This window comes from Ferranicluibacter rubi, assembly GCF_011603255.1.
GTDB lineage: Bacteria > Pseudomonadota > Alphaproteobacteria > Rhizobiales > Rhizobiaceae > Ferranicluibacter > Ferranicluibacter rubi.
The window spans coordinates 341,744-454,901 of the sequence record NZ_JAANCM010000001.1 but is presented as its reverse complement, the minus strand read 5'-3'; the positions used below and the strand labels follow the sequence as shown (position 1 = coordinate 454,901).

At 63.9% G+C, this 113,158-nt stretch carries 107 protein-coding genes, 2 tRNA genes and 1 pseudogene (2 of these 110 cut by a window edge); 69 read left to right on the top strand and 41 right to left on the bottom strand.

Translation table 11 applies throughout. From position 1 onward, the window contains the following. Positions 1-698, bottom strand: the 5' portion of a protein-coding gene (rph, locus tag G8E10_RS02120; RefSeq protein WP_110727299.1) for a ribonuclease PH. The gene continues 19 nt to the left of window position 1, outside the view; only the first 698 of its 717 coding nucleotides appear in the window; the start codon lies at positions 696-698; its stop codon lies beyond the left edge, outside the window. Between the two features lie 204 nt (positions 699-902). On the opposite strand from rph, the gene hrcA reads away from it, so the two are divergent. Further along, positions 903-1,964 carry a heat-inducible transcriptional repressor HrcA gene (gene hrcA, locus G8E10_RS02115; RefSeq protein WP_110727298.1) on the top strand — a complete coding sequence of 354 codons (1,062 nt, stop codon included), beginning with the start codon at positions 903-905 and terminating at the stop codon, positions 1,962-1,964. A 12-nt stretch (positions 1,965-1,976) separates the two neighbouring features. Next, positions 1,977-2,717, top strand: a complete 741-nt coding sequence (gene grpE / locus G8E10_RS02110) for a nucleotide exchange factor GrpE (RefSeq protein ID WP_425530809.1) — start codon at positions 1,977-1,979, stop codon at positions 2,715-2,717. A gap of 91 nt (positions 2,718-2,808) precedes the next feature. On the opposite strand, the gene G8E10_RS02105 is transcribed toward grpE, so the two are convergent. The 8 genes from G8E10_RS02105 to lptC form a co-directional block, all read right to left on the bottom strand. Then, on the bottom strand, positions 2,809-4,059 hold the full coding sequence (locus G8E10_RS02105; protein ID WP_167126398.1) for a D-arabinono-1,4-lactone oxidase: 1,251 nt from the start codon (positions 4,057-4,059) through the stop codon (positions 2,809-2,811). Positions 4,060-4,070: 11 nt separating this feature from the next. Further along, positions 4,071-4,850: an SDR family NAD(P)-dependent oxidoreductase gene (locus G8E10_RS02100; RefSeq protein ID WP_167126395.1), complete on the bottom strand. Its 780-nt coding sequence runs from the start codon at positions 4,848-4,850 to the stop codon at positions 4,071-4,073. A 106-nt stretch (positions 4,851-4,956) separates the two neighbouring features. Then, positions 4,957-5,421, bottom strand: a complete 465-nt coding sequence (ptsN, locus tag G8E10_RS02095) for a PTS IIA-like nitrogen regulatory protein PtsN (protein ID WP_062595280.1) — start codon at positions 5,419-5,421, stop codon at positions 4,957-4,959. 263 nt (positions 5,422-5,684) lie between these two features. Further along, a complete protein-coding gene (gene hpf / locus G8E10_RS02090) occupies positions 5,685-6,257 on the bottom strand; it encodes a ribosome hibernation-promoting factor, HPF/YfiA family (protein WP_110800285.1) in 573 nt (190 codons plus the stop codon). Positions 6,258-6,498: 241 nt separating this feature from the next. Then, positions 6,499-8,040 carry an RNA polymerase factor sigma-54 gene (gene rpoN / locus G8E10_RS02085; protein ID WP_167126391.1) on the bottom strand — a complete coding sequence of 514 codons (1,542 nt, stop codon included), beginning with the start codon at positions 8,038-8,040 and terminating at the stop codon, positions 6,499-6,501. Between the two features lie 517 nt (positions 8,041-8,557). Further along, the gene (gene lptB, locus G8E10_RS02080; RefSeq protein ID WP_110800611.1) at positions 8,558-9,271 is read right to left on the bottom strand and encodes an LPS export ABC transporter ATP-binding protein; all 714 of its coding nucleotides are present in this window, start codon (positions 9,269-9,271) and stop codon (positions 8,558-8,560) included. 137 nt (positions 9,272-9,408) lie between these two features. Next, a complete protein-coding gene (locus G8E10_RS02075) occupies positions 9,409-9,978 on the bottom strand; it encodes an LptA/OstA family protein (protein ID WP_110800283.1) in 570 nt (189 codons plus the stop codon). Between the two features lie 15 nt (positions 9,979-9,993). Next, the gene (gene lptC, locus G8E10_RS02070) at positions 9,994-10,662 is read right to left on the bottom strand and encodes an LPS export ABC transporter periplasmic protein LptC (protein ID WP_110800282.1); all 669 of its coding nucleotides are present in this window, start codon (positions 10,660-10,662) and stop codon (positions 9,994-9,996) included. Positions 10,663-10,962: 300 nt separating this feature from the next. Between lptC and sppA the strand changes: the two genes are divergently transcribed. From sppA to G8E10_RS02055, 3 genes are all read left to right on the top strand, one after another. Then, positions 10,963-11,913, top strand: coding sequence for a signal peptide peptidase SppA (gene sppA / locus G8E10_RS02065; RefSeq protein WP_167126387.1), 951 nt, complete (start codon positions 10,963-10,965; stop codon positions 11,911-11,913). Positions 11,914-12,029: 116 nt separating this feature from the next. Then, on the top strand, positions 12,030-12,344 hold the full coding sequence (locus G8E10_RS02060) for an integration host factor subunit beta (protein ID WP_092931772.1): 315 nt from the start codon (positions 12,030-12,032) through the stop codon (positions 12,342-12,344). A 101-nt stretch (positions 12,345-12,445) separates the two neighbouring features. Further along, positions 12,446-12,841 carry a DUF1049 domain-containing protein gene (locus G8E10_RS02055; protein ID WP_245420032.1) on the top strand — a complete coding sequence of 132 codons (396 nt, stop codon included), beginning with the start codon at positions 12,446-12,448 and terminating at the stop codon, positions 12,839-12,841. A 3-nt stretch (positions 12,842-12,844) separates the two neighbouring features. Here G8E10_RS02055 and G8E10_RS02050 read toward each other — a convergent pair whose 3' ends face one another. Next, complete coding sequence (locus tag G8E10_RS02050) at positions 12,845-13,297, bottom strand: SRPBCC family protein (RefSeq protein WP_167126384.1); 453 nt, start codon at positions 13,295-13,297, stop codon at positions 12,845-12,847. A gap of 255 nt (positions 13,298-13,552) precedes the next feature. Between G8E10_RS02050 and G8E10_RS02045 the strand changes: the two genes are divergently transcribed. The 5 genes from G8E10_RS02045 to olsB all read left to right on the top strand — a co-directional run bounded on the left by G8E10_RS02045 (position 13,553) and on the right by olsB (position 19,472). Further along, a complete protein-coding gene (locus G8E10_RS02045) occupies positions 13,553-14,629 on the top strand; it encodes a class I SAM-dependent methyltransferase (protein ID WP_425530811.1) in 1,077 nt (358 codons plus the stop codon). After that, positions 14,626-15,510: a TrmH family RNA methyltransferase gene (locus G8E10_RS02040; protein ID WP_167126378.1), complete on the top strand. Its 885-nt coding sequence runs from the start codon at positions 14,626-14,628 to the stop codon at positions 15,508-15,510. Before G8E10_RS02045 ends, G8E10_RS02040 begins: the two co-directional genes overlap by 4 nt. Further along, positions 15,507-16,034 carry a signal peptidase II gene (gene lspA, locus G8E10_RS02035; RefSeq protein WP_110800276.1) on the top strand — a complete coding sequence of 176 codons (528 nt, stop codon included), beginning with the start codon at positions 15,507-15,509 and terminating at the stop codon, positions 16,032-16,034. The genes G8E10_RS02040 and lspA overlap by 4 nt, the downstream gene beginning before the upstream one ends. A 54-nt stretch (positions 16,035-16,088) precedes the next feature. Next, positions 16,089-18,383: a hybrid sensor histidine kinase/response regulator gene (locus tag G8E10_RS02030; protein WP_167126375.1), complete on the top strand. Its 2,295-nt coding sequence runs from the start codon at positions 16,089-16,091 to the stop codon at positions 18,381-18,383. Positions 18,384-18,605: 222 nt separating this feature from the next. Next, a complete protein-coding gene (gene olsB / locus G8E10_RS02025) occupies positions 18,606-19,472 on the top strand; it encodes a l-ornithine N(alpha)-acyltransferase (RefSeq protein WP_281517393.1) in 867 nt (288 codons plus the stop codon). A gap of 172 nt (positions 19,473-19,644) precedes the next feature. On the opposite strand, the gene G8E10_RS02020 is transcribed toward olsB, so the two are convergent. Continuing rightward, positions 19,645-21,927 (bottom strand): NADP-dependent malic enzyme, encoded by a 2,283-nt coding sequence (locus tag G8E10_RS02020; protein ID WP_167126369.1) that lies wholly within the window; start codon positions 21,925-21,927, stop codon positions 19,645-19,647. A 195-nt stretch (positions 21,928-22,122) separates the two neighbouring features. Between G8E10_RS02020 and mutS the strand changes: the two genes are divergently transcribed. From mutS to trmB, 18 genes are all read left to right on the top strand, one after another. Next, the gene (gene mutS / locus G8E10_RS02015) at positions 22,123-24,801 is read left to right on the top strand and encodes a DNA mismatch repair protein MutS (RefSeq protein WP_343289688.1); all 2,679 of its coding nucleotides are present in this window, start codon (positions 22,123-22,125) and stop codon (positions 24,799-24,801) included. Positions 24,802-25,246: 445 nt separating this feature from the next. After that, positions 25,247-28,222: a [protein-PII] uridylyltransferase gene (locus tag G8E10_RS02010; protein WP_167126365.1), complete on the top strand. Its 2,976-nt coding sequence runs from the start codon at positions 25,247-25,249 to the stop codon at positions 28,220-28,222. After that, positions 28,219-29,838, top strand: a complete 1,620-nt coding sequence (gene murJ, locus G8E10_RS02005) for a murein biosynthesis integral membrane protein MurJ (protein WP_167126362.1) — start codon at positions 28,219-28,221, stop codon at positions 29,836-29,838. Before G8E10_RS02010 ends, murJ begins: the two co-directional genes overlap by 4 nt. 20 nt (positions 29,839-29,858) lie before the next feature. Then, positions 29,859-30,251, top strand: coding sequence for a VOC family protein (locus G8E10_RS02000; RefSeq protein WP_167126359.1), 393 nt, complete (start codon positions 29,859-29,861; stop codon positions 30,249-30,251). A gap of 118 nt (positions 30,252-30,369) precedes the next feature. After that, positions 30,370-31,434: a tryptophan--tRNA ligase gene (gene trpS / locus G8E10_RS01995; protein ID WP_167126356.1), complete on the top strand. Its 1,065-nt coding sequence runs from the start codon at positions 30,370-30,372 to the stop codon at positions 31,432-31,434. Between the two features lie 75 nt (positions 31,435-31,509). After that, positions 31,510-32,001, top strand: a complete 492-nt coding sequence (locus G8E10_RS01990; protein ID WP_110727263.1) for a universal stress protein — start codon at positions 31,510-31,512, stop codon at positions 31,999-32,001. A 174-nt stretch (positions 32,002-32,175) separates the two neighbouring features. Continuing rightward, positions 32,176-32,742 carry a NifU family protein gene (locus tag G8E10_RS01985; protein ID WP_110733054.1) on the top strand — a complete coding sequence of 189 codons (567 nt, stop codon included), beginning with the start codon at positions 32,176-32,178 and terminating at the stop codon, positions 32,740-32,742. 107 nt (positions 32,743-32,849) lie between these two features. Then, entirely contained in the window at positions 32,850-33,521 is a 672-nt protein-coding gene (gene tsaB / locus G8E10_RS01980) for a tRNA (adenosine(37)-N6)-threonylcarbamoyltransferase complex dimerization subunit type 1 TsaB (protein WP_167126353.1), read from the top strand. 1 nt (position 33,522) lies between these two features. After that, positions 33,523-34,023 carry a GNAT family N-acetyltransferase gene (locus tag G8E10_RS01975; RefSeq protein WP_132445962.1) on the top strand — a complete coding sequence of 167 codons (501 nt, stop codon included), beginning with the start codon at positions 33,523-33,525 and terminating at the stop codon, positions 34,021-34,023. A 7-nt stretch (positions 34,024-34,030) separates the two neighbouring features. Further along, positions 34,031-34,819: a lyso-ornithine lipid O-acyltransferase gene (gene olsA / locus G8E10_RS01970; protein WP_167126350.1), complete on the top strand. Its 789-nt coding sequence runs from the start codon at positions 34,031-34,033 to the stop codon at positions 34,817-34,819. Positions 34,820-34,987: 168 nt separating this feature from the next. After that, a complete protein-coding gene (gene miaB / locus G8E10_RS01965) occupies positions 34,988-36,379 on the top strand; it encodes a tRNA (N6-isopentenyl adenosine(37)-C2)-methylthiotransferase MiaB (protein WP_167126347.1) in 1,392 nt (463 codons plus the stop codon). 40 nt (positions 36,380-36,419) lie between these two features. Beyond that, positions 36,420-37,466, top strand: coding sequence for a PhoH family protein (locus G8E10_RS01960; protein WP_110800264.1), 1,047 nt, complete (start codon positions 36,420-36,422; stop codon positions 37,464-37,466). 3 nt (positions 37,467-37,469) lie between these two features. Further along, complete coding sequence (gene ybeY, locus G8E10_RS01955) at positions 37,470-37,985, top strand: rRNA maturation RNase YbeY (RefSeq protein ID WP_167126344.1); 516 nt, start codon at positions 37,470-37,472, stop codon at positions 37,983-37,985. A gap of 12 nt (positions 37,986-37,997) precedes the next feature. Then, positions 37,998-39,212 carry a hemolysin family protein gene (locus G8E10_RS01950; protein ID WP_167126341.1) on the top strand — a complete coding sequence of 405 codons (1,215 nt, stop codon included), beginning with the start codon at positions 37,998-38,000 and terminating at the stop codon, positions 39,210-39,212. A 188-nt stretch (positions 39,213-39,400) separates the two neighbouring features. Beyond that, a complete protein-coding gene (gene lnt, locus G8E10_RS01945; protein WP_167126337.1) occupies positions 39,401-40,996 on the top strand; it encodes an apolipoprotein N-acyltransferase in 1,596 nt (531 codons plus the stop codon). A 151-nt stretch (positions 40,997-41,147) separates the two neighbouring features. Next, positions 41,148-41,573 carry a helix-turn-helix domain-containing protein gene (locus G8E10_RS01940; protein WP_110800260.1) on the top strand — a complete coding sequence of 142 codons (426 nt, stop codon included), beginning with the start codon at positions 41,148-41,150 and terminating at the stop codon, positions 41,571-41,573. Between the two features lie 219 nt (positions 41,574-41,792). Continuing rightward, positions 41,793-43,034, top strand: coding sequence for a methionine adenosyltransferase (metK, locus tag G8E10_RS01935; protein WP_167126334.1), 1,242 nt, complete (start codon positions 41,793-41,795; stop codon positions 43,032-43,034). A gap of 82 nt (positions 43,035-43,116) precedes the next feature. Continuing rightward, positions 43,117-43,833, top strand: coding sequence for a tRNA (guanine(46)-N(7))-methyltransferase TrmB (gene trmB, locus G8E10_RS01930; RefSeq protein WP_167126331.1), 717 nt, complete (start codon positions 43,117-43,119; stop codon positions 43,831-43,833). A gap of 12 nt (positions 43,834-43,845) precedes the next feature. On the opposite strand, the gene G8E10_RS01925 is transcribed toward trmB, so the two are convergent. The 3 genes from G8E10_RS01925 to G8E10_RS01915 all read right to left on the bottom strand — a co-directional run bounded on the left by G8E10_RS01925 (position 43,846) and on the right by G8E10_RS01915 (position 45,680). Then, positions 43,846-44,739 (bottom strand): DMT family transporter, encoded by an 894-nt coding sequence (locus G8E10_RS01925; protein WP_167126328.1) that lies wholly within the window; start codon positions 44,737-44,739, stop codon positions 43,846-43,848. A 114-nt stretch (positions 44,740-44,853) separates the two neighbouring features. Further along, positions 44,854-45,111 (bottom strand): BQ00720 family protein, encoded by a 258-nt coding sequence (locus G8E10_RS01920; protein ID WP_062595250.1) that lies wholly within the window; start codon positions 45,109-45,111, stop codon positions 44,854-44,856. Positions 45,112-45,251: 140 nt separating this feature from the next. Then, positions 45,252-45,680 carry an Hsp20 family protein gene (locus G8E10_RS01915; protein WP_110800256.1) on the bottom strand — a complete coding sequence of 143 codons (429 nt, stop codon included), beginning with the start codon at positions 45,678-45,680 and terminating at the stop codon, positions 45,252-45,254. 204 nt (positions 45,681-45,884) lie between these two features. Between G8E10_RS01915 and G8E10_RS01910 the strand changes: the two genes are divergently transcribed. Continuing rightward, positions 45,885-46,829 (top strand): nucleoside hydrolase, encoded by a 945-nt coding sequence (locus G8E10_RS01910; protein WP_167126325.1) that lies wholly within the window; start codon positions 45,885-45,887, stop codon positions 46,827-46,829. Positions 46,830-46,904: 75 nt separating this feature from the next. Here the strand turns inward: G8E10_RS01910 and G8E10_RS01905 are convergent, their stop codons facing one another. The 3 genes from G8E10_RS01905 to G8E10_RS01895 all read right to left on the bottom strand — a co-directional run bounded on the left by G8E10_RS01905 (position 46,905) and on the right by G8E10_RS01895 (position 49,470). Then, complete coding sequence (locus tag G8E10_RS01905; RefSeq protein WP_167126322.1) at positions 46,905-47,225, bottom strand: hypothetical protein; 321 nt, start codon at positions 47,223-47,225, stop codon at positions 46,905-46,907. Between the two features lie 98 nt (positions 47,226-47,323). Further along, positions 47,324-48,223, bottom strand: coding sequence for a ribokinase (locus tag G8E10_RS01900; RefSeq protein ID WP_167126318.1), 900 nt, complete (start codon positions 48,221-48,223; stop codon positions 47,324-47,326). 62 nt (positions 48,224-48,285) lie between these two features. Beyond that, positions 48,286-49,470 (bottom strand): DNA recombination protein RmuC, encoded by a 1,185-nt coding sequence (locus G8E10_RS01895; protein WP_167127093.1) that lies wholly within the window; start codon positions 49,468-49,470, stop codon positions 48,286-48,288. A gap of 191 nt (positions 49,471-49,661) precedes the next feature. On the opposite strand from G8E10_RS01895, the gene def reads away from it, so the two are divergent. The 3 genes from def to truA all read left to right on the top strand — a co-directional run bounded on the left by def (position 49,662) and on the right by truA (position 51,938). After that, positions 49,662-50,186: a peptide deformylase gene (def, locus tag G8E10_RS01890; protein ID WP_132711598.1), complete on the top strand. Its 525-nt coding sequence runs from the start codon at positions 49,662-49,664 to the stop codon at positions 50,184-50,186. Between the two features lie 72 nt (positions 50,187-50,258). Next, on the top strand, positions 50,259-51,194 hold the full coding sequence (gene fmt / locus G8E10_RS01885; protein WP_167126315.1) for a methionyl-tRNA formyltransferase: 936 nt from the start codon (positions 50,259-50,261) through the stop codon (positions 51,192-51,194). Continuing rightward, a complete protein-coding gene (gene truA, locus G8E10_RS01880) occupies positions 51,195-51,938 on the top strand; it encodes a tRNA pseudouridine(38-40) synthase TruA (RefSeq protein WP_132445996.1) in 744 nt (247 codons plus the stop codon). 6 nt (positions 51,939-51,944) lie between these two features. Here the strand turns inward: truA and G8E10_RS01875 are convergent, their stop codons facing one another. Then, positions 51,945-52,544, bottom strand: coding sequence for a hypothetical protein (locus G8E10_RS01875; protein WP_132664057.1), 600 nt, complete (start codon positions 52,542-52,544; stop codon positions 51,945-51,947). Continuing rightward, positions 52,531-53,772, bottom strand: a complete 1,242-nt coding sequence (dapE, locus tag G8E10_RS01870; protein WP_167126312.1) for a succinyl-diaminopimelate desuccinylase — start codon at positions 53,770-53,772, stop codon at positions 52,531-52,533. Before dapE ends, G8E10_RS01875 begins: the two co-directional genes overlap by 14 nt. A 116-nt stretch (positions 53,773-53,888) precedes the next feature. Between dapE and G8E10_RS01865 the strand changes: the two genes are divergently transcribed. The 4 genes from G8E10_RS01865 (at position 53,889) to G8E10_RS01850 (ending at position 57,571) form a co-directional block, all read left to right on the top strand. Then, positions 53,889-54,167, top strand: coding sequence for a metal/formaldehyde-sensitive transcriptional repressor (locus G8E10_RS01865; protein ID WP_132446005.1), 279 nt, complete (start codon positions 53,889-53,891; stop codon positions 54,165-54,167). Then, a complete protein-coding gene (gene dmeF / locus G8E10_RS01860; RefSeq protein WP_167126308.1) occupies positions 54,164-55,162 on the top strand; it encodes a CDF family Co(II)/Ni(II) efflux transporter DmeF in 999 nt (332 codons plus the stop codon). Before G8E10_RS01865 ends, dmeF begins: the two co-directional genes overlap by 4 nt. Before the next feature lie 98 nt (positions 55,163-55,260). Then, entirely contained in the window at positions 55,261-56,301 is a 1,041-nt protein-coding gene (locus G8E10_RS01855) for an aldo/keto reductase (RefSeq protein ID WP_167126305.1), read from the top strand. A 118-nt stretch (positions 56,302-56,419) separates the two neighbouring features. Next, positions 56,420-57,571, top strand: a complete 1,152-nt coding sequence (locus tag G8E10_RS01850; protein ID WP_281517366.1) for a GAF domain-containing sensor histidine kinase — start codon at positions 56,420-56,422, stop codon at positions 57,569-57,571. Positions 57,572-57,592: 21 nt separating this feature from the next. Here G8E10_RS01850 and dapD read toward each other — a convergent pair whose 3' ends face one another. Then, positions 57,593-58,450 carry a 2,3,4,5-tetrahydropyridine-2,6-dicarboxylate N-succinyltransferase gene (dapD, locus tag G8E10_RS01845; RefSeq protein WP_132664047.1) on the bottom strand — a complete coding sequence of 286 codons (858 nt, stop codon included), beginning with the start codon at positions 58,448-58,450 and terminating at the stop codon, positions 57,593-57,595. Between the two features lie 169 nt (positions 58,451-58,619). Here dapD and G8E10_RS01840 point away from each other — a divergent pair, with 169 nt between their 5' ends. Further along, on the top strand, positions 58,620-59,519 hold the full coding sequence (locus G8E10_RS01840) for an LOG family protein (protein WP_110800243.1): 900 nt from the start codon (positions 58,620-58,622) through the stop codon (positions 59,517-59,519). Positions 59,520-59,601: 82 nt separating this feature from the next. After that, positions 59,602-60,024, top strand: a complete 423-nt coding sequence (locus tag G8E10_RS01835; RefSeq protein WP_132664045.1) for a pyridoxamine 5'-phosphate oxidase family protein — start codon at positions 59,602-59,604, stop codon at positions 60,022-60,024. Between the two features lie 78 nt (positions 60,025-60,102). Here the strand turns inward: G8E10_RS01835 and G8E10_RS01830 are convergent, their stop codons facing one another. Both G8E10_RS01830 and G8E10_RS01825 read right to left on the bottom strand, forming a co-directional pair. After that, a complete protein-coding gene (locus G8E10_RS01830) occupies positions 60,103-60,621 on the bottom strand; it encodes an EF-hand domain-containing protein (protein ID WP_167126299.1) in 519 nt (172 codons plus the stop codon). Between the two features lie 187 nt (positions 60,622-60,808). Further along, positions 60,809-61,522 carry a pyrimidine 5'-nucleotidase gene (locus G8E10_RS01825; RefSeq protein ID WP_167126296.1) on the bottom strand — a complete coding sequence of 238 codons (714 nt, stop codon included), beginning with the start codon at positions 61,520-61,522 and terminating at the stop codon, positions 60,809-60,811. Between the two features lie 105 nt (positions 61,523-61,627). Here G8E10_RS01825 and G8E10_RS01820 point away from each other — a divergent pair, with 105 nt between their 5' ends. Further along, positions 61,628-62,260: a histidine phosphatase family protein gene (locus G8E10_RS01820; protein ID WP_167126293.1), complete on the top strand. Its 633-nt coding sequence runs from the start codon at positions 61,628-61,630 to the stop codon at positions 62,258-62,260. Positions 62,261-62,264: 4 nt separating this feature from the next. Here the strand turns inward: G8E10_RS01820 and argB are convergent, their stop codons facing one another. After that, complete coding sequence (gene argB, locus G8E10_RS01815) at positions 62,265-63,152, bottom strand: acetylglutamate kinase (protein ID WP_110800238.1); 888 nt, start codon at positions 63,150-63,152, stop codon at positions 62,265-62,267. Between the two features lie 237 nt (positions 63,153-63,389). Between argB and G8E10_RS01810 the strand changes: the two genes are divergently transcribed. Continuing rightward, a complete protein-coding gene (locus G8E10_RS01810; protein WP_167126290.1) occupies positions 63,390-64,130 on the top strand; it encodes an anti-sigma factor in 741 nt (246 codons plus the stop codon). Between the two features lie 118 nt (positions 64,131-64,248). Next, positions 64,249-64,743: a peptide-methionine (R)-S-oxide reductase MsrB gene (gene msrB, locus G8E10_RS01805; protein WP_110800236.1), complete on the top strand. Its 495-nt coding sequence runs from the start codon at positions 64,249-64,251 to the stop codon at positions 64,741-64,743. A 59-nt stretch (positions 64,744-64,802) separates the two neighbouring features. On the opposite strand, the gene yihA is transcribed toward msrB, so the two are convergent. The 4 genes from yihA to rpmH form a co-directional block, all read right to left on the bottom strand. Next, complete coding sequence (gene yihA / locus G8E10_RS01800; RefSeq protein WP_092931864.1) at positions 64,803-65,456, bottom strand: ribosome biogenesis GTP-binding protein YihA/YsxC; 654 nt, start codon at positions 65,454-65,456, stop codon at positions 64,803-64,805. A gap of 67 nt (positions 65,457-65,523) precedes the next feature. Continuing rightward, complete coding sequence (gene yidC, locus G8E10_RS01795) at positions 65,524-67,314, bottom strand: membrane protein insertase YidC (protein WP_167126287.1); 1,791 nt, start codon at positions 67,312-67,314, stop codon at positions 65,524-65,526. Continuing rightward, on the bottom strand, positions 67,314-67,712 hold the full coding sequence (gene rnpA / locus G8E10_RS01790) for a ribonuclease P protein component (RefSeq protein WP_092931868.1): 399 nt from the start codon (positions 67,710-67,712) through the stop codon (positions 67,314-67,316). Before rnpA ends, yidC begins: the two co-directional genes overlap by 1 nt. Positions 67,713-67,793: 81 nt before the next feature. After that, on the bottom strand, positions 67,794-67,931 hold the full coding sequence (rpmH, locus tag G8E10_RS01785) for a 50S ribosomal protein L34 (protein ID WP_092931870.1): 138 nt from the start codon (positions 67,929-67,931) through the stop codon (positions 67,794-67,796). 371 nt (positions 67,932-68,302) lie between these two features. Here rpmH and G8E10_RS01780 point away from each other — a divergent pair, with 371 nt between their 5' ends. From G8E10_RS01780 to G8E10_RS01770, 3 genes are all read left to right on the top strand, one after another. Then, positions 68,303-70,411, top strand: coding sequence for a methyl-accepting chemotaxis protein (locus tag G8E10_RS01780; RefSeq protein ID WP_167126284.1), 2,109 nt, complete (start codon positions 68,303-68,305; stop codon positions 70,409-70,411). A gap of 129 nt (positions 70,412-70,540) precedes the next feature. Continuing rightward, entirely contained in the window at positions 70,541-72,022 is a 1,482-nt protein-coding gene (locus tag G8E10_RS01775; RefSeq protein WP_132711572.1) for a sensor histidine kinase, read from the top strand. Positions 72,023-72,183: 161 nt separating this feature from the next. After that, positions 72,184-72,260, top strand: a tRNA-Arg gene (locus G8E10_RS01770). Positions 72,261-72,353: 93 nt separating this feature from the next. Here the strand turns inward: G8E10_RS01770 and G8E10_RS01765 are convergent. The 4 genes from G8E10_RS01765 to G8E10_RS01750 all read right to left on the bottom strand — a co-directional run bounded on the left by G8E10_RS01765 (position 72,354) and on the right by G8E10_RS01750 (position 77,816). Further along, positions 72,354-72,839, bottom strand: a complete 486-nt coding sequence (locus G8E10_RS01765) for a DUF1810 domain-containing protein (protein ID WP_167126281.1) — start codon at positions 72,837-72,839, stop codon at positions 72,354-72,356. 84 nt (positions 72,840-72,923) lie between these two features. Then, a complete protein-coding gene (locus G8E10_RS01760) occupies positions 72,924-73,520 on the bottom strand; it encodes an IMPACT family protein (protein ID WP_167126278.1) in 597 nt (198 codons plus the stop codon). Positions 73,521-73,624: 104 nt separating this feature from the next. Further along, a complete protein-coding gene (gene putA / locus G8E10_RS01755) occupies positions 73,625-77,284 on the bottom strand; it encodes a trifunctional transcriptional regulator/proline dehydrogenase/L-glutamate gamma-semialdehyde dehydrogenase (protein ID WP_425530810.1) in 3,660 nt (1,219 codons plus the stop codon). A 217-nt stretch (positions 77,285-77,501) separates the two neighbouring features. Further along, positions 77,502-77,816, bottom strand: coding sequence for a YkgJ family cysteine cluster protein (locus G8E10_RS01750; RefSeq protein WP_167126272.1), 315 nt, complete (start codon positions 77,814-77,816; stop codon positions 77,502-77,504). 169 nt (positions 77,817-77,985) lie between these two features. Here G8E10_RS01750 and G8E10_RS01745 point away from each other — a divergent pair, with 169 nt between their 5' ends. Together G8E10_RS01745 and G8E10_RS01740 are read left to right on the top strand one after the other, a co-directional pair. Further along, complete coding sequence (locus G8E10_RS01745) at positions 77,986-79,020, top strand: proline racemase family protein (RefSeq protein WP_110800228.1); 1,035 nt, start codon at positions 77,986-77,988, stop codon at positions 79,018-79,020. Positions 79,021-79,181: 161 nt separating this feature from the next. Further along, the gene (locus tag G8E10_RS01740; protein ID WP_167126269.1) at positions 79,182-79,565 is read left to right on the top strand and encodes a DoxX family protein; all 384 of its coding nucleotides are present in this window, start codon (positions 79,182-79,184) and stop codon (positions 79,563-79,565) included. 73 nt (positions 79,566-79,638) lie between these two features. Here the strand turns inward: G8E10_RS01740 and G8E10_RS01735 are convergent, their stop codons facing one another. Then, on the bottom strand, positions 79,639-80,073 hold the full coding sequence (locus G8E10_RS01735) for an RbsD/FucU family protein (protein ID WP_167126266.1): 435 nt from the start codon (positions 80,071-80,073) through the stop codon (positions 79,639-79,641). Next, on the bottom strand, positions 80,073-81,305 hold the full coding sequence (locus G8E10_RS01730; RefSeq protein WP_167126262.1) for an ROK family transcriptional regulator: 1,233 nt from the start codon (positions 81,303-81,305) through the stop codon (positions 80,073-80,075). Before G8E10_RS01730 ends, G8E10_RS01735 begins: the two co-directional genes overlap by 1 nt. 258 nt (positions 81,306-81,563) lie before the next feature. On the opposite strand from G8E10_RS01730, the gene G8E10_RS01725 reads away from it, so the two are divergent. The 8 genes and pseudogenes from G8E10_RS01725 (at position 81,564) to G8E10_RS01690 (ending at position 88,602) form a co-directional block, all read left to right on the top strand. Continuing rightward, complete coding sequence (locus tag G8E10_RS01725; RefSeq protein WP_110727179.1) at positions 81,564-82,586, top strand: sugar ABC transporter substrate-binding protein; 1,023 nt, start codon at positions 81,564-81,566, stop codon at positions 82,584-82,586. A gap of 154 nt (positions 82,587-82,740) precedes the next feature. Further along, on the top strand, positions 82,741-83,823 hold the full coding sequence (locus G8E10_RS01720; RefSeq protein WP_110727177.1) for an ABC transporter permease: 1,083 nt from the start codon (positions 82,741-82,743) through the stop codon (positions 83,821-83,823). Then, positions 83,823-84,620 carry an ATP-binding cassette domain-containing protein gene (locus tag G8E10_RS01715; protein WP_110727176.1) on the top strand — a complete coding sequence of 266 codons (798 nt, stop codon included), beginning with the start codon at positions 83,823-83,825 and terminating at the stop codon, positions 84,618-84,620. The genes G8E10_RS01720 and G8E10_RS01715 overlap by 1 nt, the downstream gene beginning before the upstream one ends. Beyond that, positions 84,617-85,252 (top strand): nucleoside triphosphate hydrolase, encoded by a 636-nt coding sequence (locus G8E10_RS01710; RefSeq protein ID WP_132446059.1) that lies wholly within the window; start codon positions 84,617-84,619, stop codon positions 85,250-85,252. Before G8E10_RS01715 ends, G8E10_RS01710 begins: the two co-directional genes overlap by 4 nt. Before the next feature lie 157 nt (positions 85,253-85,409). Then, positions 85,410-86,474 carry a dihydroorotase gene (gene pyrC, locus G8E10_RS01705; RefSeq protein WP_167126259.1) on the top strand — a complete coding sequence of 355 codons (1,065 nt, stop codon included), beginning with the start codon at positions 85,410-85,412 and terminating at the stop codon, positions 86,472-86,474. A gap of 16 nt (positions 86,475-86,490) precedes the next feature. Further along, positions 86,491-86,850 (top strand): annotated as a pseudogene (locus G8E10_RS01700) (glyoxalase superfamily protein); the annotation flags it as partial. A gap of 60 nt (positions 86,851-86,910) precedes the next feature. Further along, positions 86,911-87,606, top strand: coding sequence for an orotate phosphoribosyltransferase (locus G8E10_RS01695; protein WP_132711555.1), 696 nt, complete (start codon positions 86,911-86,913; stop codon positions 87,604-87,606). Positions 87,607-87,675: 69 nt separating this feature from the next. Continuing rightward, on the top strand, positions 87,676-88,602 hold the full coding sequence (locus G8E10_RS01690; RefSeq protein WP_167126256.1) for a carbohydrate kinase family protein: 927 nt from the start codon (positions 87,676-87,678) through the stop codon (positions 88,600-88,602). Between the two features lie 47 nt (positions 88,603-88,649). Here G8E10_RS01690 and G8E10_RS01685 read toward each other — a convergent pair whose 3' ends face one another. The 3 genes from G8E10_RS01685 to G8E10_RS01675 all read right to left on the bottom strand — a co-directional run bounded on the left by G8E10_RS01685 (position 88,650) and on the right by G8E10_RS01675 (position 93,117). Further along, complete coding sequence (locus tag G8E10_RS01685; protein WP_110733018.1) at positions 88,650-89,360, bottom strand: L,D-transpeptidase family protein; 711 nt, start codon at positions 89,358-89,360, stop codon at positions 88,650-88,652. A gap of 244 nt (positions 89,361-89,604) precedes the next feature. Then, entirely contained in the window at positions 89,605-91,230 is a 1,626-nt protein-coding gene (gene pgi / locus G8E10_RS01680) for a glucose-6-phosphate isomerase (protein WP_167126253.1), read from the bottom strand. Between the two features lie 186 nt (positions 91,231-91,416). Beyond that, positions 91,417-93,117, bottom strand: coding sequence for a long-chain-fatty-acid--CoA ligase (locus tag G8E10_RS01675; protein ID WP_167126250.1), 1,701 nt, complete (start codon positions 93,115-93,117; stop codon positions 91,417-91,419). A 321-nt stretch (positions 93,118-93,438) separates the two neighbouring features. Between G8E10_RS01675 and G8E10_RS01670 the strand changes: the two genes are divergently transcribed. The 4 genes from G8E10_RS01670 (at position 93,439) to G8E10_RS01655 (ending at position 98,448) form a co-directional block, all read left to right on the top strand. Next, positions 93,439-94,638 carry an MFS transporter gene (locus tag G8E10_RS01670; RefSeq protein WP_167126247.1) on the top strand — a complete coding sequence of 400 codons (1,200 nt, stop codon included), beginning with the start codon at positions 93,439-93,441 and terminating at the stop codon, positions 94,636-94,638. A gap of 139 nt (positions 94,639-94,777) precedes the next feature. Beyond that, positions 94,778-95,935 (top strand): AI-2E family transporter, encoded by a 1,158-nt coding sequence (locus G8E10_RS01665; protein WP_132446073.1) that lies wholly within the window; start codon positions 94,778-94,780, stop codon positions 95,933-95,935. Positions 95,936-96,026: 91 nt separating this feature from the next. Continuing rightward, entirely contained in the window at positions 96,027-98,081 is a 2,055-nt protein-coding gene (locus G8E10_RS01660; protein ID WP_167126244.1) for an NAD(+) synthase, read from the top strand. A gap of 106 nt (positions 98,082-98,187) precedes the next feature. Continuing rightward, entirely contained in the window at positions 98,188-98,448 is a 261-nt protein-coding gene (locus G8E10_RS01655) for a hypothetical protein (RefSeq protein ID WP_167126241.1), read from the top strand. 6 nt (positions 98,449-98,454) lie between these two features. On the opposite strand, the gene G8E10_RS01650 is transcribed toward G8E10_RS01655, so the two are convergent. After that, the gene (locus G8E10_RS01650; protein ID WP_110800216.1) at positions 98,455-99,174 is read right to left on the bottom strand and encodes a Crp/Fnr family transcriptional regulator; all 720 of its coding nucleotides are present in this window, start codon (positions 99,172-99,174) and stop codon (positions 98,455-98,457) included. Here G8E10_RS01650 and G8E10_RS01645 point away from each other — a divergent pair. The 3 genes from G8E10_RS01645 to G8E10_RS01635 all read left to right on the top strand — a co-directional run bounded on the left by G8E10_RS01645 (position 99,164) and on the right by G8E10_RS01635 (position 100,345). After that, complete coding sequence (locus G8E10_RS01645; protein ID WP_167126238.1) at positions 99,164-99,355, top strand: hypothetical protein; 192 nt, start codon at positions 99,164-99,166, stop codon at positions 99,353-99,355. The genes G8E10_RS01650 and G8E10_RS01645 overlap by 11 nt on opposite strands. Positions 99,356-99,391: 36 nt before the next feature. Continuing rightward, positions 99,392-99,628 (top strand): DUF6894 family protein, encoded by a 237-nt coding sequence (locus G8E10_RS01640; protein ID WP_110800214.1) that lies wholly within the window; start codon positions 99,392-99,394, stop codon positions 99,626-99,628. 312 nt (positions 99,629-99,940) lie between these two features. Next, entirely contained in the window at positions 99,941-100,345 is a 405-nt protein-coding gene (locus G8E10_RS01635) for a host attachment family protein (RefSeq protein WP_110800213.1), read from the top strand. 234 nt (positions 100,346-100,579) lie between these two features. Here the strand turns inward: G8E10_RS01635 and G8E10_RS01630 are convergent. Next, positions 100,580-100,655, bottom strand: a tRNA-Thr gene (locus tag G8E10_RS01630). A gap of 142 nt (positions 100,656-100,797) precedes the next feature. After that, complete coding sequence (locus G8E10_RS01625; RefSeq protein ID WP_167126235.1) at positions 100,798-101,757, bottom strand: NAD(P)H-dependent flavin oxidoreductase; 960 nt, start codon at positions 101,755-101,757, stop codon at positions 100,798-100,800. Positions 101,758-102,112: 355 nt separating this feature from the next. Here G8E10_RS01625 and G8E10_RS01620 point away from each other — a divergent pair, with 355 nt between their 5' ends. Continuing rightward, the gene (locus G8E10_RS01620; RefSeq protein ID WP_167126232.1) at positions 102,113-103,429 is read left to right on the top strand and encodes a biotin transporter BioY; all 1,317 of its coding nucleotides are present in this window, start codon (positions 102,113-102,115) and stop codon (positions 103,427-103,429) included. A 56-nt stretch (positions 103,430-103,485) separates the two neighbouring features. Here the strand turns inward: G8E10_RS01620 and ppk2 are convergent, their stop codons facing one another. Then, the gene (gene ppk2, locus G8E10_RS01615; RefSeq protein ID WP_110800209.1) at positions 103,486-104,361 is read right to left on the bottom strand and encodes a polyphosphate kinase 2; all 876 of its coding nucleotides are present in this window, start codon (positions 104,359-104,361) and stop codon (positions 103,486-103,488) included. A 279-nt stretch (positions 104,362-104,640) separates the two neighbouring features. Between ppk2 and phoR the strand changes: the two genes are divergently transcribed. The 7 genes from phoR (at position 104,641) to phoB (ending at position 112,521) form a co-directional block, all read left to right on the top strand. Continuing rightward, the gene (gene phoR, locus G8E10_RS01610) at positions 104,641-105,879 is read left to right on the top strand and encodes a phosphate regulon sensor histidine kinase PhoR (protein ID WP_281517390.1); all 1,239 of its coding nucleotides are present in this window, start codon (positions 104,641-104,643) and stop codon (positions 105,877-105,879) included. Positions 105,880-106,075: 196 nt separating this feature from the next. Further along, on the top strand, positions 106,076-107,110 hold the full coding sequence (locus G8E10_RS01605) for a substrate-binding domain-containing protein (RefSeq protein ID WP_110800207.1): 1,035 nt from the start codon (positions 106,076-106,078) through the stop codon (positions 107,108-107,110). 140 nt (positions 107,111-107,250) lie between these two features. After that, complete coding sequence (pstC, locus tag G8E10_RS01600) at positions 107,251-108,735, top strand: phosphate ABC transporter permease subunit PstC (RefSeq protein WP_110727145.1); 1,485 nt, start codon at positions 107,251-107,253, stop codon at positions 108,733-108,735. Further along, positions 108,732-110,054: a phosphate ABC transporter permease PstA gene (pstA, locus tag G8E10_RS01595; RefSeq protein ID WP_167126229.1), complete on the top strand. Its 1,323-nt coding sequence runs from the start codon at positions 108,732-108,734 to the stop codon at positions 110,052-110,054. Before pstC ends, pstA begins: the two co-directional genes overlap by 4 nt. A gap of 14 nt (positions 110,055-110,068) precedes the next feature. Further along, on the top strand, positions 110,069-110,884 hold the full coding sequence (pstB, locus tag G8E10_RS01590; RefSeq protein ID WP_092931939.1) for a phosphate ABC transporter ATP-binding protein PstB: 816 nt from the start codon (positions 110,069-110,071) through the stop codon (positions 110,882-110,884). A 55-nt stretch (positions 110,885-110,939) separates the two neighbouring features. Continuing rightward, positions 110,940-111,650, top strand: a complete 711-nt coding sequence (phoU, locus tag G8E10_RS01585) for a phosphate signaling complex protein PhoU (RefSeq protein ID WP_110727139.1) — start codon at positions 110,940-110,942, stop codon at positions 111,648-111,650. Positions 111,651-111,837: 187 nt separating this feature from the next. Then, complete coding sequence (phoB, locus tag G8E10_RS01580; protein ID WP_062595195.1) at positions 111,838-112,521, top strand: phosphate regulon transcriptional regulator PhoB; 684 nt, start codon at positions 111,838-111,840, stop codon at positions 112,519-112,521. 162 nt (positions 112,522-112,683) lie between these two features. On the opposite strand, the gene G8E10_RS01575 is transcribed toward phoB, so the two are convergent. Further along, positions 112,684-113,158, bottom strand: partial view of a GcrA family cell cycle regulator gene (locus G8E10_RS01575; protein ID WP_167126226.1) — the 3' portion only. The gene runs 98 nt beyond the window's last position; the window shows 475 of its 573 coding nt (coding positions 99-573); the start codon falls outside the window, past its right edge — the gene reads right to left on this strand; it ends in the stop codon at positions 112,684-112,686.

Here is a 113,158-nt window from a genome sequence, read left to right as displayed (position 1 = left end):
TGCAGGGCGACCAGCTCGGAGATGCCGTTCTTCGCCAGACCCATCAGGCTCGCGAATTCGGCTTCGGAGAAAGGCTTACCTTCGGCCGTGCCCTGAATTTCGACGATGCCGCCGGAGCCGGTCATGACGAAGTTCGCATCCGTCTCGGCGGCGCTATCTTCCAGATAATCGAGATCGATCACGGCCTGATCGGCAAAGATGCCGCAGGAAATCGCCGCGACGTGATCCTTCAGCACACGCTCGACCTTCGTCATATTGCGTGCTTCCATCCACTTCAGGCAGTCGTGCAGCGCGATCCATGCGCCGGTGATGGATGCCGTGCGGGTGCCGCCATCGGCCTGGATCACGTCGCAATCGAGCGAGATCTGGCGTTCGCCGAGCGCCTGCAGGTCGACGACCGAGCGGAGCGAGCGGCCGATGAGGCGCTGGATTTCCTGCGTGCGGCCGCTCTGCTTGCCGGTTGCGGCTTCGCGCTTCATACGGTCGCCGGTCGCGCGCGGCAGCATGCCGTATTCCGCTGTTACCCAGCCCTTGCCGCTGTTGCGCAGCCATGGCGGCGTCTTTTCTTCAAGGCTCGCCGTGCACAGCACATGCGTATCGCCAAACTTGACCAGGCAGGAGCCTTCGGCATGCTTGGAGACGTTGCGCTCGAAGGTGACCTTGCGCATCTGATCTGTTTTTCTGCCGGACGGCCGCATCGTGGACTCCTAGGTCTTAAGGTTGCGTGCCTTCTAGCCTATGTTGTCGCGCAAAGGAAATACGAGGAGCGAAATAGGGTCGTCAAAGTCGCTCTGAGGTGCCTCAACGCCAATTTTCCCTTTGTCGATCCGACGGCCTCTCACTATATTTCGGTTATGGTACAAAAGGAACGATCCGCCGACACGGCGGCGCTGACATCGGCAATGCGCGACAGGCTCTCGGCCCTCGACGAGCGCTCCGGCGAGGTCTTCCGCCGCATCGTTGAAAGCTATCTGGACAGCGGCGAGCCGCTGGGCTCCCGCAGCCTGTCGAGGCTTCTCCCGATGTCGCTTTCGCCGGCCTCGGTGCGCAATGTCATGAGCGACCTCGAGGAGCTGGGCCTCATCTACTCGCCGCATGTCAGCGCCGGGCGTCTGCCGACGCAGATCGGGCTGCGCTTCTTTGTGGACGCCTTCATGCAGGTCGGCAATCTCTCGGCAGAAGACCGCGCCTCGATCGACCGCCAGGTGCGGCGGAGCGACCGGGACCAGCCGGTGGAGCAATTGTTCAACGTAGCAAGCCAGGTCCTGTCCGGCATGTCGCGCGGTGCCGGCCTCGTCATCACGGCGAAGAACGATCCTGTGCTCAAGCATGTCGAATTCATGCGCCTTGCCCCCACCAAGGCCTTGGCGGTGCTGGTCGGCGAGCACGATCAGGTGGAAAACCGCATCATCGAGCTGCCCGCCGGCGTCACGAGTTCGCAGCTGACGGAAGCGGCGAATTTCCTGAATGCGCATCTGGCCGGCCAAACGCTTGCCGAGGTGCGCGGACAGCTACAGAAGGTCAAGGAGACGGTCCGCACCGAACTCGACGTCCTGTCGCAGGATCTGGTCGAGCGTGGCCTTGCCAGCTGGTCCGGCGGCGATGCCGACGACAAGAGCCCGACCCAGCTGATCGTGCGCGGCCGTGCCAATCTTCTCGAAGGTCTTGCCGGCGCGGAGGATATCGATCGGCTGCGCATGCTGTTCGATGACCTTGAGAAGAAGGACAGTATGATCGAGCTTCTCAGTCTTGCGGAAACCGGGCCGGGCGTGCGAATTTTCATCGGATCGGAGAACAAGCTGTTCTCGCTGTCCGGCTCGTCGCTCATCGTCGCGCCCTATAAGGATGGTGACGACCGGATCATCGGCGCGGTCGGCGTCATCGGCCCTACGCGGCTGAATTACGCGCGGATCGTGCCGATGGTGGACTATACGGCACAGCTCATGTCGCGCCTTTCACGATAGCCGACCCCGACGATGCCCGGGGCGGCGGGCGATCGGGCGCAACGACCCTTGATTTTTGGCGCCCGAACCTCGATATCGGCATCAAATTCCCGAAACGATCCTGAATGCGGAGACGTCATGACCGACGAAACAAACAAACACGGTGCCGAAGCCAGCAAGCGGGCGGAAGACATCGTCACGCCGGCCGAGGCAGATGTGCACGACATGTTTGAAGACGCCGATGAGGCGGCTCAGGCCGAAGCCGAAGAGCTGGAGGCCGCGCGCGCCGAAGCGGCCGATTTCCGTGATCGCTATATGCGGCTGGCCGCCGACATGGACAATCTGCGCCGTCGCACCGAGCGCGAAGTCAAGGACGCCAAGTCCTACTCCGTGGCAGGCTTTGCCCGCGACATGCTGGCCGTGTCCGACAATCTCCGTCGTGCGCTGGATGCCATTCCGGCCGACGTGCGGGCCGGTGCCGATGCGGGCCTCAGCACCCTGATCGAAGGTGTCGAGCTGACCGAGCGGTCCATGCTCTCGACACTTGAGCGCCACGGCGTTCGCAAGCTCGAGCCCGAAGGCCAGAAGTTCGATCCGAACTTCCATCAGGCCATGTTCGAAATCCCGAACCCGGACGTGCCCCACAACACGGTCGTTCAGGTCGTCCAGGCCGGCTTTACGATCGGCGAGCGCGTTCTGCGTCCCGCCATGGTGGGCGTCGCCAAGGGCGGCCCGAAGGTCGTCGTTGCCGAAGGCGAAGCCTCGGCCAACTGACAATCGACGGAGGCCGGGGAGGGTAAGCAACCTCTCCGGCTTCCGGTCTTGCCCGCGCTATCGAGATAGCGCTCCGTTGCCGCTGTTTGGTCTATCCGAACAGCTGCCGCAGGTGGTCGTTTAGAAATACGCCGCCGGGATCAAGTTTCTCCCGCAAGGCGCGGAAGTCTCCTGCACGGGGATAGAGCGCCGTCACGTCGTCACCCGTCAGAAAATGCAGCTTTCCCCAGTGCGGCCGCGAGCCGAACTGCCGCAGGATCGCATCGACATCCGACAGATACGCCCAGTAGTCCGTACCCGGCTCGCCGGAGACGGAGAGGGTGATCGAATCCTGTTCGAAGAACGGACTGATCCAGCCGGGATCGCCGGCCGTGAAGCGGTATTCGATCGGGTAGATGCAGGTCGGGTGCTTGGTGAGCATCAGCTCGCGCACCGCCCGGCATGCCTCTTTGCCATGCCGCACCGGCACGGCATATTCCAGCTCGTGAAAGTTCGGCACATATTCGATCGGATAGATTTCCGAGGAATAGGCAATCTTCTCGAACCCCCGCTCCATCGGTTCGGCGTCCGTGATGTCGATGACCTTCATCTCGCAGACGTCGGAGAGGCTCTGCGTGGTCGAGACCGAGGCGGTGTCCGGCAGGCAGTAGCAGTGCCGGCTTTCGGGCACGGGGCACCAGAAGAAACCGAAATGCCGGTGTTTCGCGGCCAGTTCGTCATGGCTCTCCATGCACTCGTCGAAACTGCAGCGCCAGAGCTTTTCGTGCAGGCGGTAGCTGTCCATCGCCTGCAAGGTGATCTCCGAGATCACGCCCAGCATGCCGATGGAAACGCGCGCGGCGTTCAGCAGATCCGGATTGCTTTCGTCCGCAATCAGAATGCTGCCATCCGGCTGGACGATCCGCATGCCGACGATCTGCGAGGCCATGTTGCCGAGCGTCGCGCCCGTGCCATGCGTGCCAGTCGTCAGAGCGCCGGCCAGCGCCTGGCTGTCGATGTCGCCTTGGTTGATCAGTGAGAGGCCGTTTTCCTTCAGCACCTTGCCGAGCGCATTGATGGTGGTCCCTGCCGAAACGGAAACCCGTTTGCGCGCCCGGTCGATGCCGGTCACGCCCTGCATGCCCGAGAGCGTCAGGTGCAGGCCGCTGGTCAGCGCCACGGGCGTGAAGGAGTGACCGGAGCCGGCACAACGGACGGCCATCCCCTCGGCCGCTGCCGCCCGCACCATCTCCGACAGTTCCGCCTCGCTTCCGGGGGCACCGCGGGCCCGCACGATGCAGGCTTGGTTTCCGACCCAGTTGCGCCAGAGGCCACCGGCCTGCCGTGATATCGTCGTGTCCATGACGGGTCCCCTCAGACGGCGGTAAAGCCATTGTCGACGAACAAGTGGGTGCCATTGATGAAGCTCGCCTCATCGCTCGCGAGAAACAGGGCGGCACGCGCCACCTCGATCGGCTCGCAGAGGCGCCCTTGCTGTGCGGCGATGGCCGCATCCGAAACGTCGATGCCGTATTTGGCAAGGCCGACCAGTTCGCGCTTGCCATGGTCGGTGGCGATGAAGCCTGGGCAGACGGCGTTGGAGCGGATATTGCGGTCGCGGAACTCCACCGCGATGGCGCGGGCGAACATATGGCAGGCGCCCTTCGTCGTGTCGTAGAGCACTTCCATCGGCGTTGCGGCCACGGCCGAAATCGAGGAGGTCGAGACGATGCTGCCGCCACCGGCTACGATCATGCCCGGCAGCACGGCCTTGGTCATCAGGAACATGGAGCGGACATTGACCGCCATCAGCCGGTCCCACTCGTCCTCTTCCGTTTCGAGAAACGGCCCGACGGCCAGAATGCCGGCATGATTGAAGAGGACGGTAATGGCTCCGAAGGCTGCTTCCACGGCCTTGACGGCTGCCGTCACGTCGCGCGAGACGGAAACATCGGCGGGCGCGAAGATCGCCTCGCCACCGGCGGCACGAATGCCCGCGGCAACCTCTTCACCGCGGCTCGACGGCAGATCGACGATGCCGACCTTCGCGCCCTCCTGAGCAAAGAGCTCCGATGCCGCAAGGCCGCAGCCGCCGGCACCGCCGCTGATCAGGGCAATCTTGCCCGCCAATCGTCCCGAACCCGTTCCCGTCATCCACTCTCGTCTCCCGTTGTCGAACGAGAGTATTCACCCGGAGCCGGACGCTGTCGATATCAACGTGCAGGATTGACGGAAAAGATCCGCTCAAACCGAGTTGAAATCAGGCCGCGTTGGAGGTCTGGTCGTCGCTGAGGAAGGTGTAGATGGCTGAGGCGGACTCGGTGCCGCGCAGGCGTGCGACCATGTCGGGGTCGCGTAGCACGCGGGCAATGCGCGACAGCGCCTTCAGATGGTCGGCGCCAGCACCTTCCGGGGCGAGCAGCAGGAAGACGAGATCGACCGGCTGGTCATCAAGCGCTTCGAAATCTACGGGCGTTTCCAGCCGCGCGAAAATGCCGACGATGGCGGTGACGCCGGGCAGCTTGCCGTGCGGAATGGCGATACCGTTACCGACGCCCGTCGAGCCCAGCCGCTCGCGTTGCAGAATGACGTCGAAGATCTCGCGCTCGGGCAGGCCGGTCAGCTTGGAAGCCTTGATGGCCAGTTCCTGAAGCAGTTGCTTCTTGGACTGGACCCGAAGGGTCGGAAATATCGCATCTTGCTGCAGCAGACCTGCCAATGCCATTTTGTCTTACCTTGTTGACAGGGTCGCGTCGGGCGGCACGACGTGCCGGCCCTGCGGCCCATTTCCCTCGATGCTCGACAGGCCTCATCCCCGTGCCTGCCATTCACCGTCGATCAACGAGGCGGCCGCTCCTCGCGCGCCGCCTCGCTTGTCTTGACCGTCTGCCTCGGGACGAAGCGTCCCGGGCAGGCCCGGTCTCTGTTTCATGCGCCGTCCGGTCGCTCTATAGAGGCAATCCCGAAGCAGCGCTCCGTCCTTATGCGTCAGCTCTTCATGCTGGCGGCGTCGATCCAGCCGATATTCCCGTCCGTCCGGCGATAGACGATGTTGAGTTCGTCATTGCCGGGATTGCGGAACATCAGCACCGGATTGTCCGTCATGTCGAGCGCCATGACGGCATTCGCCACCGACATGGTCCGGATTTGCTTGGAGCTTTCCGCAACGATCGTCGGTGCGTAATCCTCCGGCAGTTCGTCCTCTTCGTCCGGCACCGAGTCCATCACGGTGTAGGCGACTTCGAGGCCGGCATGACCACTGCCATTGTGGTGATCCTTCAGCCTGCGCTTGTACCGACGAATGCGCTTTGAGATCCGTTCCGATGCTGCGTCGAATGCGGCCTGCGGCTCCGAAGCCTCGCCGTTTGCATGCAACGTAGCACCCGTGTCGAGATGGATCATGCAGTCCGCGCTGAAACGCGGTCCCGACTTCACCACCGTGACCTGGCTCGAATACCCTCCGTCGAAATACTTGGTGACCGCCTGAGTGATCTGGTCCTCGATTCGAAGACGAAAGCTCTCGCCGATTTCCATATGTTTACCGGATACACGCACATTCATGGAGTTTCCTCTCTTTCATGATTTGCGTGTCCAGTTTATTCCAAGCGCCTTCTACCTCCAAGCCTTTCACGCAGCCGTTTTCACTTTGCACGTGATCGGCGATGTCAGGGGAGGAGAAAAAGGAGCCCATCGTTCATGACTGTCGGCGCGCCCTATAAGCGGGCTGCCGCCAAATGTCAATGAAAGCTTAACATCCATTGCGTGTTGTCGGTGCTGCAGTGCACCCGGCCGGTCTCGTCGGTTAGGCGGAAACCTTTGCCATGGCGCGTTTTTCGCGCCGGCGCTGTACGGATGAGGGGATGTTCATCGCTTCACGATATTTTGCGACCGTCCGGCGGGCGAGATCGACGCCGCCCTTCTTCAGGATCTCCACGATGTCGTCGTCCGACAGCACAGCCTCCGGGCTTTCGAGCACGATCATGTTGCGGATACGGTGGCGAACCGATTCCGCCGAATGCCCGTCTCCGCCCTCTGCCGAGCCGATCGAGACGGTGAAGAAATATTTCAGCTCGAACAGACCGCGCGGCGTCAGCATGTACTTGTTGGAGGTCACGCGGCTGACGGTCGACTCGTGCATCTTGATCGCATCGGCGATGGTCTTGAGGTTGAGCGGCCGCAGGTGATCGACGCCGTTGACGAGGAAGGCGTCCTGCTGGCGCACGATCTCGGTCGCCACCTTCATGATGGTCTTGGCGCGCTGGTCGAGGCTGCGGGTCAGCCAGTTGGCGGTCTGCAGGCACTCCGACAGGAAGGCGTGGTCGCCGCTGTTCTTCGGCGCATGCCGCGAAACCGTTGTGTAGTAGACTTGGTTGACGAGCACGCGTGGCAGCGTCTCCGGATTGAGCTCTACGGCCCAGGTGCCGTCGGGTGCGGCACGCACGACGATATCCGGCACGATCGCCTCGCAGGGCGTCAACTCGAAGCTCGTGCCCGGCTTCGGGTCGAGCTTGCGGATCTCGCCGAGCATGTCGATCAGATCTTCTTCATCGACGCCGCAGAGCTTCTTCAGCGTCGCGAAATCCCGCCGCGCGAGCAGTTCCAGATTGCCGATCAGGGCCGACATCGCCGGGTCCAGCCGGTTCTTCTGGCGCAGCTGGATCGCGAGACATTCGCTGAGGCTTCGGGCGAAAACGCCGGGCGGATCGAAGCGTTGCAGGGTGGCAAGCACCGCCTCGACATCGCGCACCGTGCAGCCGAGCTGGTCGGCCGTTTCAGCCGTGTCGGCGTGCAGATAGCCCGCATCATCGAGCTGGTCGATCAGCGCCTGGGCGATCAGCCGATCGCGGGCACCGTGAATGCTGAGGATCAGCTGCTCGTTCAGCACGTCGCGCAAGGTCAGCCGGTTGGCGACGAAATCCTCGAGATCGTAGCCCTCGCTGGTCTCCCCGTCTCCCCCGCCGGACATGGATTTCCACTGGCTGAGCAGCTCCGGCGCATCGGCGCGCTGGGGGGAGGTGTCGTCCGGGAAAACGTTCTCGAAATTGGCGTCCAGCGTCTCGCTCATGCGCAGGGAATCGTCGCGCGTCGTGCCGTCGTAGACGTCGGTCAGGCCGGAAAAATCCTCGCCGTCACTGCCTTCGGACGGCATGTCCTCGCGGGTACTTTCGCCCGGCTGGTCGGCTTCGGAGACGAATTCGAGGAGGGGGTTCTTCTCGACCTCCTGCTCGATGAACTGCGTCAGCTCGAAATGCGTCATCTGCAACAGCTGGATCGACTGCATCAGCTGCGGCGTCATAGCCAGGGTCTGGGACTGGCGCAGATACAGGCTGGCCGAAAGTGCCATGAACGCAAAACTCCCCTACCGCAGACATCTCAAGACCGGAAACGGCATCGCGACCACTGCATCAGCGCAAAGCTGCGGAGCCATCTCGGTGTCGTGAAGGACGACGCGCAAAGTTCCGGATATCCGGCACACTGCTCGCTCTGACGCGAAATTTCAGCCCGCTTTGTCAACTGGCCCGAAAATTGCTTATTACAGAGGTTTGGTCAAGCGGCTGTCGTAAATTTGATAAGGTTGCCGCTGGGGAAAGCATGATGCCGGATGAAACGGCAGATGAGAGAGGCAGCATGATCCGCCATGCTCCACGACCTTCGATACCGCTTACTAACCATTAAGGATGTCAGGGCATCGCCAAGGGATGGAAGCGCATCTTTCCGGTGGCGCCGCCCCCGCGGCATCGATGGTCGAACGTCGCGCAATCCCCCGGCAACGTCAAGGGGAGAGATGCGCCGCGCGTCTGGCCGGCGCATGATACATGCCCGGCCTTCTCGGCGCTCCCGGTCCTACAGGCAGAAATATCCTACAGACTGAAATTATCGCCGAGATAGAGCCGGCGCACGTCCGGATTGTTGACGATGTCGTTGGCGCGCCCGTGGGTCAGCACCTCGCCCGCATGGATGATGTAGGCACGGTCGATGAGGCCCAGCGTCTCGCGGACGTTGTGGTCCGTGATGAGCACGCCGATGCCGCGCGAGGTGAGGTGGCGCACGAGCGCCTGAATGTCCGCGACCGAAATGGGATCGACGCCCGCAAAGGGCTCGTCGAGCAGCATGAAGGTCGGGTCGGTCGCCAGCGCGCGTGCGATTTCCAGCCGACGCCGTTCGCCGCCCGACAGCGAGATCGCCGCAGCCTTGCGCAGATGCGTGATGTTGAATTCGTCGAGCAACGCATTCAGCTTGGCGTCCTGCGTCGCGCGCTTGGGCTCGTGCAGCTCCAGCACGGCACGAATGTTGTCCTCGACCGAAAGCCCGCGGAAAATCGAGGCTTCCTGCGGCAGGTAGCCGACGCCGAGCCGCGCCCGTCGATACATCGGCATGGACGTGACGTCGTTGCCGTTGATCTCGATGGAGCCCTCATCGACGGGGACGAGGCCGGTGATCATGTAGAAGCAGGTCGTCTTGCCGGCGCCGTTCGGCCCCAGCAGGCCGACGGCCTCGCCACGTCGCACGACGAGGGAAACGCCGTTCACCACCCTGCGGTCGCGATAGCTCTTGGTCAGGCCACGCGCGATCAACGTGCCGTCGTAGCGTGCCTTATCCTCGGGCGACCGGTCATCGAAGACGGCGGTGCCGGGATCCTTGGCATGGGAGGTGTCGGCCGGCTCGGCGCCGCGCTTGCGCTTGAAGGAAATGTTCACGATCTGGGGCTGCGTCAGTTGGTCTTCTGGGATTTCGGATCGAGCTGGATCTGGACGCGGCCGCCACAGGAGTCCAGCTGTGCCTCTCCGGTCTCCATCTGCACATTGAGCTGGCAGCCGCTGAAGACGTTCTTGCCTTCCGACAGCACGACCTGCTTGCCCTTCAGCACCAGCGTCTGCGCCGCCATGTTGAACTGGCCGCTATCGGCCGTCGCCTGCTGCGTGCCGGATTGCAGGAAGACCTTGTTGTCGACCTCGATCCGGTCGATCTCGGCATTGCCGCCCGAAATCGAGCCGCCGCCGGACTTGTAGTAGACGACCATGCTGCCCGCCTGCAGTGTCGTCGCGCCCTGCACGACCTTCACGTTGCCGGTGAAGATCGCCTTGCTCTCAGGATCCTTGATCTCCAGCTTGTCGCTCTCGATCTGGATCGGCTGGTCGTTGGACAGCTTCATGCCGTTCATCCGGCTTTTCTGCTGGGCAGACGCCGGGGCGATGGTCAGGCAGAGACAGGCCAGCGAAGACGCGAGGATGCCCGCGAGAGAAAGGCTGCGGCGGGGGAAGGAGGCATGGAGGGTCGACATGGATGGCACCGGATCCTAATTTGCGTTCTTGCGAATGGTGCTCGGCTCGACGACGACCTTCACCATGCCTTCAAAGGAAATAACCCGCCCTTTATCCGTCATTCTCATCTCTTGCGCAACAATCGACCCACCGGACATCCGGATGGCGATCGGCTTCTTGCTTTGCATCTCGCCCGCATTGATATCCAGATAGGCGGACTGGAAATCGGCGATGACGCCATTGTTCATGGAGATGGTAAAGGGAGCGTTCATATCGAGCGTATTGCCGCCGCGGTCGTAAAGCCCGCTCGTTGCATCCACGGTCGCGATCGTCTTGTCGTTGACCGGCATTTCCGCGTGGATCTTCTCGAGCGTGATGAGATCCGGATTGGCGATGTCCTGCAGCGCCCGCTCGGCCTTCATCGAATAGCTGATATCCTGCTTGTTGCGCCCGGAAATTGCGGGATTCTGCATGACGATCTTGCCGTTCTCGATCGTCGCGTTCTCGATATGCAGTTCCTCCGGCAACATGGTGCGCACGATGGAGACGGCAGCGAAGATCACGGCGATGACGACGGCGACGATCGGCAGGACGATCTTCAGCCGCTTGACCCGGCGCGAATGCCGCGCCGCCCGTTCATAGGCGTCGTTGACCGTCGGCCCCGTATGCGGCAGGGCGCCGGGAAAATGCACATCGTTCGCCATGAGCGGTTCCGTAAATCCAGGGGCGATGACGAAGTCGAGGTCCGTGCTGCGTCAGCGATGGTGTCAAGAATGCGGAATATGGAGATTTTTATGTCGCCATACAATGGAGGCTTGAAATTCTTTGTCGCTGCACCGGGCAAGCGTCAATCGATCTTATCTGAAACATCATCACCGGCTCTCGATGGCGATGGAATTTTTACGCGCGCGCCGATACCTGTCCCCGCGTTTATGCAGTAGGAGTCATCGTCGAAACAGACGGTGCCGGCTTGTCCTGCTGCGCGCTGAACAGGGAAATGTGGAATGGATCCTCTCGCATTCGTCGATCGGCGGCAGCTTCGTCGCAAGCTTGGTTTCTGGCGCCTCGTGGCGATCGGCCTCATCGTGCTCGTCGCCATCGGTGCCTATGTCGCCATCGCGCAGTCGCGCTCGGGCGTGCTCGGCGCAAGCCAGGTCGCGCGTGTCACCATCTCCGGCGTTATTCTCGATGATCGCGAGCTGATCGAACGGCTCGACCGCATTGCCAAGGCCGATCAGGTCAAGGGCCTGATCGTCAGCATCAATTCGCCCGGCGGCTCCACCTTCGGCGGCGAGACGCTCTACGATGCGATCCGCAAGGTCGCGGAGAAGAAGCCGGTCGTGTCCGACGTCCGCACGCTGGCCGCGTCCGCTGGCTACATGGTGGCGCTGGCTGGCGACCGGATCATCGCCGGCGACACCTCCATCACCGGCTCCATCGGCGTCCTCTTCCAGTATCCGCAGGTCAAGACGCTGCTCGACAAGCTCGGCGTGTCGCTCGAGGAGATCAAGTCTGCACCGCTGAAGGCCGAGCCGTCGCCGTTCCATCCGCCGAGCGATGCGGCAAAGGCCGTCATCCAGTCGATGATCGACGACAGCTACGCCTGGTTCGTCGATCTCGTGGCCGAACGCCGGGAGATCCCGCGCGAAGAAGCGCTACGTCTCGGCGATGGCCGCATTTTCACAGGGCGGCAGGCGATCGGCCTGAACCTTATCGACGAACTTGGCGGCGAACGCGAGATCCGGGACTATTTCAAGAGCCGGGACGTGGCCGACACCCTGCCGATCGTCGATTGGGAAAAGCCGCAGACCACGCTGCCCTTCGGGCTGGGCTCGCTGGCCGCAATCTTCGCCAAATCGTTGGGATTTGACGGTTTTCCGTTTTCGGGAAATCTGTCGCAGGACAAGTTGTTTCTTGACGGTCTCGTTTCCGTTTGGCAGGTTGGCCGCGATTGAGAGACGCCGGGCGCGGGGCAACCCGCCCTGAGGCGTGTCCGTTTCGCGAATGGATCTTGATCGTTGCCCGCGGATGACGGGCGTATCGCGAAGAACGTCGTCAAAGGGGGCAGAGGGTGATCAAGTCGGAACTGGTGCAGATCGTGGCGGCGCGAAATCCGCACCTCTACCACCGCGATGTCGAGAATATCGTCAATGCCGTTCTCGACGAGATTACGGATGCGCTGGCGGCGGGCAACCGCGTCGAGCTGCGCGGCTTCGGCGCCTTCTCCGTCAAGAATCGTCCGTCCCGCTCGGGTCGCAACCCGCGCACCGGCGACAGCGTCTTCGTCGAGGAAAAATGGGTGCCGTTCTTCAAGACCGGCAAGGAGCTGCGCGAGCGGCTGAACCCGGGCTCCGACGCGGATGTGGACGAGGAAGACGAAGACTGATCTCGCGGTCGCCGTCCTTGTCCATGGCGATCTGATCTTGACCCGGCACGTTTGCCGCCCATGTTGTCGTCAAGCCTTGATAGACGCGGAGACCGGCTCGCATGCTGCGTAAAATTCTGAACATCGTCGTCCTCGTTCCGCTCGGGATCGTGCTCATCGTCCTCTGTGTCGCCAACCGGCAGCAGGTCACGCTGGGCTTCAATCCATTCGACCCGTCCGACACGGTCCTGGCCATTTCCGGCCCCTTCTTCGTCTTCCTGTTCCTGGCTGTCATCCTTGGCCTCGTCATCGGCGCCTTTGCCGTCTGGTTCAGCCAGGGCAAGTATCGCAAGCGCTCGCGCGTCGAGGCGAAGGAAGCGCTGAAGTGGCACACGGAAGCTGAAAAGCGCCGCCTGCAACAGGAGGCGATCGTTTCCGCCCAGGCAGCAAATCCTGTGGCCGATCGCCCGGCCTTCCAGGGCTCGACCCCGACGATGATCGCTGCTCAGCAGAAATAATCCTCAGGCCGCCGCTTTTGCATTGGCGGCCGCGGTGAAATCGGAAAAGAAGCGGCTCGCGATCCGGTTTGCGCCGGATTGCACGAGCTTCGATCCGAGCGACGCGATCTTGCCGGAGACATCCGCGACGATGGCGTAATGTAGAATAGTCTCGTCGCCGTCCTCCACCAGCCGCACATCCGCGCCGCCTTTCGCGTATCCGGCAAGGCCGCCTTTGCCTTCACCCGAAATCGTGTAGCTCTCGGGCGGGTTCATGTTCGACAGCGTGATGACGCCCGAAAATGCCATCGACATGAAGCCGAACTTCACGGTGACCACCGCATCGAGCGTCGTCGGGGAGGTCCATTCGAGGCGCGTGCAGCCGGGAATGCAGTCTTTGAGCACCTCGGGATCGTTGAGCGCTGCCCAGACGGCGTCGCGCGGTGCGGAGATCCGCTCTTCACCGGTCATGTCCATGGATATCCTCCTCGATCTCATGCTTTGCGACGACAGGCGCTGAGCCCTGCCGCAGTGTGCTCCGGAATCTACGGGTGGAAACTACTTTGCCAAGAGCAGTTGCGGTGCTATTTGCACGCGACACGCTGAAGAAACGGGAAACGACGCCCCTTGAAGGACAAGCAGAGACGATCGCCCGGCAAGGCGCCACCGAAATCCGGTCCCTCCCGCACGAGCGCTCCGCTCGCCGGACCCTCCCGGTCGGATGCCGCCGTTGTGCCGCCTCTCAAGGCAGGGGCAAAGCCCGCAGCGCAGGAGCCGCACGGACAGCGTTCCTCAAGCCGCCCGCAGCCGGCCTCGCCGCGCCCATCCCCGTCTGAGCCCCGGCAGGAAGCGCTTGCGCCCGTGACCATGCGCCCGCGAACCGGAGACAAACCCGCCGAGCGCGTGCCCGTCATTCTGGAAACCGCAGGCGAGGCCGATTATCGCCTGGTCGACAGTGGAGACGCGCTCAAGCTCGAGCAATACGGCCCCTACACGATCGTTCGCCCCGAGGCGCAGGCTCTGTGGCCGAAGTCGCAAGCCCCGCTTTGGGAGCGCGCGGATGCGATCTTCACCGGCGATACCGATGAAGACGGCATGGGCCGCTGGCGGTTCCCGCGCGAAATGCTCGGCGAAACCTGGCCGATGCGCCTGCTCGATGCCGAATTCTACGGCCGTTTCACCTCCTTCCGCCACGTCGGCGTCTTCCCGGAGCAACTGGCGCACTGGCGCTGGATGAAGACGCAGGTCGAGGATGCGGGACGACCACTGAAGGTGCTGAACCTCTTCGGCTATACCGGCGTCGCCTCGCTGATCGCGGCGAAGGCCGGGGCGGAGGTGACACACGTCGATGCCTCGAAGAAGGCCATCGGCTGGGGACGCGAAAACCAGGCGCTCGGCCGGGGCGAAAGCCTGCCGATCCGCTGGATCTGCGACGACGCCATGAAATTCATCCAGCGCGAGGAGCGCCGCGGCAGCCGCTACGATATCATCCTCACCGACCCGCCGAAGTTCGGCCGTGGTCCGAACGGCGAGGTCTGGCACCTCTTCGATCATCTCTCCGGCATGCTCGATATCTGCCGCGAACTCCTGTCCGACGATGCGCGCGGTCTCGTGCTGACGGCCTATTCCATCCGGGCAAGCTTCTATTCGATCCACGAGCTGATGCGTGAAGTCATGCGCGGCCGCGGGGGCGTCGTCGAGTCCGGCGAGCTGATCCTGCGCGAATCCGCCGGGTCGAAACAGGATGGCGAGGCCGGCTCCGGCCGGGCGCTGTCCACCTCCCTCTTCAGCCGATGGGTGCCGAAATGAGCAGCGATTACAGCGATGGCAATCCGCGCGGACAGGTGGGACGCGGCGAGGGCCGGGTCGGGCAGGTGAAGGAGGTCACGAGCCTCGCCAATCCGATCATCAAGGACATCCGCGCGCTGACGCAGAAGAAGGCGCGCGACGAGAGCGGCACCTTCATCGCCGAAGGGCTGAAGCTCGTCATCGATGCGGTCGAACTCGGCTGGACCATCCGCACGCTGGTTTATGCCAAGGCCGCCAAGGGCAAGAAGCCGGTTGATGATATCGCCGCACGCACCGTGGCCCGGGGCGGCCTCGTGCTGGAGGTCAGCGAAAAGGTCATCGCCACCGTCACCCGCCGCGACAATCCGCAGATGGTCGTCGGCGTGTTCGAGCAGCGCTACGGAAACTTGAGGGACATCAAACCGCGCGCGAACGAGACCTATGTGGCGCTCGACAGGGTGCGTGATCCCGGCAATCTCGGCACCATCATCCGCACGGCGGATGCGGCCGGCGTCTCCGGTGTCATCCTCATCGGCGAGACGACGGATCCCTTCTCGCTCGAAACCGTGCGCGCGACCATGGGCTCGGTCTTTGCCGTGCCGGTGTTCCGCGCCAGCGTGGCCGAGTTTCTCGCCTGGCAGAAGCAGGCGGGCGTCATGGTTGTGGGAACGCATCTCGCCGGTGCCGTCGATTACCGCACGATCGATTACCGCCCCCGCCCGGTCGTCGTTCTCATGGGCAACGAACAGGCGGGCCTTCCGGACGAGCTTGCAGCGAAGGCCGACAAGCTTGCCCGCATTCCGCAGGCGGGACGCGCGGATTCGCTCAACCTCGCCATTGCGACCGGCGTCATGCTCTTCGAGGCCCGTCGACACCTGCTGACACTGGACGATCGCGGATGACCGAAAGCCAGACGCCTCTTTCGCCGGCCGCGCCCGACCGCCGTCCGACCTTGTTTTCACGACCCTGGCCGATCGCGATCTTCATCATCATCGCCCTCCTGCTCGATCAGGCGATCAAGCAGGCGGTCGAGGCTTACCTGCCGATGGAGGAGGCCGTTCACGTCATCCCCATGCTGGCGCTCTATCGGGTCTATAATTACGGCGTCGCCTTCTCCATGCTGTCGGGCATGGAGGGCTGGTTCATCGTCGGCATGCGCCTCGTCGTGGTTTGCTTCGTGCTCTGGCTTTGGCGCAAGACGCCGAAGGACCGGTTCTTTGCTCATCTCGGCTACGCGATGATCATCGCCGGCGCGCTCGGCAATCTGGTCGACCGGTTTCTCTATGGGTATGTGATCGACTATATCCTGTTCTACACCGAGACATGGTCCTTCGCCGTCTTCAACCTTGCCGATGCCTTCATCACCGTCGGGGCCGGCGCGATCGTGCTGGACGAAATCCTGCAGGCAAAAAAACGCGATCGTTAGAATGCGAACGATCGCCTGAAATCATTTCCAACGGCTGCGTGATAGATAACGCGCATGAGCGAGCCGTCGAAACTGCAGCGCGAGATCATACGGAAACTGTCGCAGCACACCGCAGCGCCGGATGTTCTCCCGCCACGCACGCCCTTTCCGGAGCATGGCGCCGCTGAAACGAACCCCGGCACCACCCGCGTCTCCGCCTTTCGCCCGGCCATTGCCGGCGCCGGCCTTCTCGCCTCCGCTGCCATCGTCGCGGTCGGTCTGGAAGAAAATCTCCTCCTGCTCCCTATCGGGCTTGCCATTGCGGGTATCGCCGGAACAGCCATTCTTGTCAGTGACTGGCGCCGCAGCCGGCACGGCACCGGCGCAACATTCGAACGGTCCGGCGACCGTGCCTGGGAAGCCCGCGAAGCCAGCATGTCGCGGTTCGCAATCCACGATGCGCTTGGCGATATGGCGATCCTGCGCGACGCCAGGGGCGTTATTCTTGAGGCAAACGAGACCTTCCGGGCCTTGGCCGGAGCGCCGGAGCCCGAGGGACAGCGTTGCGAGGCGCTGGGGCTCGAACTCCGGCCCGCCGGCACCTCCGGTCGCTATACGGTCGAGGTCACGACCGCAGATGGCCTGCGCTCTTTCGACTGGCATGACGTGCTGATACGCGAGGCGGACACGGGCACGCTGCGTATCGTCAGCGTCGGGCGGGATATCACCGACAATGTCAGCGCGGCGCGTAGCAGTGAGGCGGCGCTCCGGAGGGTCGAGGCCGAAAGCCAAGCGAAATCCCACCTGCTGGCAACCGTCAGCCACGAGATCCGCACGCCGCTCTCCGGTATTCTCGGAATGAGCGATCTCCTCGACCAGACCCGGCTGAGCGCTCAGCAGGCGAACTATCTCGCCGGCATGCGCCAGTCCGGCCACGATCTCGTGCAACTGGTCGACGACCTCCTCGATTGCGCCTCTATGGAAGCCGGGCGGTTTGCCCTGCGGCCGACGCGCCAAGCCTTGCGGCCGCTGGTCGAGAGCGTCGTGGAGATGCTATCGCATCGCGCTCATGCAAAGGGCATCGAGATCGCCTCCACGATCGCCGCCGATGTGCCGGACACGCTGCAGATCGACGGTCCTCGGCTGAAGCAGGTCCTGTTCAACGTGGTGGGCAACGCCGTCAAGTTCACGACGACCGGCGGCGTCCTCGTCAGCTGCGCCGAGCAGCAGGGCGCACTTGTGCTGCGGGTGACCGACACGGGGCCGGGCATGACCCCTGACGACCAGTCCCGCATCTTCGACGCCTTCGAGCAGGCCGGCGATACCGCCTCGAAAGCCGGCGGAACGGGTCTCGGCCTTGCCATATCGCGTCGGATCATCAGGGCCTTCGGGGGCGATATCACCGTCTCCAGCCGCCTTGGGATCGGCAGCATCTTCGAGATCCGCTTTCCCCTGAAGGCATCCCCAACGCCGCTGGCCACGGCCCGCACCCGGACGCTCGCCACCTCCCGCGTGCTCCTCGTCGCGCCGAAAGGCCCCGCCTCCGAAGCGCTGGCCGCGACGATCGAGACGCTCGGCGGCCGCTGCCGCATCGTCTCGACCATCGAGCAGACCAGTCATTTTCTGAAGATCGCAATGGATGCGGGTAGCGAGGAGCGTCTCACCGACATCATCGTCGATCACCGCTGTGCTGCCCTCTTCCGGCGGATCTGCGACGACAGGCCCGACCTCGAAGCCTTGCCGCTGCGCAGAACCTATCTGGTCAATCCGGAAGAGCGCATCCAGCAGCCGCTGCACCAGACCGACGGCTTCCACGCCTGGCTGATCCGCCCCCTGCGGGAGCGCTCGCTGGTGGCAGTGCTCAAGGGGCAGCTGAAGGGCATCGAGGTTCGCGATGCGATCAACGACAATCGTCCGGTCCTCAGGGACGTGGTGGAAACCTCTTGCGAACCCGTACCGCTTGCCGTGCAAACCGTGCTCCTCGGCGAGGACGATCCGGTCAATGCCGCAATCCTCCGCAGCACGCTGGAGCGCGCCGGTTACACCGTGCGGCACGTCGTCGATTTCGCCGCCATGGGCGATATCCTCGATCACGGGCTGTCAAATGCCGCGGGCGAGGGGCAGGCGCCGAAGATCCTGATCACCGACCTCAATATGCCCCATGGCGACGGCCTGACGATGCTGCGCCGTCTACGCCTCTCCGAACGGTTGACGGACGGCGCATCACGGCTCCCCGTCATCGTACAGACGTCGGATCGTCGCCCCGAAACGCACCGTGATCTGCTGGAGGCAGGTGCGGACGCCGTCCTTGCAAAGCCCGCCGATCCCAAATCCCTGATCGAGCGGGTCGCCCGATTGATCGCCGGCTAAGGATCGGTCCGTAAGCCTTGTCACGGTCTTGTTGCAGTGACATGCTTAAAGGCCTGCAGGAAGCGGACTGCCACCGCGGCCCGAGTGCGATTCGGAAAATGTCGGGAAAATGCCCGTCGTCTTTTCCAGGCGTTCGCGGCCAACGTGCAGACGCATGCTCGCGATTAGGGGTAATCTGCGATGACGATCGAAATTCTGGAATCCGTTTCGGCTCTCCGCACCATGTCCGTGCCCGTACCGAGCCCGACTATCGTCCGTTCGCGTCCGCCGCGCGAGACGGCGCCGGCCAGCGACGTGCTCGGTCGCATCGGGCCGCTTGAAACCCGGATCGCCCGCACGGCCTCCGAAATCGATGCCGCACAGGCGTTGCGCTACAAGGTGTTCGTCGAGGAGATGGGCGCCCGCGTGCCGGCCGGTGCCGCCTTGATCGGCCGCGATATCGACGGCTGGGATGCCGTCTGCGACCATCTTCTGGTGCTGGACACATCGCTGCCGGGCCAGTCCGAGGCGCAGATCGTGGGAACCTACAGGCTGCTGCGCCAGGACGTGGCGGCGGCTGCCGAGGGCTTCTATTCCGCCTCCGAATTTCTCGTAGACCCGCTGATCGCCCGTCACCCCGGCAAGCGCTTCATGGAACTCGGCCGCTCCTGCGTGCTGCCCTCCTATCGCACCAAGCGCACGGTGGAGCTTCTCTGGCAGGGCAACTGGGCCTATGCGCTGAAGCACGGCATCGACGCCATGTTCGGCTGCGCCTCGTTTCCCGGTACCGTCCCCGAACATCACGCGCTGGCTCTGTCCTTCCTGCACCACACGGTGCCGGCAAGCGGCGAGTGGCAGGTGAAGGCGCGGCCGGAACTCTACCGCGTCATGGACCTGATGCCTGTCGAGGCCATCCAGGCCCGCGCCGCCCTCTCGGCCATGCCGCCCTTGATCAAGGGATATCTGCGCATCGGCGCCATGGTCGGCGACGGGGCCGTGGTGGACGAGGCCTTCCGCACGACCGACGTTCTCGTCGTCCTGCCGATCACCAACATCGCCGGCCGCTACCTCAACTACTACGGCGCGGACGCGACCCGCTTCGCCCTCTAAACGGCGAAAAGGTCGCTCCGATACGGTCGCGAACTTGACGGGTTGCTCATGTGAGCCGCGGCATGCCGGGGGACGATGAACCTCCACACGAGGCCTGAAGCATAAAACACTCAAGCCCTCCCCAATCAGGGAAGGGCGGTTTTCGTACATATCAGGCAGACCCGATCGCCCTTTACCCGGCGTTATAAGCCGCCAGTGCCGCCATGTTGACGATCTCGGAGTCCTTGGCGGTCAGCGAGACGATCTGCACGGACTTGTCGAGGCCGACCAGCAGCGGGCCGATAATCGTGGCGCCGCCGAGTTCCTGCAGCATCTTGGTCGAGATGGACGCGGAGTGGAACGCCGGCATGACGAGCACGGTTGCCGGGCCGGACAGGCGGCAGAACGGGTACTGCTCCATCACCTTCATATTCAGCGCGACATCGGCCGCCATTTCGCCGTCATATTCGAAATCGACGCGCCGCCGGTCGAGGATCTTGACCGCCTCGCGAACCCGCTCCGACCGTTCACCCTGCGGATGGCCGAAGGTGGAATAGGCGAGCATCGCCACGCGCGGCACATAGCCGAGGCGTCGGGCAAGGCCTGCGGCCTCCACGGCGATGTCGGCGAGTTCTTCCGACGAGGGCATGTCGTGCACCGCCGTATCCGCCACCAGAACCGTGCGGCCCCGGCAGAGCGCGATCGACACGCCGATGACCCGGTGGCCGGGCTTGGCGTCGATGCAGCGCCTGACGTCGTCGAGCGCGGTCGAATAGTTGCGGGTGATGCCCGTCACCATGCCGTCGGCGTCACCCAGCGCGACCATGCAGGCGGCGAAGTGATTGCGGTCATTGTTGATCAGCCGCTGCGCATCGCGGAAGAGGTAGCCCTCCCGCTGCAGGCGGGCATAGAGATAATCCGTATAGGCGCCGGTGCGATCGGAAATGCGCGCATTGACGAGCTTGATCCCGGGGCGGTCGAGATCGATGCCCTCGCGCGCCGCCGTTTCGCGCATGCGGTCCTCGCGGCCGAGCAGCAGCGCGGTGCCGAGCTTCTGGTTGGCATAGGCAAGGGCCGAGCGCATCATCGGCACTTCCTCGCCCTCGGTGAAGACGATCCGCTTCGGCGCGAGCCGCACGCGCTCGTAGATCCGCGCCAGCGTCGAGGCGATCGGGTCGCGGCGCATCGAGAGCTGGTGGCCATAGGCGGCAAGGTCGGTGATCGGCTTCTGCGCCACGCCGCTCTCCATCGCCGCCTTGGCGACGGCGACCGGAATGGATGAGATCAGGCGCGGATCGAAGGGAACGGGGATGATGTACTGAGCCCCGAAGCGCGGACGGTTGCCCTGATAGGCTGCCGCGACGTCGTCCGGCACGTCTTCCTTGGCAAGGCTCGCCAGCGCCCGGGCCGCGGCGATCTTCATCTCTTCGTTGATCGTGGAAGCGCGCACGTCGAGCGCGCCGCGGAACATGTAGGGGAAACAGAGCACGTTGTTGACCTGGTTCGGATAGTCCGAGCGCCCGGTTGCCATGATCGCGTCGTCACGAATGGAGGCTACCTCTTCCGGCGTGATTTCCGGGTCGGGATTGGCCATGGCGAAGATGATCGGCCGGGGTGCCATCGAGCGGATCATGGCTTCCGAGAAGGCGCCCTTCTGCGACAGGCCGAGCACGACATCCGCGCCGTCCATCGCCTCTTCCAGCGTCCGCCGGTCGGTCTTGGCGGCGTGGGCCGACTTCCACTGGTTCATGCCTTCGGTGCGGCCCTGGTAGATCACGCCCTTGGTGTCGCACATGATGACGTTTTCGGGTGCAAAGCCGAGTGATTTGATCAGCTCCACGCAGGCGATGGCCGCAGCACCCGCGCCGTTGCAGACGAGGCGCGTGGTCTTCAGGTCGCGGCCGGTCAGTTCCAGCGCGTTGATCAGGCCGGCCGTCGCGATGATCGCGGTGCCGTGCTGGTCGTCGTGGAACACCGGAATGTCCATGATCTCGCGCAGCTTCTGCTCGATGATGAAGCACTCCGGCGCCTTGATATCCTCGAGGTTGATGCCGCCGAAGGAGGGGCCGAGATAGCGCACGCAGTTGATGAAGGTATCGGCATCTTCCGTATCGACCTCGAGGTCGATGGAATCGACGTCCGCGAACCGCTTGAAGAGGACCGACTTGCCTTCCATGACCGGCTTGGAGGCCAGCGCGCCGAGATTGCCGAGGCCGAGAATGGCGGTGCCGTTGGAGATGACGGCGACCATGTTGCCGCGCGTCGTATAGTCATAGGCCGTCGCCGGATCGGCCGCGATGGCCTTCACGGGAACGGCAACGCCGGGTGAATAGGCCAGCGACAGATCGCGCTGTGTCGCCATGGGCTTCGTCGGCGTGATCTCCAGCTTGCCGGGACGTCCCTGCGAGTGAAAATCCAGCGCTTCCTGATCCGTGACGGCTGTTCCGCCTGCGCGGGCCTTGCGTTCGTTTGCCATGATGATGCTCCCTCGGATCCCTCAAGCTTCTGTGGGCGGCCACCCCCGGCCGCGCTTTCTTGTTGTCTTCTATAGACGCCGTTCGCTAGGGTGACACTGTCTTTTTGGCCGGCTCGCGGCTTTTTTAGCAAAATCTGGTATATCTTGACGACACACTTTTCATCACCGGCCGAAGCAACGACGGCGCCATCCTCCGTGCCGCCGGAGGTGCGCGTGCAGGCGACGCCGATGATGGAACAGTATATCGAGATCAAGGCCAACAATCCGGGCTCCCTGCTGTTTTACCGGATGGGCGATTTCTACGAGCTGTTCTTCGACGATGCGCTGGAAGCTTCGCGCGCACTCGGGATCGTTCTGACGAAACGCGGGCAGCATCTCGGCCAGGACATTCCCATGTGCGGCGTGCCCATCCACGCCGCCGACGATTACCTGCAGAAGCTCATCGGCCTCGGCTTCCGCGTCGCCGTGTGCGAGCAGATCGAGGATCCGGCGGAGGCCCGCAAACGCGGCTCCAAGTCCGTCGTCAAGCGCGACGTGGTGCGTCTCGTCACGCCCGGCACGATCACGGAAGAAAAGCTGCTCGTCGCCTCCGAGAGCAACTACCTTATGGCGATGGCCCGCCTGCGCGGCAGCGCCGAGCCCGCCTTTGCGCTTGCCTGGATCGACATTTCCACAGGCATCTTCCGGCTGTCGGAAACGACGGAAACGCGGCTTCTCGCCGATATCCTGCGCATCGAGCCGCGCGAACTCATTCTGGCCGACACGCTGTTCCACGATCCAGACATGCGGCCCGTGCTCGACGTCATCGGTCGCGTCGCCGTGCCGCAGCCGGCCATCCTGTTCGATAGCGCCACCGCGGAAAATCGCCTGGCCCGCTATTACGGCGTGAAGACGCTCGATGGCTTCGGCCAGTTCTCGCGCGCCGAGCTCGCCGCCGCCTCGGCCGCCGTCGGCTATGTCGAAAAGACCCAGCTGGCCGAGCGCCCGCCGCTCGACACGCCCGAGCGCGAAAGCGCCGCCTCGACCCTCTTCATCGATCCCGCCACCCGGGCGAACCTGGAACTGGTCAAGACGCTCTCCGGCAGCCGGGACGGGTCTCTGCTGCGGGCGCTCGACCGGACGGTGACCGGCGGCGGTGGGCGCCTCCTTGCCGAGCGGCTGATGTCGCCGCTGACCGATCCGGAGCGCATTCGCACCCGTCTCGATTCCATCGCCACCATCCTCGCGCAGCCCGCGCTCTGTGCCGATCTGCGCGCGGCGCTGAAGCATGTGCCGGACATGCCCCGCGCCCTGTCGCGTCTCTCGCTCGGCCGCGGCGGCCCGCGCGATCTCGGCGCCGTGCTCATCGGCATTCGCACCGGTGCCGACATCGCCCGGCTCATCGATCAGCCCGATCTGCCGCCGGAGCTGGAGGCTGCACGCACCGCGCTCGCCGCGTTGCCTTCCGAGCTTTCCGAAAAGCTCGCCGGCATGCTGGCCGACGATCTCCCGCTTCTGAAGCGCGATGGCGGCTTCCTGCGCGACGGCTGTCACGCCGAGCTCGACGAGATGCGCGCTCTTCGCGACCAGTCGCGCCGGGTCATCGCCGCGCTGCAGCTGAGCTACGCCGAGGAAACCGGCATCCGGTCGCTGAAGATCAAATACAACAACGTGCTCGGCTATTTCATCGAGGTGACCGCGGGAAATGCCGGTCCGATGACGGAGGGGGAGGGTGCCAAGGCCCGCTTCATCCACCGCCAGACCATGGCCAACGCCATGCGCTTCACCACCACGGAGCTTGCCGATCTCGAAACCAAGATCGCCAACGCCGCCGACCGGGCGCTTGGCCTTGAGCTTGCTGCCTTCGACAGCATGGTGGAAGCTGTCATTGCCGCGGCAGACCAGATCAAGGCGGCAGCGCTCGCCCTTGCCGTCCTCGACGTTTCCGCCGGGCTTGCCGTGCTGGCCGAGGAGCAGGATTACCGCCGCCCGACGGTCGATAGCTCCAAGATGTTCGCGATCGACGGTGGCCGGCATCCGGTGGTCGAGCAGGCGCTGCGCCGCCAGGCCTCCGCGGCCTTCGTCGCCAATACCTGCGATCTTTCGCCCCTCTCGCCGGAGGGAGACGGCGCCTTGTGGCTGCTGACTGGCCCCAATATGGGCGGTAAATCGACGTTTCTCCGCCAGAACGCGCTGATCGCGATCATGGCGCAGATGGGCTCCTACGTGCCCGCCGCCAGCGCCCATATCGGCGTGGTCGATCGCCTGTTTTCCCGCGTCGGCGCCTCCGACGACCTCGCGCGCGGCCGCTCCACCTTCATGGTCGAAATGGTCGAGACGGCCGCCATCCTCAACCAGGCGACGGACCGCTCGCTCGTCATCCTCGACGAGATCGGCCGGGGAACCGCGACCTTCGATGGCCTGTCGATCGCCTGGGCGGCCGTCGAGCATCTGCACGAGGCCAATCGCTGCCGCGGCCTGTTCGCCACGCATTTTCACGAGCTGACTGTTCTCTCGGAAAAGCTCAAACGCCTGTCCAACGTCACCATGCGCGTCAAGGAATGGGACGGCGACGTGATCTTCCTGCACGAGGTCGGCCCGGGTTCGGCCGATCGCTCCTACGGCATCCAGGTCGCCCGTCTCGCCGGCCTGCCCGCAGCCGTCGTCGCACGCGCAAAGGACGTGCTGGCGAAACTGGAGGACGCCGACCGGAAGAACCCGGCCAGCCAACTGATCGACGATCTCCCCCTGTTCCAAGTGGCCATCCGCCGCGAGGAGATCTCCCGCGCCAAGCCGTCCGCGGTGGAAGATGCGCTGAAGCGCCTCAACCCGGACGACATGACGCCGCGCGAGGCGATGGATGCGCTTTACGCCCTGAAGAAGCAGCTCTCCTGACACTTCTCCTCAACGAGATCCTCATCTCGCAGCACACGCTCTCGGGCCTTCAGCGGCAGCCAAATCCGCCAACCAAGTCCCCTCTCCCCGCATGCGGGGAGAGGGTTAGGGTGAGGGGCTACCGCACCCGCTGAACGCGCAGCAAGCCCCTCATCCGGCTGCCGCCACCTTCTCCCCGCACGCGGGGCGAAGGGACGTGGGGCTTGACCTTCCCCTGTCGCCTCCACCATATCCAGCTCTGGGTCAGGCGAGCAGCCTAAGGACGCCCTCGAAAGGGCGCAATTGCCCGTTGGAAACGATGCATCGGCCGGGTCGGAAACGTCTTGGCAATCGTTTTGCCCTATACCCTTCAGACCCTGGCGGGAAATGGGGGTCGGGGTACAAGCGACGATCGCGCTGCGACCGGTGGCCCGTTGACGCCGGAAGGGCGGAAGGTTCGAATGTGATGCCAAAACAGCGGCTCGCAACTATCGCGCGCCCGGAGTACATCCGGCCGGCGCCAAGGAGACAGGACATCGACTTCAGCGACATCCTGGACATCGCAGCCCTCAAGGCCAAGGTGGATTTCATCGCGTCGGCGCATGCCGAACAGCGCGACCCGATGCGTCAGGCCCTGCTGGCCGCGCTGAAAGACGCCAATGCCCGTGGCCGCGCCAAAGCCTACGAACTCCTGGAGGAGGACGGCGGCGGGCTTGCCTGTGCGGCCCGGATTTCCTGGCTGCAGGACCGGCTGATCGCCATCCTGCACGATTTCGTGCTGAACCACGTCTTCAACGCGGCCGGCATGCCGCCTTCCATGCAGATCGCGGTGGCGGCCGTCGGCGGCTATGGTCGCGGCACGCTCGCCCCCGGCTCCGACATCGATCTCTTATTCCTGCTCCCGGCGCGAAAGCTGCCCTTCTGCGAGCCGGCGATCGAGTACATGCTCTATCTCCTCTGGGATATGGGCTTCAAGGTCGGCCATGCCACCCGCACGGTGGAAGAGTGTATCCGCCTGTCCGAAGAGGACATGACGATTCGCACCGCCATTCTCGAAGCGCGCCTGATCTGCGGCTGCGCCGGGCTGGTGGATGATCTGGAAGCCCGTTTCGACGACGAGATCGTCCGCAATACGGGTCCGCAATTCATCGCCGCCAAGCTGGCCGAGCGCAACGAGCGCCACCGCAAGGCCGGCGACACGCGCTACCTCGTGGAGCCCAACGTCAAGGAAGGCAAGGGCGGCCTGCGCGATCTGCACACGCTGTTCTGGATCGCCAAATATTACTACCGCGTCCGCGAGTCCTCCGATCTCGTCAAGCTCGGCGTGCTCTCGCGCTCCGAATACCATCTGTTCCGCAAGTCGGACGATTTCCTCTGGGCCGTGCGTTGCCATATGCACTTCCTGACCGGCAAGGCCGAAGAGCGCCTGTCGTTCGACATCCAGCGCGAGATCGCCGAGAGCCTCGGCTATCAGGATCATCCCGGCATGACCTCGGTCGAGCGCTTCATGAAGCACTACTTCCTGGTCGCCAAGAATGTCGGCGACCTCACGCGCATCTTCTGCGCGGCGCTGGAGGACCAGCAGGCCAAGGAACTGCCCGGCTTCTCCGCCGTCATCAACCGCTTCCGCCGCCGCGTCCGCAAGATCGCCGGCTCGCTCGAATTCGTCGACGATGGCGGCCGCATCGCGCTGGCAAGCCCCGACATCTTCCGGCGCGATCCGGTCAACCTCATCCGCTTCTTCCACATCGCCGACGTCAACGGTCTGGAGTTCCACCCGGCCGCTCTCAAGCAGCTGACCCGGTCGCTCGGCCTTATCACGCCGGCCCTGCGCGAGAACGAGGAGGCCAACCGCCTCTTCATCTCCATCCTCACTTCGCGCCGCGACCCGGAGCTGGTGCTGCGCCGCATGAACGAGGCCGGCGTACTCGGCCGCTTCATCCCCGAGTTCGGCCGCATCGTCTCGCTGATGCAGTTCAACATGTACCACCACTACACGGTGGACGAGCACCTGCTGCGGGCCGTGGACATGCTGTCGCGCATCGATCGCGGGCTCGATCAGGATATCCACCCGCTCGCCGCCAAACTCATGCCGCAGGTGGAGGAGCGCACCGCACTCTACGTCGCCGTGCTCCTGCACGATGTCGCCAAGGGTCGCCCGGAGGATCACTCGCAGGCCGGCGCCCGGCTCGCCCGTCGCCTCGCACCCCGCTTCCGCCTGACGCACAAGCAGACCGAAACGGTGTCTTGGCTGATCGAGGAACACCTGACCATGTCGATGGTCGCGCAGACCCGCGACCTCAACGACCGCAAGACGATCCTCGACTTCGCCGAACGCGTCCAGTCGCTCGACCGGCTGAAGATGCTAATGATCCTCACCGTCTGCGACATCCGCGCCGTCGGCCCGGGCGTGTGGAACGGTTGGAAGGGGCAGCTGCTCCGCACGCTCTACTACGAGACTGAGCTTCTGCTGTCCGGCGGGTTTTCGGATGTGCCGCGCAAGGAGCGCGCCGCGCACGCGGCCTCGCTGTTGTTCGATGCGCTCGAGGATTTCAGCAGCAAAGACCGCAAGACCTATTCGCGGCTGCACTACCAGCCCTATCTGCTGTCCGTGTCGCTCGACGATCAGGTCCGCCATGCCCGCTTCATCCGTGAAACGGACAAGGCCGAGCGGACGCTCGCCACCATGGTGCGGACGCATCAGTTCCATGCCATTACCGAGATCACGGTTCTTGCGCCCGACCATCCACGCCTGCTCGCCATCATCGCCGGCGCCTGTGCCGCCGCCGGCGCCAACATCGTCGATGCGCAGATCTTCACGACATCGGACGGTCGCGCGCTCGACACCATCCTCATCAACCGCGAATTCACCGTCGATGACGACGAGACGCGGCGCGCGGCCAGCATCGGCCGGATGATCGAGGACGTGCTTTCGGGCAAGAAGGACCTGCCGGGCGTCATTGCCAGCCGCACCAAGGGCCGCAAGCGCAACAAGACCTTCACCGTGCCGCCTGCCGTCACGATCAGCAATTCGCTGTCGAACAAGTTCACGGTGGTCGAGGTCGAATGCCTCGACCGGACGGGCCTTCTGTCGGAGATCACGGCGGTGCTGGCGGATCTGTCGCTCGACATCCATTCCGCCCACATCACCACCTTCGGCGAGAAGGTCATCGACACATTCTACGTGACCGACCTCCTAGGCGCGAAGATCACCAACGAGACACGGCACAGCCATATCACCGCCCGCCTCAAGGCCGTGATGGCGGAACAGGCCGACGAGGTGCGCGACCGCATGCCGGCCGGCATCATCGCGCAGGGGATTGCGCCCCTCGGCCATGCACCCTTGGGTCCTTCGCCGGAGGGCAGTGCCGTCCCCCAAGGTGCGGCGGCCCCGTCGAACACGCGGTCCGCAGGGTCCCGCAAGATGAAAGCTGACGGATGAGCCTTGCCCGCAAGTTTGCAACCGTCGGCGGAGCCACGCTCGGCAGCCGGCTGCTCGGCTTCGGCCGCGAGACGCTGATGGCCGCGGCGCTGGGCACCGGCCCCATGGCCGATGCCTTCTACGCCGCGTTCCGCTTTCCCAATCTCTTCCGCCGCCTCTTTGCCGAAGGCGCGTTCAACGCCGCCTTCGTGCCGCTGTTTGCCAAGGAGATCGAGGCGAACGGCATCGACGGTGCGAAGCGCTTTTCCGAGGAGGTTCTCGGCGTCCTCTTCACGGTGCTGCTCGTCATCACCATCGCCATGGAACTGGCCATGCCGCTGATCGTCTCGACGATCATCGCGCCGGGCTTCGTCAACGACCCCGAAAAGTTCGACGTCACGGTCAAGCTCGCCATCGTGATGTTTCCCTATCTCATGTGCATGTCGCTGACGGCGATGCTGTCGGGTATGTTGAACTCGCTGCACCACTATTTCGCAGCCGCCATAGCCCCCGTCTTTCTGAACCTGACCCTGATTGCAGCACTCGCCTATGGTCTTTGGACAGGCGCCGACCCGCTGATGACGGCCTGGTATCTCTCCTGGGGCGTGCTCGTTGCCGGTATCCTGCAAATGGCGGTGCTTTATGCCGGCGTGCGCCATGCCGGCATGCGGTTCGGCCTGCGCCGCCCGCGCTACACGCCCAACGTCAAGCGCCTGCTGGTGCTCGCCTTTCCCGCCGCCATCACCGGTGGCATCACCCAGATTAACCAGCTCATCGGCCAGATGATCGCCTCCACCAAGGACGGCGCCATCGCCGTGCTGCAATATGCCGACCGGGTTTACCAGCTGCCGCTCGGCGTCGTCGGCATCGCCGTCGGCGTGGTGCTGCTGCCGGAGCTGTCGCGCGCCCTTCGCGGCGGTGCGGTGAAGGAAGCGGCGAACCTGCAAAACCGCTCGCTCGAATTCGTGCTGTTCCTCACGCTGCCGGCCGCCGGCGCCATCTGGGTCATCTCCGACGAAATCGTGCGCGTGCTTTACGAGCGCGGCGCCTTCTCGCCGGCCACCACGGCCACGGTCGCCTCGACGCTGGCGATCTACGGCCTCGGCCTTCCCGCCTTCGTGATGATCAAGGCGCTCAACCCCGGCTTCTTCGCGCGCGAAGACACCAAGACGCCGATGCGGTTCACCGGTATCTCGGTCGCCTTCAACTGCCTGCTCGCCGTATCGCTGTTCCCGATCTACGGCGAACGCGGCATCGCCACGGCCGAAGCCGCCTCCGGCTGGCTGACGACGGTGCTGCTCTTCGTGACGCTCGTCCGCCGCGGCCACTGGGAGTGGGAGCCAGCCTTGTTTTCCCGCGTCCTGCGTCTCGTCTCGGCAACGGTCGTCATGGCGGTCTCGCTGCACTACGCCTCCGGCTATCTCGCCGACTGGCTGACCCCACAGGCGCGTCTTCTGACGCAGCTGACGGCCCTGATGCTGCTGATCGGCATGGCGATGATCGTCTATTTCGCGCTCGCCTTCGCCATCGGCGGCGCTGACGCCTCGATGCTTCGCCGCAACCTGAAGCGCAAGCCGCGCCCCGAAACCGCTCAGGAGGAGGCGGACACCAGCGTCCTGCCTCCGCCGCAAATGTGACCACAGCCACGAGGCAACCGATGCAACAGACCATCGCCCGCATCACCCTCGTGGTGCCCGATTACGACGACGCCATCGCCTTCTATCGTGACAGCCTCGGCTTCGAGCTTCTGGAAGACCTCGATATGGGGGACGGAAAGCGCTGGGTGGTGCTGCGGCCCCGCGGTGCGCGCGAAACCGCGCTGCTGATCGCCAAGGCGGACGGCGCGGCGCAGGCGGCGGCCATCGGCAACCAGACCGGCGGGCGCGTCGCGTTCTTTCTGCACACCGACGATTTCGCGCGCGACCACGCCGCCATGCTCGCCAAGGGCGTCGCCTTCCGGGAAGAGCCGCGGCATGAGCCTTACGGCACCGTTGCGGTCTTTGCCGATCCCTTCGGCAATCTCTGGGATCTCCTGCAGCCGGCCGGTTGAGACTGACGGACAGAGAACCACCTTGATTGTCGGGCACCGCCCGTGCATAAGCCCGGAAAATTCTGCCGGCCGTTTCTGCGGCAGACCGCATGATTTCCCGCGCCTGATCGAGGTCTCCATGTCAAACTTTCCGCCGCTCGTCTTCTCCGGTGTCCAGCCGACAGGCAATCTTCACCTCGGCAATTATCTCGGCGCGATCCGCAAATTCGTGGCGCTGCAGGACAATAACGACTGCATGTATTGTGTGGTCGACCTGCATTCGATCACGGCGCAGCTGGTGCATGAGGACCTGCCGGGTCAGATCCGCTCGATCGCCGCAGCCTTCATCGCCTCCGGCATCGACCCCAAGGCCCATATCGTCTTCAACCAGTCGGCCGTGCCGCAGCACGCGGAGCTTGCCTGGATCTTCAACTGCGTCGCGCGCATCGGCTGGATGAACCGCATGACGCAGTTCAAGGACAAGGCCGGCAAGGACCGCGAGAATGCCTCGCTCGGGCTGCTTGCCTATCCCAGCCTGATGGCCGCCGACATCCTCGTCTACCGCGCGACGCATGTGCCGGTCGGCGACGACCAGAAGCAGCATCTGGAGCTCACGCGCGACATCGCCATGAAGTTCAACCTCGATTATCAGGCCCACATCCGCAAGGGCGGCAAGGGCATCGACATCACGGTCGGCGAAGAGCCCGTGCATGCCTATTTCCCGATGGTCGAGCCGATGATCGACGGGCCGGCGCCGCGCGTCATGAGCCTGCGCGATGGCACGAAGAAGATGTCGAAGTCCGATCCGTCCGATCTCTCGCGCATCAACCTCGTGGATGACGCCGAGACGATCTCGAAGAAGATCCGGAAGGCAAAGACCGATCCGGATGGCTTGCCCTCGGAGATCGAAGGTCTTGCCGGACGCCCGGAAGCCGACAATCTCGTCGGCATCTATGCCGCCCTTGCCGACCGCACCAAGGCCGAGATCCTCGCCGAGTTCGGCGGCCAGCAGTTCTCCGTCTTCAAGCCGGCGCTGGTCGATCTCGCGGTCAACGTGCTCGCGCCGATCACCAGCGAAATGTCGCGGCTGATGGGCGACACCAGCCACATCGATGCTATCCTGCGTGATGGCGGCGAGCGTGCACGGGCGCGGGCGGAAACCACGATGCGCGAGGTTCGCGAGATCATCGGCTTCCTCCAGTAGGCGGCTTCCGTCACCGGACGGGGACGAGACGAAAACGGCCTTGCGAAGGGCCGGCGCGAATGTCAGAGTTCCCACATGGTCTCGACACGTCTCTCACGCATGGAAGGTCACCGCCGCAAGTTTCTGGCGGTGATCGACGACACCCCGGAATGCGGCCGCGCCGTCCACTATGCCGGCATGCGCGCCAAACATTCCTCCGGCGCCCTTGCTCTGCTCTATGTCATCCCCGATGGCGATTTCCAGCAGTGGCTGGGCGTAGAGGGAATCATGCGGGCCGAGGCCCGTGCCGAAGCGGAAGCGACACTTGCAAAGGTCGCGCATGACGTGCGCGAGAAGATCGGCATCGAGCCGGAAATGATCATCCGCGAGGGGCTTCCGACCGAGCAGATCTACGGCCTCATCGAGGAAGACCGGGATATCGCCATTCTGGTTCTCGCCGCCGGCTCCTATAAGGACGGCCCCGGCCCGCTGGTCGCCTCCATCGCCGGCAAAACGGCGGTCTTCCCGATCCCCGTCACCGTCATCCCGGATTTGCTGACGGACGAAGAGATCGATGCGCTGAGCTGATCGGACGCAGCCTGTCGGCGACGGATCTTTCTGTCCAACGACCTGCACCTCTGGTATGCAGGCTCGGCAATCACCATTTCACGGTCGGAGCGCAGGCTTGATGGCGAGGCGCGAGACGCCTATGCTCATCCGGCATTCTTTGACCGTCGGCCTTGACCCGACAGGGAGCACATCATGTTCATTCAGACCGAATCGACCCCGAACCCCGCAACGCTGAAGTTCCTGCCGGGCAAGGTCGTGCTGGAAACCGGCACGGCCGAGTTTCGCGACGAGACCGAGGCCCGCGCGAGTTCCTCGCTCGCCGCCCGCATCTTCGATATTCCCGGCGTCACCGGCGTCTATTTCGGCTACGACTTCATCACCGTCACCAAGGCGGATGCCGAGTGGCAGCACCTGAAGCCCGCCATCCTCGGCTCCATCATGGAGCACTTCATGTCCGGCCAGCCGATCATGGCGGGGCAGGGCCGTGCGGAAGAGGTCGATCAGGAAGGCGAGTTCTTCGAGAAGGGCGACGAGACCATCGTCGCGACCATCAAGGAACTGCTGGAAACCCGCGTCCGCCCGGCCGTCGCCCAGGACGGCGGCGACATCACCTTCAAGGGTTTTCGCGATGGCACCGTCTTCCTCAACATGAAGGGCGCCTGTTCGGGCTGCCCCTCTTCGACCGCGACCCTGAAGCATGGCGTACAGAATCTTCTGCACCACTTCGTGCCCGAGGTTCAGGCCGTCGAAGCGGTCTGATCCGCAACCGATAAGACTGCCCTTCAGGAAGCGCCGGGGGCGGCGCTTCCTAGGGGATCAACGACCGCCCGGGGGACGGGCATCCTGAGACGGGGCCATCCTTCCGCATGATCGTTCTTGCCATCGACACCGCCGGCACAGCCTGCAACGTCGCGCTCTATGATGCCGCGCGCGACGCGACCCTGAGCACCGCCGGCGCCGATATCGGCCGCGGCCATGCCGAGCGCTTGATGGGCTTCATCGACGAAGCACTGGAGGCGGCCGGCCTCGAGATGGACAAGGTCGATCGCATCGCCGTCACCATCGGTCCCGGCTCCTTTACCGGCATCCGCGTCGGCGTTGCCACAGCCCGAGGCCTCGGGCTTGCTCTGGGCCGTCCCGTCGTCGGCATTTCCGTCCTGCAGGCACTGGCCACATCCGTTCTCGCCACCGCGCCCGGCCATCCCGTCCTTATCGTCACCGATGCCAAGCGCGAGGAGGTCTATCTCCAGACGTTCGACGCCGCGGGACAGCCGATGGCTGAAGCCGAAGCACTCGATGTCGGCGCCGCCCGAGCCACGTTCGCCACCTTTGCCGGTACCATCAGCGGCTCCGGCGCATCCCTGTTGCGCGAAGACGCAGCGGCGGAAGCGAGCGAAAGGCCGTTCGATACCGCCGATATCGCGGTCGTGGCAAAGCTCGGCGCGGCCGCCGATCCCGCGACCGCCCTGCCGAAACCGCTTTACCTCCGAGGCCCGGACGTCCGCTCTCAGGCGGGCTTTGCCGTGGCACGCGCCTGAGATGGCATTGATCGACTACTTCATCCGCCGTCCGGAGTTCGATATCTTCGACATGAATGTCGATCATCTCCCAGGCGTCGCGCGCATTCACGCCGCTCTCTTCAAGCCGGCCTGGAGCGCCAGCGAATTTCACGCACTGCTTCTGCAGGAAAGCGTCTTCGGCTTCGTCGCCCGCCAGAACAATGCGGCCAGTGGATCGGCGATGGGCGGCTTCGTGCTGACACGATCGGCCGGCGGCGAAGCGGAAATCCTGACCATTGGCGTCGATCCCCGCTATGTCAGGGTCAGCCTCGGATGGCGCCTGATGCAGGCTGCGCTCGGCCGTGCCCGGCAGGATGGCGCAGAGGCGATGTTCCTCGAAGTCGATCAGGCCAATGTGGCCGCACTGGCGCTCTACCGCCGGCTGGGCTTCCGCAAGGTCGGCGAGCGCAAGGCCTATTACAAGCCGTCCGGCCCGGATGCCGCCCCCGGCGGTGCCGACGTTCTCCGTCTCGATCTCTGAGCGGCCGATGATCGTCTGGCTCCGGATCGTCGTCTGCGTCTCGCTCCTCGTTCTGGCGACGCTTCTGCTCGCGCCGGTACAGCTCTTCCTGCTCTGGCGCAACGGACCGGCAAGGCGAACCCTGCCGCGTCTCTGGCACCGCATCGCCTGCCGCATGATCGGGCTTCGGGTGCATGTCCACGGCGCGCTGGATACACGGCGACCGCTCCTGCTCGTGGCGAACCATGTCAGCTGGAAGGACATCCTCGCCCTCGGCTCGGTCGCAGATGTCGTCTTCATCGCAAAAGCAGAGGTGAAGGCATGGCCCGTGTTCGGCCTGCTCGCCCGTCTGCAGGCAACCATCTTCGTCGCACGCGAGCAGAAGCGCACCACGGGCAATCAGGTCAACGAGATCGGCGCACGCCTCGCCGCGGGCGAAATCGTCGTGCTCTTTCCCGAAGGCACGACCTCCGATGGCAACCGGCTGCTGGAGATCAAGACCTCGCTTTTCGGAGCCGCCGCTGCCGCCGTACCGCTGGCGCCAGAGGGAACCGTCCACGTCCAGCCGGTCGCCATCGCCTACACAAAAGTCCACGGCATGCCGATGGGCCGCTACCACCGCCCCATCGCCGCCTGGCCGGGCGATATCGAGCTCGTGCCGCATCTCATGGGCGTCCTGCGCGAAGGCGCCGTGGATGTCGATCTCGTCTTCGGCGACACCATCGCCTACCGCGCCGACAGTAACCGGAAGCAGGTAAGCCGGGAGGTGGAGAGGCAACTGAAAGGCATGCTGCTAGCGCGGCTTCGGGGGCGATGAGGATGTTTTAAGGAAAACCCTCTTGTATCCAAAGAGCCTCCAATCCTACAGAAACAATGCTCTTTGGATACAAGAGGGTTTTCCTTCCTTTTTCCTGTCTCCCATCCCTACACCTTCCCAAATCCCACATCGCTTCATTTCCAGCCCGATTTGCGCTATGCACCTGGCATGACCGACCAAACGCTCCTCGCTCCCCCATCCGCCCTCGCTCCGGCACCCACGAAAAAGGTCTTCGTGAAGACCTATGGCTGTCAGATGAACGTCTATGATTCCGACAGGATGACGGACGCGCTGGCGAAGGATGGCTATGTCGCGACCGACAATGCGGAGGATGCGGACCTCGTTCTTCTGAACACCTGTCACATCCGGGAGAAGGCAGCCGAAAAGGTCTACTCCGCCCTTGGCCGGCTGCGCGACCTGAAGAAGCGCAAGGCGGGCGAAGGGCGCGAGATGATGATCGGCGTGGCCGGCTGCGTGGCGCAGGCCGAGGGCGACGAGATCCTGCGTCGGGCGCCCGCCGTCGATCTCGTCATCGGGCCGCAGACCTATCACCGCCTGCCGGAGGCGCTGAAGCGCGTCAGCCGCGGCGAGCGCGTGCTGGAAACCGACTACGCGATCGAGGACAAGTTCGAACATCTGCCGGCGCCCGACAAGGCAAAGACCCGCGCCCGCGGCGTCACCGCCTTTTTGACGGTACAGGAGGGTTGTGACAAGTTCTGTACCTTCTGCGTCGTGCCCTATACGCGCGGCTCGGAAGTCTCCCGCCCCATGGCGCAGATCGTCGCGGAAGCCGAGAAGCTGGTGTCCGCCGGCGTTCGCGAAATCACGCTGCTCGGACAGAACGTCAACGCCTGGCACGGCACCGTCACCTCTGGCGGCGAGGGCCTAGGCGCTCTCCTGCAACGGCTGTCGGAAATCGATGGCCTCGCGCGCCTGCGCTACACCACCAGCCATCCGCGCGACATGGACGACAGCCTGATCGAAGCGCACCGCTCCCTGCCGGCGCTGATGCCCTACCTGCATCTGCCGGTCCAGTCCGGCTCGGACCGTATCCTCAAGGCCATGAACCGGCGTCACACGGCGGCCGAATATGTAGCGCTGGTCGAGCGAATCCGCCGCGCCCAGCCGAACCTCGCTTTGTCGGGCGATTTCATCGTCGGCTTTCCCGGCGAGACCGATGCGGATTTCGAGGACACGCTGAGCCTCGTGCGCACCATTGGTTATGCACAGGCATTTTCGTTCAAATATTCAACCCGTCCGGGCACGCCCGGCGCGGACCTCAAGGATCAGGTGCCGGAGGATATCAAGGCCAAGCGCTTGGAAACGCTACAGGCTTTGCTTCTCGAGCAGCAGCGCGCCTTTAACGAAAGCTGCATCGGCCGCACGATCGATCTGCTTCTGGAAAAGCCCGGCCGCATGCCCGGTCAGCTTATCGGTCGCTCGCCCTGGCTGCAGTCGGTGAATGTTGATGCAAAGGGCGTGGAAATCGGTGACATTATCAAGGTACGAATCACCGCCGCGGGTCCTAACAGTTTGTTTGCCGACGTGGTCGACGACTGATACAATCAGGGCCTGACGACATCCTCGGGAGCCCTGCCGCTTGAACGGACACGAATTGGTTTCAAACCCGCCGCGCCAGTCGAAGACAACGCCTACGACAGACGCCAATCACTTCGTGCTCACATTCGAGAACAACCGCTTTGCGAGCGAGCTGTTCGGACAATACGATCAGAACCTCAAGCTTATCGAGCAGCGCCTGCATGTGGATGCCCGCCCGCGCGGCAATTCCGTGGCGATCTCGGGCGAGGTGACGGCGACCAATCAGGCGCGCCGGGCACTGGATTATCTCTACGGTCGCCTGCAAAAGGGCAGCACGGTCGAGACCTCCGACGTCGAGGGCGCGATCCGCATGGCCGTTGCCGCCGACGACCAGTTGCAGCTTCCCACGATGGAGAAGAAGGCCAAGTTGAACCTCGCGCAGATCTCGACCCGCAAGAAGACCATCGCCGCCCGCACGCCGACGCAGGATGCCTATATCCGCGCGCTGGAGCGCTCTGAGCTCGTCTTCGGCGTCGGCCCGGCCGGTACCGGCAAGACTTACCTCGCTGTGGCCTATGCCGCACAGCTTCTGGAACGCGGCGCGGTCGATCGCATCATCCTCTCGCGCCCGGCCGTCGAGGCCGGCGAGCGCCTTGGCTTCCTGCCCGGCGACATGAAGGAGAAGGTCGATCCTTATCTCCGCCCGCTTTACGATGCGCTCTACGATATGATGCCCGGCGACAAGGTCGAGCGGGCGATCACCGCCGGCGTCATCGAAATCGCCCCGCTCGCCTTCATGCGCGGCCGCACACTCGGCAATGCCGTCGTCATTCTCGACGAGGCGCAGAACACCACGACCATGCAGATGAAGATGTTCCTGACGCGACTCGGCGAGAACGGTCGCATGATCGTGACGGGCGACCCGAGCCAGGTCGACCTGCCGCGCGGCACCAAGTCGGGCCTCGTGGAAGCGCTGCAGATCCTGAAAGAGGTCGAGGGCGTGTCGGTCGTGCGCTTCAAGGACGTTGATGTCGTGCGCCACCCGATGGTCGCGCGCATCGTGCGGGCCTACGAGGCGCAGACGGCCGTGCCGGACGAAAGCCTGTAAAGCATGTCGCAAACATCCTTGCTGGAACTTCAGGTCAGCGTCGAAGAAGGCGGCTGGCCGGACGAAGCCGTGCTCGAGGCGTCGAGCACGCGCATCCTCGAACATGCCGCCGCCTTTCTCGCGCGCGAGGAGGGCCAGCCCTTCCCGAAGATGACGCCGGAACTGTCTCTCGTCTTCACCAGCGACGCGGAAATCCGCAGCATCAATGCGGAATGGCGCAGCCAGGACAAGCCGACCAACGTCCTGTCCTTCCCGGCCTTTCCCGTGGTGCCGGGCGGCATGCCGGGCCCGATGCTGGGCGATATCGTGCTGGCTTACGAGACGCTGGTGCGCGAATCAGAAGACCTCGGGAAGCCCTTCGATGACTATCTGACACATCTTCTGGTACATGGTTTCCTGCATCTTTTCGGCTACGACCACCTGGAAACAGAGGATGCGGAGCAAATGGAACAGCTGGAGACTCGCATTCTCTCGGGTCTTGGGGTATCTGATCCTTATGGGGACAGCGATCCCGTTTGACAGTTTGGAACGATGAGCGACTTCAGATCACAGCCGGCCGTGGCTGGCAAAGACGATGCCGACGCCTCCAGTCAGGACGAACCGGGCAGTAGTAGCGCGGTCCAAGCCTACGAGGCCGAAGCCGCCGACGCCCTCAAGCCCGAGGCGCACAAGCCGGAAGGCCACCGGCACCATACCTCTTTCTGGGCCCGTGCGGCCCGCCTGTTCCGCAGCCCGAACGGCGCCACGATCCGCGAGGATCTTGCCGACGCCCTGATGGCGGATCCGGGGGCCGACGAGGTCTTCTCGCCGGCCGAGCGCGCCATGCTCAACAACATCCTGCGCTTTCGCGAAGTGCGCGTAGAAGATGTGATGGTGCCGCGCGCCGATATCGAGGCCGTCGACCAGAGCATCACCATCGGCGAACTCATGATCATCTTCGAGGAGTCCGGGCGCTCGCGCATGCCGGTCTACAGCGAAAGCCTCGATGATCCTCGCGGGATGGTCCACATCCGCGATCTCCTCTCCTATGTGACGAAGCAGGCGCGCGCCCACCGCCGCGGCCCGCCCCGCGTGGCGGCATCGCCCGCCGTGGCGGCCCTCGCTGCGGATCGTCCGCAGAAGGTGCAGCGCCAGCCGCGCGCCGGCATCGACCTTGCCCGTATCGATCTCGACAAGACGGTGGAAGAGGCGGGCATCATTCGCCAGGTTCTGTTCGTGCCGCCGTCCATGCATGCCTCCGACCTCATGCAGCGCATGCAGGCCGCGCGCATCCAGATGGCGCTCGTCATCGATGAATATGGCGGCACCGATGGGCTGGCCTCCCTGGAGGACATCGTCGAAATGGTCGTCGGCGATATCGAGGACGAGCATGACGACAGCGAGGTCATGTTCTCCCGCACGTCGGACGACATCTTCGTCGCCGATGCCCGCGTCGAGCTCGAGGTGATCGCGGCTGCGATCGGCCCGGATTTCGACGTGCGCGAGCAACTGGAGGAAGTGGATACGCTGGGTGGACTGGTGTTCGCATCCCTCGGCCGCATTCCCGCTCGCGGCGAGGTCGTGCAGGCCCTGCCGGGATTCGAATTCCAGGTTCTGGATGCCGACCCCCGGCGCGTGAAGAAGGTCCGGATCGTCCGCAAGCGCCCACCGGCCCGCCGCCGCGTGACCGTGAAGGGCGAGGAAGACGTTGGTGTCGAGCCCCCACGGACCGAAGCGACCTCCACCGAAGAGCCGTCCGGCCGCTGACGGCTGCGACGCCGTTCCGCAGGGCAGGTCGTGGCATGGCCTTTTCCTGCGCGTCGATCAGCAACAGGACACATGCTCTGGGCATGCCTGATGCATCATGAAGAGCGTGGGACATCGACCGGTGCCACGGGATCATCGTGGCGTACGGTGCCGGATACCCGGATCGTAGCAGGCGGATAGGATTGCGAATGGAACGTTTGGCCGGCAGGATCATGCTGTCGTCGGGTCTTCGGCGGGCATCCCTCGCGTTTCTGGCCGGGCTGGTCACGGTCCTCGCCTTGCCGCCGTTCAACATCTTCGCCGTTCCGTTTCTGACCTTCCCCGTTCTCGTCTGGCTGCTCGACGGCACGTCCGGTCAGCCGGAACACGGCCCGCTTCGCCGGGCGCTGCCTGCCTTCTCGCTCGGCTGGTGCTTCGGCTTCGGTTATCTCCTCGGCAGTCTTTGGTGGCTCGGCAATGCGCTGTTGGTGGAGGCCGACACCTTCGCCTGGGCGCTGCCGCTCGCCGTCGTCGGCCTGCCGGCCGTGCTTGCGATCTATTACGGCTTGGCTGCATTTGTCGCCCGTCTGCTCTGGTCCGACGGGGCAGGGCGCATCGCGGCGCTCGCCGTCGCCTTCGCAGGCGCCGAATGGCTGCGCGGCGTTCTGTTCACGGGCTTCCCCTGGAACGCGATCGGAATGGCTGCCATGCCGGTGCCGCTCCTCATGCAGTCGGTCTCGCTGGTCGGCATGGTCGGCATCAACCTGCTCGCCGTCTTCGTCTATGCCGCGCCAGCCCTCATCGGCACCCGCAAGGGCATGGGCGTCGGTCTGACGCTCGCGGCCGCTCTGGTCGCGGCTCATGTCGGCTATGGCGCTTACCGTCTGCACGAGCCCCAGCCGCCCGCAGCCGAGCCGCAGACAACGGTGAGGATCGTCCAGCCCGTCATTGATCAGGCCCGAAAACTCGACGACAGCGAGCGCGCCTCCGTCTTTGAGGCCCATCTGGCACTGAGCGCAGCGCCACCCGAGACGGGTGGCAAGCGGCCGGATATCATCGTCTGGCCGGAAACGGCCGTGCCCTTCATCCTCACGGACAATCCGGATGCCCTGACGCGGATCGCCGATGTGCTGCAGGACGGGCAGCTCCTCGTTACCGGCGCTGTCCGCACGGAAGATGCGGGCGCCGGCCTGCCGCCGCGCTACTACAATTCCGTCTATGTCATCGACGATCGTGGCCAGATCGTCGGTGCGGCCGACAAGGTCCACCTAGTGCCCTTTGGCGAGTATCTGCCGTTCGAGGATCTTCTGTCGCGCATGGGGCTGAACGCAATCGCAGCCTCCATGCCGGGCGGCTTCTCATCGGCAGCCACCCGCACCATCCTGACGCTGCCGGGCGGGCGCACGCTTTATCCCCTGATCTGCTACGAGGCGATTTTCCCGAACGAGATCGGCAGCGACGCGCTCTCCACCGGCGCGCTGCTCAACATCACCAATGATGCCTGGTTCGGCGATACGCCGGGGCCCTACCAGCACTTCCAGCAGGCGCGCCTGCGCGCGGTCGAGAATGGCGTCCCGATGATCCGCGCGGCCAATTCCGGCATTTCAGCGGTCATCGATGCGCGAGGAAATGTCGTCTCCGGCCTTTCTCTTGGCGAACGTGGCTTTTTCGACACAATTCTGCCCGGTCGTGCGGCTTTGGTCGCCGCGCCCGAGCAACAGCGGAGGCACGCTCTCGTTCTGGTGCTGTTTATGATGGTGTTCGCGATACTTTCTCGTTTTGGTTTTGTTTTTCGGCAGAATTGACCCAAAACGCGCGAAGTTGCATAGTGCCGCTGCCGTCAAACGCACCTATGCTCGGAGGGGAATGACCCGGACTACGTGGCATGGCATGTGGTCTGCTCTTTGCAACGGCCGAAGTACGGGCTGAAGTAACTTCGAATAATAGGAACCCGCTATGATTGAGAACAAAAAGAAGCCGAATCCGATCGACATCCATGTCGGAAGTCGGATCAGGCTTCGCCGGACAATGCTTGGAATGAGCCAGGAGAAGCTGGGCGAAGCACTCGGCATTACATTTCAGCAAATTCAGAAATACGAAAAAGGCACAAACCGTGTCGGTGCGAGCCGCCTTCAGAACATCTCCGCTATTCTCAATGTTCCGGTGTCCTTCTTCTTCGAAGATGCGCCTGGCGATGGCGGGTCCGGCAGCGGTGCGTCCGGCATGGCCGAAGCCTCAAGCTCCAACTATGTCGTCGACTTCCTATCGTCGTCCGAAGGCCTCCAGTTGAACCGGGCTTTCGTCAAGATCGGTGACCCCAAGGTCCGGCGCAAGATCGTCGATCTGGTCAAGGCGCTCGCGGCAGACGTCGACTCGGAATAGTGCAATGAGATTCGTATGAAAAGAGCGGCTTACGGGCCGCTTTTTTCATGTCGACCAGGACGCTGTGAAAAATCGGTTTCACGCCGCAGCAAGCCAAAATTCGGCAATAAACAACCTCATTTGTTGATATAAAGATATATTTATGTCCTTGTGCGCTTGTCTTTTACGGGCATACTTACTACACCGTCGAAGCCTGTTTTCACTGAGGGGACGTCCCGCATGCGTGCTAACTACCTGTTTACTTCCGAGTCCGTGGCCGAGGGACATCCCGATAAGGTTTGCGACCGGATTTCGGACGAGATCGTCGATCTGGTCTATCGCGAAGCAGCAAAAACGGGTGTCGATCCCTGGGGCGTGCGCATCGCCTGCGAAACGCTGGCGACCACGAACCGCGTGGTGATCGCCGGTGAGGTCCGCCTGCCGCCGAGCCTGATGAAGAAGGACAAGAACGGCAAGGACGTCATCAATCCGGCCAAGTTCAAGACGGCTGCCCGCAAGGCCATCCGCGAAATCGGCTACGAGCAGGACGGCTTCCACTGGAAGACTGCGAAGATCGACGTGTTGCTGCACTCGCAGTCGGCCGATATCGCCCAGGGCGTCGATAACGCAGCCGACAAGCAGGGTGACGAAGGTGCCGGCGACCAGGGCATCATGTTCGGTTACGCCTGCCGCGAAACCGCCGATCTCATGCCGGCCCCGATCTATTACTCCCACCGTATCCTTCATTTGCTCGCCGCCGCCCGCAAGAAGGGCGAGGGCGATGCCGGCAAGCTGGGCCCGGACGCAAAGAGCCAGGTCACCGTGCGCTACGTCGACGGACAGCCGAAGGAGGTCGCCTCCATCGTCCTGTCGACCCAGCATCTCGACGAGAGCTGGGATTCCGCCAAGGTGCGCGCCGTCGTCGAGCCCTATATCCGCGAAGCGCTGCACGACATCGAGATTGCGGCCGACTGCAACTGGTACATCAACCCCACCGGCAAGTTCGTCATCGGCGGACCGGATGGCGATGCAGGCCTCACGGGCCGCAAGATCATCGTGGACACCTATGGTGGTGCCGCACCGCATGGCGGCGGCGCCTTTTCGGGCAAGGACACGACCAAGGTCGATCGTTCCGCAGCCTATGTTGCCCGCTACCTCGCCAAGAACGTCGTGGCGGCTGGCCTGGCCGATCGCTGCACGATCCAGCTGTCCTACGCCATCGGCGTTGCCCAGCCGCTTTCGATCTATGTCGATCTGCACGAAACCGGCAAGATCAGCGAAGATGAAGTCGAAGCCGCGATCCGCAAGACGATCGACCTTTCGCCCTCCGGCATCCGCCGGCATCTCGATCTGAACAAGCCGATCTACGCCAAGACATCGGCCTATGGCCATTTCGGTCGCAAGGCCGGTCGCGACGGCTCGTTTTCCTGGGAGCGTCTCGACCTCGTCAAGCCGCTGAAGGATGCGCTGAAAACCGCCTGAACCGTTTCGGTTTGCGTGAATGTGTGACAAGAGAGCGGATGCCTTTACCGGCATCCGTTTTTGTTTTTGGAGACGTCAGCGCATGACAGACAAGCGCCCCTCCGGGTCCCCCACCCGGGCCACAGAGGCCTTTTTCGGCCGCCGCAAGGGAAAGCCGCTGCGGGCGAGCCAGGCAGCGCAGCTGGAGCATGGCCTGCCGACGTTTCGCCTCGACCTCGATGCGCCCGCGCCGGACGATCTGAAGAGCCTCTTCCCGGATGCCGTTGAGCGCGTGCGGCTAGAGATCGGCTTCGGGGGCGGCGAGCATCTGATCCACCGCGCCGTCGAACAGCCTTCGACCGGCTTCATCGGTGTCGAGCCCTTCGTCAACTCCATGGCAAAGCTGGTCGGACGCGTCGAAGAGGTCGGCGCGCGCAACATCCGTCTGCATGACGACGATGCGACGCAGGTTCTCGACTGGCTGCCGGCCGCGAGCATCGACCAGATCGACCTGCTCTATCCCGACCCCTGGCGGAAGCGGAAGCACTGGAAGCGCCGGTTCGTCTCGCCCGTCAATCTCGACCGTTTCGCCCGCGTGCTGAAGCCCGGCGGCCTGTTCTGCTTTGCCTCCGATATCGATACCTATGTGAACTGGACGCTGCTGCACTGCCGGGATCACGCCGCCTTCGACTGGCCTGCCCGCAACGCCAGCGACTGGCTGACGCCCTACGACACCTGGCCGAGCACGCGCTACGAGGCCAAGGCGCGGCGCGAGGGGCGCAGCTCCGCATATCTCACCTTTCGGCGCAAAGAGGCCTGAGGCTTCGGATTGTCAAGGGACGGGCTTGAGCTTCGGTTTGCGCCCGAAGGGCACGAGGCCGAGCACCAGCGCGCAGCCGGCGATGATGACGGCAGCACCGGCGATCTGTATAGGGGCGATCGGCTCGTCGAGCACGACGGCGCCGACGAGAACGGCAACGACCGTTACGGCGAATTCGACGCTGATGGTGCGCGTGGCGCCGATGGAAGCGACGAGGCGGAAATAGGTGACGTAGGTCAGCGCGCTCATGACGCAGGCAAGCACCAGAAGCGCACCGACATCCGACCATGAGGGCAGGCCCGGCACCGGGACCGCCAGCAGAAGCGGCAGCGTCATGATCCCGCCCGAGAGGAATGCGCCGATCGTGACCTCCAAAGATCCGATGCCGCGCAGGCGGTGGCTCGCATAATTGCTGCCGAAGGCGGCGCAGAAGGCACTGAAGAGCGACGCGGCACAGCCGAGAAGAAAATCGGGCGTGATGGGCACAGCGGGAAAGCCGACCAGCAGCACGATCCCGATCGTGCCGGTGACGAGCCCGAGCAGCCCCTGCGCCCGCATTCGCTCCAGCTTCCAGAGATGCGCGATCACCATGGAGAAGAGCGGGATCGCGGCGACCAGAATCGCCGCCATCGCCGTTCCGATGCGCGGCGTTGCATAGGAAAGGCCGATAAGTTGCCCGGCAACCGTGGTTGCACCGACGATGACGAAGGGCAGCCGGCGTGCGCCGAAATGAAGCGCACGACGACGCAAGGCTGCGAAGGCGAGAAGCGTGCCGCCGGCGACAAGACTGCGCAACGTGACCGCGCCGCCCCAGCCGAAGGCATCGACCACGTGCAGGAGCACGAGGAACGAGAGGCCCCAGGCGAAGGCGAGGAACAGATAGGCGGCGACGTCCTGCTTTTTCATGCCCTCCGGTTATCCGAAGGCAGGCAGGACGGCAAAGACTTTTGCGGGGAAGATATGGACGCCGCTATGGCCGAATTTCATGGCGGGCGGCGTCGTTCAGGCAAGGGCTGCGAATCAGTGAAGCGTGACCGTCTTCAGGTCGTCTTCGGCAGCCTTGAAGAAGGTGCTGGAACGGTTGTCGGTGAGGAGAATCGGGGTGCCATCGGCGCCGAAGAGGGCCCAGAGGTCAAGACCCGGCTCCATGCTGGGAGCCTCGGGAAAGCAGCGCGAGACTTCGTCAGACCGCATTTTCCGGATGTAACCGACTTCACCTGCACCAAGATGTGCCAGGTCGGTTTTCGACAAATGGCTGCTGACGTGCTTCAATCCCATGAACTCTCTCCTCGTTGCCGCACGAACCTTTCCTCGAAAAGGTCACGCGACATAAGATTATGTTTTCATGCGAGGATTGGCGAAATTCGCAACCAGGGTCGCCAGCCTTGCAGCCGGCGAGGTCACCCTTGCCGGTGAGATCACTCTGAGACCAAAATGTTAATTTTCTTTACCATACGAGCAGGTTCCGGACGAATGAGATCGACGGAAAGCAGTCCGTTGCGCAATTCGGCCTTCAGCACCTCCATGCCCTCGGCAAGCACAAACATGCGCTGGAACTGACGTGCCGCGATCCCGCGATGGAGATAGTCGCGCTCTTCCGTGTCGGTCTGGCGGCCGCGAATGACGAGCTGGTTCTCCTCGATCGTCACGTCGAGATCGTCTTCGGCGAAGCCGGCCACGGCGAGCGTGATTCGCAGGCGCTCCGGCTCTTCCGCCATCCCGCCGCGGACACGTTCGATATTATAGGGAGGATAGCCGTCATTGCCCTTGGCGACGCGTTCGAGCGTCTTCTCCATGGCGTCGAAGCCCAGCATCAGCGGGCTCGTAAAAGGCGTCAGGCGGCTCATATCTCGTCCTTGCAAACCTCAAGCGACCGATGCGCGAACCCGCGAGGCGGCGTCCGCGCTGGATATATGGGGTGGACCTCCAAGACGCGCAAGCCGCCTTGCACCTCTCTTCATGCGAATCACCACGGCCGTGCAACGACGCCTGACAGCGCTTAGGGAATCATTCTATGGAGGAGGTATCGACAGCAGGATAAGGATATCGCCGTGACCGCACCCGCCAAGATCATCATCGACACCGATCCCGGACAGGACGACGCGGCCGCCATCATGCTGGCGCTCGCAAGCCCGGAAGCGCTCGACGTCGTCGGCATCACGGCCGTTGCCGGCAACGTGCCGCTGAGCCTCACCGCCCGCAACGCCCGCATCATCTGCGAGCTCTCGGGCCGTCCGGACGTCAAGGTCTATGCCGGTGCCGACAAACCGCTCTCGCGCACGCTCGTAACGGCGGAGCACGTCCACGGCTCGACCGGCCTCGACGGCACTATTCTCGCCGAGCCGACCATGCCGCTGCAGGACACGCATGCCGTGGATTTCATCATCGAGACGCTGCGCACTGAGCCCGAGGGAACTGTGACCCTTTGCACGCTGGGCGCTCTTACCAATATCGCGCTGGCACTGCAAAAGGCGCCGGAGATCGCGGGCCGGGTCAAGGAACTGGTGATGATGGGCGGCGGCTTCTTCGAGGGCGGCAACATCACGCCGGCGGCGGAGTTCAACATCTATGTCGATCCGGAAGCGGCCGACATCGTCTTCAAGTCCGGCATGCCCATCGTCATGATGCCGCTCGACGTGACGCACAAGGTGATGACGCTGAAATCGCGCATCGATCGCATCCGCGCCATCGGCCGCCCGGCCGCCGTCGCTATGGCGGAAATGCTCGATTTCTTCGAACGCTTCGACATCGAGAAATACGGCAGCGATGGCGGCCCGCTGCACGACCCGACCGTGATCGCCTACATGCTTCGCCCGGAGCTCTTTTCCGGTCGGGACTGCAACGTCGAGATCGAGACGACGTCGGAGCTGACGGTCGGCATGACCGTCGTGGACTGGTGGCAGGTCACGGGCCGCCCGCACAATGCGAAGGTCATGAAGGACGTCGATGCCGACGGTTTCTTCGATCTTCTGACGGAGCGGCTCGCGCGCCTTTGAGCAGGGTACAGTCAACGAAAAACCGCGCGACCCTTGCGGACGCGCGGCTCTGGATATCTATCCTGTCGCTGGCGCTTAACGCCACCAGGACCGGGGCTCGGGCTGGCTCGACGAACCGAGAATGTAGCCGACGGCAACACCGATGGCCGTCGCGAGAACGACGACACCGGCGATTCCGGTCGGGTGTTCGCGTGCAACATCCGCCACAGCGCGACTCTCGGCCTTTACCTGTGCCACAGCCTTCTTCGCGTAGGGCGCTGCCGCATCGTAGGCTTCTGCCGCTTTCTCGCGCGTATCGCTGTAGGCACGGGTGCCCTGCGAGGAAACGATCTTCGTCAGGCGCGCGACTTCGTCACGAAGGGCGCTGACATCTTCACTGGAGGAATTGAAAGACATTTCGGGTTCTCCTTGTCTACCGAACGCTAAACGCCCTCGGGCAAGGATTGGTTCCGGTCAGGCAGACGCTGCCGGAACTCCGGGTCTCGCGACAGCCCTCAAAGGGCAGCATCTACCGCGCTCGCGAGCGGAATGGCGGGCTGGGCGCCAGACTTGAGGCAGGCGAGCGAGCCTGCGACCGCGGCCCGCCGCAGGGCCGTCTCGAACGGCAGTCCGGCATCGAGCCCGGCTGCGAGATAGCCGCAGAACGTATCGCCGGCGCCGACCGTATCGACAGGCTCGATCACGAGGCCGTCTGCCGCAAACATTTCACCCTCATGCATGGCGATGACGCCGTCCGCACCCAGCGTGACGATGACCGTCTGGCCCGTTTCGGCACTGAGCGCACGGATTGCCGACTGGCGCTCTTCCGGCGACAGCCGGTCCCGGCCGGCGAGGCGCTCGAATTCGGTTTCGTTGGCCACCACGATATCGGCCATGCGGCCAAGCGCTGCGGCATGTTCGGTCAAAGGGGCGATATTGATGATCGAGCGGACACCGCGCTCGCGGGCGGCGAGAAGCGCGCCTTCGACGGCTTCGGGCGGTATTTCGAGCTGTAGCACCAGCGTATCCTGCGGCGTCATCGTTTCGATGGCGGCCAGCGCATCCGCCTCGTTGACGGTGCCGTTGGCGCTGGCGACGACCACGATCACGTTTTCGCCATCGCCGCCGACCAGAATATGCGCGGTGCCCGTCGGCTCGCTTGCGGTCTTCACCAGAGACAGGTCTGTCCCCGCCTCCTTCATGAGGCCGAGGGCGGATTCGGCGAAGGCATCCCAGCCAACGGCGCCGGCCATGCGCACGGAAGCGCCTGCGCGGGTTGCAGCCAGCGCCTGGTTTGCGCCTTTGCCGCCGGCTGCCGTGGTGAAACTGTTGCCCGTCACCGTTTCGCCCGGTTTCGGCAGGCGCGCCGTGGTGGCGATAAGGTCCATATTGATGGAACCGAAAACGGTGATCATGCAATGCCTCCCGAATGCGCCGCGTTGAACGGCGTGTGTAAGCCGGACACTGCCCGACGCTCTCAGTCCTCGTCAACCACTCTCAGCTTTAGCGAACCGATGCGGCTGCCGGGGGCAGACGTTTGTCCGGGCTGCGAACTGGCCGGAATGGGTGACGCGGGGTCCGCAGACGCGACGCCTCCGCCCTCCTGCAGGTCCAGCGCCTCGATCTTCGCGCCCCGGCGTTTCAGCTTGTCGGACGAGATCAGGATGTCGTCGACGTCCTTCTGCGTGGTGGTGAAGTGCCCGTGCAGCTTGCGCACCCGCTCGTCCAGCCGCGACAGGTCCTCCATCAGCCGCACGACTTCGTCCTGGATCAGATGGGCTTGCTCGCGCATGCGATGGTCGCGCAGGATCGCCTGGATGACCTGAATGGAGAGCAGCAGCAGCGAGGGCGAGACGATGACGACGCGCGACCGGTGCGCCTTCTGGACGATGCTTTCGAAATGCTCGTGAATGTCGGCGAAGATCGACTCGGAGGGCACGAACAGGAAGGCCGTATCCTGCGTCTCGCCAGGGATCAGGTATTTCCCGGCGATGTCCTTGATATGCACCTCGATGTCGCGCCGGAAGAGGAGCGATGCCTGTCGTTTCAGCTCCGGCGTTTGTGCCGCCCGCATGGCGTTCCACGCCTCCAGCGGAAACTTCGCATCGATCGCCAGTCCCGGCTGGCCGTTCGGCATGCGGATAATGCAGTCCGGCCGCGAGGCGTTGGACAGCGTCGCCTGAAATACATAGGCGCCCTGCGGCAGGCCGTCGGCGATGATCGTTTCCATGCGCCCCTGGCCGAAGGCGCCGCGCGTCTGCTTGTTGGCAAGGATCTGCTGCAGCCCGGCCATGTCTTTGGCAAGCGACTGGATGTTCGTCTGGGCCGTGTCGATCACGGCCAGCCGCTCCTGCAGCGTGCGCAGGTTCTCATGCGTCTGCCGCGTCTGCTCGGTGATCGAGGCGCCGATGCGCTGCGTCATGCCGTCGATCCGCTGGTTGATCGACTGGTTCAGCTCGTATTGCCGCGTGCCGAAGATGTCGGCGATGGCCGCGATCCGGCCCTGCATCTCGGTCTGCGACTGGATCAGCGCGGCCATCTGCTCCTGCGCCGTATCGGCATTGGCTGCGCCCCGGCGGCGAAAGGCAGCGAGGATGGCGAGAGCGACGAGAACCGCTGCGCCGACCAGAAGCCACGCGAAAACGGACGCGGAGAGGCCCATCGCGTTGGCGGCTGCGAGCACGATATCGGTGAGCGAGAAAGCGTTCATGGCCGGACTGTACCGAAATTTATCGCCAAGGCCAGATCAAATCGTGAACATCATCTGGGTCTGCGACAAATTCCGCGTGAAAATCAGCGCAAATTCTCGGTGCCCGAATTCCATCGCCAGAAAAGATCGGCTATCACGACGCCATGACGATCAAGCCTCTTATCATCCTGCCCGATCCCCTGCTTCGCCAGATCTCCGCGCCCGTCGAGCGTGTCGACGACGACGTGCGCCGGATCGCCGACGACATGCTGGAAACCATGTACGACGCGCCGGGCATCGGGCTGGCGGCAATCCAGATCGGCCTTCCCCGCCGCTTGCTGGTGATCGACCTTGCCAAGGAGGGTGATGACGCGGCGCCGCAGGTCTTTATCAATCCGGAAATTCTGACGTCGACGGACGAGCGTTCGGTCTATGAGGAAGGCTGCCTGTCGATCCCCGACTATTACGCCGAGGTTGAGCGCCCCGCTGGCATCACCCTGCGCTATCTCGACCGCGAGGGTCGCCAGCAGGAAATCGCGGCGGATGGCCTGCTCGCCACTTGTCTGCAGCACGAGATCGACCACTTGAACGGTGTGCTGTTTATCGACCACATCTCCAAGCTGAAGCGCGAGATGGTCGTCCGCAAATTCACCAAGGCCGCCAAGACCCGCGGTTCGAAGGCGATCTGATCGGGGCGGGCCGCCGTCAGCTGCCGGCGCGACCGTGCTATCGCCCGGCCGCGTTATCCAGAGGAGGCCATCATGCCGCTGCGCATTATTTTCATGGGAACGCCGGAGTTCTCCGTGCCGACGCTCGCCGCACTGGCGCAGGCTGGCCATAAGATCGCTGCCGTCTACACCCAGCCGCCGCGTCCCGGCGGCCGACGCGGGCTCGATCTGCAGAAATCCCCTGTGCATCAGGCCGCAGAACTGCTCGGCATCGAGGTTCGCACGCCGTTGAATTTCAAGACGGACGATGACCGAGAAGCGTTTCGCGCGCTGGATGCCGACGTGGCCGTCGTCGTGGCCTATGGCCTGCTTCTGCCGGAAGCCATTCTGTCGGGCACGCGGCTGGGCTGCTACAACGGCCATGCCTCCCTGCTACCGCGCTGGCGCGGTGCTGCCCCCATCCAGCGGGCGATCATGGCGGGCGACCGGGAAACCGGCATGATGGTCATGAAGATGGAGAAGGGGCTCGACACCGGCCCCGTGGCCCTGACGAGCCTCGTCACCATCGGCCCCGACATGACGGCGGGCGAGCTGCACGACAAGCTCATGGTGCGCGGTGCGGCCCTGATGCGCGAGGCACTGGAGAAGCTGGAAGCGGACGATCTGCCGCTGACCCCGCAGCGCGAGGAGGGCGTCCTCTATGCCGCGAAGATTGCCAAGGGCGAAACCCACATCGATTTCGCCAGGCCGGCGCAGGAAGTCCACGATCACATTCGCGGCCTGTCGCCCTTTCCGGGCGCCTGGTTCGAACTCGACATCGCCGGCAAGCGGGAGCGGGTCAAGGTTCTCGCCTCCACGGTCGAGACGGCCAGCGGTGAGACGGGCACGGCCCTCTTCGACGACCTGACGATTGCCTGCGGGGATGGCTCCATCCGCCTGACGCGGCTGCAGAAGGCGGGTGGCAAGGTTCTGCCCGCTGACGAATTCCGGCGCGGTACGCCGGTTCCCGCCGGCACGAGGCTGTTCTGAATGCCGCGCTTCCGGCTTCTGGTGGAATATGACGGAACGTCCTATGTCGGTTGGCAGCGCCAGGACAATGGCCGCTCCGTACAGGGCGCCATCGAAGGCGCCATCCTGCGGCTGACGGGCGAGACCGTGGCGGTCCGCGGCGCGGGCCGCACCGACTCCGGTGTGCACGCCCGCGGTCAGGTGGCGCATACCGATCTCACCCGCGACTGGCCGGCGGAAACGCTGCGCAACGCGCTGAACGCGCATCTTGGCCAGCATGGTGAGCGGGTCGCGATCCTCGACGCCGAATCCGTGCCGGAGACGTTCGACGCGCGCTTCTCGGCCCTTCGCCGCCACTACCTCTACCGCATCATCTGCCGCCACTCGCCTCTGGCGCTCGAAGCCAAGCGGGCCTGGTGGGTGGTGAAGCCGCTGGACGCGGGGCTGATGCACGAGGCGGCGCAGACGCTGGTCGGCCGGCATGATTTCACCACGTTCCGCTCTGTCCACTGCCAGGCCAATAGCCCCGTGCGCACGCTCGACCGGCTGGATGTGACGCGGGATGGAGACGTGATCGAGATTCGGGCCACGGCCCAGAGCTTTCTCCACAACCAGATCCGCTCGCTGGCGGGAACGCTGAAGATGGTGGGCGAGGGGAAGTGGCCGGTCGAGCGGGTACGTGCTGCCCTCGACGCCTGCGATCGCAAGGCCTGCGGCCCGGTCGCCCCGCCGGATGGGCTCTATTTCATGCAGGTTGATTACTGACCGGCTTTACGCCGGCAGCAGGCCGAAGCTGCGCTGCAGCATTTCGCCGATCATCAGCGACGGCAGGATGAACAGAGCGGAGAGCGTTGCGGCGAGCAGCGTCTGATCACCGCCCGTGATGACTTTCAGCACCCGGAAGATCGCGATGATGATGGCAATGAGGGCAATCAGCGAGAGCATGCCCGTCAGCCCTTCGCTGCCGGGAACGACCAGCCGGATGGCCGCCGGAAACGCCATGCCGTAGAAGGTCGGGATCGACAGCCAGTTGGTGACGACGATGATCGCGCTCAGTGCCGGCCCGTAGCCGAGCGGCCGGGCGAGCATGATGATCAGCAGGATCGGCAGGATCCAGGTCGCGACATCCACGATGAACAGCTTGGCGATGAAGGCGAGACCCGCCGTCGAGCCATCGGGCATGTTGGCAAGGTAGAACATGCGCCAGGCCGACCAGCTGACGGCCATCGCCGGCAGGCACCAGAGAATGGCGGCAAAGGAGCGCCAGACGCCGGAGGCGCTCAGATCCAGCCAGTCGAAGCCTTCCGGCTTGCCCAGCACCAGCATCCAGACGCCCTTGAGGTAGATGCCGATCTCGTCAAGCTGCGGCATTGTCGAACCAGCGTTCGAGAAAGGCGAGATAGATGCCGGTCAGCGTTTCCAGATCGGCAACGGAGACGCGCTCGTCCACCATATGCATCGTCTGGCCGACGAGCCCGAACTCCACCACCGGGCAGTGATCCTTGATAAAGCGCGCATCCGAGGTGCCGCCCGTGGTCGAAAGCGCCGGCTGCCGGCCGGTCACGGCCTCGACGGCGGACGAGAGCGACGAGATGAGCTGGTTGCTGCGCGTCAGGAAGACGTGGCTCGGCCGCTCGTTCCACACGAGATCGTAGCGAACGGGATCGCGACCCGGCCGGAGCGGGCCATCCGCGGCTGCCCGGTCGAGCCGCGCGATGATCTCCGCCTTGAGGCTGTCGGCGTCCCACGTATCGTTGAAGCGGATGTTGAAGCGGAAGGTCGCGCGTGCCGGGATGACGTTGACGGCGGGATTGCCGACATCGAGGCTGGTGACCTCGAGGTTCGACGGCTGGAAGTTTTCCGTGCCCGCGTCGAAGGGCGGATCCATGAGGGCGGTTGCAAGCTGCAGCGCGCCCCGCACCGGGCTGTCTGCCAGATGCGGATAGGCGGCATGGCCCTGCACGCCGTGAACCATGACGGTGCCCGACAGCGAGCCGCGCCGGCCGATCTTGATCATGTCGCCGAGCCGGTCGGGATTGGTCGGCTCGCCGACGATGCAGGCGTCCCAGCGCTCGCCGCGGGCCTTCGCCCAGTCGAGCAGCTTGGTGGTGCCATTGATGGCGGGGCCTTCCTCGTCACCGGTGATGAGGAGAGAGATCGCCCCCTTCGGCGCTCCGTGCCGGTCGACGTAACGGGCGACGGCGGCGATGAAGCAGGCAATGCCGCCCTTCATGTCGACCGCACCGCGGCCATACATCATGCCATTTTCGACGGTGGCGGAGAAAGGCGGGTGCGTCCACGCCGCCGCGTCGCCGACAGGCACGACGTCGGTGTGGCCGGCAAACAGCAGGTGCGGACCGCCGGGGCTGCCGAGGCGGGCATAGAGGTTCTCGATATCGGGCGTCCCCTCTTCCTGCGCGAGCACGCGGTTCACTGAGAAGCCGAGCGGCGCCAGCATGGCATCGAGCACCCCGAGCGCGCCGCCTTCGGCAGGCGTCACGGATGGGCAGCGGATGAGGGCGGCCAGATTGGCCACCGGGTCGCTGGAAGAAGGCGCGGAAGAGGAATGAGCGGAGGATGCGGGATCGGCAAGGGACATGAAGGCAGCCTGTTGATTCCGCAAAGATGTAGCCGATCGCTCCCCGGCTGTCACGGCAGTTCGCTGATGCAGCAACGGATTGCGAGAGAGGGTAATATAGGGTATCCCCCTATGCTATGTCGCATATGTCGAAGAACAAGACCAAGCTGATCGCCCGCGTCCGCCGCCTCAGGGGGCAGTTGGAGGCGATCGAACGCGCGTTGGAAGCGGATGAGCCCTGTGGCGCCATCCTCAACCAGGTCGCGTCCGTTCGCGGTGCGGTCACCGGGCTGACGGCCGAGCTGATCGAGGATCACATCCGCAACCACGTGGCCGACCCTGATACGGATGACGATCCCGAGCGGGCGAGGGGTGCCGCAGATCTGATCGAGGTGATGAGGACCTACCTGAAATGACCGAGAACCGCCTTTCGAGCCCGCACGAGCACGTCTTCCTTGGCCGCGACCATGCGCGCAACGAGCGTCGCACATGGATCGTCATCGCGCTGACCGCCGCCATGATGGTCGCGGAAATCGTGGCCGGCACCGCCTTCGGCTCCATGGCGCTGGTCGCGGATGGCTGGCATATGTCCACCCACGCAGCCGCGATGCTGATCACGGCCCTTGCCTATGTCTATGCCCGGCGCAATGCCCGCAACCCGCGCTTCACCTTTGGTACGGGCAAGCTTGGCGATCTCGCAGGCTTTGCCAGCGCCATCGTTCTGGCCCTCGTCGCTTTGTTCATCGCCTGGGAAAGCGCGCTGCGGCTGTGGTCGCCCGTGTCGATCGACTTTCATCAGGCGATCGCCGTCGCAGCCCTCGGCCTAGCCGTCAATCTCCTCTGCGCCTGGCTGCTCGGCGGCGATCATCATCATGGACACGGTGGTCATAGCCATGGCGATGGCGGGCACCATCATGACCACACCCATGGTCATGATCACCCCCACCACGATCATCATTCGCAAGCCCCGCACCACACGGATAACAATCTGCGCGGCGCCTATCTTCATGTGCTCGCCGATGCCCTGACCTCGGTCCTGGCCATTGCCGCGCTGGTTCTTGGCAGCCTTTACGGCTGGCTCTGGCTCGATCCTGCCATCGGTATCGTCGGTGCGCTCGTCATCGCCCGCTGGTCGTTCGGCCTCCTGCGCGACAGCGGCGCGGTTCTGCTCGATTACGGTCCCGCAGGCGAAGATCTGCCCGACGAAATCCGCCACGCCGTGGAGGATGGCGATGTCAGGATCACCGACCTGCACGTCTGGCAGCTCGGCCCCGGCCATCACGGCGCCATCGTCGCGCTGAAGGCAGCGAGCCCGAAGCCTCCGGCCTTCTACCGCGCGAAACTCGCGCATATCACGGAGCTTTCGCATGTGACGATCGAGGTGGAGGCGGCAGACTTCGAAGTAGCTTGAGTGTACGGAAGATGACGCTGGACCTGCGTCGACCCTCCTCTAGCTAGTAGGTCAGAACGCACCCAAAGCGATCCATATCGACAGGATGGGAACAGACCATGCGCTACAACCAGCTTGGCAATACCGGCCTCTTCGTCTCCGAGCTCTGCTTGGGAACGATGACCTTCGGCTCGCCGGACGATCCGCGATGGGGACCGATCGCGGATGTCGACCAGGACGCGGCCGACCGGATCGTCGAGCGGTCGCTGGCCGCCGGCATCAATTTCATCGATACCGCCGACGTCTATTCCTTCGGCCAGTCGGAGCGGCTGCTGGGGCAGGCGCTGAAGAACAACGCGGTTGCCCGCAAGGACGTGATCATCGCCACCAAGGTCTATGGTGTGATGAGCGACAAGCCCAACGACCGCGGCGCCTCCCGTGGCCATATCATGGACTCGGTCGAGGCAAGCCTCGAGCGCCTGCAGACCGACCATATCGACCTCTACCAGATCCACGCCACCGATCCCGTCACGCCGATCGACGAAACCCTGCGCGCGCTGGACGACCTCGTCTCCCGCGGGCTCGTGCGGTACATCGGCGTCTCCAGCTGGCAGGCCTGGCGGATCGCGAAGGCCCTCGGCATCTCTGAACGCAAGGGCTACGCCCGCTTCGACAGTTTACAGGCCTATTACTCGATTGCCGGGCGCGATCTGGAGCGGGAGCTTGCTCCGTTACTGCTGGAGGAAAAGCTCGGCCTCATGGTCTGGTCGCCGCTGGCCGGCGGGCTCCTGTCCGGCAAGTATGGCCCGGGCGCACCCGGAAACGGCGAGGGCCGCCGCGCCACCTTCGACTTTCCGCCCGTCGACAAGGACCGGGCCTGGGCCTGCGTTGCCGCCATGCGCGAGGTCGGTGAAAAGCATGGTGTCAGCGTCGCCGAGATCGCGCTCGCCTATATTCTCGCCAAGCCTTTCGTCAGCACCGTCATCATCGGCGCCAAGCGGCTGGAACAGCTGGAGCAAAACCTGAAGGCCACCGAGGTTCGGCTGGATGCCGAGGATCTCGATCGGCTCGGCACGGTCAGCGCGCTTGCCCCGGAATATCCCGGCTGGATGGTGGAGCGGCAGGCCGCCAACCGGCGCCCCGAGCCTTTCAAACGTTAGATATCGCTACATCAACGGAGCGTCATCAGGGCAGATGCTCCGTTGCGCCCATTGCTTGTGGGTGTGCGAAAGGTTACCCTCGCAACCACGTCTAATGTTCTGTTCCGAGAGTATACCGTTGCCCGATCTGGCCGCCGAATCCGTCGATATCGTCTCCAGGATCGATGCCGTACCGAAAGTTCTGGATGTCGTCTGCCGCGTCACCGGCATGGGCTTTGCTGCCGTGGCCCGCGTCACGGAAAGCCGGTGGATCGCCTGCGGCGTTCTCGACAAGATCGACTTCGGCGTCGCCCCCGGCAATGAATTGGCTATCGAGACGACCATCTGCAACGAAATCCGCGATCATCGCGAAGTCGTCATCATCGAGCATGTGGCCAAAGACCCGGAATTCGCCTGTCATCACACGCCGGCGCAATACGGCTTCCAGAGCTACATCTCCGCCCCCATCCTTCTCTCGGACGGCTCCTTCTTCGGCACGCTCTGCGCCATCGATCCCGCACCCAACAAGCTCAACACGCCTGAGATCGTCGATATGTTCCGGCTGTTTGCCGAGCTGATCGCCTTCCACGTCGATGCCCGTCGCAAGATGGAGCAGGACCGGCATGCGAACGAACTGCGCGAACAATTCATCGCCGTTCTCGGCCACGACCTGCGCAATCCCCTGGCCTCGATCGACGCGGGCACGCGCATGCTGGCGCGCACTGACCTCAGCGACAAGTCGAAGACCGTGGTGGAGCTCATGCGTGCCAGCGTCGTGCGGATGTCGGGTCTCATCGACAATGTCCTGGACTTCGCGCGCGGGCGTCTGGGCGGCGGGCTGGCGGTGGAGCAGGCCGAGCGCGTGCCGCTGCGGCCCGTGCTGGAGCATGTGGTTGCCGAGCTGAGCATCGCCAATCCCGGCCGGTCGATCGAAACCGATTTCAGCGATTGCCTCGTGCGCTGCGACGAAGGCCGGATGGGCCAGCTCGTCTCCAACCTCGTGGCAAATGCCCTGACGCATGGCAACGCCGATAGCCCGATCCGGGTGAGGACGGCGGAGGTCGGACGCGAGTTCATTGTCAGCGTCACCAATTCGGGCAAGCAGATCCCGCAGGCCGTCCGGCGCGACCTGTTCAAGCCCTTTGTGCGTGCCACGGTCGAGCATGGCCGCGAAGGATTGGGCCTCGGGCTCTATATCGCCTCAGAGATCGTCAAGGCGCATGGCGGCACGATCGACGTCACGTCGAACGAAGCGGAAACCTGCTTTACCTGCCGGATCCCGCTTCGCTGAAGCGCTTTATGCAAGGCGACCTCAGTCGCGCAGCAGCTCGTTGATCCCCGTCTTCGAGCGGGTCTTCTCATCCACACGCTTGACGATGACGGCACAATAGAGCGCAGGTGCCGGCTGGCCGTTGCCCATCACCTTGTCGGATGCCAGCGCACCGGCAACGACGACGGAGTAGGGCGGCACTTCGCCATAGGTGATCTCGCCGGTGGCGCGGTCCACGATGCGGGTGGACTTGCCGATGAAGACGCCCATGCCGAGGACGGAGCCTTCCCGGATGATGCAGCCTTCCACGACTTCCGAACGCGCACCGATGAAGCAGTTGTCCTCGATGATGGTCGGGCCGGCCTGCATCGGCTCCAGAACGCCGCCGATGCCGACGCCACCCGACAGGTGCACATGGGCGCCGATCTGGGCGCAGGAGCCGACGGTGGCCCAGGTATCGACCATCGTGCCCTCGCCGACATAGGCGCCAAGGTTGACGAAGGACGGCATCAGGATGGCGTTCGGCGCGATATAGGCCGAGCGGCGTACGACGCAGTTCGGCACGGCGCGAAAGCCGGCGTTCTCGAATTCGTTCGCGCTCCAGCCGTCGAACTTGGAGGGCACCTTATCCCACCAGGTCGAGCCGCCCGGGCCGCCCTTGACGATTTCCATCGGGTTGAGGCGGAAGGAGAGGAGAACCGCCTTCTTGAGCCACTGGTTGACCGTCCAGTTTCCGTCCGATGCGCGTTCTGCAACCCGCACTTTGCCGCTGTCCAGCAGGTTCAGCGCCGTTTCCACGGCGTCGCGCACCTCGCCTTTCGTGCCGGTCGTCACCGTATCGCGGTTGTCGAAGGTGGTCTCGATCGTGGAAGCGAGAAAGGCAAGATCGTGGGAGGTCATCGCAAATCCTAAAAATCCGGGCTGATTTCCAACGCTGTAGAGCATGATGCCCGAGATTTGAAGCGTTTTTCGGTTGCGGCGCACCGGGAGGCACGGTCTATGTCACGGGAACGTAAGTGATGAGATTCGCCGGCCTTTGCTGCGGCCTGCGTTGGAGACGAGAGCCCCCATGACACGGATGAAGAAGCGGAATTTGCGGCGTAAGGACGGGGTCTGGGATCCCCTTGCAGACAGCGCGCAGGCACGGACCCGCGCGGCTAGCGTCGAAAAGACCCCGCAATCGCTCTCGCCATCCTATCGTCTGGCCTATGCCGACGAGGACTTTCTCTGCCGCGAGGAACTGCGGCCGATCCGCCTGCAGCTCGAACTGCTGAAGACCGAGATGGCGCTGGCCGAGCGCGGCATCACCTCCACCGTCGTCATGTTCGGCGGCGCCCGCATTCCCGAGCCCGGCAAGGATGCCTGGGCGGCCAAGAACGAGACGCAGCGCGAGAACCTGACGGCAGCCTCCGTCTATTACGACGAGGCCCGCAAGTTCGCGCGGCTCTGCGCGGAGCATTCGGCGCAATCCGGCTACAAGGAGTTCGTCGTCGTCACGGGCGGCGGGCCGGGCGTCATGGAGGCGGGCAATCGCGGCGCGGCCGATGTCGGAGCGCCGTCGATCGGGCTGAACATCGTTCTGCCGCACGAGCAGGCGCCCAATCCCTACGTCACGCCGGACCTCAGCTTCAACTTCCACTATTTCGCGATCCGCAAGATGCACTTCCTCGTGCGCGCCAAGGCCGTCACGGTCTTCCCCGGCGGCTTCGGCACGCTGGACGAGCTCTTCGAGACGATCACGCTGATGCAGACGGGGCGCATGGCGCTGGTGCCGCTCATCCTGTTCGGTGAAAAATTCTGGCGCTCCATCGTCGATTTCGACGCGCTCGCCGCCTTCGGCACCATCGCGCCGGGGGATGTCGATCTGATCCAGTTCGTGGATACCGCCGACGAGGCCTGGGACATCATCGCCCGCTTCTACGGCAGCGTCGATCCCGACTCCCTGCCGCTCGCGTCGGGCGAGAGATAGGACGTCCTTTCGCGCGAAAGCGGCAAGGCAACAAGTTGGTCCGGCCTGCGTTCTCCTGGGTCACGAAGAGGAGACTGAAGCCATGACCAACAAGACCCTTGCCGATCTCGCCGAAAAGATGCGCGAGATCGACATCTGCATGCTCTCGACGCACACCGATGGCGGCGCGATCGCCGGCCGGCCGATGAGCAACAACCGCAACGTCGATTACGACGGCAGCTCCTACTATTTTACGCTCGACGATACCCGCATGGTGGACGACATTAAGGCCGACTCCAAGGTCGCTCTCGCCTTCCAGGGGACCAAGGCCTTTCTGGTGGCCGTGGAAGGCAAGGCCGACCTCATCCGTGACAGGCAAGCTTTCAGGGAACACTGGTCTGCCGATATCGACAAGTGGTTTGCCGACGGCATCGACACCGAAGGTTTGGTGATGATCAAGGTCGTTGCCGAGCGCGCGCACTATTGGGATGGCGAGGACGAAGGCGAAGTCACGCTGAAAGCGTGAAGATCAGGGTCCGGTCGAAACGAAAAATGCCCCGGAGACGGGGCATTTCCATGTGAAGTGCAGGCTTCGTTTCCGGGATCAGATCTTCCGGGTCAGATCGGCCGCATCGATGAAGCCATCGCCGTTCGCGTCCCGCTTCTGGAAGCGCTCGCCAGCTGCTGCCGTCACCTCTGCCAGCGAGAGCGAGCCGTTCTTGTCGGTATCGGCCTGCTTGAACAGGCGCGGGCCCATGGCGGGGATCATGGCCGGGCGCAGTTCCTGCAGCTTGGCGCGAGCTTCCTGGCGCTCCGGGCCCTTGTCCGCCTTGCGCATCTCGGCACGCGCCGCCTTGAAGGCCTCGCGCTTGGCCTTCACCTCGTCGGGTGTGACCTGGCCGTTCTTGTCGGTATCGAAGGCGGCAAAGGCGCGCGATGCCGCTGCATCGGCCTCGGCGCGCGAAACCTTCCCGTCCTTGTCCGTATCCAACTGCTTGATCATCCACTCGGCGCGCTGCTCGCGCGTCGGGCCGTCGTGCTTGGCGGCGAATGACGGTGTTGCCAAGGCCGAGGCGGCGATGGCAACGGCGGAAAGTCCGAGGATGAGGGTTTTCTTGGTCATAAGTCGTCCTTGTCTAGAAGCATGCGCCATCGTCCCGAAAGGCAGGATATGGCCGCGTGCTGTGCTTGGGGGATGCGGTGCCGCTTTATCGCAGGGCTGACCGCAGCATGTTCGTCCCTGAGCACGAAGATAGAGGAGACGCCGCCAGGCACCAGTTAAACTTCGGTAATGAAGGCCGGGCGCTGGCTCAAGCGGAGAGCACGAGCCGCCGCAGGAAGCCGGCAAGGTCTTCCGTCACGAAGTCGATATCCGCGTTCCCGTCTTCGCTCTGTTCCCAGGCTTCCGCGAATTCGTACTCGAAATTCTGAGGCACCAGCAGAACCGTCTTCATGCCGAGCGCCTTGGGAACGGTCAGGTTGCGCGGCAGGTCCTCGAACATGGCGGCATGGCGGGTATCGACGCGGTTGAGGCTCGCAAACTTGTCATAGGTCGCGCCCGCCGGTTTCGGCACGTAGTCGGCCGCGACGATGTCGAAGATATCGTCGAAGTGATCGAGAATGCCAAGCGCCCGCGCCGCCATCTGCGCGTGCACCACCGTGCCGTTGGTAAAGATGAATTTACGACCCGGCAGCGCCTTGATCGCGTCCCCCAGCGCCGGATCGGGCGGGATGACATTGTAGTCGATCGCATGCGCCTTCTGCAGGAAGTCGTTCGGGTCGATACCGTGATGGACCATCAGGCCCTTCAGCGTCGTGCCGTGGTCGCGGTAATACTGCTTCTGGAGCAGCTTGGCATCGGCCGGCTCCATCTGCAGCAGGTCGGCCACGAAGGCCGTCATGTTGCGGTCGATCTGCGAGAACAGGTTGACGCGATGCGGGTAGAGCGTGTTGTCCATGTCGAACACCCATTCGGTGACATGGGCGAAATCGTCGATGGTCGGCAGTCGGTCGATCGAGGTCATGAGGGCCTGTTCCAGGAATGCAAAGTCGGGCGCCAGAAAAGAGCGGCAGAGAAGAGTGATACGCAAGCTGACAAACTATAAGTGTGCTGCGATAAGGAAACAGCCATGAGAACGATTTTCGTCGTCACGCACCCCGAATCCGCCCACCATGTCGAGAAGCGCGTCGGCGGATGGTTCGATACGTGTCTGACGAAACGAGGTCAGGTGCAGGCGGGCGCCATCGCACAGGCGCTTTTTGCGCGGATCGGCAACCGGCCGGTCGAGATCGTCAGCTCCGATCTGCTGCGCGCGTCTGAGACGGCCGATACGATCGCCGATCTGTTCCGAACCGGTATCACCGTAAACCGCGACCTGCGGGAAATCAGCTACGGCGCCGCCGAAGGGCGGCCGCAGGAATGGCTCGACCTCAGGCACGAATCCACTCCGGAAGACGACCGGCTCGACTATCGCAACAGCCTGACGGGCGGCGAGACCCGGCGGGAACTGGCGACCCGGATCTATGGGGCGATGGATGTGATCATGGCCCGCCCCTGCGACTGCCAGATCGTCGTCACCCACGGCTTTGCCCTGACCTTCGTCGTGGCGAAGTGGATCGGCATGCCGATCCATGCGGCCGGCTGGGTCGCCTTCAAGGTGGCGTCGGGCAGCATCACCCATCTCGAGCAGGACGATCTGTGGCAGAGCCGGGCGGTCGTTTCGCTCGGCGATGTCGCTCACCTCGAGACAGGTGCGGACTGATTTCTTACGGAACGATCAGCGTTCCCGCGCCGTGCTCGGTGAAGATCTCGAGCAGCACCGAATGCGCCGTCTTGCCGTTGAGGATGACGACGCCCTGAACGCCGGCCTTGATGGCCTCGATGCAGGTTTCGACCTTGGGAATCATGCCGCCGGAAATCGTGCCGTCGGCGATCAGCGCCAGCGCTTCGGCGACGGAGAGCTCCTTGATGAGTTCCTTGTTCTTGTCGAGCACGCCGGGAACGTCGGTCAGGAACAGGAGGCGCGTGGCGTTGAGCGCGCCCGCGATGGCGCCTGCGAACGTATCGGCATTGATGTTGTAGGTCGCGCCGTCGCGGCCGGGGGCGACCGGGGCGATGACGGGGATCATTTCCGACTTCGCCAGGAGATCGAGAAGTGTACGATCCACCTCGATCACCTCACCGACGAAGCCGAGATCGAGCACGCGCTCGATATTGCTGTCGGGATCGATAACGGTTTTGCGGGCCTTTTCGGCAAAGACCATGTTGCCGTCCTTGCCGCAGAGGCCGATCGCCCATTCCCCGGTCTGGTTGATGAGCGCCACGATCTCCTTATTGATCGAGCCGGCCAGAACCATTTCGACGATCTCGACCGTCTTCTGGTCCGTGACGCGCAGGCCGCCCTCGAATTTCGATTCGATGCCCATCTTGGTCAGCATGGCGCCGATCTGCGGGCCGCCGCCATGCACGACGATCGGGTTGACGCCGGACTGCTTGAGCAGCGCGATATCGGCGGCGAACGCCTTGCCGAGCTCCGGATCGCCCATGGCATGCCCGCCATATTTCACGACAATCGTCTTGTTCTCGTAACGCTGCATATAGGGCAGGGCCTGCGCGAGAAGACGGGCCTGGATTTCGCTTTCGGATGGGGACATGTCGGAAACCTTCGGGATCGATGCGGATGCTGTTTAGCGCAAGTTTTTTCTCGGGGGAATGATCGGAAGGTAATATAACGGCATGATGACAGCCGGAAATGGCAGCGTTTCGCGCCGCCTTCGGCCGAACATGAGACCTGCGGCGTAAAAGCCGTGGAAAATGCGCCGAACCATGCGTATGATCCCGTCCATCATCCGCTTGGCATGGCCGCGGTTCTAGGCGAGCACATTGACATCATGACGACAGAAAACGCGAAGAGTGGCGATTCCCGCCTCGATCAGGTTATTGCCGGAGAGTACGTCCTCGGCGTTCTCTCCCCGGAAGACCGGCAGAAGGTCGAGGCGCGCATGACGCTCGACCGCAACTTCGCAGCGATGGTCGATCACTGGCGCAGCAACATGCTGACCGTCGATCAGACGCCGCGCCCCACCCGCCGCGCCCCGCGCCGCGCATCTCCCTTTGCCGAGCCGATGGCTGCGCGGGCACGTCCCCAGCGCGAACGCGTGCCGGTTTTCAACGTGGTCATCTGGAACTCCGCCGCCTTCTGGCGCGGCGTCGCCTGCATCGCGACCATCGGCCTCGTCGCAACGGGCATCTCCCAGTCCGGCCTCTTCGCAGCCTCGCCGACGCGTGGCCTGACGACCAGCCTTAATCTCGCAGGGTCTGATCTGGCGCTGACGGCACGTTACGATAACGACAGCGGCCGTCTCCGGCTTGCCCCTGTCGCAGCCGCAGCCAGCGCACCGGGCGTGGCGGATGCGAAGTCGCTCGAAGTCTGGCTGACGCCGGAAGGTGCCGCCCCCGTGTCGCTCGGCGTCGTCAACGCGAACAGCCATGGCGAGATCGTCGTGCCCAAGGCGGTGCGGACCCGCCTGCGCGACGGCGCGCCGATCACGGTCAGCCTTGAGCCGGCAGGCGGTTCGCCGACCGGCGCCCCGACGGGCAAGATCCTCAGCAGCGGTATTACCGGTCGCTGAACTGGCGTATCCGAGAGCGGCAATGCTCACGCGGGTTTGATCGGCGGGCTTCTTTCTGAACGGACCGGACAGGCGTAGAACACCGGCGCGGGCTCCATATCGCCCGCAAGGAGGTCCCATGCTCAGCCGCCGCTTCTTTCTCCTGACCGGCACGGCCGGTCTTGCCGCTTTTGCTTTGAAAAACCAGATTGCCCCCTTCGCCGCTGCCGAAACATTCGCGGTGACGAAGACGGATGCCGAATGGAAGGCGATGCTCGGTGACGAGCAATACCGCATCCTGCGGCATGAAGACACGGAGCGCCCGTTCACGAGTGCGCTCAACGAGGAGAAGCGCAAGGGCACCTTCCAGTGTGCCGGCTGCGCCCTCCCGGTCTATTCCTCGGAAACGAAATTCGACAGCGGCACGGGCTGGCCGAGCTTCTGGCAGGCGCTGCCCGATGCCGTGGGAACGCGCACCGACACCTCGTTCCTGATGGTGCGGACCGAATGTCATTGCAGCCGCTGCGGCGGCCATCTCGGGCACATCTTCGACGACGGCCCGAAGCCGACCGGCCAGCGTCACTGCATCAACGGCCTGTCGATGACCTTTGTGCCGGGTGCGGCACCCGCCTGATACCGGGCGGCAAAACCTGAGGCGCGGCATGCGGCCGCGCCGGGTGTGTTTGGATAATCTCAGTTCCGTATCGCGGTGAGGATCGCCGAGCGCAGCTCTTCGATGCCTTCGCCCTTTTCGGACGATGTCGCAACGATTTCCGGGAAGGCGGCGGGGCGCTTGCGGATCTTTTCCAGTGTCTCCGCCATCAGATGCGGCACGGCGCCTGCCTTGATCTTGTCCGTCTTCGTCAGCACCACCTGATAGGATACGGCGGCCTTATCGAGCAGCGACAGCACGTCGTCGTCGTTTGGTTTGATGCCGTGGCGGCTGTCGATCAGCACATAGACACGCTTCAGCGTGGCACGGCCGCGCAGATAGTCGAACACCAGCTTCGTCCAGGCATCCACATGCGCCTTCGGCGCCTGCGCATAGCCGTAGCCCGGCATGTCGATCAGCGCCATCGGCGGCAGGTCGCCGGCAGCACCCGAATAGCCGTCCGGCACGAAATAGTTGAGCTCCTGCGTCCGCCCGGGCGTGTTGGACGTGCGCGCCAGCCCCTTCTGCCCCACGAGCGCATTGATCAGCGAGGATTTGCCGACGTTCGAGCGTCCGGCGAAGGCGATTTCCGTCGGCCCCTCGGGCGGCAGGAACTCCATGGAGGGAACGCCGCGAATGAAGATCCAGGGATTGCCGAACATCGGCTTTTCGTCGTTCAGGGCGGTGTCGGTCATCGGCAGGTCCCTCAGGGGCTGAAAAAGAAAACCCCGGGCTTGCGGCCCGGGGCGGGAAGGTCGGTCGCTATTCCGCGGGCTTCGGTTTTCGCGAGAACAGGTTCTTAATGTTGTCGAACAGCTCGACCTTGACGCCGTGGCGCTTCATGATGAAGGCCTGCTGGATGACAGAGAGCGTGTTGTTCCAGGCCCAGTAGATCACGAGACCGGCCGGGAAGCTCGACAGCATGAAGGTGAACACCACCGGCATCCAGGTGAAGAGCATCGCCTGCGTCGGATCGGGCGGCGTCGGGTTCATGCGCATCTGCAGGAACATGGTGACACCCATGATCAACGGCCAGACGCCGATCATCAGAGCGTGTGGAACGGCAAAGGGCAGGAGGCCGAACAGGTTGAAGAGCGAGGTCGGGTCCGGCGCGGAAAGATCCTGGATCCAGCCGAAGAACGGCGCGTGCCGCATTTCGATCGTGACGTAGATGACCTTGTAGAGCGCGAAGAACACCGGGATCTGCAGGAGGATCGGCCAGCAACCCGCGATCGGGTTGATCTTCTCTTCCTTGTACAGCGCCATCATCGCCTGCTGCATGCCCATCCGGTCGTCGCCGAACTTCTTCTTCATCTCCTCCATCTTCGGCTGGATCTTCTTCATGTTCGCCATGGAGGCGTACTGCTTGCTGGCAAGCGGGAAGAAAAGTGCCTTGACGACGATGGTGGTGAGAAGGATGGCGACGCCGAAATTGCCGAAGAAGCGGAAGAAGAAGTCCATCAGCTTGAACATCGGCTTGGTGATGAAATAGAACCAGCCCCAGTCGATAAGCAGGTCGAACTTCGGAATATTGTAGCTCGCTTCATAACCATCGACGAGCGGCACCTGCTTGGCGCCGGCAAAGACGAGGTTGTTCAGCGTCGTCGTCTGGCCGGGTGCCACCGTGATGGCATCCTGCTTGTAATCGGCCTGGTAGCGCGGGCGACCGTCGGTGAAGTGGGCGAAACGCGTCTCGTAGGGCGTCGCCTGCGGCGGGACGATGGTCGCCGCCCAGTACTTGTCGGTGATGCCGAGCCAGCCGCCGGTCGTCTTGCCGGGCTGTGCCGGTGCATTGTCCTCGACCTTGCTGTAGCTGACCTCTTCGAGGCCATGCTCGCCGATAACGCCGATGAAGCCTTCATGCAGAACGTAGACGCTGGGCGTCACCGGCTTGTTGAAGCGGGTCACGCGGCCATAGGTGGATAGTGCGATCGGTGCGCCGGTGGCGTTCTGGATCGTGTCGTCGATCTTGAACATGAAGTGCTCGTCGATCGAGATGACGCGCGTGAAGACCACGCCCTTCTCGTTGGTGAAGCTCAGCGTGACCGGCGTCGCGGTCGTCAGCTTCGCGCCTTCGGGCGCCGTCCAGACGGTGGACGGGCCGGGAACCGCACCGGTCGAGGCATCGCCGACATAGCCGATTTCGGTAAAGTAGCCTTCCGGCGTTTCGGCCGGGCTGAAAAGCGTGATGATCGGGCTCTTGTCGTCGACGGTCTCGTGATATTCGCGCAGCTTCAGGTCGTCGAGACGGGCGCCGGTGAGGTTGATCGAGCCGGAGAGGGCCTGCGTGTCGATGACGACACGGGCAGAGCGGGCGATGGCCTCCTCACGCGCGGCACCCTGCGGCACGGCGCCGGGAACGGCGGTCGTCGCAGTGCCGGGAATGGCGCCGGGGATAGAGCCGCCGGTCGTGTTGGCCGGTGTCTGGGCCTGCACGGCTTCCAGCGCGATGCGCTCGCGCTCCATCTTCGGATTGATATAGAGAAACTGCCAGGCGATGAGGATCAGCACCGACAGGCCGATCGCGATGAAATAGTTGCGGTTCTTGTCCATCATTCTTTCCTGGAGCCGGCCGGCGGCCGTGCCTGTTTCTGCCTGCCTTCGAGTGGGCCTTCGATTCGGGCACCGAGCATTTTTGCCAGCCTGTCGAAGGGGACGCCAAGCACCTCGCGGCGGGCGACAATCACATAATCGTGGCCGGGTTTCATTGCAAACGCGGCTTGGAGCCTGACGGCCTCGCGCAAGCGGCGGCGCATGCGGTTCCGTTCCACCGCATTGCCATGCTTCTTCGTTACCGTGAAACCGACGCGGGCGGGCTCGTCCGCCGCTTGTCTGTCGAGCACTTCGAGCAGGAAAACGGAGCCCTTCCGCTTCTCGCCTGCACGCACGGCAAGAAACTGCGGCCGGCTTTTCAGCCGCCCGACAGTTGGTTTGGGATTACCTGACGTCATGCGTCTGGGATCTCTTTTCACCGGCAACCTCCTGCAGGGCAGGAGTGCCGGCTATGGCGACGGCGCGGACGCCGTATGCCATTAGGCCGAAAGACGCTTGCGGCCGCGGGCGCGACGGGCAACGATAACCTTGCGGCCGCCCTTGGTAGCAATACGTGCACGGAAACCGTGGCGACGCTTGCGAACAAGCTTGGAGGGTTGGTAGGTACGCTTTGGCATTTATTTTAATACCGCGGTGTGCGGCCCTTCTTGGTTTGCTTCCTTAAGCAAGCAGCGTTTCTGTCCGGGCACGGCAGAGCCGGCAAGCACGGAGCTTGCCCGCCATTCAGTTCCCAGACGTGCGGCGGCTTATAAGAATAAAAGTGCCAAAGTCAATCGCCAGCCCGGTTTCAGGGCACTTTTCATGCGCAAACGCGTCTTCGCCGATCCTCATCCCGCCCAGCGTTGCCGTGAGCGAAACGAGGGTGGTTCCACGGAAATCGGCAGGTGTCCGCTACAATGTTATTAACCAGTTACCGATAATTTGCCCAGAAGAGCGCGGGAGGCGGGAACGATCTCCTGCGGGGAAGCCGTTGGAGGGAACGCGGGCCATGCGCATACGCGGTAAGATTTCGTTGATCGTCATCGTCATGAGCGTGGTCACGCTCGTCGTGGCCGGGATGGCGTTTGCCGTCGTCGCCCGCTACGACAGCCAGCTTGCCGCATACAAGGGGGCTTCCGAGCGCGCCTATAATGGCGAGAAGCTCAACCGCCTGGTGACAGCCGTCGTCATGGAGTCCCGCGGGATTTACGCCGCGCCCACGCTGGAAAAAGCCGAGCCCTTCGCCGAGGGGCTCTTGAAGACGCTCGACAAGATCGATGTCCTCACCGCCGAATGGCGCCCGCTGGTGCCGCAGGCGGATCTGCCGGCGTTCGAGGCCGTCGTCGGCCGCGCTGCCGAATTCCGCACCTTCCGCATGGAAACCGCGCGCCTCGCCCGCGCCGTCTCCCTGAAAGCCGCCAACGAGCAGGGCAATACGGACCAGAACCGCGCCAACCGCAAGGCTTTCCAGGCCGAGATCGACGCCGTCGTGACCAAGGACAAGGCCGATCTCACGGCGATCCAGACGGAAATCGACGGCATAGGATGGCAGATGACCATCATGATCGCGGCGACCGCTCTTATCGGTCTCTCCGCCGGCCTTCTGGTTGCCGTCTCCATTGCCCGCCGTGAGCTCAGCCGGCCCATCTCCGACCTGACCCGGTCGATGACGGCACTGGCTGGCGGCGATCTCGACGTCGATCTTCCCGAGGCCAAGCGGTCCGACGAGATCGGCGAGATGGCGCGTGCCGTCGAGGTCTTCAGAAGCAATGGTCTGACGGCCCGCCGGACGAGCAGCGAAGACGGCGTTCTGCGTGAAAAGACCGCCGACCTGCAGGTCAGCATGGCACATGTCGTAGAGGCCGCCGCCGCCGGCGACTTCTCCCGCCGCATCACACGGACCTACGGCGAGCCGAGCCTCGATCGCTTCGCCGGAAATGTGAATGAACTCGTGGCAGGCGTCGATCGCGGCATCGGGGAGACCGGTCGCGTCATCGCAAGCCTCGCCCAGGGCGACCTGACGCAGCCGATGACCGGCGATTTCCAAGGTGCCTTTGCCGAACTCCAGCGCAATGTGAACGAGACGCTTTCGGTCCTCCAGAAGACGCTTGGCGAAGTCCGCTCGACGACGCTCGAGATCACCGGCGCTTCGGGCGAACTGCGCTCGGCCACGGATGACCTTGCCAAGCGCACCGAACAGCAGGCCGCATCTCTCGAACAGACCTCGGCCTCGCTCGGCCAGATCACGGTTGCCGTGCAGACATCGACGGAGCGCGCCCAGGAAGCCACTGTTATCGTGACGCAGGCCAAGGAAGCCGCTGCCCAGTCCGGCACCGTCGTGCGCAGCGCGGTCGATGCCATGGGTCGCATCGAGCAGGCCTCGAGCGAAATCGGCAAGATTACCAACGTCATCGACGAAATCGCCTTCCAGACCAACCTGCTGGCCCTCAATGCCGGCGTCGAGGCCGCGCGGGCAGGCGAGGCGGGCAAGGGCTTTGCGGTTGTCGCTCAGGAAGTGCGCGAACTCGCTCAGCGCGCGGCACGCGCCGCCAAGGACATCAAGGTGCTCATCGCCAAATCCGGCGCCGAAGTGTCCACCGGCGTGCAGCTGGTGCAGGAAACGGGGCAGGTTCTCGGCGAGATCGAAAGCCGGGTCCTCTCGATCACGGATCACATCCACTCGATCGCCACGGCGGCGCGCGAGCAGGCCACAGGCCTCGGCGAGGTCTCCACGGCCGTCAACCAGATGGACAAGGTGACCCAGCAGAACGCCGCCATGGTGGAAGAGGCGAACGCCGCCACCCACAGGCTCTCGACGGAAGCGGAAAACCTCGCGCACATGATCGGCCATTTCCGGCTGGATCAGTCCAAGCCTGCCGCCGCCTACGCCACGTCGAACACGCGCCCAGGCACCACGGCCCTGCCGGTCCGCCCGGCGCCCCCGAAGGCCGTCGCGCCGCGTGCAGGTGCGCCCAGGCCCGTTTCCGCCACGGCCCGTCCCGTCGCATCGCCGGCCCGCAAGATGATGGGATCTGTCGCTCGCGCCTTTTCCGCCGGCCCGGCCACCCATGCCGCACCAGTCCCTGCCGCCTCGCAAGACAACTGGGAGGAGTTCTGAGCCGCCCGGCCCTGCATCGGGAAGCCTCAGGCCGCGGCTTGGACATTCGGCAGGTGTGACCTATAATTGGCGCAATGCGCCGGTGAACGGCCGGTTGTGTCCGGCAGCTCGGCGCCATGGGAACGCTGAATGTCGATGGACGCCATGAACGAGACGGCTCTGGACGAGCCGCAGCTGCGCTCGGGGTTCCTGCGCGGCCTTTCCGGCAAGCTCCTGCTGCTGACGATCCTGTTCGTCATGATCGCCGAAATCCTGATCTTCGTGCCGTCGGTGGCCAATATGCGGCTGCGCTGGATGCAGGATAGGCTGAATACGGCCGCCGCCGCCGCCGTCGTGGTGGATGGCTTGCAGAACATGCAGCTCTCCGGCCCGGTGCGCGAGGATACGCTGATGGCGACGGGAACGAAGGCGATCGCCCTTCGCCGCGCCGAGGAATCGCGCCTGATCGCCGCCACGGAGATGCCGCCGGAAGTGGATGCCAAGTTCGACGTGGCCAATACCGGCGCCGTCGGTGCCATCCGTGATGCCTTCGACACGCTGCTCTTCGGCGGCGATCGCACCATCCGCTTCTACGGGCCGATCGGCGAGAGCGACACGCTGATCGAACTGGTCATGGATGAACGCAGCCTGCGCAAGGCCATGCTCGTCTATGCGCGCTCCGTCTTCCTCGTCTCCATCGGCATCTCGCTGTTCACGGCAACTCTGATCTTCCTCGTCATCAACCGCGTGATGATCGCCCCGATCCGCCGCATGACGGCAAGCATGCGCGACTTCGCCGCCGACCCCGCCGACCCCCGCCGCGTGATGGAGCCCTTGCCGGGTCATGATGAGCTCGCCATGGCCGGCCGGCACCTTGCCGCGATGCAGACCCAGCTGCAAAAAACCCTGAAGCAGCAGAAAAATCTCGCGGATCTCGGTCTGGCCGTTTCCAAGATCAACCATGACATGCGCAACATCCTGTCGTCCGCCCAGCTCCTGTCCGACCGGCTGGCCGATGTGGACGACCCCGTGGTCAAGCGATTCGCACCGACCTTGCTGCGCACCATCGACCGTGCGGTCGGGTACACCAGCGAAGTGCTGGAGTATGGCCGCACGACCGAGCCGGAGCCGCGCCGCCGCTTTATCGCTCTCCGCCCGGTGGTCGAGGATGTCGGCGACGTGCTCGCGATCGACCCGAAGTCCGGCATCGGCTTCGTCATCGCGGTTCCCGACGATCTGGAGGTCGATGCGGATGGCGAGCAGCTGTTCCGCGTGGTGCACAATATCTGCCGCAATGCCGTTCAGGCGCTAATGAACGAAAACGATCCCGGCAATCCCGCGCGCAACGTCACGGTCTCCGCCATGCGCACCGGCAGCGTCGTCAGCATCACCGTCGACGACACCGGCCCCGGCATGCCGCGCAAAGCGCGGGAGAACCTGTTTGCAGCCTTCCGCGGCTCGGCTCGCTCGGGCGGCACCGGCCTCGGTCTGGCCATCGCCCGCGAACTGGTGCTCGCCCATGGCGGCACCATCGCGCTGGTGGAAAAAGCGACGCCCGGCACGCTGTTCCGCATCGAACTCCCCGACCGTCCGGTCCCCCTCGACGCGTTCCGTTCGCAGGGGCGAACCTGAACCCGAAATTCACCGTCATCTCGTCGTCATAGAAAATGACAATGAATTCAGTGAGATGAAGAATCGCTGAAGCAAAAATCAGGAAATTTCCCGAATTTGGCTTGCATTCATTTCTCCCAGGCTTTAGAGGATCGCCACGCACACAGCAGACGCTGTTGCACGCACCCGTAGCTCAGCTGGATAGAGCATCAGACTACGAATCTGAGGGTCGGACGTTCGAATCGTTCCGGGTGCGCCATTTCTCTCCCCCTTAAAACATGACGATAAAGACGCTTCTTTTCCGTTTGCCGTAGCGGACTCCGACTCTGTCGTCATGCCACTCTTTCCCTTCTCATCGTCCGCCTGTCGCGGCGTGCAAGGCTGCAAGGCGGCCAAGGGCGGGTTTGAGCAGGTCTAGGGTGCGCAGGTCCGGATTCCCGCCGAAATAGCGCTTCAAGGCCGTCTGGAACGGTGTGGGATCACTATCCCCCTGGATGGCTGCATAAGAGAAGAGCGTCATCGACGAGTGGAACTTCAGGTCGTCAGGGCTGGAGAAGATCGCGCGGGCCGTCAGCGCATCGTCCAGCCCGTTGACGGTCGATGTGCAGTCCAGAAGCCTTCTGCCGAGAAGTGGGTGCTGGAGATAGGCCTGTGCTTCCGCCAGCCCGGAGATCGCAAAGTGCCGTGCGGTGGGCGAAGACCCAAGGCCTCCGATCTGCGGAAAGACGAACCACATCCAGTGCGTCCGTTTATCTCCGGCGGCCAGCTCGCTCCGAGCCTGTTGATAGATGCGCGACTGCGCTTCGATGAAACGCGTGAGACGGAAGGTGTCTTTCATGGCAGTCTCCTGAATGTCAGGTATGCCAAACCATCTCGCCCCCTGTTTGTTCGGCACGTTGACGCTGCGCAGGCCGTGCGGAAACTAAACCGGGAGATCGCCGTCGAAGCGCAGCACGGAGCGTCCGCTGGTCACATCGCTCGCCAGCAGCCTTGCCGGATCGCGCAAGCCCTCCGGCACGTCGAGCGTGAGATCGGCGCCGGTCGCGATGAAAGTCTCCTCAATGACAAGGGTGCCAAGGCTCGCGAGGCGGGCCTTGAGCAGGGCGAGGTCGACAAATGCGACCCGTACGGTGCCGCGTGCCATTGCGATATGCTCGATGCGCTCCGCCCCGTGCAACGCCATGGCCGCCGTGCCGCCATAGGCGCGCATCAGGCCACCACTGCCGAGCAGGATGCCGCCGAACCAGCGGATGACGAGAACGACGACATGATCGAGCCCTTGCCCGTCGATCGCCTGCAGGATGGGCTTGCCGGCCGTGCCGCCCGGCTCTCCGTCATCGTTGAAGCGATAGGTCTGCCCGATCCGCCAGGCCCAGCAATTGTGCGTGGCCGTCGGGTCCGACTGGGCGGCTAGAAACGCGCGCGCCTCCGCCTCGTCGGTGACCGGCGCGCAATGCGCCAGAAACCGGCTCTTCCGGATCTCCTGAGGAAAACTGTGCGGGCGGGCAAGCGTGAGCATGCCGTCTCATACGGCAATTTCCGGAGCGTTGAAATCCGCATGGTGCCAAGGATGGAGAGCCGGGATGACGCATCATCGTCCCGGCTCATGGATGGCGTCGCGCGTCAGCCGATCGACATCAGGCTGGCATTGCCGCCGGCCGCAGCCGTGTTGACGCTGGTGGAGACCTCCTCCAGCAGCCAGTTGAGGCCGTAGGCTTCCGCATTGACCGCAAGCTCCGAGCCTGTTGCTGCCTGCACCAGGACGAGCGGACCCGGCAGGCCGGCGATGGTCTGGTTGGCCGCCTTCACCCGGTCTGCGTCCCCTTCGATGAGGGCTCCGGAGAAGGGGCCGGCCGAGGCCCAGTCTTGGGCAAACGACAGGCGCGCTGCGACGCTGGCCGGCAGCGTTGCGAGTTCGCCTTCGAGCCTGGAAGCGGCATCGATGACGCCCGTATTGCCGGTCGCGAGCACGGCCGAGATCTGACGGATCAGGCCGTCTATCGTTTGCGGTACCAGAAGGATCTGGCCGCGCGGATGCAGCGCGTAGAGATTGCGCTCGCCGACCGGCCCCGGCATTTCGCTGACGAGGCCGAGCGGCGACAGGCTGCCGGTATCGCGGGCAGCGGACGCCTCCGCCTTCAGGCCGCGGCCATCGAGCCATTTGGCGAAATCGAGCAGCGCCGGATCCGTATGCACGGAGCTGACCTGCGGCGGAACCGGGGCGACGCGGACGAGGCGGCCGAGATAGAGCGGACCGCCGGCCTTCGGCCCCGTGCCCGAAAGCCCGCGCCCGCCAAAGGGCTGCACGCCGACGACCGCGCCGATGATGTTGCGGTTGACGTAGAGATTGCCGGCCTTCACCCGGCTCGTCACATGCGCAATGGTCTCGTCGAGGCGCGTGTGCAGGCCGAAGGTCAGGCCGTAGCCGGTGGCGTTGATGTCGTCGATCAGACGGTCGAGATCGTCCCGCTCGTAGCGCAGGACATGCAGCACCGGCCCGAACACCTCGCGGGCGAGGTCCGAAAGCTTGGCGATCTCGATGATCGTCGGCGCGACGAAGGTGCCGTGGGCGGTGGCATCCGGCATGGCGATCTGCTCGACGCGCGCGCCGATGCCGCGCATGGCGGCGATGTGCTTGTCGATCGTCTCTTTCGCCTCGCCTGAGATCACCGGCCCGACATCGACGGAAAGCCGGTCGGTGCGGCCGATATCCAGCTCGTGCAGGGCGCCCTTCAGCATGGTCAGCACGCGGCCGGCCACATCCGTCTGCAGGCAGAGGACGCGCAGTGCCGAGCAGCGCTGTCCGGCGCTGTCGAAGGCGGACGCGATGACGTCGGCCACCACCTGCTCGGCGAGCGCCGAACTGTCGACGATCATGGCGTTCTGCCCGCCTGTCTCGGCAATCAGCGGGATCGGCTTGCCCTCGGGCGAGAGCCGTCCGGCAAGCTGGGCCTGAATGAGCCGCGCAACCTCGGTCGATCCGGTAAACATCACCCCGGCAACGCCCTCCGCCCCGACGAGAGCCGCACCCACGCGCCCGTCGCCCGGCAGGAATTGGAGGACATCCCTGGGGATGCCGGCCTCATGCAGCAGGCGCACGCCTTCGGCGGCGATCAGCGGCGTTTCCTCGGCGGGCTTGGCGAGCACCGGATTGCCGGCGACCAAAGCGGCGGCGATCTGCCCGGTGAAGATGGCCAGCGGGAAATTCCAGGGGCTGATGCAGACGATTGGGCCAAGAGCCCCATGCGCCGGACCCAGCGTCCGGCCGGCCTGTTCCGCATAATAGCGCAGGAAGTCGATCGCCTCGCGCACCTCGGCAATCGCGTTCGGCGCGGACTTGCCGGCCTCGCGGATGATGAGGCCGAGGAGATCGGGCATGCGCGCCTGCATCAGGTCTGCCGCACGCGACAGGCAGGCGGCCCGCTCGGCCGGCGCCGTCGCACCCCACCGGGCGCTTGCATCGGCGGCAAGCGTAACCCCCCGCACTGCATCGGCGTCCGACGCCTCGGCCACGGTGCCGACGCGGTCGCGCCGGTCGCCCGGGTTCTCGACAGGCCGCGACGGCCCAGCCGGCGTGTCGCCCGCAAGCATGGGGGCAGCGGTCCAGTCGGCGGTCGCACTCTTGGAGAAGGTCTCCGAGAGCATCGAGAGCGTCGTTTCCGAGGAGAGGTCGAGGCCAGCCGAGTTGCTGCGGCCGGGATAGAGCGCTGAGGGCAGGTGGATCTTGTCATGGGGGCCGCCGGGGGAGGGCACGTTGCGCACGATTTCCACCGGATCGGCGATCAGTTCGTCCACGGAGACAGTGGGATCGGCGATCCGGTTGACGAAGGACGAGTTGGCGCCGTTCTCCAGCAGGCGGCGCACCAGATAGGCGAGCAGGGTCTCGTGCGTGCCAACGGGTGCATAGATCCGGCATGGCCGGTTGAGCTTGTCCGCACCGACGACCTCGTCGTACAGTGGCTCGCCCATGCCGTGCAGGCACTGAAACTCATAGTCCCCGACGGTGAAATCCGGGCCGGCCATGGCGTGGATGGTGGCGAGACTCTGCGCGTTGTGCGTGGCGAACTGGGGGAAGATCACGTCTTTCGCCGCCAACAGCTTGCGCGCGCAGGCGATGTAGGAAACGTCGGTATGGATCTTGCGTGTGAAGACCGGGAAGTCCTCAAGCCCGTCCACCTGCGCCCGCTTGATCTCGGCATCCCAGTAGGCGCCTTTGACGAGGCGCACCATCATGCGGTGGCCGGAGCGGCGGGCAAGGTCGATGACGACGTCGAGCACCATCGGGCATCGCTTGCCGTAGGCCTGGACGACGAAGCCGACGCCGTGCCAGCCGGAGAGATCCGGATCGAGCCGCAGGGCCTCGAGAAGATCGAGCGACAGTTCCAGCCGGTCGGCTTCCTCGGCGTCGATATTCAGCCCGATATCGTAGCCCTTGGCGATCAACGCCAGCGCCTTCACCTGGGGCAGAAGCTCGCGCATCACGCGCGCGGCCTGCGCCCTGACATAGCGTGGATGCAGCGCCGAGAGCTTGATGGAAATGCCGGGACCCTCATAGATCCCCCGGCCGGCCGCGGCCTTGCCGATGGCATGGATGGCGTTTTCGTAGTCGGCGTAATAGCGCTTCGCATCGGCCGCCGTCGTCGCGGCCTCGCCGAGCATGTCGTAGGAATAGCGGAAGCCGCGGGCCTCCAACGGGCGGGCACGCTTCAGCGCCTCCTCGATGGTTTCGCCGGTGACGAACTGCTCTCCCATCATCCGCATGGCCATATCGACGCCGCGCCGGATGACCGGCTCGCCGGCCCGCGCGATGAGGCGTGTGAGCGCTGCCGAAAGCCCGCGGTCGTTGACGGTCGAGGTCAGCTTGCCGGTAACGACGAGGCCCCAGGTGGCCGCGTTGACGAAGAGCGAGCGTCCGCCGCCGACATGCGAGCGCCAGTCGCCGGTGGCGATCTTGTCGCGGATGAGAGCATCGCGCGTGGCTGTGTCGGGAATGCGCAGCAAGGCTTCGGCAAGGCACATCAGCGCCACACCTTCTTGGCTCGACAGCGAGTATTCATGCACCAGCCCCTCGACACCCGAGCCCTTATGCTTGGCACGCAGCGCGGTGATGAGCCCGCGCGCGGTCTTGGCAGCCTGGAACCGTACGTCCTCCGGCAGCGTCGCCTGTTCCAGAAGGGCGGCGACACAGGCAGCCTCCGGCTGGCGATAGGCGCGTGTGACGGCAGCCCGAAGCGGCGTCGGGGCAGCGAGCGGCGGTGCAAAGGCCTTGAAGGGAAGCGGCATCGGGTCGAGGGTGGACTTCGGCGACGTCTGGCTCATCGGGAGGCCTTTTCAGGTACGGAAACAGGGGGATGCTTTGTGTTGAATACGACACTTAGGATACGGCCGAGCGCGCCACATCTCCATCCGGAAAAAACGACGGAACGCCTTACGATTCACGCCTGGATGCCTCTAAGGGCGCGTTTCATGCGGTGCATCCGAGGATACCCCGTCGGATCAGCTAGAGCAGGACGTGTGCCGACAGAGCCTGCCGCGCCGTCAGGCACTCGTCATCCCCCGGCATGCAGGTGCGACAGACGATCGGCCTGATAGCGTAGATGCCGCAGCCGACATGCTGACCCAACACGCCGGACAATGCCGCGCACCGGTCGTTCTCGCACCGCATGCCACCGAGATCTGCTGACACAAACTCTTCTGGAATCCGTGCCAGTTCCTCCTCGCTCTCCATCGAGAAGCGCGGCCAATCGGCGGAGTAGGAACAGCAGGCGCCGCAGCTTTGGCAGTCGAAATCATCGGTGGGAACGGCAGGCATCATGCGCGAAACCTACCACGCAAAGCCAGGTCGCGCCATGCCGCTGCAGTGTCGGTAATGCACGGACGATCGAACGAGGTCCCTAGGCAAAAGCTGAGAACAGGCGTAAATGCCTCTGTACACATTTTGTCGCCAGTCTGCGCGACATGACGGCACAAGAGGAGTTCGACCGATGAGATGGAAGCGCACGATCCAGCTGCTGGATGTTCATTGCGAGGGCGAAATCGGCAAGGTCGCCATTGGCGGCGTGCCGAAAATTCCGGGCAACACGATCGCCGAGCAGCTTCATCACATCAACACGGTGGATGACAGCCTCAGGCGGTTCCTCTGCCTAGAGCCGCGCGCGTCCTCCATCGGCTCGGTCAATCTGCTGCTGCCGGCCAAGCGTCCGGAAGCCGATGCCGGCTTCATCATTCTCCAGGCCGATCAGGCGCATGCCATGTCCGGTTCCAATTCGATCTGCGTCACCACGGCGTTGCTCGAATCCGGCATCGTCGAGATGAAGGAGCCGGAAACGGTCGTCATGCTCGACACCGCCGCCGGCCTCGTCAAGGCGACGGCGACATGCCGCGACGGCCGCTGCGAGCGCGTCAAGCTGACCATGACCCCGTCCTTCGTCCAGGCGCTGGATGTCGAGGTGGAAACGCCGCAATGGGGCACGATCAAGGTCGATCTCTGCTATGGCGGCATTTTCTATGCGCTGGTGGACGTGCACCAGATCGGCACGACGATCGAGAAGGCCAATGCCCGCGCGATCGTGGAAGCCGGCATGATCATCAAGGACATCGTCAACCGCACCATCCCGACGGTGCATCCCGAGATTCCGGAAATCTCCGGCGTCGCCTATGTCATGTTCCGCAGCACGGAAGCCGATGGCACGGTGCGCACGTGCACGACCATGTGGCCGGGCCGGGTCGATCGCTCTCCCTGCGGCACCGGCAGCTCCGCCAACCTCGCCACGCTGCACGCCCGCGGTCTCGCCAAGCCCGGCGATGTGTTCAAGTCCCGCTCGATCATCGGTTCGGAGTTCGAGGTTGGGCTCGAAAGCGTCACCGAAGTCGCCGGCCGTCCGGCCATCATTCCCACTATCTCCGGCCGGGGCTGGACGTTCGGCCTCCACCAGGTCGCCCTCGATCCGTTCGATCCCCTGGCCGACGGCTTCGCCCTCACCGATACCTGGGGCCCGCAGGCTGGTGAGATCCGCTAGCCCGCATCCTGTCCGGCACTGTTGCGACGTGGAAGTCGAAGTTGACGATTGGCCGTTGTCGTTCACCTCTTGTGAACGATGTGTCGTCGGCATGTGGGCTATGTTTGTCATGCATTGTTGCTAAAGCTAAGATATCTTCTTCCTCAACGGAGCCCGTACCCATGTCCACCAGCGCCATCGTCCTCGTCGGACGCATTCTCCTCTCCATCATCTTCATCGTCGCCGGTTTCGGCAAGATCACCAACCTCTCGGGAACGGCCGGCTACTTCGCCGGCGCCGGCCTGCCGGTTCCGATGGTTACTGCAGTGATCGTCTCGCTGGTCGAACTCGTCGGCGGCATCTTCATTCTCGTCGGCTTTTTCACGCGCCCGACGGCCTATGTTCTCGCCGCCTTCTGCATCGCCACGGCGTTCATCGCGCATTTCAACTTTGCCGACATGGGCCAGGCGATCAACTTCCAGAAGAACTTCGCCATAGCTGGTGGCTTCCTCGTGCTCGCAGCCTTCGGCCCCGGCGCCCTTTCGGTGGACGCGCGCCGCACCTGATCGCCTCTCTTTCGCCCAATGAAAAACCCGCCGGATCGACATCCGGCGGGTTTTGCGTTTCTCGGATGGCGCATCACCCTGCGGGGTAGATGACGCCCTTGCGCAGGATCATGTTGCCGTAGAGGCGGGGCTCGCTGGTCTGCACCACCGTATGCGCCGCTTTCACGCGCGGATAGAAGTCGGTGCCGAGCAGCGGCACCACGGTCCTCTCCGGCTCGTGCCGGGCGCAGCAGGCGATCAGCTCCGCATGTACGGGATCGAGAAGATCCCGGTCCTGCTTTACCGTCGCACGAAAGATCGCCTCGTCCACGAAATCGTCGATCGGCATGACGCTGAGGATGGCATCGACCACCGGCACCACGCCATGGCCGTCGAGGCGGATCAGCCGGCGGGCATGTTCGAGCGCGGGATAGTTGCCATCGACGATGGCGATCTCATCGCCATGGCCCATGGCGCGGAGCGTTGCGAGCAGGTCGGGGCTCAGGAGAGGGGAAAGACCTTTCAGCATCAGGCAGGTTCCTTGAAGAGGACATTGGTGTCGAGAAGATAACGCGAGAAGAGCGGCAGGCTCGCCCCGCCGATGGCACGCGCCTCGGAGCCGACGGCGCCCTCGATGATATCGGGCACGATGACGCCCTGCAGGTCGAGATCCTGCACGGCCGTGCGCGTGGCAGCGACGATGCGCGCGCGCACCCAGGCGGGAAAGCCGCCGTCGATGACGGCCGCGGCAAAATCGATGATCGAGGCGGCGGAGATGATGGCGCGGGCGAGCGCCTCGGCCGTCTGGACGATCCAGTCCTCCAGCGCTGGCCCGAAATCGATCCACTCTTCAGCCGTGTACCAGAGCGGCCGCGCATCGATGCCGCGGTCCCGCAGCATGTTTTCGAGAACGAAGATCGAGGCGACCTTGAGAAGCGGCTGCGTGCGCCCGTCCGGTCCCGGCACCTGCAAGGGGCCCAGCGCTCCCGCGGTTCCCGTGCGGCCGGAGAACAGCGCGGAGTTCAGCACGATACCGCCGCCGATGAAGGAACCGATGTAGAAATAGATGAAATCCGGATAGTTCGCCCCGACGCCGAATACGAGCTCCGCGCCGCAGGCGCTCGTCGCGTCGTTCTGCAGATAGACCGGGTAGGACGTGCGCTCCGACACCGCAGCCTGCAGGTCGAAATGCCGCCACCGCTCCATGGCCTCGCTTGGTGCGCCGACTTCGGGTGCCCAGTTCCATAGCTCGAATGGCGTGGCGATGCCGATGCCGGCGATGCGCGAGCGCTCGCCGGCGCTCAGCATTCGCTCCAGCTTCGCCACCCCCTCGGTGATGAAGGCTAGAATGTCGTCCGGCATGGGGTAGGGGTAGGGCTGGTGCAGGTTGAGGCGGATCGTGCCGACGAAGTCCATCAGGATGAGGTCGGCGCTGCGCCGGCCGATCTTGACGCCGAAGGAGTAGACGGCGGACGGATTGAGATGCATCGGCACCGATGGCTGTCCGACGCGACCGCGCGTCGGCTCGCCGCGAATGAGCAGCCCGTCTTTCTCCAGCGCGCGCATGATCACCGACACGGTCTGCGCCGAAAGACCCGAACGGCGCGCGATATCCGCCTTCGACAGGCCGTCGTGGCGACGCACGAGCGACATGACGAGGCGCTCGTTGTGAGCACGCACGCGCGTCTGGTTTGCCCCGCCCGCGGGATCCACGACGTCGGGCATGACAGGCAGCGTCTCCTGTTCGATAAAGTCCGTCATTCCAAGTCCTCCCGTCCCGGCGCAGTGCCGGAACCGTCCCTGCGCTTTTTCTCTGCATGTTAGGCATGCGGCTGCACAATCGACAGGCAGAGAATGCCACAGGTTTTTAATAAATCAATTTGATTTAGTTATTGACAGGCAAAAACGTTTAGTGTTTGCTCGCTAACGGAAGCGCGGTTTCATTGCGGAGGACGTAACGATCGCGAAGCCTGACGGGCCGGGAACCCGGCTCACCATTTGATCCTTGGGAGGATATCCATGAAGAATCTCGTAACCGCCGGTCTCGGCGCGCTGGCGCTCGGCGTCGTTTTCGCGGGCTCGGCACAGGCTGCCGACGTGACCGCCTGCCTCATCACCAAGACCGATACGAACCCCTTCTTCGTCAAGATGAAGGAAGGCGCCGAGGCCAAGGCCAAGGAACTGGGCGTGACGCTCAAGGCCTATGCCGGCAAGATCGATGGCGATAGCGAAAGCCAGGTTGCCGCCATCGAAACCTGCATCGCCGATGGCGCCAAGGGTATCCTGATTGCCGCATCCGACACCAAGGGCATCGTGCCCACCGTCAAGCAGGCCCGCGACGCCGGTCTTCTCGTCATCGCGCTCGACACCCCGCTGGAACCGGCCGACAGCGCCGATGCGACGTTTGCGACCGACAACCTTCTCGCCGGCAAGCTGATCGGCCAGTGGGCTGCTGCCACCCTCGGCGATGCCGCCAAGGACGCCAAGGTCGCCTTCCTCGATCTCACCCCCTCGCAGCCTTCCGTCGACGTCATGCGCGACCAGGGCTTCATGATGGGCTTCGGCATCGACCCGAAGGACCCGAACAAGATCGGTGACGAGGACGATGCCCGCATCGTCGGCCACGACATCACCAACGGCAACGAAGAAGGCGGCCGTACCGCCATGGAAAACCTTCTCCAGAAGGATCCGACCATCAACGTCGTCCACACGATCAACGAGCCGGCCGCTGCCGGCGCCTACGAAGCGCTCAAGGCCGTCGGCCGCGAGAAGGACGTGCTGATCGTCTCCGTCGACGGCGGTTGCCCGGGCATCAAGAACGTCGAGGAAGGCGTTATCGGCGCGACCTCGCAGCAGTATCCGCTGCAGATGGCGGCGCTCGGCGTCGAGGCCATCAAGAAATTCGCCGACACCGGCGAAAAGCCGCAGCCGACCCCCGGCAAGACTTTCTTCGACACGGGCGTCTCGCTCGTCACCGGCAAGCCTGCGGCTGGCGTCGAATCGATCGACATCAAGGCCGGCACGGACAAGTGCTGGGGCTGATCTGCGCATTTCCATGCATCATGCGAGGGGCGGCTTCGGCCGCCCTTTTTTCAAAATAAGCCACTCTTGACCCGTCATCCCGACGAAGCGCCCGGCCCGGCATGACCTCCCGTTCGAGGTCATCTGCACAGGCCGCCAAGCGGAGGATATATTGATGAGCGAGCCAACAGCCGCTGCGCGGCCCTCGCAGGACTTCGAGTCCGTCCTGTCCGGCAGTTCCAAGACGGTTGCGTCTTTCGACACCGACCGCAAGACACCCGTCCAGCACTTCCAGCATTTCCTGCACTCGCGGCCCTCTGCGGTTCCGCTGATCGTGCTCGTGCTGTCGCTGATCATCTTCGGCTCGATCCTCGGATCGAAATTCTTCTCCGCCTTCTCGATGACGCTGATCCTGCAGCAGGTGGCGATCGTCGGCATCGTCGGTGCGGCGCAGACGCTGGTCATTATGACGGCAGGCATCGATCTCTCGGTCGGCGCCATCATGGTGCTCTCCTCCGTCGTTATGGGCCAGTTCGTCTTCCGCTACGGCCTGCCTGTCGAAGTCGCGATCCTCTCCGGCTTTGGCGTCGGCGCGCTTTGCGGCGCCATCAATGGCTGGCTGATTGCCCGCATGAAGCTGCCGCCCTTCATCGTCACGCTCGGCATGTGGCAGATCATCCTCGCCTCCAACTTCCTCTATTCCGCCAACGAGACGATCCGCAGCCAGGATATCGAGGCGACCGCGCCGCTACTCAAGCTGTTCGGCTATACGTTCCGCATCGGCGGCGCCGTGTTCACCTATGGCGTCGTCGCCATGATCCTGGTCGTCGCCCTTCTCTGGTACGTCCTGAACAAGACCGCCTGGGGACGCCATCTCTACGCCGTCGGCGATGATCCGGTCGCAGCCGAACTGGCAGGCGTCAACGTCAAGCGCATGCTCCTCTCGGTCTACACGCTTTCCGGCATCATCTGTGCTCTCGCCGGCTGGGCTCTCATCGGCCGTATCGGTTCGGTTTCCCCGACCGCCGGCCAGTTCGCCAACATCGAATCCATCACGGCCGTCGTGATCGGTGGCATCTCGCTCTTCGGCGGACGCGGCTCCATCATGGGCATGTTGTTCGGAGCGCTCATCGTCGGCGTCTTCCAGCTTGGCCTGCGCCTCATCGGCACCGACCCGCAATGGACGTATTTCATGATCGGCGTTCTCATCATCGCCGCCGTCGCCATCGACCAGTGGATTAGAAAGGTAGCAGGCTGATGAACGCTCCCGCCTATAATGAAGCACCTCTTCTCACGGGCCGCGGTCTCGTCAAGCGCTATGGCCGCGTCACTGCCCTCGACCATGCGGATTTCGATCTGCACAAGGGCGAAATCCTTGCGGTCATCGGCGACAACGGTGCCGGCAAGTCCTCGCTGATCAAGGCGATCTCCGGCGCGATCAAGCCCGACGAAGGCGAGATCCGCCTCGACGGCCAGCTGATCAGCTTCAAATCGCCGATCGAGGCGCAGAAGGCCGGCATCGAGACCGTCTACCAGAACCTCGCGGTGTCTCCGGCGCTGTCGATCGCCGACAACATGTTCCTCGGCCGCGAGATCCGCAAACCAGGCGTGCTCGGCTCGGTGTTCCGCATGCTCGACAAGAGCGCGATGGAAAAGTTCGCCCGCGACAAGCTGTCCGAACTCGGTCTGATGACCATCCAGAACATCAACCAGGCGGTGGAAACGCTGTCCGGCGGCCAGCGTCAGGGCGTGGCCGTGGCCCGTGCCGCAGCCTTCGGCTCGAAGGTCGTCATCCTCGACGAACCCACGGCGGCCCTCGGCGTCAAGGAAAGCCGGCGCGTGCTGGAGCTGATCCTCGACGTTCGCTCGCGCGGCATGCCGATCGTGCTCATCTCGCACAACATGCCGCATGTCTTTGAAGTCGCCGATCGCATCCACATCCACCGCCTCGGCAAGCGTCTCTGCGTCATCAATCCGAAGGACTATACGATGTCGGATGCCGTGGCCTTCATGACCGGCGCCAAGGAGCCCCCAAGCGAGGCGCTGGCGGCATGACACGGACCGTTGGCGAGATCGCCGATCTCGTTCTCGATCGGGCGGCCGGTGCCGCCCGTTTCATCATCGCCATCGCCGGTCCTCCGGGCGCCGGCAAGTCGACGCTGGCCGATGCGCTGCACGCCGAGCTTGCCGCGCGCGGCGAAACGTCCGTTGTGCTGCCGATGGACGGCTTCCACATGGACAATGGCATCCTCGAGGAACGCGGCCTCCTGAAGCGCAAAGGCGCGCCGGAAACCTTCGACGTGCGCGGCTTCCTCGATATCGTCACGGCGGTACGCCGCAGCGACGAGGAGGTTCTGGTGCCGGTCTTCGACCGCGCCCGCGAGATCGCCATCGCATCGGCGCGTCCCATTGCGCCGGAAACCCGCTTCATTTTGGCCGAAGGCAATTACCTGCTGCTCGACGAGGCGCCCTGGACCCGGCTCGCACCGCTCTTCGACCTCACGATCTTCGTCGGCCCGGCCTATGCCGTACTCGAAGAGCGCCTGCGCCAGCGCTGGATCCATTACGGTCTCGACGAGGAGGCCATCCAATGGAAGCTCTACGGCAACGACCTGCCGAACGGCGAGCGCATCTGCAACGGTTCCCGGCCGGCCGATATCACGCTCGAGGTTTTTGAGCAGCCGTGATTGCAGAGGCCATCAGGCCATTGTCATCCGAGGCCCGATGAGGCAAACGGGAACGGACAGCCCGAGCCTTGGAGCAGGGCGCGCGGCCACGAAAGCGATGCAGATCGTCTCGGACCCCTCACGGGTCCGCTGATATCCGCAGGAGGAGAGGCAGACGATGAGCGACCACCAGACGACAACCCTCACCATCCGCCGGCCTGACGATTGGCACCTGCACCTGCGCGACGGCGATATGCTGAAGGGCGTGCTGCCCGACACCAGCCGCCACTTCGCCCGCGCCATCATCATGCCGAACCTCGTGCCACCGGTGGTGACCACGGCAGATGCCGAGGCCTACCGCGCCCGCATCCTCGCAGCTCTCCCTGTGGGCGACCGTTTCGAACCGCTGATGACGCTCTATCTGACCGAACACACGGAGGCAGCCGACGTCGCCCACGGCAAGGCGAGCGGCCTCATCCACGCGGTCAAGCTATATCCGGCCGGTGCCACCACCAACTCCCATGGCGGTGTCCGCGACCTCGAAAAGGTCATGCCGGTGCTTGAAAAAATGGCCGAGATCGGCCTGCCGCTCTGCGTGCATGGCGAGGTGACGACGCCCGAGGTCGATATCTTCGACCGCGAGGCCGTCTTCATCGAGACCGTGCTCGACCCGTTGCGCCGTCGCCTGCCGGAGCTGAAGGTGACGATGGAGCACGTGACGACGCAGGATGGCGTCGATTACATCAAGGGCACTGCAAAGAACCTCGCCGGCTCGATCACCACCCACCATCTGATCATCAACCGCAACGCGCTCCTCGTCGGCGGCATCCGCCCGCATTATTACTGCCTGCCCGTCGCCAAGCGCGAGGTCCACCGGCAGGCGCTGCGCAAGGCCGCGACCTCCGGCGATACGCGGTTCTTCCTCGGCACCGACAGCGCCCCGCATGTCGATCCGCTCAAGGAATGCGCCTGCGGATGTGCGGGCATCTATACCTCGGTCAACACCATGAGCTGCCTTGCCCATGTCTTCGAGCAGGAAGACGCGCTGCACAGTCTCGAAGCCTTCGCCTCCCGCAACGGCCCCGCCTGGTACGGTCTGCCGGTCAATGACGAGACGATCACGCTCACTCGCCGCAGCGAACCGGTGAATTATCCCGCAAAGATCGAGACGGACGCCGGCCCTGTGACGGTGTTCGACCCGATGTTCCCGCTGCACTGGGCCGTGGAGGAAACGCATGGCTGACGAGCGCGCTGAGGCCGGGATCAAGCCGGCCATCCCGATCTTTCGGATCTTCTCGATCGAGAAGGCGATGGAATTCTATCTGGGCTTTCTCGGCTTCAAGCTGGATTGGGAGCATCGCTTCGCCGAGGGCATGCCGCTCTACGCGCAGGTCTCGCGCGATGCGCTGATGCTCCATCTGAGCGAGCATGCCGGCGACACGACGCCCGGCACCCGCATCTTCGTGCCCGTTGCCGATGCGACAGCGCTGCAGGCCGAGCTTTCTGGCCGCAACTATGCCTACATGAAGCCCGGCCTCGACACCGTCCCCTGGGGGCTGCAAGTCACGGTCACCGATCCCTTCGCCAACCGCATCACCTTCTGCGAGCAGAGGTCCTGACGCGTGAACCGCCGCTGCCTGCCGCCACGCTTTGAGCCTTCGATCAAGAGGAACCGCACCATGATCCCCACATCCTTCCCCGACAAGGCCGTGATGGCCGAACTGCTGGCGAAAATGCTGTGGGAGATCAAGGCGGTGCACTTCCGGGCCGACCAGCCCTACAAGCTTGCCTCCGGCATGGCGAGCCCGGTCTACATCGATTGCCGCAAGCTGATTTCCTACCCGCGCATCCGCTCCGCCGTCATGGATTTCGCAGCCGTCACTGTCATGCGCGAGGCGGGCTTCGAAAAATTCGACGTGATCGCCGGTGGCGAGACAGCGGGCATTCCCTTCGCCGCGATGCTGGCCGAGCGCCTGGCGCTGCCGATGATCTACGTGCGCAAGGCGCCGAAGGGCCATGGTCGCACGAACCAGATCGAGGGCCATATGCCCGAGGGCGCCCGCGTTCTCGTCATCGAGGACCTGACGACGGCCGGCGTCTCCATGTTCACCTTCATCGACGCCATCCGCGCCGCCGGCGGCGTGGTCGATCACGGCATGGCATTGTTCTACTATGATATCTTTCCCGAAGGCCGCGCCAACATGGCCAGGAAGGGTATCACCCTTCACAACATCGCCACATGGCGCAATGTGCTGGCGGTCGCCCGCGAAGACAAGCTTTTCGATGGGGAGACTTTGGCGAGCGTCGAGGCCTTCCTCGATGCACCGCTCGAATGGTCGGGCCGTCACGGCGGCATCTCAGCTTTGGCGGGCTGAGCCCGTCAGAAGGCCGATCGCCCGACAAGCCCATTGACTGCAACGCTTACTATCCCAAGAGGAAGACCCATGATCATCTGCTGCGGCGAGGCCCTGATCGATATGCTGCCGCGCGAATCCACGCTCGGCGAACCTGCTTTTGCGCCCTATGCGGGCGGTGCGATCTTCAACACCGCGATCGCGCTCGGGCGCCTCGGCATTCCCACCGGCTTCTTCACCGGCCTGTCGAGCGATATGTTCGGCGATATCCTCCGCGACACGCTGAAGAGCAGCAATGTGGATTTCGCCCCGTCGGCCACATCCGATTTGCACACGACGCTTGCCGTGGTCAAGCTCGTCAACGGCTCGGCCACCTACGCCTTCTTCGACGAGAACAGCGCCGGCCGGATGATCACGGAAGCGGATCTGCCAGCGCTCGGCGATTTCTGCGAGGCCCTGCATTTCGGTGCCATCAGCCTCATTCCGGAGCCCTGCGGCTCGACCTATGAGGCGCTGATGACGCGCGAGCACAAGAAGCGCGTGATCTCCTTCGATCCGAACATCCGCCCCGGCTTCATCAAGGATGCCGAGGCCCACAAAGCGCGCATGCTGCGCATGGCCGCCATGTCGGATATCGTCAAGTTTTCGGACGAGGATCTCGATTGGTTCGGCGAGGAGCGGGATCATGAAACGCTGGTCGGGCATTGGCTCGCCCGCGGCCCGAAGCTCGTCGTCATCACCAAGGGCGCTGACGGCGCCGACGCCTACACACTGCGGGGCAAGGTGTCCGTACCCAGCGAAAAGGTGACGGTGGTCGATACGGTCGGTGCCGGCGATACGTTCGATGCCGGCATTCTCGCGTCGCTGAAGATGAACAACCTGCTCACGAAGGATGCTATCGCGACGCTGAGCGACGACGCCATCCAGGCTGCCCTCGCACTCGGCGCAAAGACCGCTTCCGTCACGGTGTCGCGTGCCGGCGCCAATCCGCCCTGGGCCTATGAGATTGGCCTGTAATGTTTAAATATGCGGCGCGCCAAACCTGAGGCGCGCCGCCGATGGTCCTACTGATGCACGACGATACGCGCGTGATAGGGAACGCGCGTGTAAAGGTCGATGATATCCTGGTTCATCAGGCGCACGCAGCCGGAGGATACGGCCTTGCCGATCGAGCGCCATTCCGGGCTGCCATGCAGCCGGTACAGCGTGTCCTGTCCGTTTTGGAAGATATAAAGCGCACGCGCCCCGAGCGGGTTTTTGAGGCCCGGCTCCATGCCGCCGTTTTCGATGGAGTAGCGGGCGAGTTCCGGCTGGCGCGCGACCATTTCGTTCGGTGGCTTCCAGCGCGGCCAGTGCTGGCGCCAGTGAATGGTGCCCTCGCCCTGCCAGGCAAAGCCTTCGCGCCCGATGCCAACGCCATAACGCATGGCCGTGCCGCCGGGTTCGGTGATGTAAAGGAACCGGCCGGGTGTATCCACGATGACCGTATTGTCGGGCTCGCCGGTCGTGTTGGCCACACGCTGGCGATAGAAGCGCGGATCGATCTCGCGATAGGGGATGGCGGGAATGAGAATGCCGTCATCCTCTACCGCGCCATACATCACGGCGAGCTCTTCCTCCGTCGGCGGCAGGATCGGGCGGCTGATCACGGGCGGGACCGGCGGACTGCGCACGCCCGTCGAGGTCGTGCAGCCCGCCACCGTGGCGGCAGCAGACAGTGCGCCGAGCAGGAAGGTGCGGCGCGAGAATGGATCGGCGATATCGGTCGGTGTCATAAGCAGTGCCCCGGTGAGACCTGATCTCTATCCCCCGCCCGTACAGGCACAAGGCGTGATTCGATCACGTTTCCCGGAAACAAAGGTAAGGCAGCGGAAACCCCGCCGGTGTCGCCGAGCGGCAACAGTTTTGCCCGCGTCGATGGCGCCGAAGAAGAGGGTTTACGGGTAAGCGTTCAACAAAGGGATCTTCCCCCGCAGGGGAAGATCGTTGTCGGGTGGGCCGAATGCGAAGGCCGGGGGCCTACTTCTTGGCTGCGAGCAGCGCCTTCACGAGGCCGACGGTCGAGCTGTCGTGGCCTTCGGCGCTTTCCTTACCTTCCACCACGGGAAGCAGGCCCGTCGCCAGTTCCTTGCCGAGCTCCACGCCCCACTGGTCGAAGGAGTTGATGTTGAAGAGCGCACCTTCGACGAAGACGCGATGTTCGTAGAGCGCGATCAGGCGGCCGAGCGCAAACGGGGTCAGCTTGTCGTAGACGATGGTCAGCGACGGGCGGTTGCCTGTGAAGACGCGGTGCGGGGCGATGTGGTCGGCCTTGGCGTCGTCCATGCCCTTGTCCGTCAGCTGGGCCTTCGCCTCTTCCAGCGTGCGGCCCTTCATCAGGGCTTCCGACTGCGCGAGGCAATTGGCGATCAGCAGGTCGTGCTGGTGGCGCAACGTCGTCTCATGCGCATTGGCCGCGATCATGAACTCGGCCGGAATGACCGTCGTGCCCTGGTGGATCAGCTGGTAGAACGCGTGCTGACCGTTGGTACCCGGCTCGCCCCAGACCACCGGCCCGGAATTGCCCTCGACCGGCGTGCCGTCGAGCGTCACGCCCTTGCCGTTCGATTCCATATCAAGCTGCTGCAGATAGGCCGGGAAGCGCGACAGGCGCTGGTCGTAGGGCAGGATGGCGCGCGAGGGATAGCCGAGCACGTTGCGGTGGTAATAGCCGATGAGGCCGAGCAGCATCGGCAGGTTCTGCCGCAGCGGCGCCGTCTTGAAATGCTCGTCGATCGCGTGCGCGCCGGCCAGAAACTCGCCGAACTTGTCCTTGCCGATGGCGATCATCAGCGGCAGGCCGATGGCCGACCAGATGGAGTAGCGTCCGCCGACCCAATCCCAGAAGCCGAAGATGCGGTCGCTGGCGATGCCGAAGGCGGCGACCTTGTCGAGCGCCGTGGAGACGGCGCAGAAATGGTGGCCGACGGCCTCTTCGCCGAGCGCCTTGGCAATGAAGGCGCGTGCCGTCTGGGCGTTGGTCATCGTCTCGATCGTCGTGAACGTCTTCGACGCGACGATGAACAGGGACGTTTCCGGATCGAGCAGCTTCAGAGTATCGGCGATATGGGCGCCGTCGATATTGGAGACGAAATGGGTGCGCGGGCCGTCATGTTCCGGCGCCAGCGCCAGCGTCGCCATGACAGGACCGAGATCCGAGCCGCCGATGCCGATATTGACGATGTCGGTGATTTTCTTGCCGGTTGCCCCCGTCAACGCGCCGGTGCGAATCTTGTCGGAAAAGACGCCCATGGCGTCGAGCACGGCATTGACGTCCGGCATTACGTCGCGGCCATCGACCAGAACCGGCGTGTTCGATCGGTTGCGCAGCGCCGTATGGAGCACGGCGCGGCCTTCGGTGAAGTTGATCGGTTTGCCGGCAAACATTTCGTCGCGCTTTTCAGCCACGCGTGCAGCCTTGGCGATGGCCTCAAGGCCGTCGAGCACCCGCGCGTTCACGGCGCATTTCGAATAGTCGAACAGGATGTCGTCGAGCGTGACGGAGAAGCGCTGGAAGCGCTCCGGATCGGCAGCAAACGCTGCACGGATATCGGTGGCGTCTGTTTCGGTGGCGGTGCTCTTCAGCTCTTCGACCAGCGCTTTCATCATCGGCTCCTCGGGCAGTTCCGGTGAAGGCCTCGGGCCGTCCGGACATGCTTTCAATGGTTTTTATCAGCCGCGATAGCTAGTGCGTTTGGTCACTGCAAATCAAGCCTCGGCGCCCGATTTTCGCGGGCGCCCGGATATTCGTGGAGGGCCAGGATATTCAAGGACATCGTGCCCCTGCAGTCTTCAGCTGCGCAATTCCTTGCGCAGGATCTTGCCGACATTGGATTTCGGCAGGTCGTCGCGGAATTCGATGATGCGCGGGCGTTTGTAGTTGGTCAGGCCGTCGTTGCAATGCGCGCGGATCTCTGCCTCTGTAACGTTGGGGTCGCGACGGACGACGAACAGCTTTACCGCTTCGCCAGAATGCGCATCCGGAATGGCGATGGCGGCACATTCCAGAACACCGGGATAAGACATCACCACTTCCTCGATCTCGTTCGGGAAGACGTTGAAGCCGGAGACGAGGATCATGTCCTTCTTGCGGTCGACGATCTTGATCAGCCCGTCGGCGCTCATGCGGCCAATGTCGCCGGTGCGGAAGAAACCGTCCTTGGAAATCGCCTGTGCGGTTTCCTCCGGCTTGTTCCAGTAGCCGGGCATGACCTGCGGTCCGCGAATACAGATCTCGCCGACGTCGCCGATCGGCACGTTTTCGTCGGCCTCGTTGCGGATTTCGATATCGGTCGAGGGCAAAGGCAGGCCGATGGTCCCGGTAAAGTCCGGCAGGTCGAGGCGGTTGGCCGTTGCGACCGGCGAGGTTTCCGACAGGCCGTAACCTTCCTTGATCGAGCAGCCCGTCACCTTCTCCCAGCGCTCCGCCACCGGCCGCTGCACGGCCATGCCGCCGCCGAAGGTGAGCACCAGGGAAGAGAAGTCGAGCGCGCGGAACGGACCGTTGTTCAGCAGCGCGTTGAACAGCGTGTTGAGACCGGGGAAGATCGTGACCTTGTGGCTGCCGAATTCCTTGACCAGCGACGGGATGTCGCGCGGATTGGGAATGAGGATATTGTGGCCGCCGAGCACCAGACCCATCAGCCCATTCACGGTCAGCGCGAAGATATGATAAAGCGGCAGCGCACAGAGGAAGACAAGGGTGTCGGGCTTCGGCTTGTTGACGAAGGCCGTCTCGATCCAGAGGCTCATCTGCGCCGCATTCGCCAGAAGGTTGGCATGCGTCAGCACGGCACCCTTGGAAACGCCGGTGGTCCCGCCGGTATACTGAAGGAAAGCGATGTCGCCAGCCTTGACGTCGGGTTTGGCCAGCGTCAGCCGCTTGCCCTTGGCAATGGCCGTGTTGAACTTGGTATGACCGCGCAGCGACCAGGCCGGCACCAGCTTCTTCACCCGGCGGACGATGAAATTGACGAGCAGCCCCTTGGCGCCGAGCAGATCGCCCATCGAGGCGACGACGATGTGCTGGAGCGCAGTCTTGGAGGCGACCTGCTCCACGGTGTGGGCGAAGTTTTCCAGAACGACGATGGCCTTCGCGCCACTGTCCTTCAACTGGTGCTCGAGTTCCCGAGGGGTATAGAGCGGGTTGACGTTGACGACCACGAGGCCTGCCCGCAGGATCGCAAAGATCGTCACCGGGTTTTGCAGCACGTTCGGCATCATCACCGCGACGCGGTCGCCCTGTTTCAGCCCTGTCGACTGCAAATAGGCGGCAAAGGCGTCGACGGTTTTTGCCAGGGCGCCGAACGTGATCGTTGTGCCCATACAGGTATAGGCCGGGCGATCCGCGTATTTGGCACACGACGTCTCGAACATATGACCAAGGGATGTGTAGGGGCTGGCCGCAATTTCCGTCGGCATGCCGACAGGGTAGGACGCAAGCCAAGGCCTGTCAGGCAACATCGATTGTGTCCGGCTGGCCGTATCGGGCATATTCGTCCTCCCTGTGCCGGTGTCGTCCGGCAATCCTCCAGATGCCCCACGTCTCCCGAGTGGGCCGGTGTCGAAGTCTATGCTCTTCAGCAGCGGCTTCAAGTGTCTTTCGAATTATATGACCTACACGTAAGCGTCAATAAGCCATGTCGCAAAAGCATAGGTCCTCTTCCGTAAGTGCATGGCTAAGCACCAAGCCTTTGCGGCGGCGCCGGATAAGGTTTACGCCAGCCCGTGACGGCATCTGCCCGGCTGCGTTTCCGCGCCGGCTGCCGCGCTCCTCCCTGAGGCCCCAAGCGGTCTCGACGCAAGGTCAAAGCCATGTCCGATACCGCGCTTCCGTCTCACTCCGTCGCCCGCTTCGGCGGCGTGTCCATGGCAGAAGTCGCGCTGGCCGTCGGCGGGTTTGGCATCGGCACGGGCGAGTTCGCGATCATGGGCCTGCTGCCCCAGGTTGCTCAGGATCTCGCTGTGTCCGTGCCGCGGGCCGGCATCGTCATCAGCGCCTATGCGCTCGGCGTCGTTGTCGGTGCGCCGCTCATCGCGGTGATCGCGGCACGATATGCCCGCCACACCGTGCTTTTGACGCTCATGGCGCTGTTCGCGCTCGGCAATATCGCCAGCGCGCTCGTGCCGTCGTTCGGTCTGCTGGTCACGGCGCGGTTTCTCGCCGGTCTGCCGCATGGGGCCTATTTCGGCGTTGCCGCGCTGGTGGCCGCCGGCATGGTCGCGCCGCACCAGCGGGGCCGCGCCATCGGCCGCGTCATGATGGGTCTCACCATCGCCACGCTGCTCGGCACGCCGCTTGCCGCCTGGTTCGGCCAGGCACTCGGCTGGCGCGCGGCCTTCGCCATCGTCGGCGGCATCAGCCTGCTGACCATTGGGCTCATCATGGTCTTCGTACCCAAAGACCGGGGCAATGCCGCATCGTCGCCACTGCGCGAACTTGGCGCGCTGAAGAAGCTGCAGGTCTGGCTGACCCTCGGCATCTGCGCCATCGGTTGCGGCGGCATGTTCGCGACCTTCAGCTATATCACGCCGGCCCTGACGGAGGTGGCGGGCCTGTCGCTCTCCAGCGTGCCGCTGATGCTGTCTGTCTTCGGTGCCGGCATGATCCTCGGCAACATCATCGGCGCGCGGCTCGCCGACTGGTCGCTCCTCAAGGCGATCGGCCTCGGTCTCGTCTTCAATCTCGCGGCACTCCTGCTGTTCTACGCCACGATGCATTCGCCTGTCATGGCGATGTTCAACATCCTCTCCATCGGCTTTGGCTTCCTCATGGTGCCGGCAATGCAGACCCGCCTGATGGATGTGGCCGGCGACGCGCAGACGCTCGCCGCGGCCCTAATGCATTCGGCCTTCAATCTCGCCAACGCGCTCGGCGCCTGGCTCGGCGGCGCGGCGATTGCAGCCGGTTACGGCTGGACCTCCACCGGCCTCGTCGGCGCCGTCATGGCCGTGTTCGGCATCGGGATCTTCGCGATTTCCGTTGCCGTCGAGCGTTCATCCCGCCGTATTTGAGCGATTTCGCACGGAAACCCATTCCAGGTGTCGCCATATTTTGGCTCTGTTTGTGGAATTGTCATCCCGCGCTTGCCATTCGGCTGTTATAGAGAGTGGATAAGGCAATTGCAGGCAGAAGCCTGACGGAGGGTACCGGGTGCGCCATCGCGAATTGGAAAACCAGCCTGCAGAGCCGCGGCTGTTCGGCCGTCCAGCCTATGATCGTTCGGCGCTGGTCGGGCCCGCATCGGCCGCACGCTGGCTGCTCGTATTCATCCTCCTTGCCGGCGCCTATTTCTTTCACGGCTTTCTCGTGCCCGTTCTGGCCGCGGTCGTCATCGGCTTTGCCAGCTGGCCGCTCTACCGCCGCCTGCTGGTGGCCGTGAATGGCAATCGCACAATCGGCGCCACGATTGCCATCATCCTCGTCGTCGCCTTCATCGTGACGCCCGTGACTTTCGCCGCCATCTACGCGGTCGATGAGTTCCGCGGCTGGGTCGGATGGGCGGTCGAGGCCAATTCCGTTGGTGCCGATGTGCCCGCCTGGGTGCTGCAGCTGCCGCTCGGAGGGGCCTGGCTCGGCGTGCAATGGGCCAAATATGTCGGGCATCCCGGCGCGCTCGGCGAACTCGTGCAGCTGGTCAGCGGCTCCAATATCGGCAGCATCTATCGCGGTGCGCTCGTGGTCGGGGCAGGGGCTGCGCGCTCGCTGCTGACGCTGCTCTTCATGCTCATTACCCTCTTCTTCGTCTATCGCGACGGCGAGAAGTTCGTGGCGCAGCTCGACAAGCTCGGCGAGCGCATTCTCCCCATGCGGTGGGAACGCGTATCGCGCATCGTGCCGCTCACGATCTCCTCCACCGTCACCGGCATGGGCCTCATCGCCATCGGCGAGGGTCTCGTGCTCGGCGTCGCCTACTGGATCGCCGGCGTGCCGTCGCCGGTCACCCTCGGCATCATTACCGGCTTCATGGCGCTCATCCCCGGCGGCGCGCCGCTCTGCTTCACGCTCGTTTCCGTCTATCTCTTGGCCAGCGGTGCGCCGGTCGCCGGTTTCGCACTCTTTGCCTGGGGCACGATCGAGCTCTTCATCGTCGACAAGACGCTCCGCCCACGCCTCGTCGGCGGGCCGATCAAGCTGCCGTTCCTGCCGACCTTCTTCGGCCTCGTGGGGGGCGTGAAGACCATGGGGTTCCTCGGACTCTTCGTCGGCCCGGTGCTCATGGCGTTGATCGTCGCCATCTGGCGCGAATGGCTGCACGAGGTGACGACGCCGGCGCCGGAGCAGACTGCCAAGCTGATCAAGCAGGCCTGATAGGCCTGCAAAGCAGGACGCAAAGCCTTTTCCCGAACCGCCGCCTGCCGTAAGGTTGGCGGCGACAGCGATCAAGACGGGATGCGTGCCGGTGAATTTCTTTTCAGCCTATGATCAGGGTTTTGTTCGCGTCGCGGCCTGCACGCCGCGCTGCGAGGTTGCCGATCCTGCATTCAACGCCGAACAGGTGATAGCGCTTGCGCGGGACGGCCATGCCCGCTCTGTCGCTCTGATGGTGTTTCCCGAACTCTGCATTTCCAGCTACACGCTCGACGACCTGCTGGGCCAGGCGGCGCTGCACGAGGCGGTGGATATGGCGCTCGCCCGCGTGGTGGAGGAAAGCCGCACGCTTTCGCCCGTCCTCCTCGTCGGCGCGCCGATCCCGAAGAACGGCCGGCTCTACAATTGCGCGCTCGCCATCCACCGTGGCCGCATCCTCGGCGTCGTGCCGAAGAGCTACCTGCCGAACTACCGCGAGTTCTACGAGAAGCGCTGGTGCGCGGCCGGGCGCGACATTCGCGGCGAGACCATCGCGGTGGCCGGGCAGGTGGCCCCGTTCGGCGTGGATCTCTTGTTTTCGGCAACCGACGTGCGCGGCTTCGTCTTCCACATCGAAATCTGCGAGGACGTCTGGATCGCCGCCTCGCCCAGCGATTTCGGTGCACTCGCCGGCGCGCTGATCCTTACCAATCTCTCGGCCAGCAACATCACCGTCGGCAAGGCCGAGACGCGCCGCCAGCTTGCGGGCTCCCAGTCCAGCCGCTGCTTTGCCGCCTATGTCTATGCTGCAGCTGGCCCCGGAGAATCCACCACCGATCTCGCCTGGGACGGCCAGGCCTGCATCTACGAACTCGGCAATTTCCTGGCCGAGACCGAGCGCTTCCCGAGCGGCCCGCAAATGTGCGTCGCCGACATCGATGTCGATCGCCTGCTGCTCGAGCGTCTGCGCACCGGCACCTTCAACGACGCCGCCAACCACCAGCACCGCGAGGATCGCACCTTCCGCACGGTCGAGTTCCAGTTTGAGCCGGATAGGGGCGATATCGGGTTCGAGCGCGCCATCTCGCGCTATCCCTTCGTACCCGCCGATCCCGCCCGGCTCGATCAGGATTGCTACGAGACCTATAACATCCAGGTTCAGGGCCTGATGAAGCGGCTGCAGGCAACCGGCATCAAGAAGATCTGCATCGGCGTCTCCGGTGGCCTCGACAGCACCCATGCCCTCGTCGTCGCCGCACGCGCCTTCGACCAGTTGGGCCTCCCGCGCTCCGGCATTCTCGGCTTCACCATGCCGGGCTTTGCCACCGGCGACGTGACCAAGACGAACGCCTGGAAGCTGATGCGGTCGCTCGGCATCACCGCCGACGAGATCGATATCAAGCCGCTGGCAGAACAATTGCTCAAGGACCTGAAGCACCCTTACGCCGAGGGAAAGCCGGTCTACGACATCACCTTCGAAAACGTACAGGCAGGCTTGCGCACCGATTTCCTATTCCGCGCCGCCAACCGCTACGACGCGCTGGTGCTCGGCACCGGCGATCTCTCGGAGATCGCGCTCGGCTGGTCCACCTATGGTGTGGGCGACCATATGAGCCACTACAACGTCAACGCCTCCGTGCCGAAGACGCTCATTCAGCACCTTATTCGCTGGATCATCGCCAAGGACCTCTTCGATCCCGAAACGAATGCGACACTTGCCGATGTTCTCGATACCGTTATCTCGCCCGAACTTGTGCCGGCCGACGAGACGGGTGCGATCCAGAGCACGGAGGACAAGATCGGCCCCTATGCGCTGCATGATTTCGCGCTCTACTACATTACCCGCTTCGGCCTGAAGCCCTCCAAGGTCGCGTTTCTGGCCTGGCATGCCTGGCATGATGCAAAGGCCGGCGCCTGGCCCACGGGCTTCCCCGAGGAGAGCCGGAACGCCTACGATCTCGCCACCATTCGCAAATGGCTGGAAGCCTTCCTGTTCCGCTTCTTCACGACCAGCCAGTTCAAGCGGTCCGCCTCGCCGAACGGCCCGAAGGTTACCTCCGGCGGATCGCTCTCGCCGCGCGGCGACTGGCGCGCACCCTCGGACGGCAATGCACGTCTGTGGTTGGACGAACTACGACGCAACGTTCCGGAGAATGAGCAGGCCTGAGCGTCCGGCACTCAACCCTATCCAAGGTTTTGCTCCTCATTTCTGCGACTTGAGAAACGAACCGTTTCCGCCATCATGGTGGCAGGTTCGTTTCCTGGGGCAGAGAATGGGACTGAGACTTGTCGGAAAGGATGATGCCGATCGCGGCGAGGCACCGGTCGGTGCTCGCGATGTCGAGGCGGAGGCGCGCCGGAGACTGTCCGCGCTTGGCCATGAGCGTCATCGCGTGCGTTCGCTCGCAACCGGCATCGACATGCCGCGTGAGGTCCATATCAAGCATCTGCAGATCATGGCGATCGCGCTGGCGCTCTCGAGCCTCGAAAGCATCCCCGACGATTATCGCTCGGATGTCTACTGGCCAAAGTGAGCCGCCTCAGCGCGGCTCCACGGTCAGGCTCAGATAGGTCGGATCGAAATCCGCGATGTCACGAAGCTCGTCCCAGTCGAGGATCGTCACCGTGTGATTGACCCAGCTGATCAGCCCGTCCTTGCGCAAGTTCTGGATGGTGCGGTTCATGTGGACGAGCGACAGCCCGAGCACGTCCGCCATCTCTCCTTGCGACAGGGGGAAGTGGAAGCTCAGGTCCTGCGTCAGCCCCATCGCCTGCAGGCGCATATGCAGCTCGCAAAGAAGATGGGCGAGATGTGCGCGCTTTGAGCGACGGCCCATGGCAACGATCCATTCGCGGTGGATCGCGCCGTCGATGATCGTCTTCAGCCAGAGCAGCCGCGTCAGGTGCGGGGCCTTCCGGGTCACGGTCTCCAGTTCGGTATGATCGATCTGCATGACGCGGCAGGGTGAAAGCGCGATGATTCCGTGGTCCATCGTTTTCAGGAGGAAAGCATGCAGATCGACGAAATCGCCGGGGACATGCAGCGCCGTGATCTGCCGCGTGCCGTCCGGTGTCAGCTTGTAGCGTGCCGCAAAGCCTGCGGTCAGAAGCGTGCTGTAGGAGGGCCGACTATTCTCCGACACGAGGTCCTCATCGATCTCGTACGACCGCTCGCGGGTGGCAAGGGATCTCACAAGGCTTCGTTCATCCTCCGACACGATGTCGTGATTGGCGAGGTTCTGAATGAGAATGTCGATCACGATGAAGGCCTTCGAGAATGAACCGGTAGAGACAAGCTGCGCGCAGGCCGGGGCCGCGGCGCATTTTAAACAGCGGTGTTTGAAAGACGGCAAGCGCAAAACGCACCACGGCATCGCCGTGCGCATGTTTTACGGCCGGGCGCCTGATCGCGCCGGAACAAAAGGTTCGTCTCCGGCTTAGCGTGGCGCAAACGCACAGAGAACGTAGAGACATGTGATGAGCCGCTACTTCTTCGATCTTCACAATGGAGATGGTCCGGTGCTGGACGAGGAAGGCCAGGATATGGCCTCGCGCGAGTCCGTGGCCATGGAGGTCGCCCGCATTCTCGGGGATATCGCCCGGGACGAAATGCCGGAAACCCGCAACGGCACTATCGCCCTTACCGTCCGCGACGAGACGGGCAGAACGATCACCGTCGCCCGCCTGACATTCAGCAACGAGTGGGTCGAGTAAAGACTGTCAAGGGCGGTGCGACGGCACTGCATCAGCTGATCCGCTCCTTCGTGATGAAGTCCAGAGCGGCAAGCTGCGGATGATCGATGGTCGGTATCGGACCCGACTTCAGGCGCATGCCGCACGTCTGCGGCCACCTTTCCAGCGAAACCTGACGGCGTGCGTTCGAGGTCCCATAGGGATCGTTAAAGCGACAAGCGATCGTTTCGCTCAACGAGAACGGAACGAAAAGCGCCTTGGAAGGCTTCTATCGAGTATGCGCAAAGCACGGCAAAACCGCCATGCTTCTGCGTCATGACAACGGAGATTATCATGGACCTTCCCCAGAATGCAGTCGTCGCCGTTGCCGATGGCAAAAAGCTCGTCCTTTTCAAGAACGAGGGCCAGGCATCCGATATCCAGCTCAAAGCCTTGCCCGATGCCGAGGTCGATGACTCGAAAATTCCCTCAGGAGGCCGCCATTCCAGCAGCGCCGCCAACCCGAGCGACGGTCAGCAGGATGAAGATGGCTTCACCGCAGGCGTGGTCGATCTTCTGAACAAGCGCGTCCTCGACGGCAAGATCAAGAAGCTCGTGATCATCGCGGCACCGCGCACGCTCGGCGAGCTTCGAAAGGGCTATCACAAGGCCCTCTCCGACGCGCTCGTCGGAGAACTGGACAAGGATCTCACCGGGCACTCGATTCAGGACATTGAAAAAGCCATCGCCGCAGCCTGACGCCGCCGCTACAGTTTGAGAATAACCGTCGAAGGCAGAGCCGCACTCATGCAGCTCTGCCTTCGTTTGTTTAGGTTCGCAGGTCTAACTGTCTCGTGAGTGTTGACCGACGCGCCAGCTTGAGTGCGTCCGGACAGCCACTTCGTGAAAAGCCAATTGGCTATGCAAGCGAGCAGATGTGCTGATTGAGCTCAGCAGAATGCTAAGGTGGTTATAACAGGTGATAAAAGGAAATGGTGCCGCTTGCAGGACTCGAACCTGCGACCCCATCATTACGAATGATGTGCTCTACCACCTGAGCTAAAGCGGCTCACCGGGCGAACCTGAGGGTTCAGCCTGTGTTGTGAGGGGCTGATACCTGCAAAGTTCGGGGAATTCAAGCGGTCTCTTCATCTGTTGAGGGAAAAACTGACGCGGGCAGGGTGGCTGCCCGCGGGAATATCGTGGAGCCGCTACAGCGAGAGGCGGGCGCGGGCTGCGTTGTATTCCGTTTCCAGACGCTCCACGAGTGTTGCGACGGGGGTGACGGCTGTGATGGCGCCGATGCCTTGGCCCGAGCCCCAGATGTCGCGCCAGGCTTTCGCACCGGTGCCGACGGCGGCCTCGAGGTCCATGGTGGCGGCATCCGCAATGGGCAGGTTGTCGGCGTCCAGTCCGGCTGCGGCAATGGAGGGGCGGAGATAGTTGCCGTTGACGCCGGTGAAGTGCGGCGTTTCCACGATGTCCTTTGCCTTGCTGTCAACGATCATCTGCTTGTAGCCGTCGCTCGCCCGGGCTTCTTCGGTCGCGATGAAGGCGGACCCGATATAGGCAAGGTCTGCGCCCATGGCCTGAGCCGCCAGCACCGCGCCGCCATTGGCAATCGCGCCGGACAGGAGGAGCGGGCCGGAGAACCAGCTGCGGATTTCCTGGATAAGCGCAAAGGGCGACAGCGCGCCGGTATGGCCGCCGGCGCCGGCCGCAACGGCGATCAGCCCGTCTGCGCCCTTGTTGATGGCGGAGCGCGCATGGCGATCGTGGATCACGTCGTGCAGCACGATGCCGCCATAGCTGTGCACGGCCGCATTCACCTCCGGCACGGCGCCGAGCGAGGAGATGACGATCGGCACCTTGTACTTCGCACAGAGCATCAGGTCGTGTTCCAGCCGGCGGTTGGAGCGGTGGACGATCTGGTTGACGGCGAAGGGCGCAGAGGGGTTGTCCGGGTTCGCCTTGTCATGGGCAGCCAGTTCCTCCGTGATCATGGCCAGCCACTCGTCAAGCTGCGCTTCCGGCCGGGCATTGAGCGCCGGGAAGGAGCCGACGACGCCGGCCTTGCACTGGGCGATGGTCAGCGCCGGATGCGATATGATGAACAGCGGCGCCGACACGACGGGAATGCGAAGACGGGACAGGATCGGCGGCAGGGCCATGGTGCTCTCTCTTGATTGACGTTTGCGTAAACGGAAGATAACCGCGGGATGGCGGGTCTGACAAGAGGGGTATCGAGAGATGCGGCAGGGCACCCTGGGGAGAGGCATCATGGTGTCCTGCGACGCGCGTGTCCAATCCCCAGATCCGTTGCTTTTCAGATGGTTGAACAGGGGTTCACGATCCGAACCCTGCCGGAAGAGGCTGGAAAGGTGCTCATACCAGCCTATGTGCATTGCGCGGACTTGCGTAACGAGACGTCAATCGTTACCGAAAAGTGAACGTGCTTTCCTGCGTTTCGGCACCTGCATCCTCGAGGATGCCCGAAGCGCAGGCCCAAGGTGGCAAGGGATTACCGTGAGCGGACTGGAAACGGCCATCAAACAGGCGCTGGAGCGCTCCGACCGGGCAAGTGCGGAAACGCGCGCGCGGATCTACCAGTCGGCACGAAATGCGCTCGAAGCCGGCCTGCGCAAGCAGAACGTCCTTGACGAAACGGTCGTCGCCCAGCAGCGGCATCGGCTGGAAGTCACCATTCACGCGATCGAACAGCAGGAGCGGGCAGCTCTTCGCGATCTCTCGGTCGTTCATTCCCCAGTCTCTCCGGCCCCAGTCTCTCCGGCCCCCGTCTCTCCTTCCACAGTTCCTTCGCAAAATCCGGCAGAGCCTGCATCCCCTGTCGAGCCCCATGTGACCATTGCCGACGCTCCGCGTGCGGAGCAGCGTGCCAGCGGCCGCGACGCAGAGCGGCAGGAGCCCGGGTTTGGCGAGGTGAGCGCCGAGCGCACGTCGTCCCGGCGTGACGCCCCTTCGTTCGATGCCCCTGACGTGGATGGACCGCGCGGAGATGGCAGGGTGGAGCGCGGCGACCGGCACCGCGATCGCGATGATGCACCGTTCACGGAAACGCCAACGCCGATGGTCGCGCCGGTTCGCGATTCCAAGCGGCCGGGCGCGCAGGCGCGCGATGCCGTCAACGATCTCGGCCTTCCCGGAGCCGAGCCGCTCGTGCCGCGTAGGCGGCGTGGCCGCGGCGGGCGTATCGCCTCTATTCTCATGGTTGCGGCCGTGCTCGTGGCAGCCATCGGCAGCGCAACGTGGTGGGTCATGAGCACGGGTCTTCTCGAACGCCCGCAGGGCCAGCCGGCACCTCCGCCGACCGTGGCCGCGGAGGATTTCGATGGCGGCGCAGGCCTGCGAACGCTCGGTGCCCAGGCCGGCTTCACGGCGGATTGGGTCGATCTCTATCTGCCGACCGCCACGGGCGGCGTTACGCCAGGCGCGCGCGTTCGTACCGAGGTGGTGCGCGACGAGGGTGGGGCACGGCTGCGCATCGCGTCGGGTACCGGCGATGCCAGCGGCAACGTCGCCATCGAGGTGCCGGCATCGGCGCTGCAGCGCATGTCGGGGCAGACTTCGACCATCGCCCTCAGCGTTCAATCGGCAAATGGCAAGCCGACCCAGTTCTCAGTGGAATGCGACTTCGCATCCCTCGGTGATTGCGGCCGTCATCGGTTCACGGTCAATGACGAGAAGAGCGACATGCTGTTCAAGATCAGCTTCGACCGGACGATGTCGCCAAACGGTCCCGGCCGTATCCTTGTGAACAGCGACGTCACCGCCAACGGCGGTAGTCTCGATCTCTATGCCATCCGGCTCCTGCCCGGACAGTGAGACGAACGGCGGCACCGGATCCCGCAGCCGCCGCCGTTATTGACCCCATCAGGACATCAAGACTTGAGAAAATGGTGCTCTGAGTTCAGGATCTTGCCGTCGATCTCGCCGATCGCCTTCTCGTCCTTGCCGGTATAGTCCAGTCCGGTCAGGATATGGCGGATGAGGTTCAGCCGGGCGCGACGGCGGTCGTTGCCGAGGATCACGGTCCAGGGCGCCTTGCCCTTGTGGGTTTCCTTCAGCATGCGGTTGCGTTTCTCGGTATAGTCGTTCCAGCGCGACAAAGCCTCGATGTCCATGGGCGAAAGCTTCCAAACCTTCAGCGGATCGTGGCGGCGCTGGTGGAACTGCATCAGCTGCATTTCCTGCCCGATTTCCAGCCAGATCTTGAAGAGCACGATGCCTTCGTCGACGATCAGCTTCTCGAATGCCGGGACCTGCTTGAGGAAATGCTCGTACTCCGCCGGCGTGCAGAAGCCCATGACCGGCTCGACGCCGGCGCGATTGTACCAGGACCGGTCGAACAGCACGAACTCGCCCTTCGTCGGAAAATGCGAGACGTAGCGCTGGAAATACCATTGCCCGCTTTCCGTCTCGGTCGGCTTGGTCAGCGCGACGATCCGTGCCGTACGCGGGTTCATATAGGCGCGGGTTTCGTGGATCGCGCCGCCCTTGCCGGCCGCATCGCGCCCCTCGAACAGCACGATGACGCGCTTGCCGCTCGCCTGTTGCCAGGTCTGCACCTTCACCAGCTCGATCTGCAGCTTTTCCAGCTCGGCCTTGAAGACGTCCTTGTTCAGCTTCTTTTCATAGGGGTAGCCGCCGGAGGCCATGGCGGATTTGGTGATCCAGTCCGGCAGGTCCGGCGTGTCGACGTCGAACAGGCGCGTCTTCCCGTTGATGACGATCTCGACCGGCTTGTTGTCGTCCATGCTGCTTATCTCCGTATGTGCCAAGCGGGGTGTGCCAAGCTGGTGTGTCCTGGGCGGGCCAAGCCTGAAGGGGCGGTTGCCGCCGTGGCTGGGGAGCAGGCCATAAGTCCATTGCGATTTCAAGCGCACCGTGAAAATCATGTCATGAAGCCAGGTTACATGCTGGATGTCGCCGCATCGGCTGACAGGTGTGATTGTATGTGCCTGTTGGCGCAGGCTCGTTCGAGCAGGCAGCGACAGTCGGGAGGACGTGTGCAGGAAACGACATATTGGCGGACGATGGGCACCCGCATCTGGGCGGAGAAGTGGCTGATCGGCCTCACCCTTGCCGGCTGCGTTGGATTGATCGCGACCAGCGGCCACGCCGCGCTTGCTGCCGCATTCTGGATCGTTCTCGTTCTGGCGCTTCTGCGGCAACCGGCGATGCCGGCGCCTCCCGCCGCCGTCGAGCCGCTGCCCTCGACCGGCGAGGCGGAACTGGCGACGCTCGAAGCCGGCTTCGACGCCTTGGATATGCCGGTGCTCGTCATCGGACCGGACGAGCGCGTGCTCTTCCAGAACCAGGCGGCCGAAAAGGCCTTCGGTGTCATTCCGGCCAATTCCGACCTTTCCGGTCGCGTCCGTTCCCCGGGCATCCTCGATATGGTGCGCGAGACCATCGCGACCGGCCGCATCAACCAGATCGAACATTCCGAACGTCTGCCGTCCGAGGCCGTCTATATCGTGCGTGTCGCACCGGCTGCGCTGGCCGCTGGTGGGCCCAAGCGGGTGTCGGCGCCGGAAAGCATCGATACCGTCTATGTCGTCTCCTACCGCGATATCTCGCAGGCGCGCCGCATCGATCGCATGCGCTCCGACTTCGTCGCCAATGCCAGCCACGAACTGCGCACGCCGCTCGCCTCCCTGCGCGGCTTCATCGAGACGCTGCAGGGGCCGGCGCGCAACGATGTGAAGGCGCATGAGCGGTTCCTCGGCATCATGCTGGAGCAGGCGAACCGGATGAGCCGTCTTGTCGACGACCTGCTGTCGCTCTCTCGCCTCGAGCTGAAATCCCACATCGCGCCCGAGCAGGAGGTCGCGCTTGCACCTCTGCTCGGCCATGTCTGCGACACACTGGGACCGCTCGCCCAGGATGTGGGCATCACCATTTCGCTCGCCGTTCCGTCATTTCCCATCGTCGTTCAGGGGGATCGCGACGAGCTGATCGAGGTGTTCGAGAACCTCGTGGAAAACGCCTGCAAGTATGGGCAGGAAGGCAAGACCGTGGAGGTGATCCTGTCCGGCGGCGGCGGTGATCCGGTTGAGGTCTCGGTGCGCGATCACGGGCCGGGCATTCCCGCCGAGCACGTGCCGCGCATCACCGAGCGTTTTTACCGGGTGAATGTCGAGGCCAGCCGCTCGAAGAAAGGCACCGGGCTGGGGCTTGCGATCGTCAAACACATCCTCACCCGGCACCGCGCCCGCCTGATCGTCCGCTCGGTGCTGGGCGAGGGAACCGTTTTCACGGTCCGTTTTTGACGGAATATCGACGGAATTTGGGCTCCCAGCAAAAAGCTTATAAAAATCAGAAAGATGGACTGTCATAAATCTTTCGTCAACTTGACATAAAAGCTGGTGGCATCGGCCGCTAATGAAGGGCAGCCGATGAGAATAAACGGCGAAAGCGAGCGCTGACACTCTAGCGCACCCACACAAGCCCATCCGGGAGAATTCCATGAACGCCCTGAAACTGACTGCCGCAGCCCTGGTGGCTTCCGTCGCCTTTGCTGGCGCTGCTGCTGCCCGCGACCAGATCCAGATCGCTGGTTCGTCCACCGTTCTTCCCTATGCAAAGATCGTTGCCGAAACCTTCGGCGAGACCTTCCCCGACTTCAAGACGCCGGTTGTCGAATCCGGCGGCACGGGCGCTGGCCTCAAGGAATTCTGCAAGGGCGTCGGCCCTGACACCATCGACATCGCCAATGCTTCGCGCAAGATCAAGGACAGCGAACTGGCGGAATGCAAGTCGGCTGGCGTGACCGAAGTGCAGGAAGTCAAGATCGGCTATGACGGCATCGTGTTCGCCACCGACAGCGGCAATGCCGATCTGAAGCTTGAGCCGAAGGACCTCTACCTCGGCCTCGCAGCCCAGGTCGTCGTCGACGGCAAGCTCGTTGCGAACCCCTACACGAAGTGGTCCGAGGTCAACAAGAACCTGCCGGACGCCGAAATCGCCGCCTACATCCCGGGTGAAAAGCACGGCACGCGCGAAGTCTTCGAAGAGAAGATCCTTCATGCAGGCTGCAAGGCTTCCGGCGCTGAAGAGGTCATCAAGGCTGCCGTTGCCGACGCCAAGGAACAGGCCCGCACCTGCGTTGCCGTTCGCAAGGATGGCAAGGCTGTCGACATCGACGGCGACTACACGGAAACCCTGGCCCGCATCGCTGCCAACAAGAACGGCATCGGCGTCTTCGGTCTCGCTTTCTATGAAAACAACGCCGACAAGCTGAAGGTTGCGACCGTCAACGGCGTCGTTCCGACCACGGAAACGATCGCTTCCGGCGAATACCCGGTCTCGCGCCCGCTGTTCTTCTACGTCAAGAAGGCGCATCTCGGCGTTATCCCCGGCCTGAAGGAATTCGTTGAATTCTTCCTCGACGACCAGATGGTCGGCCCGGAAAGCCCGCTGTCGGCCTATGGTCTCGTGTCCGCACCGGATGCAGAGCGCGAAGCCGACCGCAAGGCCTTTACCGACGGCACACAGCTGTAATAGGAGCCGATCCGGAGACCCGGTCTCTTAAGGATCACCCCGCACGGCGCGCGAGCGCCGTGCGGGAGCCCCAACGTTCGAATGGCCGGCGTCCGATCTTGCAGCATGCGATGTCGTGAAACGACCGGGGGACCCAGACCATGAGCGCTTCTCTCCTCTTTCTCCTCGTCCTGCTCGTCGGCGCATCCGCCTTCGTGATGGGTCGTTCGCGGGCCATGGCCACGGCCGGCGGCAAGCTTTCCTCGCTGCATTCTCTGCCCGGCTACCACGGCAGCTACGCCGCCATCTGGGCTCTGCTTCCTTCGCTCGTCGTGCTCGCCGTCTGGCTCGTCGCCGCGCCGCCGATGATCGATCGCAGCGTGCTTTTCCATCTGCCGACCGAGGTCCTGAACCAGGGCAACGCGCCCGCCCAGCTGGCACTCGGCCAGGTCAAGTCGGTTGCACGCGGTCTCGCCCTTCTCTCGGACGCCGAGCGCAGTGCGCTCGACAGCGGTTCCATCAATCTTCGCGACGCCATGGGTGCCAAGGGCATTCCGCTGGCCGGCGCCGGCGAACCCTGGATGATCGAGTCCGCCACGACTTTCAACCGGATGACGGCAAACAGCCATCTCGCCATGGCCGGTGTCGTGCTGCTGCTGGCCATCGGTGGAACGCTTCTGGCGCTCCGCGGCATCTCGCAGCGCTTCCGGGCCCGCAACCGTGTCGAGCAGGTCATTCTCGGCGGCCTGATCCTCGCATCGTCCATCGCCATCCTTACCACCGTCGGCATCATCGGCTCCATGCTGTCGGAAGCCCTGCGCTTCTTCGCCTCGGTGTCGCCGATGGAGTTCTTCTTCGGTACGGTATGGGATCCGCGCTTCGCCGCAGCCGGTCAGGCGGGGCAGGCCGGGCAGTTCGGCCTCCTGCCGCTCCTCGCCGGCACGCTCTACATCGCCTTCGTCGCCATGCTCTTTGCCGTGCCGATCGGCCTGTTCGCCGCCATCTACATGGCGGAATATGCCAACAGCACGGTGCGCTCGATCGCCAAGCCGCTGCTCGAAATCCTCGCCGGCATCCCGACCATCGTCTACGGCTTCTTCGCCCTCGTCACGGTAGGCCCGTTCCTGCGCGATATCTCGGGCCAGTTGAATGGCCTCGTCACCGGCAACTATGCCAGCTTCATCCAGGCGCAGAGCGTTCTCACCGCCGGCCTCGTCATGGGCATCATGCTGATCCCCTTCGTGTCCTCGCTGTCGGATGACATCATCACGCAGGTGCCCGGCTCGCTGCGCGACGGTTCGCTCGGCCTCGGTGCCACGCGGTCGGAAACCATCAAGCGCGTCGTCCTGCCTGCCGCTCTTCCCGGCATCGTCGGTGCGCTTCTGCTCACGGCATCCCGCGCCGTCGGTGAGACGATGATCGTGGTGCTTGCGGCCGGTGTCGCCGCCCGCATGCAGATCAACCCCTTCGAGCCGATGACGACCGTCACGGTGAAGATCGTCAACCAGTTGACGGGCGACCTGGAGTTCACCTCTCCGCAAACCCTCGTCGCCTTCGCGCTCGGCATCACGCTCTTTGCCATCACGCTCTGCCTCAACATTTACGCGCTCTACATCGTGCGCAAATACCGGGAACAGTACGAATGACCGACATGACCTCATCGCTCGCCGGTGCGTCGCAGCGTCCCGCATCCACCCGTCGCGATATCGGCATCAAGCGCCGCTACGCCGCAGAACGCCGCTTCCGGGCCTATGGCATCGGCGCCATCTCCATCGGCATCTTCTTCCTCGGTCTCCTGCTCTGGACGGTCGTGTCCAAGGGCTACACGGCCTTCCTGCAGACCGAGATCGTCCTGCCGATCACGTTCAGCGAACAGATCATCGACCCGAAGAACGAACGGGCGACCAACCCTGCCAAGCTGATGACGGCGAACTATCCGCTGCTGGTGCGCGATGCGCTGGTGCAGAAGCTGGGGCTGGACCCGGCCAACCGTGCGGAGGTCAAGCTGGCGACCGACATGGTTTCGGCCAGCGCCCGTACGCAGCTTCGCGACGTCGTCGTCGCCAACCCTGCGATCATCGGCCAGACGGTGTCGGTGGCGCTTCTGGCGGAAGGCAACATCGACTCGGCCAACAAGGGCCAGATCGACGTGACCGTTGCGGAAGCCAACCGCAAGGTGAAGGACAAGCAGCTCGGCTGGATGCAGACCCTCGCGCAGGACGGCGCGATGACGAAGTCCTTCAACACGGGCCTCTTCACCTCGGGCGCATCCTCGCGTCCCGAAGCTGCCGGTATCGGCGTCGCAGCGCTCGGCTCGCTCTACATGATGCTGATCGTGCTGGCGCTCGCGCTGCCGATCGGTGTCTCCGCCTCGATCTATCTCGAAGAGTTCGCGCCGAAGAACAAGCTGACCGACCTTATCGAGGTCAACATCAACAATCTCGCGGCCGTTCCCTCCATCGTCTACGGTCTGCTCGGCCTGTCGATCTTTATCAACTTCGCCGGCATGCCGCGCTCGGCGGCCCTCGTCGGCGGTCTCGTCCTCACGTTGATGACGCTGCCCACGATCATCATCGCCACGCGTGCGGCGCTGAAGGCCGTGCCGCCGTCCATCCGGGCCGCAGCCCTCGGTCTCGGTGCCTCGAAGATGCAGACCATCTTCCACCACGTCCTGCCGCTTGCCATGCCGGGGATCCTCACGGGCACCATCATCGGCCTGGCGCATGCGCTCGGCGAAACCGCGCCGCTGCTTCTCATCGGCATGGTGGCCTTCGTGGTCGATTTCCCGGGCTCGCCGCTCGAACCTTCCACGGCACTGCCGGTCCAGATCTACATGTGGGCCAATGAAGCCGAACGTGCATTTGTCGAACGGACCTCCGGCGCGATCATCGTGCTCCTGATCTTCCTGGTGGTCATGAACCTTGGCGCAATCCTGTTGCGGCGCCGCTTTGAACGACGCTGGTAGTGAGGTAGAAAACAATGAACATGATGTCAGAAGCGACTCTCGAAAAGGCGGTCGATCAGAAGATGAATGCTGTCCCTCACAAGATGATCGGCAAGGATGTGTCGGTCTACTACGGCGAAAAGCGTGCGCTGTTCGACGTGAATCTCAACATCCGCGAAAACACGGTTACGGCGCTGATCGGCCCTTCGGGCTGCGGCAAGTCCACCTTCCTGCGGACTCTCAACCGCATGAACGACACGATCGACCACTGCAAGGTCACGGGCAAGATCACGCTTGACGGCGGTGATATCTACGATCCCTCGATCGACGTCGTCGAACTGCGAGCCCGCGTCGGCATGGTTTTCCAGAAGCCGAACCCGTTTCCGAAGTCCATCTACGAAAACGTGACCTACGGCCCGAAGATCCACGGTCTCGCCCGCACCAAGGCCGAACTCGACGCCATCGTCGAGCAGAGCCTGCAGAAGGCCGGTCTGTGGAACGAGGTCAAGGACCGCCTGCACGAGTCCGGCACAGGCCTCTCCGGCGGCCAGCAGCAGCGTCTCTGCATCGCGCGCGCCGTTGCCGTCAGCCCCGAGGTCATCCTCATGGACGAGCCCTGTTCGGCGCTCGACCCGATCGCCACCGCCAAGGTCGAGGAACTGATCCACGAGCTGCGCGCCAACTACACGATCGTGATCGTCACGCACTCCATGCAGCAAGCAGCCCGCGTCTCGCAGCGCACCGCCATGTTCCACCTCGGCAATCTCGTCGAGGAGAACGACACCGACAAGATGTTCACCAATCCGGATGACCAGCGCACCCAGGATTACATCATGGGCCGCTTCGGCTGATCGGTCGCCAGACCGACAGCTTTGCGCCCGTGACCGAACTCCAAGGACAGGATCCATGGCAACCCATATCGCATCCGTCTATGACGAAGACCTGAAATATCTGAGCCGCCGTATCTCCGAGATGGGTGGCCTTGCTGAGCAGATGGTGGCCGAATCCGTTCGCGCCCTCGTCAATGCCGATCTGGGCCTCGCCCAGAAGGTCATCTCCGACGACGTCGTGCTCGACGACGCCGAGCGCCAGATCGGCGAGAAGGCGATCGTGACGATTGCCAAGCGTCAGCCGATGGCGGCCGACCTGCGCGAAATCATGGGGTCGATCCGCATCGCGGCCGATCTCGAGCGCGTGGGCGACCTTGGCAAGAACACGGCCAAGCGCGTCATCGCCGTCTCCAGCGCCAGCCTGCCGCGGCAGCTGTCCCGCGGGATCGAGCATCTGGCCGAACTGACGCTGATGCAGCTGAAGGAAGTGCTGGATGTCTACGCATCCCGTTCGGCCGAGAAGGCGAAGGCCATCCGCGAGCGCGACGGCGAGATCGACGCGATCTACACCTCACTGTTCCGCGAACTCCTGACCTACATGATGGAAGATCCGCGCAACATCACACCCTGCACGCATCTCCTGTTCTGCGCCAAGAACATCGAGCGCATCGGCGACCATGCGACCAACATCGCCGAGACGATCTACTACATGACGACCGGTGCGCAGCCGCTGGGCGAACGTCCGAAGGACGACTCGTCGAACACCGTCGGCGCACTCGCCACCTGAGCGAGGGGCGCGGGAGCCGAAGCGCTCCTGCGCCATCGCCTCCGGTCTTGAGGCCGGCGGACGTTCGGCTGAAGGTATGCAGCCATCCGGTGGCCTCTGCGCCACGCATAAACTGTCAACGATGATCGCCACCCTCGGGTTCTGGCGAAAGCCTTGTCTCGCGGCAAGGGCACTACGGAGTCCAGAAATGCAGCCGAAAATTGCCGTTGTCGAAGATGAAGAAGCGCTGAGCGTCCTCCTGCGTTACAATCTCGAGGCCGAAGGCTTCGATGTCGACACCATCAACCGGGGCGACGAGGCGGAGGTGCGGCTGCAGGAGCGGCTGCCCGATCTTCTGATCCTCGACTGGATGCTGCCCGGCGTTTCCGGCATCGAGCTTTGCCGGCGCCTGCGCCAGCGCAGCGAAACGGAACGCCTGCCGATCATCATGCTGACGGCGCGGGGCGAGGAGAGCGAGCGGGTTCGCGGCCTTGCCACCGGCGCCGACGATTATGTCGTCAAGCCGTTCTCGACGCCCGAGCTGATCGCGCGCGTGAAAGCCATGCTGCGCCGTGCGCGTCCCGAAGTCCTGTCCTCGCTTCTGAAATGCGGCGATATCGAGCTGGACCGCGAAACCCACCGCGTTCACCGCAAGACCCGCGAAGTCCGCCTCGGGCCGACGGAGTTTCGCCTCCTCGAATTCTTCATGGCCTCGCCCGGCCGCGTCTTCTCCCGCTCGCAGCTTCTCGACGGCGTCTGGGGGCATGACATCTATGTCGACGAGCGCACCGTCGACGTCCATGTCGGCCGCCTGCGCAAGGCCCTCAACTTCTCCAATATGCAGGACGTCATCCGCACGGTCCGCGGCGCGGGCTACTCGCTCGAAAGCTGAACGAAGCCGGCGCTTCGCTCGCGAAGCGTAACGTCTTCGAGGGCTGCATGGCTGTCGATTGGCCTTGCCCCCGGTGCAGACGAGCATACCCCATTGTCCATAACGCAAAAGACCTTCTTCGCAGGACGAAAAAGGTCTTTTCTTTTGTGGTCTGTCAGGCGTTTATCGCGCGCGGCGACGCTCGGCCGAGGGCTGGTAGGCCAGCTTGGCGTGGAAGGTGCAGTAGGGCGAGCTATCCGGAGAGTCGTTGCCGCAGAAGTGGAATTCCTCCTTCATCGGATCGCCGATCGGCCACTTGCAGGTGCGGTCGGTGAGCTGCGTCAGAACGAGCTTGCGCGACATCGGCACGACGACATTGCTGCCCGTTGCGCCGCCCGTCCCGCTGCCGGTCACCGTCAGTGCGGTTTCCGGTGCGAAGGCGCTTTCGGAATCCTCGATCACGTTCATCGTGCTGACCGGGCGCGCCATGGGGCGCAGCGGTGCTGCGCGCGGAGCGGCGTTGGCGACGACGGCTTCCGGGGCTGCCGGGCGTGCGGCGACGACGGGACGCTTCGGGCGGTTTGCGCTCGGAGCGGCACCACCGGCTTTGGCACGACCGGGAAGCGACAGGCGATGAACCTTGCCAATGACGGCATTA

Coding starts and splice junctions, on each gene's coding strand:
- G8E10_RS02050 (WP_167126384.1), bottom strand. CDS start 13,297: ATGGACATGACCGGTGAAGAGCGGATCTCCGCACCGCGCGACGCCGTC.
- G8E10_RS01865 (WP_132446005.1), top strand. CDS start 53,889: ATGTCGCATATGTCGAAGAACAAGACCAAGCTGATCGCCCGCGTCCGC.
- msrB (WP_110800236.1), top strand. CDS start 64,249: ATGCTCAGCCGCCGCTTCTTTCTCCTGACCGGCACGGCCGGTCTTGCC.
- truA (WP_132445996.1), top strand. CDS start 51,195: ATGCCGCGCTTCCGGCTTCTGGTGGAATATGACGGAACGTCCTATGTC.
- ptsN (WP_062595280.1), bottom strand. CDS start 5,421: ATGGCATTGGCAGGTCTGCTGCAGCAAGATGCGATATTTCCGACCCTT.
- dapD (WP_132664047.1), bottom strand. CDS start 58,450: ATGACCTCCCACGATCTTGCCTTTCTCGCTTCCACGATCGAGACCACC.
- G8E10_RS02055 (WP_245420032.1), top strand. CDS start 12,446: ATGCTGCGTAAAATTCTGAACATCGTCGTCCTCGTTCCGCTCGGGATC.
- trpS (WP_167126356.1), top strand. CDS start 30,370: ATGTCAAACTTTCCGCCGCTCGTCTTCTCCGGTGTCCAGCCGACAGGC.
- G8E10_RS01685 (WP_110733018.1), bottom strand. CDS start 89,360: ATGACACCGACCGATATCGCCGATCCATTCTCGCGCCGCACCTTCCTG.
- def (WP_132711598.1), top strand. CDS start 49,662: ATGACGATCAAGCCTCTTATCATCCTGCCCGATCCCCTGCTTCGCCAG.
- G8E10_RS01715 (WP_110727176.1), top strand. CDS start 83,823: ATGAACGCTCCCGCCTATAATGAAGCACCTCTTCTCACGGGCCGCGGT.
- G8E10_RS02105 (WP_167126398.1), bottom strand. CDS start 4,059: ATGGACACGACGATATCACGGCAGGCCGGTGGCCTCTGGCGCAACTGG.
- G8E10_RS01675 (WP_167126250.1), bottom strand. CDS start 93,117: ATGCCCGATACGGCCAGCCGGACACAATCGATGTTGCCTGACAGGCCT.
- G8E10_RS01920 (WP_062595250.1), bottom strand. CDS start 45,111: ATGGGATTGAAGCACGTCAGCAGCCATTTGTCGAAAACCGACCTGGCA.
- yidC (WP_167126287.1), bottom strand. CDS start 67,314: ATGGACAAGAACCGCAACTATTTCATCGCGATCGGCCTGTCGGTGCTG.
- G8E10_RS01635 (WP_110800213.1), top strand. CDS start 99,941: ATGGACCTTCCCCAGAATGCAGTCGTCGCCGTTGCCGATGGCAAAAAG.
- sppA (WP_167126387.1), top strand. CDS start 10,963: ATGGATCCTCTCGCATTCGTCGATCGGCGGCAGCTTCGTCGCAAGCTT.
- pstC (WP_110727145.1), top strand. CDS start 107,251: ATGAGCGCTTCTCTCCTCTTTCTCCTCGTCCTGCTCGTCGGCGCATCC.
- G8E10_RS01750 (WP_167126272.1), bottom strand. CDS start 77,816: ATGATGCCTGCCGTTCCCACCGATGATTTCGACTGCCAAAGCTGCGGC.
- pstB (WP_092931939.1), top strand. CDS start 110,069: ATGAACATGATGTCAGAAGCGACTCTCGAAAAGGCGGTCGATCAGAAG.
- hpf (WP_110800285.1), bottom strand. CDS start 6,257: ATGAATGTGCGTGTATCCGGTAAACATATGGAAATCGGCGAGAGCTTT.
- G8E10_RS01810 (WP_167126290.1), top strand. CDS start 63,390: ATGACGACAGAAAACGCGAAGAGTGGCGATTCCCGCCTCGATCAGGTT.
- G8E10_RS01640 (WP_110800214.1), top strand. CDS start 99,392: ATGAGCCGCTACTTCTTCGATCTTCACAATGGAGATGGTCCGGTGCTG.
- G8E10_RS02010 (WP_167126365.1), top strand. CDS start 25,247: ATGCCAAAACAGCGGCTCGCAACTATCGCGCGCCCGGAGTACATCCGG.
- G8E10_RS02020 (WP_167126369.1), bottom strand. CDS start 21,927: ATGGCAAACGAACGCAAGGCCCGCGCAGGCGGAACAGCCGTCACGGAT.
- G8E10_RS01830 (WP_167126299.1), bottom strand. CDS start 60,621: ATGACCAAGAAAACCCTCATCCTCGGACTTTCCGCCGTTGCCATCGCC.
- G8E10_RS01740 (WP_167126269.1), top strand. CDS start 79,182: ATGTCCACCAGCGCCATCGTCCTCGTCGGACGCATTCTCCTCTCCATC.
- pstA (WP_167126229.1), top strand. CDS start 108,732: ATGACCGACATGACCTCATCGCTCGCCGGTGCGTCGCAGCGTCCCGCA.
- G8E10_RS01840 (WP_110800243.1), top strand. CDS start 58,620: ATGACACGGATGAAGAAGCGGAATTTGCGGCGTAAGGACGGGGTCTGG.
- hrcA (WP_110727298.1), top strand. CDS start 903: ATGCGCGACAGGCTCTCGGCCCTCGACGAGCGCTCCGGCGAGGTCTTC.
- yihA (WP_092931864.1), bottom strand. CDS start 65,456: ATGACCGACACCGCCCTGAACGACGAAAAGCCGATGTTCGGCAATCCC.
- G8E10_RS01725 (WP_110727179.1), top strand. CDS start 81,564: ATGAAGAATCTCGTAACCGCCGGTCTCGGCGCGCTGGCGCTCGGCGTC.
- pgi (WP_167126253.1), bottom strand. CDS start 91,230: ATGAAAGCGCTGGTCGAAGAGCTGAAGAGCACCGCCACCGAAACAGAC.
- G8E10_RS02100 (WP_167126395.1), bottom strand. CDS start 4,850: ATGACGGGAACGGGTTCGGGACGATTGGCGGGCAAGATTGCCCTGATC.
- trmB (WP_167126331.1), top strand. CDS start 43,117: ATGACAGACAAGCGCCCCTCCGGGTCCCCCACCCGGGCCACAGAGGCC.
- G8E10_RS01605 (WP_110800207.1), top strand. CDS start 106,076: ATGAACGCCCTGAAACTGACTGCCGCAGCCCTGGTGGCTTCCGTCGCC.
- phoB (WP_062595195.1), top strand. CDS start 111,838: ATGCAGCCGAAAATTGCCGTTGTCGAAGATGAAGAAGCGCTGAGCGTC.
- rnpA (WP_092931868.1), bottom strand. CDS start 67,712: ATGACGTCAGGTAATCCCAAACCAACTGTCGGGCGGCTGAAAAGCCGG.
- fmt (WP_167126315.1), top strand. CDS start 50,259: ATGCCGCTGCGCATTATTTTCATGGGAACGCCGGAGTTCTCCGTGCCG.
- dmeF (WP_167126308.1), top strand. CDS start 54,164: ATGACCGAGAACCGCCTTTCGAGCCCGCACGAGCACGTCTTCCTTGGC.
- G8E10_RS01645 (WP_167126238.1), top strand. CDS start 99,164: ATGTCGATCACGATGAAGGCCTTCGAGAATGAACCGGTAGAGACAAGC.
- G8E10_RS01710 (WP_132446059.1), top strand. CDS start 84,617: ATGACACGGACCGTTGGCGAGATCGCCGATCTCGTTCTCGATCGGGCG.
- G8E10_RS01950 (WP_167126341.1), top strand. CDS start 37,998: ATGAGCGACTTCAGATCACAGCCGGCCGTGGCTGGCAAAGACGATGCC.
- metK (WP_167126334.1), top strand. CDS start 41,793: ATGCGTGCTAACTACCTGTTTACTTCCGAGTCCGTGGCCGAGGGACAT.
- G8E10_RS01985 (WP_110733054.1), top strand. CDS start 32,176: ATGTTCATTCAGACCGAATCGACCCCGAACCCCGCAACGCTGAAGTTC.
- phoR (WP_281517390.1), top strand. CDS start 104,641: ATGGGCACCCGCATCTGGGCGGAGAAGTGGCTGATCGGCCTCACCCTT.
- G8E10_RS01730 (WP_167126262.1), bottom strand. CDS start 81,305: ATGACGGACTTTATCGAACAGGAGACGCTGCCTGTCATGCCCGACGTC.
- G8E10_RS01915 (WP_110800256.1), bottom strand. CDS start 45,680: ATGAGCCGCCTGACGCCTTTTACGAGCCCGCTGATGCTGGGCTTCGAC.
- G8E10_RS02030 (WP_167126375.1), top strand. CDS start 16,089: ATGAGCGAGCCGTCGAAACTGCAGCGCGAGATCATACGGAAACTGTCG.
- G8E10_RS01835 (WP_132664045.1), top strand. CDS start 59,602: ATGACCAACAAGACCCTTGCCGATCTCGCCGAAAAGATGCGCGAGATC.
- murJ (WP_167126362.1), top strand. CDS start 28,219: ATGAGCCTTGCCCGCAAGTTTGCAACCGTCGGCGGAGCCACGCTCGGC.
- G8E10_RS01940 (WP_110800260.1), top strand. CDS start 41,148: ATGATTGAGAACAAAAAGAAGCCGAATCCGATCGACATCCATGTCGGA.
- phoU (WP_110727139.1), top strand. CDS start 110,940: ATGGCAACCCATATCGCATCCGTCTATGACGAAGACCTGAAATATCTG.
- G8E10_RS01625 (WP_167126235.1), bottom strand. CDS start 101,757: ATGGCCCTGCCGCCGATCCTGTCCCGTCTTCGCATTCCCGTCGTGTCG.
- lptC (WP_110800282.1), bottom strand. CDS start 10,662: ATGGCGAACGATGTGCATTTTCCCGGCGCCCTGCCGCATACGGGGCCG.
- G8E10_RS01905 (WP_167126322.1), bottom strand. CDS start 47,225: ATGTCTTTCAATTCCTCCAGTGAAGATGTCAGCGCCCTTCGTGACGAA.
- olsB (WP_281517393.1), top strand. CDS start 18,606: ATGTCCGTGCCCGTACCGAGCCCGACTATCGTCCGTTCGCGTCCGCCG.
- G8E10_RS01745 (WP_110800228.1), top strand. CDS start 77,986: ATGAGATGGAAGCGCACGATCCAGCTGCTGGATGTTCATTGCGAGGGC.
- miaB (WP_167126347.1), top strand. CDS start 34,988: ATGACCGACCAAACGCTCCTCGCTCCCCCATCCGCCCTCGCTCCGGCA.
- pyrC (WP_167126259.1), top strand. CDS start 85,410: ATGAGCGACCACCAGACGACAACCCTCACCATCCGCCGGCCTGACGAT.
- G8E10_RS01895 (WP_167127093.1), bottom strand. CDS start 49,470: ATGGGCCTCTCCGCGTCCGTTTTCGCGTGGCTTCTGGTCGGCGCAGCG.
- G8E10_RS01765 (WP_167126281.1), bottom strand. CDS start 72,839: ATGAAAGACACCTTCCGTCTCACGCGTTTCATCGAAGCGCAGTCGCGC.
- ybeY (WP_167126344.1), top strand. CDS start 37,470: ATGTCGCAAACATCCTTGCTGGAACTTCAGGTCAGCGTCGAAGAAGGC.
- G8E10_RS01990 (WP_110727263.1), top strand. CDS start 31,510: ATGGTCTCGACACGTCTCTCACGCATGGAAGGTCACCGCCGCAAGTTT.
- G8E10_RS01690 (WP_167126256.1), top strand. CDS start 87,676: ATGATCATCTGCTGCGGCGAGGCCCTGATCGATATGCTGCCGCGCGAA.
- G8E10_RS01655 (WP_167126241.1), top strand. CDS start 98,188: ATGGGACTGAGACTTGTCGGAAAGGATGATGCCGATCGCGGCGAGGCA.
- G8E10_RS01975 (WP_132445962.1), top strand. CDS start 33,523: ATGGCATTGATCGACTACTTCATCCGCCGTCCGGAGTTCGATATCTTC.
- G8E10_RS01720 (WP_110727177.1), top strand. CDS start 82,741: ATGAGCGAGCCAACAGCCGCTGCGCGGCCCTCGCAGGACTTCGAGTCC.
- grpE (WP_425530809.1), top strand. CDS start 1,977: ATGCCCGGGGCGGCGGGCGATCGGGCGCAACGACCCTTGATTTTTGGC.
- G8E10_RS01670 (WP_167126247.1), top strand. CDS start 93,439: ATGTCCGATACCGCGCTTCCGTCTCACTCCGTCGCCCGCTTCGGCGGC.
- G8E10_RS01820 (WP_167126293.1), top strand. CDS start 61,628: ATGAGAACGATTTTCGTCGTCACGCACCCCGAATCCGCCCACCATGTC.
- ppk2 (WP_110800209.1), bottom strand. CDS start 104,361: ATGGACGACAACAAGCCGGTCGAGATCGTCATCAACGGGAAGACGCGC.
- G8E10_RS01780 (WP_167126284.1), top strand. CDS start 68,303: ATGCGCATACGCGGTAAGATTTCGTTGATCGTCATCGTCATGAGCGTG.
- G8E10_RS01760 (WP_167126278.1), bottom strand. CDS start 73,520: ATGCTCACGCTTGCCCGCCCGCACAGTTTTCCTCAGGAGATCCGGAAG.
- tsaB (WP_167126353.1), top strand. CDS start 32,850: ATGATCGTTCTTGCCATCGACACCGCCGGCACAGCCTGCAACGTCGCG.
- putA (WP_425530810.1), bottom strand. CDS start 77,284: ATGCCGCTTCCCTTCAAGGCCTTTGCACCGCCGCTCGCTGCCCCGACG.
- G8E10_RS02075 (WP_110800283.1), bottom strand. CDS start 9,978: ATGTCGACCCTCCATGCCTCCTTCCCCCGCCGCAGCCTTTCTCTCGCG.
- lnt (WP_167126337.1), top strand. CDS start 39,401: ATGGAACGTTTGGCCGGCAGGATCATGCTGTCGTCGGGTCTTCGGCGG.
- G8E10_RS01875 (WP_132664057.1), bottom strand. CDS start 52,544: ATGCCGCAGCTTGACGAGATCGGCATCTACCTCAAGGGCGTCTGGATG.
- lspA (WP_110800276.1), top strand. CDS start 15,507: ATGACCGAAAGCCAGACGCCTCTTTCGCCGGCCGCGCCCGACCGCCGT.
- G8E10_RS01900 (WP_167126318.1), bottom strand. CDS start 48,223: ATGATCACCGTTTTCGGTTCCATCAATATGGACCTTATCGCCACCACG.
- rpoN (WP_167126391.1), bottom strand. CDS start 8,040: ATGGCACTTTCGGCCAGCCTGTATCTGCGCCAGTCCCAGACCCTGGCT.
- G8E10_RS01735 (WP_167126266.1), bottom strand. CDS start 80,073: ATGCTGAAAGGTCTTTCCCCTCTCCTGAGCCCCGACCTGCTCGCAACG.
- G8E10_RS01695 (WP_132711555.1), top strand. CDS start 86,911: ATGATCCCCACATCCTTCCCCGACAAGGCCGTGATGGCCGAACTGCTG.
- G8E10_RS01855 (WP_167126305.1), top strand. CDS start 55,261: ATGCGCTACAACCAGCTTGGCAATACCGGCCTCTTCGTCTCCGAGCTC.
- argB (WP_110800238.1), bottom strand. CDS start 63,152: ATGTCCCCATCCGAAAGCGAAATCCAGGCCCGTCTTCTCGCGCAGGCC.
- rpmH (WP_092931870.1), bottom strand. CDS start 67,931: ATGCCAAAGCGTACCTACCAACCCTCCAAGCTTGTTCGCAAGCGTCGC.
- G8E10_RS01825 (WP_167126296.1), bottom strand. CDS start 61,522: ATGACCTCGATCGACCGACTGCCGACCATCGACGATTTCGCCCATGTC.
- G8E10_RS02040 (WP_167126378.1), top strand. CDS start 14,626: ATGAGCAGCGATTACAGCGATGGCAATCCGCGCGGACAGGTGGGACGC.
- G8E10_RS01925 (WP_167126328.1), bottom strand. CDS start 44,739: ATGAAAAAGCAGGACGTCGCCGCCTATCTGTTCCTCGCCTTCGCCTGG.
- G8E10_RS02000 (WP_167126359.1), top strand. CDS start 29,859: ATGCAACAGACCATCGCCCGCATCACCCTCGTGGTGCCCGATTACGAC.
- olsA (WP_167126350.1), top strand. CDS start 34,031: ATGATCGTCTGGCTCCGGATCGTCGTCTGCGTCTCGCTCCTCGTTCTG.
- dapE (WP_167126312.1), bottom strand. CDS start 53,772: ATGTCCCTTGCCGATCCCGCATCCTCCGCTCATTCCTCTTCCGCGCCT.
- G8E10_RS01775 (WP_132711572.1), top strand. CDS start 70,541: ATGTCGATGGACGCCATGAACGAGACGGCTCTGGACGAGCCGCAGCTG.